This is a genomic window from Vreelandella sp. EE27, from assembly GCF_968206495.1.
Genome location: NZ_OZ309109.1, coordinates 3166668 through 3278712 on the forward strand (window position 1 = coordinate 3166668; position 112045 = coordinate 3278712).

Genomic DNA, 112045 nt, shown 5'->3' on the forward strand with positions numbered 1-112045 from the left:
GTGGCATGAACCTGTTCTTCGTGTTCAAGGATGGCCGCCTGGTCACCCCGCGCCTGACCGATACGATTCTCGAAGGCGTAACGCGCAACTCGGTACTCACGCTTGCCAAAGACATGGGCCTGACCCCGGAAGAGCGCCCGATCAGCATCGACGAATGGCGCGAAGGTGCCGAGTCCGGTGAGATCACCGAGGTCTTCGCCTGCGGCACCGCCGCGGTAATTACCCCGGTGGGCGAGCTGGTCACCGAGCACGAGCGCATTCGCCTGAACGGCGACGGCGGCAATGAAGTGGCCATGCGCATTCGCAAAACCCTGCTGGACATTCAGTACGGGCGCAGCGACGACACGCATGGTTGGCTCACCCAGCTGGTGTAACCCCTCCCGCCGCCGCCTCGTGCGGCGGCGACCTTTCAGGCCTTCAGACGTTTCAATGCGGGAATTCCATGGCGCGAATCGACTTCTACATACTTCAGGACACCACCCTGGAGGCGCGGCTCGCCTTTGCCTGCAAGCTAGCGGATACCATCTACCGCAAGGGCTACCGGCTGCACCTTCACTGCGAGGACCAGGCGCTGGCGCAGCAAGCCGACGACGCGCTCTGGACCTTTCGCGAGGACGCCTACCTGCCCCACGCGATCGAAGGTAGCGACATGGCTGCAAGCGTGCCCATCACGCTGGGCTTTGGCGCGCTGCCTACCCCGGCGGAAGAGACCGCGCTTTTGAACCTGCACCCGGACATTCCCGAAGGGATCGAGCGCTTCACAAGAGTTGCCGAAATCATCAACCAGCACCAGCAGGTGCTCGTTACCAAACGCGCCTGTTGGCAGCGCTATAAGGAGCTTGGCCACGAGGTGGTGCCGCACAAGATTGGCGGCTAAGCCAACGTTAAAGACGACCACGCTTGCGAGAACCACTTCCCGGCCACGACACGCCTGACGCGTCGCGGCTGTTCGCGCTATACTAGCCGCCATTTTTCGCCCCCTTTATGAATTTCATGCTTGCCTCGGGCGTCTCTCGGGAAAGCATCGTTTGCGAGTCACTCCATGGAAAAGACCTACCAACCCGAACAGATCGAAACCCGCTGGTACGCGCGCTGGGAGGCGGACAACCGTTTCGCGCCGTCAGGCACCGGTGCGCCCTTCTCCATCATGATTCCGCCGCCCAACGTGACCGGAAGCCTCCACATGGGTCACGCCTTCCAGGACACCATTATGGATACCCTGACGCGCTGGAAGCGGATGCAGGGTAACAACACGCTCTGGCAGGTCGGCACCGACCACGCGGGGATCGCCACCCAAATGCTGGTGGAGCGCAAGGTGGCCGCGGAAGAAGGCAAAACGCGCCACGAATTGGGGCGCGAGGCGTTCACGGACAAGATCTGGGAGTGGAAGGAAGAGTCCGGCGGCCACATTACCCGCCAGCTTCGCCGCATGGGCGCCAGTGTGGACTGGTCCCGCGAGCGCTTCACCATGGACGACGGCTTCTACAAGGCGGTGCAGGAAGTATTCGTGCGCCTGCATGAGGACAATCTGATCTACCGCGGTAAGCGCCTGGTCAACTGGGACCCGACGCTGCACACCGCGATTTCCGATCTGGAAGTGGAGAACAAAGAGCAGCAAGGCAGCTTCTGGCATTTCCGCTACCCGCTGGCCGACGGCGTTAAAACCGCGGACGGCAAGGATCACGTCGTCGTCGCCACCACCCGCCCGGAAACCCTTTTGGGCGATACCGGCGTGGCGGTGAACCCGGAAGACGAACGTTACGCCTCACTGGTCGGCAAATTCATCGAGCTGCCGCTGGTCGGCCGGCGCATTCCCATCGTCGCTGATGAGCACGCGGACATGGAGAAAGGCTCGGGCTGTGTGAAGATCACCCCGGCCCACGACTTCAACGACTACGAAGTCGGCAAGCGCCAGAATCATCTGTTGATCAACGTCTTCTCGAAAGACGCCACGATTCTCGAGCGCGCCGAAATCTTCGACCTCAAGGGCCAGCCCCAGCCGGAAGAAGACGCCACCCTGCCCGCGAAGTACGCAGGCCTGGGCCGGTTCGAGGCGCGCCAGCAGATCGTCGACGACATGGACGCGCTCGGCCTGCTACTCGAGGTGGAGGCGGTCAACAACACGCTGCCCTATGGCGACCGCTCCGGTGACGTCATCGAGCCGCTTTTGACCGATCAGTGGTTCGTGGCCGTCGACCAGCTCGCCAAGCCCGCGATCGCGGCAGTCGAGAACGGCGATATTCAGTTCGTGCCCAAGAACTACGAGAACATGTACTTCGCCTGGATGCGCGACCTGCAGGACTGGTGCATCTCGCGCCAGCTCTGGTGGGGCCACCGCATTCCCGCCTGGTACGACGAACAAGGCAACGTCTTCGTTGCGCGCACTGAAGCCGAGGCCCGGGAAAAGCACGGCCTGGGTAGCGATGTCACGCTCACCCAGGACGAGGACGTACTCGACACCTGGTTTAGCTCGGGCCTTTGGACCTTCGGCACCCTGGGCTGGCCGGAAAAGACCCCGGAGCTCGAGACCTTCCACCCGACCAGCGTGCTGGTCACCGGCTTCGACATCATCTTCTTCTGGGTTGCCCGGATGATCATGATGACGCTGAAGTTCACCGACCAGGTGCCCTTCAAGACCGTGTACGTGCATGGCCTGGTTCGCGACGGCCAGGGCCAGAAGATGTCCAAGTCCAAGGGCAACGTACTCGACCCGATCGACCTGATCGACGGCATCAGCCTGGACGCGCTTCTCGACAAGCGGACCGGCAACATGATGCAGCCCAAGAAAGCCAAGGCGATTGCCAAGGCGACCAGGGACGAATTCAAGGACGGCATCGAGCCCCACGGCACCGATGCGCTGCGCTTCACGTTCTTGTCGCAAGCGACCACCGGGCGCGACATCAAGTTCGACATGAACCGCCTGGACGGCTACCGCAACTTCTGCAACAAGCTGTGGAACGCCTCGCGCTACGTGCTGATGAATGCCGAAGGCGAAGACTGCGGCACCGATGACGAGGCGGTGACACTCTCGCTGGCGGATCGCTGGATCATCTCGCAGCTGCAAAAAACCGAGGCCCAAGTCACCAAAGCGATGGAGGAGTATCGTTTTGATCACGCCTCCCAGGCGCTTTACGAGTTCGTCTGGAACGAGTACTGCGACTGGTACCTGGAGCTCTCCAAGCCGGTGCTGTGGGACGAAAATGCGTCCGCTGAAGCCAAACGCGGCACCCGTCGCACCCTGGTACGCGTGCTGGAAACCATCCTGCGGCTGGCCCACCCGATGATGCCTTATATCTCTGAAGAGATTTGGCAGCGCGTCGCCCCGCTTGCCGGGCGCTACCCGGGTCAGGACGCCTCGATCATGAACCAGCCCTGGCCCCAGGCGGTTGATGCCCAGATCGACGAGCAGGCGAGCCGCGATATCGAGTGGCTCAAAGGCGTGATCGTCGCCGTGCGTAACATCCGCGCCGAGATGAACATCGCCCCGGGCAAGCCGCTGGACGTACTGCTGACCAAGGGCCAGCCGACAGACGCCGAGCGCCTGGAGAACAACCGCCTGTTCCTCTCCAAACTTGCCAAGCTCGAAAGCGTGACCTGGCTTGCCAACCCGGACGATGCCCCGCTTAGCGCCACCCAGCTGGTCGGTGATATGGAAGTGCTGGTGCCCATGGCGGATCTCATCGATAAGGACGCCGAGCTTGCGCGCTTGAACAAGGAGATCGACAAGCAGGACAAGCTGATCGGCGGCGTCGAGAAGAAGCTTTCCAACGAAAGCTTCACCGCCAAGGCCCCGGCCGCCGTGATCGATAAAGAGCGCGGGAAGCTTGCCGAGTTCCAGTCCGCCAAAAAACTGCTAATAGAGCAGAAGGCGAAGATCGAGGCGCTCTAACGCAGAAGTGCTTCAAGTCTTGAGCATCATCGCTAAACGCCAGCGCCACCTTCTCGGGTGGCGCTGGCGTTTTAGGGTCTCAACACCCTATCAGTGGCGGAACACGTACTCCGAGCCGTCGGTAAAGCGGCTGAAGCGGTAGATCGACGGGTCACAGGTGGTTTTTTCGCCGGCAATCATCTCGGCGAGCATTTCCCCGGAAGCCGGCGCGGTGGTGAGGCCGTTGCCGGAGAAACCAGTGATGACGAAGAGCCCGTCGTTATCCGGTACGTCTGAAATCACCTGGGTGGAGTCGGGCGTGGCGTCGATCATACCCGCCCAGCGCTCGCGCACCTGGGCGTTTTCGTACTGCGGGTAGGCGCGGCGCAGGTTGGCCAAAGCCGTGTTCACCTCGTCTTCATCCACGCTGCCCGAGAGCATGCGCACCTGCTCGAAGGGCGTGATCTCATCGGCAGACCATTTGGAGGCCATGTTGAGCGAGGCGAAGAAGTCGCTCGACAGGCGTACCTTGAGCAGATCGCCGGAGTGCTTCAGCGCCGGCAAGAAGTCCAGCAGCATGCGGAAGCTGTCGGTGGTGATGGGCGCGACGTTGGTCGATACACCCACGGCGGTTTCGCCGGTGTCCATCTGACGCCAGGCGAAGTCAGGGCCGTAACCGGCGCCGGGCAAGGCGTTGTCGATGGGGCTCAAACGCTGCATGGACGAGGCGATGGTGAGCTGCGGTAGATGAACGCCCAGGTTACCAGCAAACAGCGACGACCAGGCGCCGCCGGCCAGCACGACCTGGGAGGCCTTGATGTAACCCTGCTCGGTATGCACGCCGACGACTCTACCGCCCTGGCGGTCGATGGTGCGCGCCGCACAAGGGGAAACGATCTGCACACCCTCATTCATCGCCCCGCGCGCAATGCGCGAGACCGAATAGCGCGGCTCGGCGGTGCCGTCGCTGGCCTGGTGAAGCACCGCCTTGTATTGCCCGGCGCCCTGGGGCAGCAGCCGGCCGAGTTCGCTACCCGTCACCAGCCGCGCATCGGTCTGCGGCTGAATCTCCCGCGCCTGGTCAAGCCAGTCATGGCTTGCACTCACCTCGTCGTCGGTGGCCAGCAGCGAGTAGTTGCCTGTCTGGCGAAAACCAATGTCCTCACCAAAGCGCTCGGCAAAGCCTTGCCAGATTGCCTTCGAGCGGTTGGCAAGCTCCAGCTTGCCCAAATCCCAGCTATTGGAGTAGACCCAACCGAAGGCACGGCTGGACTGCTCCCCCGCCACCACACCCTTTTCGAGCACCACCGTACTGAGCCCTTTCTGGTTGAGAAACAGCGCTGTGGAAAGCCCGGCGATACCGCCACCGATCACCACCACATCGGCCTGGGCGGGCAAGGTGTCCGAGGTCGCCACGCCTTCCGCCCGGGGGATCTGCGATTCCAGACGCCAGCCTGGGCGGGCGCCGTAGGTCGCGCCTAAAAAACCGCCCAACACGCCGCCGGCGATACCGGTACCGGCGGACAAGAGAAAACTGCGTCTGGATAGCGCCATGGCTCTGTACCTTTTGACGTGTATGAATGCGGCGCTCATGAAGCGCTCACGAAAAAAGACAGATTATGACTGACCAGTCGGAAAATAAAAGTGCGCTTTTTTGACGCAATCGATCAACTCGGTGCAACGAAAAATACCGACGACATGGCAAGGCGTTCAGCGCGAGCCAGCGGGGATAAGGTAAACTGCCAGTGTTCACTGATCGACGAAGACCGGGAGGCCCATGGCACGCAAGAAAGAGATTTCCCTCGAGCGCATTCTGGACGCCGCCGATGCCATCATCATGGAAAGCGCCGGGCGCCAGTTCACCCTCGACGCCGTGGCCGAGCGCGCCGGTATCAGCAAAGGGGGCCTGGTCTACAGCTTCGCGACCAAGGACGACCTGGTGGCCGCGGTCCTGCAGCGCGAGATCGAGCGCGTGCATGGCGCCGTCAAAACCCGGGCAGGCAGCGATTGGCAACATAGCCACAAACGCCTGCTCGCCTATCTCGATGAGGCGCTGACCGAAGACGACCGGCTCATTCGCCGCTCCGCCTTTCTGATGACAGCTCTGCTGCATTCGCCAGAGAAATCGCGCCCGGCACGAGAGTATTACCGCACCATTTTAGAGCTGTTCGACGGCGACGATACCGCCAGTAAAGACATCCGCCAGGCGGTGCTTGCAATCGAAGGGCTCTTTCTGCTGCGTGGTCTGGGCTTTGCCGACCCCACGCCCGAGGAGTGGAGCTCGGTACTCGAACACGCCCGCACCACCGTGGCCAATGCCATCGCCGCTGATGAGCCCGAAAAGTGAGGGGTTAACCATGACGCACAGATTACGAAACACTGTTCATTAACAGGCTAAGCAACTAAACTATGCCCTGAACCATAAGCCGCAATATGGGTATTGCCATGCACACTCGCCGCATTCTTTTTTACAACTTCCTGGGGTTTGCCCTGATCGCCAGCTGGTGGCTGCCGTCGGTCCTTTTTTGGACCAAGCTGGACGATGACGTCTTTTTCTTCTTCAACCAGTTCGTAAGCCCGGTCTACCCGCGCTGGGTCGAGACCATGGCGCTGCTCAACACCCGCGCCTTCGACAAGGTGATGTTTGGCATACTGGTGATCATGCTGTTCTTTGCCATGGTGCGCGACAAGAACGGCAGCTGGCCCAAGTGGCTGGCGATCGGCCTGATCATGTCGGCGGTGGGGGCGCTGCTGGGTGAAATGCTGCACATGGATCTACTCGCCGCCCGCCCCAGCCCCACGGTGTGGCACGACGACGTCAACATTCTCAACAACTACACCTACCTGAACGCCAAGGCAACCGCCTCCAACAGCTTCCCGAGCGACCACGGGGTGCTGGCCATGGTGTTCGCCAGCTTCATGCTGCGCTTCGCCGACCGCCTGATCGCCTCGCTTTCCGTGGCGCTGGCTATCTTCGTGACCCTGCCACGTATTCTGGTGGGTGGCCACTGGGTGAGCGATGTCTACTTCGGAGCGCTTGCCATCGTGCTGGTGGTACTGCCCTGGATTCTGTGCAACTCGTATATCTCGAGCTTGATCGACCGGATGGCGCGCTTTTTCGATACCGCCGCTCACAAGCTCTTACCCCGGTTTCACTAAACCACCCTATGCGGCCGCCCTTGGGCGGCCGTTTTGATTGGCCCCTTACCACCGGCCGCAACGGATACGCTATGGACATGAGTCAGTTGGAACACGTGGTCATTGCCCTGGGCGTTCAACTCCTGCTCGCCCTGCTCCCCCGGGTCACCCTTTGGGTGTCCGGCTCGCTGGCCGTGGCGGTGTTCCTGGGCCGCGAAATCGCCCAGCACGAGTATCGCCTGGCCATTCAGCGCGGCTGGGAGTGGGGCCAAACCCAGCCGGTGGGCATGTTCGAAGGCGTGTACACCGGCTGGCACCTGGGTTCCATACTCGATGTACTGATGCCGGCGGTGGCCTGTTTTATTCTGGCGCTGATGGTCACTTTGGTGCGTCGAAACAGGCGTTAACGCCAACTCCTCTTCTCTTGGCAACGTCGTCCCCATCCCACGGCACGAGCTATCTTTTCGACCGCCAAACGATGCCACTGCCGCACCTCAGCGCCCTTCTTCTGTCCCCTTTTTTCAGGGGACAGGCTACAAAATACTCAGGTGTCGCCCGTGGCCACCGGCGTCTTTTTTGGCGCGACACCGTTCGCTATCCCGCCATAGGGGCTAAGATTACTTGAGCGCCTTTTAGCACTGCCGACAAGGCCGCTCACCCTCTGCGCCCCCTATGGAGGCTCTATCATGTTGCTACGCAATGGATCCATTGGCCCCAGTGTCACCGCGCTACAGCGCGAGCTCAATACTGCCGGTTACGCCATCAGCGTTGACGGGCACTATGGCCCTGAAACCGAACGCGCCGTTCGCCGCTATCAGCTCGCAAAAGGCCTGGTGGCGGACGGCATCGCCGGCCCCAAGACCCGCGCCGCCCTGCATGGCCAGCACAATAACCGTATGCTCGGTCAGCGCGACCTGGTCGAGGCGGCTGACCGGCTGGGGGTCGAGCTCGCCGCCATTTTGGCCGTCAACGAAGTGGAAAGCCGAGGGCAAGGCTTTCATAGTGGCGGGCCTCGCGACGGCCAGCCGATCATTTTGTTCGAACGCCACATCATGCACCGCCGACTGCAACACCACGGTATCGACCCGGCGCCTCACCAACGTGCCCAACCCGATATCGTGAATACGAGCGCGGGCGGTTATATCGGCGGCTACCTGGAGCACGACCGCCGTGATCGCGCCGGAAATATCCACAGCGCCGCGTCTATCGAATCCGCGAGTTGGGGGTTATTTCAGATCATGGGCTTTCACTGGGAACTCCTTGGATACGACTCCGCCGAGCACTTCGCCACCAGCATGGGGATCTACGAATCCCACCAGCTGGACGCCTTCGTGCGCTTCATTGAAGCGGACAGCGCAATTCACGCCGCGCTCCGCCGTCACGATTGGGTCGACTTCGCCCGCCGCTACAACGGACCCAACTACGCCGCGAACGACTACGACACCCGCCTCGCCGCCGCCTACCGCCGCCACGCAGAAGGTTTAATGCTAGCCGCGTAAGGCGGTTCACGCTTTGGCCAGCGCCGCAGCGCTGGCCGCGCACTTTCTGAACCAAACACCTAATCGTTCCTTTTATACCCATACTCTGAACTGCCTGCGCGGCAGCGAACAACGACACCTTCGTTACACCTGACGCCACCCTTTTCTAAGCTGCCTGCACGGCAGCGAACCAGACCATCAGCGAGCATATCGCGGTGGTGCTTTTCTAAGCTGCCTGCACGGCAGCGAACTTGCTTGTCCATGATCGACAAGTCCTGGATCATTTCTAAGCTGCCTGCACGGCAGCGAACGCGGTCTGGTCGAACTGCAGGTTTAGCCGGCTTTTCTAAGCTGCCTGCGCGGCAGCGAACCTTGTGGACTCGAATCTCGAATATTTCCGCGCTTTCTAAGCTGCCTGCGCGGCAGCGAACGTGCGCGTGGATCTGCCTTCGCTGAATATCCATTTCTAAGCTGCCTGCGCGGCAGCGAACTCTTACAACGGTAATGATCTGGTGTGGGTTTCTTTCTAAGCTGCCTGCGCGGCAGCGAACACGGGCAGACGTTCGAGGGCGTCGGTTCGTTTTTTCTAAGCTGCCTGCGCGGCAGCGAACATGGAAACCCAGCATACATATGCCGCGCCGAGTTTCTAAGCTGCCTGCGCGGCAGCGAACCCTAAAGCCTACTACAACGAGATCGACCCCAATTTCTAAGCTGCCTGCGCGGCAGCGAACGTACCTCTGCAACTCAATATGGGTCGCGGCGATTTCTAAGCTGCCTGCGCGGCAGCGAACATTTAGGCGAGGGTTAGTTTTGCTGCCGAACATTTCTAAGCTGCCTGCGCGGCAGCGAACGCCGCTGCTTTCGTTTCCTGTTGTTTTTCTTCTTTCTAAGCTGCCTGCGCGGCAGCGAACACTTCGCGAATCAAGCGATCGATCTCAGCGTCTTTCTAAGCTGCCTGCGCGGCAGCGAACCCCGCACACATCAAGCCCCGCCGCATGAGCTGTTTCTAAGCTGCCTGCGCGGCAGCGAACCTGCATCCGGCGGGGTTTCCGCGTGTGTGTCTTTTCTAAGCTGCCTGCGCGGCAGCGAACGTGAAGTCGGGCAGGGGTTCGGGTAGTGCAAATTTCTAAGCTGCCTGCGCGGCAGCGAACAGCTCGCCCTCTAGATAATCATCCGCCGGCGATTTCTAAGCTGCCTGCGCGGCAGCGAACCGGTGAAAATTGCGTGGTGGGCAGGTCACCCATTTCTAAGCTGCCTGCGCGGCAGCGAACTCCACGCTATTCAACATGGCCGAAATGGGCGATTTCTAAGCTGCCTGCGCGGCAGCGAACGATGCCGAGCTTGAGCGCATCTTCAAACAACTTTTCTAAGCTGCCTGCGCGGCAGCGAACCCATCTATCAAATTCTGCCTGAGTCATACTGTTTTCTAAGCTGCCTGCGCGGCAGCGAACGGTTCTTGAAGTTGGCCTTGATTGCTTTCTCTTTTCTAAGCTGCCTGCGCGGCAGCGAACCCGCCAGAACCCGGCACAAGACGCCGCCACACTTTCTAAGCTGCCTGCGCGGCAGCGAACGTTTACGACCGGGGCGCGGCGCTCACGTTCGACTTTCTAAGCTGCCTGCGCGGCAGCGAACATACCGGTGGGTCGAGTAGTGATTCTGGATCGTTTCTAAGCTGCCTGCGCGGCAGCGAACGTCTAATAGCATCTAAAGCCTTAGCGCGAGATTTTCTAAGCTGCCTGCGCGGCTGTGGGTTAGCAGTAGATATGGCACAACGGCCGAATGTGGGACTATAAACGACAAAGAGGGATAACGTGGGATGCAACGCGAAGATTTAGCCGCCTAGATTCATAAACTTACGTGCCAAACCCTAGTATATAGCGCCATGAATTTAGACACCATTTGTGCCAAGTACCCCGCAAATAGAAAAACGCCGTTTCCTTTGGGAAGCGGCGTTTTTTTATGCGCTATTTGGCACTGGTCTAGAGCCATCCTGCTGACCATACCGCACGGCCAACGATCTCCAGCTCATGCAAGCGGTCACGAGGCACGACTACCTCACGGTATGCGCTGTTGGCGCTGATGACGCTTACACCGTCGAAATTTCGCTGTAGCCGCTTGGCGTACAAATGCCCATCCAGCCGCAGAATGTAGATTCCCTCGCCCTCAATCGTTGTCCTGGTGTGATCGATCAATACTGTGTCGCCGCTATGCAGCACCGGCTCCATGCTATCGCCGTCGATACGAATCGCCGAAAGGTGGTCCGGTGTCAGGCCATGCTTGCGCAGTGAGTAGCGCGTGAACGAAATATGCGTCAACACGCGGCAGTTTTCGTTCCAGGCACCATCACCCGCGCTGCACTGAGCGTCGTAAAGAGGTACGAAAGCGTAATCCTCCATACCAAGCACTGCCTCTTGGGCATCCGCAGGCTTGGCCCCAACAACTACCGTCTCCTCGCCAGAGGCAACCCAGTCGAGCGATACACCTGCCGCATTTGCCAGCTTAGCAACCCCTGCAAAAACGGGAGGGGAATCGCCGTTCAGCCATCTGTAAAAAGTCGCAGACGACACTCCGGCCGCTTCCGCTGCCAGCTTTCGACTTCCTATCTTGTCCGCCATCTCAGAAATGCGAGTTCCGATTGCATTACCGAGAATCGGAACTGGTGTCGAGTCTTCTTCCATCAGTTCTGATTCTCTCTAAGCCAATGATTTCATATAAAAATCCTCTCATTTGAGACTCAATGCTCTCAGAATAGAAAAAGAACTGCTGCACTTGGTTTGCATAGCTCTCACTTCTGAGATATGTTTACTCACATGTGAGGGTTAGACAGCCAGAAAAAACGCCACGGAGTGACGCTATGAAACTGGACATACCTACCAACCCAGCCGCCCGCTGGGAATGGATCAAATACCAAATCCGTACTCGCGGTTTAACGCTTGCCGAAATTGCCCGTCGCTTGGGCGTAGAGCTTGGCACACTAGTTGCCGTCAAACGTACGCCCTATCCGCGTATGGAAAGGGCGATTGCCGATGCATTGGAGCTCCAGCCGGCTACTATCTGGCCTGAACGCTGGAACCATGACGGCACACCTTGTCGTAATCGCCCAAATCGCGCAGAGGCACGGGATAACACGTTTCGTGTAAAGGATAACGTTTCTAACGTTATAGCGCATCGTCAAATGACGGCGGAGGCTTAGTCATGCGACGTGTCAAAGACGACTTAACGCTAGACATCTTCGAAGTGCCGACGCCGGTAGTTCCCGCCCCCGGTAGCGGCAACTACGCCAGTCAAGTGAGTGAGCTGGTAGGTGTCGTTCTCAAAAGCTCCCCAGCGGATCGCTATGAAGTGGCCGCGCAGATGAGCCGCCTGAGCGGAGACGACGTTTCCAAGCACATGCTGGATGCCTGGAGCTCGCCCGCCCGCGCCGATCACAACATTCCGTTCTATCGCATTCCGCTTTTGGAAGAGGTGTGCCAAAGCCACGCTTTTACCGATTGGATCGTTCACCTGCGCGGTGGTCGCGTCGCTTACGGGCATGAAGCGCTCGCGGCTGAATACGGAAAGCTTTCACGTATCCAGGATCGCGTAAACGCGGATCTGCGCAAGCTTAAGAAGCTGATGGGTGAACAAGAATGAACTGGTACTGCGCTAAAGAGCTGGCCGGATTGCCGGGCATGCCAGGTAGCGAGCGCGGCGTTAAGAAAGCTGCCGAGCGGCAAGGCTGGGAAGGCCAGCAGCGCTTGGGCAGTAAGGCCACCGAATACGCTTATGCCGTACTCCCCGCTGAAACTCAGAACGCTCTATTACTGAAGAGCGTTGAGCAGACAGAACCTACAGCACAGTCGACTCGTTCTTCGAACACCGGCGTGGTAACGGATGATTCACGCCCCTGCCAGCAGCAGTTGACCGACGCCCAGCGCCAGGTGATGACCGCTCGTGTCGCCTTCGTTCGCGAGATCGAGCGCATGAGCCGCATGGTCAGCCAGCAGCGCGCCATTGAAACGCTGATCGAGCACGCCCGGCTAGGCGATCTATCGCTCTACCTGAACCAACGCGTGGTGCTGGCCAACGACCGCAAGACCGACACTCGCACGCTCAGCGAACGCACCCTCAAGCGCTGGATCGCGGATTTCAAAAAACACGGCGAGCGTGGTCTGGCACCCAAGCGGCGTAAGGCGGACATGAGCGTGCCCGATTGGGCAGGCGACTTTCTCAAGCGCTACCAGAAACCGCAGAAGCCTTCGGTCGAAGCGGCGTACCAGATGCTGGTGGAACAGACCGAGCCGCCACACCCGAGCATCCATCAGGTGCGCCGGTGGCTGGCGAAGCTGAGCCCGGAGGCGCGGGAGCGTGGACGGATGGGACCGCATGCCGGCAAGTCGCTACAAGCCTTCGTGCGCCGTAGTGCCGACGAGCTTTGGCCCAATGATATCTGGGTCGCGGATGGCCACACCTTCGATGCGGAAGTGATCAACCCGGAGACCGGCCAAGCGTTCCGCCCCGAAGTCACCCTGATCATCGACTGGGCCACGCGTCGGATCGTCGGTTTCGCGCTCAACCTGGCAGAGTCGACCCTGGCCACGCTGGACGCGCTGCGCTACTCGGTCAGCCGCGCTGGCATGTTCGGCACCTTCTACGTGGATAACGGCTCGGGCTTTGCCAACGACACCATCCGCGAAGTGGTCGACCGGCTGGGTGGGCAGATGAAGCACTCGTTGCCCTACGGCTCGCAAGCGCGCGGCGTGATCGAGCGTGCTCACAAGACGATTCTGGTACGGCTGGCCAAGACCATGGACAGCTACATCGGCGCGGACATGGACAAGGAAGCCGGCACGAAGGCTCACAAGCTGAGCCGCCGAGCCATCAAGCAGGGTTTGAAACCCGCTCAACTGCCCACCTTTCAGGAGTTTTACGACCAGCTCAACGATGCGCTGGACGCCTACAACTACCGGCCGCACCGCAGCCTATCCAGGGTTCGCGATATCGAGACCGGCCTGATGCGCCACCAGAGCCCGATGGAAGCCTGGAAGAGCGCCGAGGCCAGCGGTTTCGAAGCCATCACCGCGCCGGCTGGCGTCGTGACTTCGTTGATGCGCCCGCAACTGGTACGCAAAACCCATCGGGGCGAAGTGCGCGTCAACTCCGGCATCTACTTCCTGCGTGAACTGGTCGACTTCCACGGCGAAGAAGTGCGCGTGGCCTGGGACTACCGCGATGTGGGCCAGGTCGGTGTGTTCACGCTGGAAGGCGAGCAGATCGGTGAGGCCGTGTTGAACGGCAACGCCACCCCGGCAATGCCGGTGGCAGAGGTCGAGAAGGGACGCGAGAAGCGCGAGAAGGGCCAGCTCAACCGCATGGTTCAGAAAGCCCGGACGGTGACCGGAAAGGACGTCGAAATCCGCGTGCTCGAACCTGCCCCCGCCGCCAACCCCGCGCATCAGGAGCGCAAGATCGCGAACGCCATGAGTCAGCTTAAGCAGTTGGAAGCCGACACCCAACGCTTCCAGATCCCGCACGACTCGGTATCCCGCTGGCGGGAGTGGAACAAGCTGGATGCAAAACTGAAAAACGGCGAGGCGGTGCCGGAAGAGGCGCAGCGCTGGCACGGCATCTACCGCAACAACCCCACTTTGAAATCCGTCGCAGACGCGATGGAAGCGGACGGGCGGCCACCCGTCCGCAATCCCTGGGCCAAGTAAGCACTCGGCCCACAACACACTAGCCGTAAGGAAGAACTATGAGTGTCAACGCGATTGTACCACTGACCAATGTGGGCTTGCTCACCGCCGCCGTGGCGGGGGCCGCCAACCGCCCGCAAGGCCTACCAGGGCTGGTCGTCATGTACGGCCCCAGCGGTTACGGCAAGAGCCTGGCCGCGGCCTACGCTGCCAACCTGCACCGCGCCTACTACGTGCAGTGCCGCGAGAGCTTCACAAAGAAAGCGTTCGTAACCGCGATGCTGCGCGAAATGGGGATCTCCCCCCTGAAGACACTGAACGACATGCTCGACCAGGTCGCCGAGCAGCTCTCCCGCTCCGGCCGGCCCCTGATCATCGACGACGTGCAGTACATCATCGAGAAGAGTGCGGCCAACATCGTGACCGACCTGTTCGAGGCGAGCCAAGGCACGATCATCATGATCGGTGAAGAGCAGGTGCCCAGCGCCATGCGCCGCCGGTTGGAGCGTTTGCATAACCGCGTTTTGGAATGGGTACCCGCTCAGGCCGCCACGCTGGAAGACGTTCGCGCCCTGGCCGACAAGTCCTACCCGGATATCGAGATCGACCTCGACCTGCTCGAGCACATCAATACCACCGTAGCCGGCTGCCTGCGCCGGGTGGCCGTGAACCTCTACCGGGTTCACTCCGAAGCCGTGGCCAACGGCTGGCAAACGGTGAGCATGAACGAGTGGGGAGACCGTGAAATCCATACCGGCCAGCCGCCGGCGCGGAGGGGGTAACGATGCCAACAGCACCCAAACAGCGTGTGTCCACTCTATCCGGTGCCGATATTCCCAGCCGCCAGCGGGTATGGGAGGTGATCCGCACCCTGACGGCGAAAGGCCAATCGATCACGCAGAGCAACATTCAACATCAGGCATCGCGCGATAAGCCACTGACGAAGTCGCATGTCTCCGAGACCGTCCGCGCGCTACTGGCGGGGCGCTTTCTGGAGCGCATTAATGGTGATGCTCGCCCCGGCACGGAAGCCGAGTACCGGCTCGTCAACGATGTGGGCGCTGAGGCCCCGCGCGTGATGCGTAGTGGCAAGGTCTCACCGCCGCCGGGCCGCGAACAGATGTGGCGCACCATGAAGATCATCGGCGAGTTCAGCGCCGCCTCATTAGCCGAGGCCGCCAGCACGCCCCAGGCCAGTGTGGCCACGACAACCGCCAACGAATACTGCGTCATGCTGGCCCATGCCGACTATCTCTCCATCGTTTCTCCGGCGCAGCCTGGTCGAGCAGCACGCTACCGTTTGGCGCCGGGCCGCTGGACCGGCCCCATGGCGCCGCAGATCCGCCGCACCAAGGAGATGTACGACCCGAACACCGGCACCGTCATCTACTCCCGCGTGACCAAAACCGAAGGGGGTGAGCCATGAACGCACGACGCCGCACCACCGTGGACATCACCAACTGGGGTGCCGAGCCACCCCGCTGGATCGTGCTGCTTGCCGATGAAGTGCGTGCGACCAACCGCAAGCTGGCCGGAGAGCGCATTGGGATATCCCGTTCGGCGGTGTCTTTGGCACTGGCGAACCGCTACCCCAGCCCCTCGACGGCCGGGATCGAGCGCCGCGTACTGGAGGCGCTCGACGGATTGGAGTGCCCGGCGCTGGCAATGAAAGTCAGCGTCGAGCAGTGCCGTGAGTACCGCGCCCGGCCCGCACCGACCCACAACCCCATGGCCATGCACCAGTGGCGCCGCTGCCAGCAGTGCCCCTACCACCCCACCTGCACGCAGGGAGACGAATCATGAGCACCAACATCATCGAGCTGTTCCCGGCGCCGCCGGCGGGCGTGCTGCTGGTCGACGATCGTCGCCAACTCTACACCGCTACCGCCGTACTTCGACCGGGCAACTATCCCCACAACAGGCTGAGCCTGGTGCTGAACGGCGAGCCCCTCGAGCGTCCGCTTCATCTGCACCTGAGCGCCGAGATGGCCCGCGAACTCCAGCGCGAACTGCAGGCCGTCATCAACCAAGTGGAGGGCCAAGCATGACACTTAAAGCCACCTGCCCCGAATGCGGCATGACCGGCGACATGGCCGCCTTCGTCACCCAGGGTGAACACAACCAGGCACTGGCCGTGGCACTCGAAATGCCCGCGCTGCTGAGCAGCCGCATCGTGCGCTATCTGGGCCTGTTTCGGCCCAAGTCGCGGGCGCTGGCCAGCGCTAAAAGCGCCCGGTTATTGGCCGAGCTGAAAGACGCGATCACCAGCGAAGTAATCGAGCGCAAGGGCGTTACTCGCAATGCCTCTTTAAAAGTCTGGATGGTTGCCCTTGATCAGCTCTTGGAGCGCCCACCCAGCAACCTGCCGCTCAACGGCCACGGCTATTTGTTCGAGGTGGTGGCCAACGTAGCCGACCGCCACGCCGGTGAAGCGGAAAAACAACGTGAAGAAGCGGCGCGCAGCGGTGCCAAACAACCTGCAAACCGTACGCCTTCCAGCGCGGTGCGCGAGCGCTCCACCGATGACGTACTCGCCGAACACCAGCGCCTGGCGGCACGGCAAGCGCCCGTTACCCAGCCGCGCCCGCAGCACGATAAAGCCGATGAGAAGCAAAACGCTCCCAGGCGACTGGGAGATCTACTCAAGGGCGTCAACAACAAAGGGGATCACTCATGACTACTTACAGCGATAGCGAGCTGGAGTACTTCGCCGACCGATTCGTGCGCCTGCGGCTCAGTCGCCACGGCTTCAACCTGGCGCAGTACCTGGCCAACCCGGTCACGGCCGAGCGGGCAGCGTTGGAGCCCGAGCCCCTGCTGCCTGCCCAACAAAAAGCGGTGCTAAAAATCTGGCAGCGCTGGGATACCGGCCTGGCACCAACAGCGCCGGAAGAGACGCCTACCGAGCCAGTCGAGTATGCCGCTTGGGAAGAGCTGTTGATCGGGCTGGGGAACAACCAGGCGATCCGCCAGCGTAATGGCGCCTATGTCGAACCCCTGCACCACCACCGCCACGAACCTCGAAACCGCCACACGGCCAACTTCGCCCGTAAAGGAGCCCAAGGATGAACACCCCCGCTACCGAAACCCAACAGATTCCCGAAGGCTTCCGCATGGACGCCAAGGGCCGCCTGATCCCGCTCGAGCAGATCAAGGAAGTGGACCAGCTCCGCGACGAGCTGGTGCGCTCGATCGCCGACCGCGCCACCGAGCTACGTGACCAGCTCCGCGATTTCAAAGCGGATGTGTTCAGCGAGATCGAGGCACTTATTCAAACCAGCGCCCAAGAGTACGACGTCCAGATCGGCGGCAAGAAAGGCAACGTGCAGCTCGTCAGCTTCTGCGGCAAGTACAAGGTGCTGCGCGCGATCTCCGAAACCATCACGTTTGATGAGCGCTTGCAGGCCGCCAAAGGGCTGATCGAAGAGTGCCTGCGCGACTGGACCACCGGCGCGCGGCCGGAGGTGGCCACCATCGTTCAAGACGCCTTCCGGGTCGACCAAGCGGGCAACATCCGCACCGGTCAAGTGTTGGGCCTACGTCGCCTGAATATTCAGGACCAGCGCTGGCTCAAAGCGATGGATGCGATCTCTGACGCCGTGCAGGTTACCGGCTCCAAGAGCTACATCCGCATCTATGAGCGCGTTGGCAGTACCGACCAGTACCAGCCCATCAGTCTTGATATGGCGGGGGTGTGAGACATGACCACGATTGCTAAAACGTCCTCCATCCGCGTCAGCCCTGCGATCGGTGGCTTTGTGGCTACCCTGCGCGGCCAACGTGCTACCGGCATCACTCACCGCCAAGCCGCGCTATTCGTAGCCCGCAAGGTCTACGGCCCGAAGGTTAACGTGGTGAACGATTACCTGCGCGCTTCCGACCCGATGTCGGGCATCCAGTACCGCTATCACATTACCCACCAGCGGGGTGCCGCATGAGTGAACAAGCCAAAGCGACCAACACAGCCATCATCACCATCGAGCCGAACGAGCAAGGCGGCTTCACCGTGAAAGCCGGGTACGACGGTCAATCCGATGGCGAGCTGAAAACGCAGCAAGCCGGCAAGCTCGCACTGCTCGGGATGATGGCCATCAGAGAAGCGTTGGAGGACACCAGCAAGACCACCCTTCACTAACGCGAAACGCCCGGCTCTTTGAGTCGGGCGTCTGCCGGGCGTGGTGGCCCGGCACTGATGAGCAGCTGGAGGTGAGCAATGGACAAGTGGAAAGAGATCAAGGCGCGCTTGGCGCACCTGGGTGACTCGGTGGAGCTGCTGGCAGATGGCTACACGCTGAATCTGGTGAAGGCCCATGACGGCAAGAAAATTTTCGTTAGCGTCTACGTGGACGGCGTTATCAAAGGCCAGTGGACTGATACCAAAGATGGCGAGCCCGTGCATCCCGAAGGGCGTTTTTGGCGACCCCTGAAGCGCGCGCCGCATCCCAAAAAGCACTATGCACAGTTCAAGCGGGCATTTGGCAAAAAAGAAGCCGACCGGATGGTAACGCCCCATGTGATTGGGGTCGTTCCTACTTTTGGCACCGAAGGTTCGGCGGTGGCCCATCTCAAGAAGCACTTTCCCGACCTGGAGTTGAAGAGTGACGAGGTGGCGTCATGATCAGCAAAGGCAAACTCGCCCAGATCCATATCGCCAAGTCTCAGTTGGGCCTTGGCGATGACGAATACCGCGCGATTCTGGCCCGCACCGCAGGTGTTAGCAGTGCCAAAGAGCTCACGAATCGCACCGTGGGCGCGGTGATGCACGAGTTCCGGAGGCTGGGCTTCGAGCCCAAGCCGACCAAGAAAGCGGGCCGCAAAGCACCCCGCCCGCCGCGCACACGCCAGAACGTGATGAGTAAGATCGAAGCGATGTTGACCCATGCCGAGCGGCCTTGGGCGTACGCCGATGGCATCGCGAAACGCATGTTCGGTGTCGAGCGGGTGGATTGGCTGGACGATGACCAGCTACACCGCCTGATGACCGGGCTGATCATCGACGCCAAACGGCAAGGACGGTACCCCAATGACCTCGCATGACGACAACTTCGACCTGGGCTTCGATGTGCCCGGCGATGCGTTGGACTACCTCGACCCGGAGATCCTCAAGAAATGGCCCCAAGGCCTGAGCGACATGCTGACGGTGATCGAGGCCGCCTACGTGCGTGGCGGTGACGATATGAAGACAGCCCGCCGCCGAGCGTTTGCCGCCGTGCGGGCCATTAGTGGCTTCGCCGGTGGCCGTAGTTTGTACGTGCCACAAGGGCGCCAGCTCGACCGCGCCCTGCGCGACCGGGAAATTTGGGAGCGCCATAGTGGCGATAACATCGCGCAGCTGGTTGAAGACTACGGGCTAACCGAAGCGCAGATCTACAGCATCATCGCAGAGCAGCGAAAATTGGCACGAGCGCGTATGCAAAGCGACTTGTTTAGTGGCACGGCAAAAGGCTAAGCTAAATTAAAACAAGACAGCAGTAAGGGGGCGGTATGCGTGAACCACAACGCTATGTCACTAAGGTTGGGCAGGAAGAGCTTAACGTCTGGGTGGTGAAGATCGGGGAGCTCCTGTATCAGGCTACTGGCGAATTTAGAGGGCTTGTGATCGAAAAACTGGGTAAGTCTGAGATCGCGGCATTCGGAAAATGGTATAAAGCAGCCGAACTTAAGGCGAAGGGCAGATAAAAGCGATGAAAACGTTAATGGTAATAGCTGGTCTACTTATAACTGCCACCGTAGTGGCAGATAGCAGCGTAACCTTCTCGCAATATAAGGTATCGACCGAAGTTGCTGCCGACTTGGCACGACAATGCCGTGTAGAGATACAAAGTGAATACGGTCAGCGCTGTGAGCGCTTTTACAATCACATGGAAAACCATATGGCGCTATATACTCAATTCAATAACCGAGTAGCGAGTGAGGGTAAAAGTGCATACGGCGGCGCTGATTCAGTCGATCGATCCATGCACCAGCGGACCGTTTCCCAGCTTATGGAGAACATGCAGTACATCAACACAATGACCGAGTTGCAGATGTAATAGCTGCGCTACCAAGCTTTGCATCCAACAAACCCGCTCCGGCGGGTTGTTTGCTTTCTGAGATGTGAAAACTCCTAAACCGCTTGATTCCCGCCGTCCCGCGCGATCCCCCTAACCTGAACCTCACTGCACTCTCGCTTAACCGCAATGAGGTCTCACCGTGCCCCGTAACGATCTTTCTACCCATTTCCGACGTAGCGAATTCGCCTGCAAATGCGGCTGCGGCTTCGACACCGTCGACCTCGAAACCCTCATGCTGCTCGAGGACATCAGAACCCACTTCGACCAGCCCGTCATCATCAACAGCGGCTGCCGGTGTGCCACCTACAACCGCCGCGTAGGCGGTGCTTCTGCTAGCCAGCACGTGTTCGGCCGCGCGGCGGATATTCGCGTACAGGGCATCGATCCGGCAACCGTCGCCAGCTACGTTGAGCAAAAACATCCGAACGCTAGCGTGGGCCGGTACAACACCTTCACCCACGTCGATACACGCACAAGCGGCCCCGCCCGCTGGCCGGGTTAACCATGCAGTGGCGTGATGTAGCTGAAACCGTTGGCGGTATGGCACCCCTGCTGGGTAGCGCATTAGGCGGGCAAGCGGGTGGCGCGGTGGGTACGCTCGCCGCCCGCGCCTTGGGCGTGAAGGCCACCCCCGAGGCCGTCAAGCAAGCGCTTGGCGACCCCGACGCGACTCTCAAACTTCAACGGCTCGAAAACGAGCATGAGCAAACCCTCACCCGCATGATACTGGAAGCCGAAAGCGCCCGCCTGACCGAGGTGAACCAGACCATGCGCGCCGAGGCGGCCAGTTGTGATCCGTTCGTTCGAAGGTGGCGACCCACGTTTGGGTACCTGACCGCCTTGGCGTGGGTGATCCAAGGGGTGGCCATCGCCTGGTCGATCGTTGCCAGCCCGGAGCACGCCGGCATCGTCGCTCAGGCTATTACCGCGTTAACGCCGATGTGGGGTATCGCACTCGCCATGCTGGGAGTGAACGCGACGTGCCGGTCCAAAGATAAACAAGTCGCCGCTGGCCAGCGCCCCACTGGGTTCATGGATGCCGTGGCCACGCGCATTAGCCGCTAATAAAAGAAGGGAACATCCACCATGGAGCTTATCAACTGGGCAGGCGCGAAACTGCTCTTTGACCTGCTGCAAGCACTGTTCACGGGTGTGGTGGCGGTCTATGTCTACTGGCTCAATAAGCACCGCGCCAGCCAAACGGCTATCAAGTCGACGAACGATCGTATCGATGGCGTTGAGAGACAGGTAGTGAAATTAGAGCACACCGTAGAGCGCCTGCCTGATCACGCCGATCTCACCAAGTTGCAAGAGCAGATGTCGCAAACCAACGTGCTCCTCGCCGAGATCAGCGCCAGCCAAAAAGCCACGGCACAGCAAGTGGGTCGCATGAATGACTACCTATTGAACCGCTCAGGGGGAAAGACGTGAGCTTTCAAGACTTCGAAACCGAGGGGCGCCGCCTGGGCATTCTGCGCATTCTCGCCCGCCGCAATCAGTTCACCACCAATGAGTACTCACTCAACGATGAACTAAAAGGCGCCTACGCCCATCACGTTAGCCGCGACCGCCTGCACGGCGACTTGGCCTGGTTGGATGAACAGGGATTGATCATCACCCAGCAGCCCCGCGCTGGCTGGGTCATGACGCTCACCAGTCGTGGGCAGGATATCGCGGAAGGTTTGGCACAGGTGCCCGGTGTTGCCCGCCCCCGGCCGGGAGCTTAACTATGCCGCCGCGTAATAAAGTGTTCGATTTGCCCCAAGGCGTGCGCGAAGAACTCAACGAGCGCCTGGTCAGCAGCGGCTTTCAGGGCTACGAAGCGTTAGCCGGTTGGCTGGGCGAGCGCGGGTATAACGTCTCGAAAAGCTCAGTGCATCGCTATGGGCAGGATCTTCAGGAGGAGTTCGAGGAAGCCATGGGCGATGTGCGCAAGACCACCGAGTTGGCCCGCGCCATGGCAAACGATGGCGAAGACGAAAGCGGCCACCTGATCGATGCTACCGCCCGGATCGTGCAGGACCAGTTGCTGCGTATCTCTATCGCCATGCGTAAAGCCGAGGAAGACCCGGCCAAGGCCGCCAAGCAGTTGGGCAGCGTCACCAAAGCCCTGGCGGATATTGGCCGCGTCTCGCTTAGCCAGAAGAAGTGGGCCAAGGAGTTGCGTGTGGAAGTAGCAAAAGAAGCCGCAGAAAAAGCCGAGAGCAGCATGGCGACCCAAGGCATGAGTCGCGAAGCGATCGACTCGATCAAGCGCGACATTTTGGGGATTGCCTGATGGATGAACTCACCATCGCACAGGCTATCGTTAAAGCCGGTGATAGCCTCAGTTTCGCCATTGTCGTAGCCGCCGTCATCCGCGGGGTCATGAACAAATGACCGCCGCACTCCCCGAATCCGTTCTGCTGCCCTACCAGAAGGCGTGGATCGAAGACACCTCTGACCTCAAGATCGCTGAGAAAAGCCGCCGTACCGGCTTGACCTGGGGCGAAGCTGCCGACGGCGTGCTCACGGCCAGCAGTGCCAAAGCTGCCGGTGGTACCAACCACTTCTATGTGGGCTCCAACAAGGACATGGCCATCGAGTTTATCGATGCCTGCGCCATGTGGGCCAAGGCGTTCAATCGCGCAGCCTCGCACATTCAGGAAGAGCTGTACCAAGACGAGGATAAAGACATCCTCACCTTCAACATTCACTTCGCCAGCGGCTTCAAGATCCAGGCGCTTAGCTCGCGCCCCAGCAACATGCGTGGCCGCCAGGGGAACGTCACCATCGACGAAGCGGCGTTCCATGAGCAGCTCGCCGAAGTGCTCAAGGCTGCGCTGGCCCTCACCATGTGGGGCGCCAAGGTGCGCTTGATCAGCACTCATAACGGCGTCGAGAACATCTTCAATGAGCTGATACAGGACAGCCGCGCGGGCAAGAAGCGCTACAGCGTTCACCGCATCACATTGGACGATGCCTGCGAGCAAGGGCTTTACCAGCGGATCTGCCAGGTGCGTGGCAAAGTCTGGACGCCAGAAGCGGAAAAGGAGTGGAAGGCCAATCTTCTAAAGGACACCGCTACCCGCGAAGACGCGCTCGAGGAGTACTACTGCGTGCCCAAAGCGGGCGGCGGGGCTTACCTCTCCCGCGCCATGATCGAGGCGCGTATGGTCAACGCCCCGGTGATCCGCTTCGAAGGCAGCGCCGAGTTCAACGCGGTACCGGAGCACTACCGGGCACTGGAAATCAGCGCCTGGTGTAACGAGCATCTGCTACCGCTGCTCGAGGCGCTCGACTCGAGGCTGGCCCACTGCTTCGGCGAAGACTTCGGGCGTAGCGGCGACTTGACCGTGATCGCCCCCATGGCCATCACGGCGCAGCTCGTGCGCGCGGTGCCGTTTCTGGTCGAGCTGCGCAACGTGCCGTTCAAGCAGCAAGAACAAGTGCTGTTCTTCATCGTCGACCGCCTGCCACGCTTACAAGGCGGTGCGCTGGACGGTCGCGGCAATGGCCAGTACCTGGCCGAGCAGGCCGCCGAGCGCTACGGCAGCATCATTGATGTCGTGATGCTCTCGCAGAGCTGGTACCTGAATAACATGCCGCCCTTCAAAGCCGCATTCGAGGATGAGCAAATCACCCTGCCGCGTGATAGCCAGGTCGTGGATGACCTGCGCGCCCTGCAAGTGATCAAAGGCGTGCCCAAGCTGCCCGATGCCAAAACCGGCGACAGTAAAGACCGTCACGGCGATGCCGCGATTGCGCTGGCCATGGCGTACTACGCCAGCCTGATGGACGTAGCGCCCATCGACTTCACCCCCGCGCCCCCGCCTGGCACCCGCCAGGACGACAACAGCGACGACATTGACACGCACGGCTTTGGAATAGGAGGCGGCGCATGGTAAGCCCCGCAGCGAAATATCGGCGCAACCTTGTCAGGGGCAACGCGCCAGCCCTGAAAGAGCAACAGACCAACGACGCCCGCATCGGCCAGCTCAAGCGCGAGTTTGCCGAGCACCCGACCAAGGGGCTCACGCCAGCGCGGCTCTACCAGATCCTCGAAGCCGCCGAGCAAGGCGACCTGACATCACAAAGCGCCCTCTTCGACGACATGGAAGAAAAAGACGCCCAGATCGGCGCGGACCTGGGCAAGCGACGCCAGCTTGCCGCTGAGTTGGAATGGCAGATCGTCCCACCGGACGGCGCGGATGCCCGCGAGAAGAAAGCGGCCGAGCACGCGGCCGAGGTGTTCAGCGGGCTGGAAGTCGAAGACCTTATCCTCGATCTGGGTACCGGCATCGGCCACGGCTGGGCCAATCTCGAACTGTCCTGGAACCGCGATGGCGCGCTGCGCTATATCGAGCAGCCCACGCTGCGCCCGCACTCCTGGTTCCGGCTCCACCCGGATGACCAGAACCTGATCACCCTGCGCGACAACAGTGCCACCGGTGCGGAGCTTTGGCCGTTGGGCTGGGTGCCGCACCGTCACCGCGCCAAGAGTGGCTACGTGGCGCGCATGGGCCTGCACCGTATGTTGGCGTGGCCTTACCTGTTCCAGAACTACGCCCTTGGCGACTTGGCACAACTGCTCGAGATCTACGGCATGCCCGCGCGTATCGGTAAATACCCCAAAAACGCGACCGAGAAAGAGAAAGCCACGTTACTGCGTGCCGTCGTCACGCTGGGCCAGAACGCGGCGGGCATCATCCCCGAGGGCATGGGTGTCGAGTTCATGGAGGCCGCTGGCAAGGGCTCGTCATCGGATATCTACCAAGTGATGATGAATTGGTGCGAGCGCGCCAAAGCCAAGGCGATTTTGGGTGGCACGCTCACCAGCGGCACCGGCGAAGGCACGAACACCAACGCCTTGGGCAACGTGCATGAGCGCGGCCAGACCAGCCTGATCCGCTCCGACGTGCGCCAGTACGCGGGCAGCATCGGCAAACAAATACTGTGGCCCATGGCAGCGCTCAACTACGGCATTGATAAGCCCCAACGTGCGCCACGCTTCTACCTGGATACTGGCGAAACCGAGGATCTCGAACGCCTATCGAAGTCATTGCCTACCTTTGTCGATATGGGTGCGAAGATCCCTAGCTGGTGGTTCCACGAGAAATCCGGCATCCCCAAGGCCCAGGAAGGCGAAGACGTGCTTATGCCAAAGGCAGCGCCAAGCCCCTTCGGTGCGCTGCGTTTGGCACGCAACAGCCAACCCGTCGCTGCGCTTCGCCAGGCACCCACACAACCCGGCCAGCCCAGCTACTACCGTGATGCCACGCTCGAGCAGCTCGACGGCCAGGCACAGCCAGTTATCGACGGTTGGGTTAACCAGGTGCAGCAGCTAGCCGATCAGGCCGAAAGCCTGGAGCAGCTGCAAGAGTTGATTGCCACCGCCTTCGATGATCTGGACGAGAACGAGCTGGCCGACGTGATGGCCATCGCCTTTGAGGCTGCCGATCTAGCAGGCCGTGCCACGGCCGATGAGGAAACCGGCAATGCCGATTAGCGCCGAGTTCAACCGCCCGTTTACCGAGCAAACCGAGTTCTTTCGTAACAAGCTGAACCTGCCCACTACCCGCGCCGGGCAGATTACCCGCGACCAGAACGACGCCGCCTTTGTCGTAGCCGGTGCGACCAAAGCGGATCTGCTCGCGGATCTTCGCGGCGCGGTCGATGGCGCGATTAGCAGCGGCCAGAGCCTGGGCGAGTTCAGAAGCCAGTTTAATGAGATCGTCACCAAGCGCGGCTGGACAGGCTGGACCGGCGAAGGCACCCAAGCCGGGCGCGCCTGGCGTACCCGGCTCATCTACAAGACCAACCTCGATACATCCTACGCCGCCGGCCGCTGGGCGCAGATGACCGACCCGGACGTCATGCGCCTGCGACCGTACTGGCGCTACGTTCATAACACCGTCGAGAACCCACGCCAGCAGCACCAACGCTGGAACAACCTGGTGCTACGCGCCGATGACCCCTGGTGGCAAACCCATTACCCGCCCAACGGCTTTGGCTGCAACTGCGGCGTCGAGACGCTGAACCAGCGCGGGCTGGAACGGCTGGGCAAGAGCGAGCCGGATAGCGCACCCCGCGGCGGCACCTATGAGCACATCGATAACGCCACCGGCGAAGTGCTGACAGTGCCAAACGGCGTGCAACCCGGCTTTGATTACGCACCGGGCCAGACCGCCGCCGAGCGCGTGATCGCCGCCCGGCTGAACCGGCTGGATAGCGTCGAAGCGACCATCGCCCGGCAGCACGTCGGCCAGTTGGTCGAAGCGTCGCTGTTCAGTCGGTTCTTCAATGGCGAGATCCAAGGGGAGTATCCGATTGCGGTCGTGCCACCGGTGGAACGTCAGGTGCTGGGCGCGGAGTCTCCGGTGGTGCTGCTCTCGCAGCAGAGCTTGCGCACTCATCGCGAACGCCACCCTGAGATAGGCCTAGAGGACTACCGCCGTGTGCAGCAACTCCTGGACGATGGTCAAGTGTACCAACTACCCGACAAACCGGGTCGCTTGATCTACTTGGTGATCGAGGGCGTCACCTATCGCGCCGCACTAAAGCGCACGCAGGATGGCCAGAAGAGTTATTTCCTGACGCTGTTCAAGAGTCGCACGGATCAGCCGCCGCCGGACGCGGTAAGACTCAGATAAGGAGGGGGAGTAAGGGAAAGCCTGTCACATGGGAGGCACCCATGCTAGCCCTCATCAACGCCAATCGGCGAAGGGGTCGGTAGCCATACCGAGGACAGGCAATATCAGTATAGGAGAGAACCATGGGCACCATCAACGTAGAAAGCGGTGAGGTCGAACGCGCTATTCAAGACCTGATCAACAAGGGACAGGATCTCTCTGCACCGATGAAGTCGATCGGCGAAGAGATGGTCAACCGCACCCAGCAGCGCTTCCGCGACAAAAAAGCCCCGGACGGCAGCGCCTGGGCACCCAACGCGCCGGTAACGGAAAAGCGCAAAGGCCACGGCCGGGTGCTAGAAGGCGAAAGCAAAGAACTGGCTAAGCAGTTCAGCTATAGCGCAGCGTCAGACAGCGTCGAATGGGGCAGCCTGATGGTCTACGCCGCTATGCAGAACTACGGTGGTGCCAAAGCTGACTTCCCCCACCTATGGGGCGACATTCCGGGGCGAGAGTTTATCGGGCTGAATGGAGACGATAATGACGAGGTACTGGCCACCCTGGCCGACCATTTGAGTGGTTGAGTGGTGATTGCGAGAAATGGCGCACACGCCACGCACGCCCCGACCCACTACGTTGGCCCGGATTTAGCTAGCAAGGGGCGTTAGACCTGCGTTAGATTTCCCAGATACACCGATTAGAGAGAGGCTCATGACGTTTTCAGAAATCTTTCAGACTTTAGTTGCCCCATATACAGCCTTTGCTATAGCTATCGCTACATACATATTTAATAAAAGCAGAGACAGAATTGCGCTTATCAGGCAGGAAAAGCTGGAGCACTACAAAGATTTTGTACGCACTCTTAATGACTATGTCGTCACACCTGGCAACCCAGATGCACGGTATGCATTCGTAGGAGCCTGTAACCGAATGCATTTGGTTGCTTCTGACAAAGTACTTATAAAACTCTCTCGACTCCTCGAAGGTTTAAAGATTAGTGAATCTAATGAAACACTACAGCCCAAGCTAGACCAGTTGATTTATTTGATGCGCAAGGACCTGGGTTTCACAAAGAATTTTGAAGGGCCTAATTCGATGCAGCTTTCAGCCTAAAAGTTAAAAACTTCCTAAAGCGCTTTAAATCCACGCCCCGCCCTAAGCCCCCGATCATGGGGGCATGAAAACACAAAGCCTTCACTCAAAGCCCCGCGTTGCCGTTTGCGCCCTCAGCGTGCAAGCCACCAGCGACAAGACGCGCCTGATGCCTGCCGGCACCTTCCACGCACCGCGTGGGGCTGCTGAAGGCAACGGGCCTTGGCACCTCTCCGCCGATGCTGCGCAAGCGATTATCCGCTTGGCCGCTGGGCGCAGCACTGATATTGCCCTCGACTACGAACACCAAACCCTTTACGCCGAAAAGAACGGTAAGCCCGCGCCTGCTTCAGGCTGGCTAGACCCGCGCTCGCTTGAATGGCGTGAAGACGGCCTGTACGGCGCCATCACTTGGACAGCGGCCGCAAGCGCGGCGATTGAGGCCAACGAATACCGTTATCTCTCCCCCGTATTTCCCTACGACGCCAACGGTGTGCCGTTAGACCTGCTGCACCTGGCGTTAACCAACACCCCCGCCATTGATGAGGGCGCGGCGCAGCTTGCCGCTGCTCGGATGGCGATTACCCACGACGTCACTAATGACGCCCAGGAGATCGACACCGTGAAACGTGAACAGCTGATTGCCACGCTCGGACTGGCCACTAATGCCACCGACGAGCAGATCGACACTGCCATTGCCGCGCTAAAGGCCGGCGACGCTGACGCCAAGGCATTGCGTGAAGAACTCGGTGCCAAAGACGACGCGAAACCCGCCGAAGCGGTGGCCGCGCTCAAGGCATCCGGCACCACCGCCCCGGACATGAGCCAGTACGTGCCCCGCGCCGTGTATGACGAAACCACCCAGCAACTCGCCGCGCTGAAAGCCAGCGGCGATACCGCCGAGTTGGATTCCCTCATCAAAGGCGGATTGGAAGATGGACGCATCCCCGGTAAAGCCACGGCCGACTGGCTTCGCGTCCAAGGGTTGGCAGCGTGCAAAGCGTATGTGCAAGGCGCGCCCAGCATCGCCGCCTTGAAGACCACCCAAACCCAAGGCCAGGCGCCAAAAGGCAATGAGGGCAAGGATGATCTGAGCGACGCCGAGCTTGCCGTGTGCAAGGGCATGGGCCTGACGCCGGAGCAGTACCGCAACGCCAACCCGGCCGCTAGCGCGTAAGCCACGCGCGAATCTTTCTCCTTTCCAGAGGACATCAACGTGACTGCTCAAACCCAGAACCGCAACACGCCGTACCGCGAGAACACCAGCCGCAGCCACCCGATGGCGGCCGGGGTTGAGGTGTTTGCAGGCGGCATTGTCGTGGTCTCCATCGCCAGCGGTTTCGCTGCCGCAGGTTCTACCGGCACGGGTCTGATCGCCGCCGGCGTGGCCATGCACTACCAGGACAATCGCACTGGCGATAACGGTGACCAGCATATCGAGGTAAAGCGCGGCTGCTTTGCCTTCGCCAGCGCCACGGGCGACGACGCCATCGGCCCCGCCGACCTCGGCCAGTACTGCTACCTGGTCGACGACCAGACGGTGGCGAAGACCGATGGCGAGGGCACCCGCTCCATCGCAGGAATCATCGACGGCGTCGGCGACTTCGGCGTGTGGGTACGCATCGACCCGACCAACGGCCCGGCCGCCAGCGCCTGACAGGCCCGGCGTTCACCAGACAAAGGATAGAGAACCACCATGAACCTCACTTCCGCCAATTTGCAGGCGCTGTACAAGGCCTTCAACACCAACTTCCAGAAGGGTTTTAGTTCGATGGGCGAACAGGGCGCGCTCTATGAGCAGTTCTGCACCATCGTGCCCAGCACCACCGCCGTCGAGGTGTACCCGTTCCTCAAGAGCCTGCCGCGCATGCGCGAGTGGCTGGGCGACCGGGTGATTCACTCGCTCGAGGGCGCCGGCTTCTCGATCAAGAACCGCAAGTTCGAGCTGACCGAAGGCGTCTCCCGCGACGCGATCGAAGACGACACCTACGGCCTTTACGCCCCGGTCTTCGAAGAGTTCGGCCGCTCCAGCCGTGAGCACCCCAATGAACTCGCCGTCGAGGTGTTGGCAGCCAACCCGGAGTGCTACGACGGCCAGCCGCTGTTCGATGCCGACCACCCGGTGCTCAACGCCGTGGGCGTGGAGACCTCGGTTTCAAACGATATGGGCGGCTTGGGCGATGCCTGGTACGTAATGGATCTCTCCCGTGTCATCAAGCCAATCGTGTTCCAGCGCCGGCGTGATTACAGCTTCCGCGCGTTGACCGATCTGAACGATACCGCCGTCTTCATGACCGACCAGTTCCTGTTCGGTACCGATGCCCGCGTCAATGCCGGCGCTGGCTTGTGGCAACTAGCCGTGCGTTCCCGCCAGCCGTTCAACGCCGAGAACTACGAAGCCGCCCGCAAGGCTTTGCAGGCGATGAAAGGTGATTACGGCCGCCCGCTCGCCCTACGCCATAGCCACACCATGGTGCCGAGCAGCATGGAAGGCCAGGCCCGCGCGGTGCTGAACAACGCCATGAACGCCGCCGGCGCGACCAACCAGTGGGCGAACACGTCCCAATTGGTGTTGAACCCCTGGTTGGCCAGCGCCTAACGGCACGTTAACCCGCCACTTACAGCGCCTGCTCTGGCAGGCGCTGTAAACGGAGAGCCTCATGACCACACGTAAACGAACTACCGCCAAGGCCAAGCAGCAGGTCTCGGAGACCCAAACCGCTGCTGACGCGACCGCGCCCACATCGGCGCCGGTACCGGAGGCAGCCCCGGCCGTTGATGAAAGCCACCCGGCACCGCCGGTCGAGCCAGAAGCCGTTCCGCCCGCTGAGAAACCCGAGGGCATGATCAAGGGCTATGGCGCCGGTATTCCTGAGCATGCCGTCATCGAAGCCAAAGCGGCCGCTGAGAGAACCACGCCCACGTCAGCCCCCCTGCCCGAAGCGGCTGCGCCGGCGGATAAGCCCGGCGACACGATCATCGGCGACGGCACCGGTAAGGCACTGCCACCAATCGACACGAAAGAGCTGCCGGGCCTGTTCGTGCGCACGAAACGCCGCATCAAAAGCCGCCGCCGCGCCGGCTACCGCTTCAACCGCGAAGGCACCGGCATTGCGCTCGAGCTTTTGAACGCCGAGCAGATCCGGCAACTGCGCGACGACCCGGCGCTCGAGGTCGAGGACTGCACCTTCCCGATCGCCGACGCCGTCAGCGAGCCGGAGGCCTGACCATGGCGTATTGCACCCAGGCGGATCTGATCGAGCGCTTCGGCGCCGACGAGATCCTCGCGATCGCCCGCGACGCCAGCGGCACCGCCATTGATACCGGGGTCGTCGAGCGGGCGTGCGAGGACGCCAGCGGCGAGATCGACGGCTACGTCAACGCCGCCGGCTACCCGGTACCGCTGATACCCGTGCCGCGCATCGTGATTGCAAACGCCTGCGACATCGCCCGGTACCGGCTTTACGACGAGCACGCCAGCGAACAGGTCCAGAAGCGCTACGACGATGCGGTGAAGTTCTTGAAAAGCGTATCGCGCGGCGAGGTGCGGCTGGGTGTTTCGACCGGTCCGGCTTCGAGCAGCGTCGGCAGCGTGCAAATGAACCCAGGCCGCCGGGTGTTCAACGGCGGCGGTTTCTAGGAGATGGCAATGAGTGCCAAACAGACCACTAAAGCAGCGGCCCCGGCTGCTGAGAAAAAATCACCGCCGCCCGCGCGCAAGCAAGTGCAGGTCCGGGTCAAGACCACAGCGACCGGCGTTAAGCGCCAAGTGTGTGGCGTCATTCTCACAAACGAGTGGCAGACCTTGACGCTGGATGACCGGGGCAGCGCCTACAAAGCGATCGAGCGCGACCACGCGCTGGTGATGGAAGCCGCGCCCATTGAGAAGGCCGCGAACTAATGATGTCGCTCGCGCCATGGCTTGCGCGGTTGAACACCGAAGACGGCCCCCGCGTGCAGCTGGCGGCAGATGTAGATGCAGCGCAAAACGCCAAGACCAACCCGAGCCGGATGCTGGTGTTGGGGCGTGACAACGTTACACACCATGACATGAGCAGCGGCGCTACTCATCTCGTTAAGCCGGAAGTATTGCTTGTTACCGGTATTCAGCGGCGCAACTTGCCGATGGGCAATACCGACGATGAGCTGACGCTACTGCGCAAGCCGATGCTGCGCCGCTTGATCAACTGGGTACCAGACGACTGCGACAGCGCCATCAAATGGCAGCGCGGTCAGATCCTGAGCCTGAAATCACACGCCCTTTTTTGGGTCGACGTATTCACCACTGAGTACCGGTGGTAGGAGAACAAACGTGAGCATGAAGACCAACCGCCGGGCGCTCATCGTCGCCCTGGAAGACGCCTATAACGATGGCACCACCACGCCGGACGCCGCCAGCCAAGCCGTGCTGGCCCGCGAGATCAGCACCACGCCGCTGGCCGGTAACAACATCGACCGTACCTTCGTGCGCCCTTACTACGGCAACTCGCCCCAGGCACCGGGCGAAAAGCACGTTCAGGTGCAGGTCGAGGTGGAATTGAACACCAGCGGTACCGCCGGAACGCCGCCACCCTGGGGCGCGATGCTGCGCGCCTGTGGCTGGAGCGAAGTGATCGTTGAGGGCGAGAGCGTCACTTACGCGCCGGTCTCTGAGAACGAGGATTCTTGCGTCTTCTTCGCCCACATGGACGGCAACCTGCACAAGGGCCGGGGCGCTCACGGCACCCCGGAGTTCACCCTCAACGGTAACAGCATCCCGACCATCCGCTTCACGCTGTACGGCCTTGTCAGCCCGGTGACGCAAGAAGAGCTGCCCACCGTCACGCTGAGCCACTGGAAAAACGCCCTGGTGGTGAACAGCACCAATACCGAGCTGATGAAGCTGATGGGCGCGGACGTCGCGTTCAGCCAGTTCTCGCTGAACATGAGCAACAGCGTGGAGCACATGAGCGAGGTGGTGGGCGCAAACGAGGTCGAGATCAACGGCCGTGGCCCCTCCGGCGCGCTTCAGATCGAAGATCCCGGCGTTGGCACAAAGAACTACTTCGAGGTTCACCAGGACGCCGAGACCGGCGCGCTCACGCTCACCCATGGCAAGAAGGTGGGCAACATCATCGACTTCAAGATGCCGTCGATTGGCATCGAGTCGCCGACCTATGCCGATGTGAAAGGCAAGCAGATGCTCGGCATCAACTACATGCCCCAGCCCGTGGATGGCAACGACGAAGTCTCAATCGTCGTCCGTTAAACCCTTTTTCACTACCCCGTAACCGCTGCCCAAGCGGCGGTTAAACAGCGTTCAATCAGGAGAAATACCCGTGTTCAAGCTCAACACCGCCCGCTCTTACACCTACCCCGTTGCCCTGACCGTTTACGACGAAGCCGGCAAAGAGCAAACAGGCAAGTTCAAAGCCAAGTTCAAAGTGGTGGCACAGGACAAGCTGCGCGAAATGCCGGCCGATACGCTGCTGCTCGACCAGGTGCTGATTGGTGTCGATGGCATCGAAGTAGCCGGTGAAGACGGTAAAGCACTCGAAGGCGACGATCTACTACATGCTGTGATTAACGATCCGGCCGCCAGCAACGCGTTGCTTACCGCGTACCAGGAGAGCGTTTCAAAAAAGAACCGTCGGTAAACCTGGTCGACGCCGGCAAGCACTGGGCTGAGGCCAGCACGGCTCAGCCCAACCTGGTCAAGGATGACCTTGCCGCACTGGGCATCACCCTAAGCGGCGAGCTGGCCGAAGAAGTCGAGGCAGCAGAAGCCGAGCCGGATCTTTTCGAAGTACTGCCGGAGAACTGGCAAGCCGTCCAGGCGTTCCAGCGCTGTTCACGCCAGTGGCGGTATGCAGGCATGGGCGGCCCCACCGGGCTGGATGTGCAAGCCGTCATCAGCGTGATCGCCCTGTATCAGTTGCCGCCCCCGGAGCAGCTCGAGCGGCTGGACCAGGTGCAATTGATCGAACGCGGCGCGCTCAGCGTCATGAACGAACCCCGCAACTAGCCGTTAGAAGGATACCCCGTGGCGAACGATCTAACGCTCAGCGTTACCCTAACTGGCGACGGCCGCCAGCTCTCCGGCACCCTCAAGGGTGCCCAAGGTGACGTGCGGGAGTTTTCAGCGACGACCGAGCGGGAGAGCCAAAAGGCCGAGACGGCACTCGCGGCGCCAGGCCGTAGCGCCGTCACGGTTTCTGACCATCTACGCAGTACCCAGCGCGAAGCGCGTATCTTTGGCACCGAAGCCACTCAGGGCGGGCGTGAAGCCACGCAGGCACTTAGCCAAACCAGCCAGCAGGTACAAACCACCAGGAGCCACTTCAACCTGCTGCGCACAACGGTAGGATTGGCCTTGGGCGCATTCTCCGTCCGCCAAGTGGCGGGGATGGTTGATGGCTGGTCCGACATGCGCTCCGTGGTCGGCGCGGCGATTGGCGATATGGATGCCGCGGGCGACATGATGGGCCGTATTACCGATATCGCGAACGCCTCCTATGCGCCGCTTGAGCAAACGGCACGCACTTACGCCAGCAACGTTACTGCGCTGAGAGACTTGGGCCGCTCGGCGGCGGAAACGGCTGACTACACCGAGTCTCTCAACCATCACTTGGTGCTAACCGCAACGCGGGGGCAGCAAGCGGAGTCTGTGCAGAACGCTCTGTCCCGCGCGATGGCCGTCGGCAAGTTGCAAGCCGATGGGCTGGAAACCGTGTTGGCCAACGGCGGTGAAGTGGCCCAGTCGCTCGCGAATGAGCTAGGCGTGACGGTGAGCCAGCTACGTGGGCTCGCCTCTGAAGGAAAGATTACCGGCGATGTGATCGCCAGCGCCTTGATCGGATCGCTGGAGGACGTGCGCGACCGCGCCGGCGAAATGCCCGCGACCATCGAAGACGGCTTCGTGCGTATCCAAACGTCGGCCACTCGCTTGGTCGGCGAGCTGGATCAGGCCATGGGCGTGTCCGGGGGTGTTGCCGGTATCCTGATCGGCGCGGCTGACACGATGACAGCCGCCATTGATCCGCTAGTCGATAACATCGACAACATTCAGTTCGCCGCCGGGGCGGTGGCTGTCATGTTGGCAGGACGATACACCGGCGCAATCGTTACCAGCCAAGCGGCGTTGGCTGCCAAAACCGTGGTGGTTTCAGCGGCTACGGGTACGCTGAACCTGCTGACCGGCGCTACTTCCCGTCAAACAGTTGCCAACAATGTAATGGCTGCCTCTGCTCGGGGCGCCGCCGGTGCCATAGCGTTAGTTGGTGGGCCTGCCGGCGCGGCTGTGGTTGCAGTAGGCGCCCTTTATTATTTCCGCGAAGAGCTCGGTTTTGTTGACGCAGCGGCCCAGGACGCCACCGATGCCCTTGATGCGAATAGCGATGCCATCCGTGATGGTACCGCTGCCGCAATGGACGCGTCATACGCCAACCTGATCAGCTCTTTGGAAGCCGTCTCTCTTCAAGCTCAAGAGGCTATGGCTCAGCTCATGGAGCTTGAAGCGCGCCAGACCTTTTACGAAAACTCTCACCAGGGTGTAGCCGATAGCCTCAGTGGCGCTATAGGCGATCAAGCTCAAGTACTGGAAGGGCTGTGGGAACGGCAAGTAGAGCTACGAACCGCCATTAAAGAGAACCGTGCTGCTCGTGAATCGGCGACCGTCTCGGATAGAGCCGCCAATGCCGTAATGAGTGACATGACCGTCACGGCGGATGCACTAACAAAGTCCACTGCTCGCAAAACTGTTGCCACCCGTGAAGCGGCCAAGGAAGCTACAACACTCGCCACCTCATACGAGAACCTGCTCGACCGCCTCAACCCCAACCGCCGCGCCGCCCGCCAGTACGCGCAGGATCTCGGAACGCTGAGCCTCGCCTTCGCCACCGGCCGAATGAGCGCCGTGCAGTACATGCAGGCGATGGGGCTGCTACACGAAAGCTTTCAGGAAGCCCAACGCGACAGCGAAGAGCTGGCCACCACCGTCGGCGCCGAAGCCGATCGGATGGCCACGCTCTATACACGACAGCTCGAGCGGATGGACGATGCGGCCGTCGATATGCACCGCTCGTTCTTGACCGGCGCGGAAGATGCGTTCGGCTCCTTCAAGCGCTTGGCGTTCGATACCCTCGCCGAGGTAATCCACGCCTACACTACTCGTCAAATCACCGCTTCGATTGGTTTTAATGCATCGGGTGGTGGCATGCCCGGTGCCGCTCCTGGCGGCGGCTTTGGCATTAGCCCCGGCGGTATCGGCAATGCCTGGAGCGCGGTGCAGAACGGGTTCGGCAATATCCAGTGGGGCGGCGCCGGCGGCGCGCAGGCTTATGGTGGCGCGGGCTTTGCTAATGCGGCGACGTCTGGCCCGGGTGCGACGGGCTACCTTGGCGGTTCGATGCAGAACTTCCAGGGCATGCAAGGGCTTGCCGGTGCCGGTGCGGGGTTTGCGGGCGGCTATGCGGGTACCCAGCTTGGGCAGTCGGTGTTCGGTAAGGAAGCGGGCAGCTCCTGGGGCGCCATTGGGGGCGGCGTGGCAGGCACATACCTGGGCGGCCCGTTGGGCGCTGCGATTGGCGGCGCGATCGGCGGCGCAATCGATGCCGCGTTCGGCAAGAGCAAAAAGCACTTCCACTTCGACTTTGTCCAGGGCCAGCAGCCAGGGGTATTCGGCGATCGCGATTCTGCTCTCGGCGGCTTCGGCATCTCACGCTTCAGCGATTACAAACTCGGCGAACAGCAAGACCAGCTAAACACGTTGATGGACCAGATCGCCGTCTTTGATAGCACGCTGGCCAGTGCTGCGATTGACCAGCGACTCGACGCAATGCGTCAAAGCGTCGAAGGCTTCACCTACTCCGGACCAGAGGGGCTCTTTGATGCTCGTTTGCGCGAGATTGTTGACGGCTCCGGCGCGTATGTCGAGCAGGCTATTACTGCTATCAGCGATCCCGAGCAGATGGCTAACGCGTTTGTTTCAGTGCTCAATCTTGAGCGCGTCGTTCAGTCACTGAACGCACAGATTCAGAGTGATTTGATCAATCACCTGGAAACGAACACAACAGACATCCAGGGAACGGTCGGGAGTCTCACCCGGGCGATCGACGCGACAGTCTTGCTCGGCAATAGTGCCGAACGACTGAACCTGCAGTTCGATACGACCGCGAGTGGCGCGATTCACTACGCGTGGGCGATCCAGGAGGCGGCCGGCGGCGTCGAAAATCTGAGCGCGATTACTCAGAACTACTATGCCTCGGTGACCACTGAAGCAGAGCGTCTCAGTCGCACACAAGTTGATCTATATGCATCGCTGGCCAGCGTCACCGACCAGGTGCCCACCACCGTTGCAGAGCTGCGTACCCTGGTCGAAGCGCAAGACATGAACACTACCGCCGGCGGCCGTCTGGCCATCCAGCTCATGCAGCTGGCCCCGGCGATGGACGAAACCAACGCCGCCGTTCGCCGCATGCTCGAGCAGCAGTACCAGGACACATTGGGCCGGGCACCCGACGCGGCGGGCATGGAGTACTGGTTCAACCAGGTCGCTACCGGCTCCGCAACACTGGAGCAAGCGCTGGCTGCCATCGCCGGTAGCGCCGAAGCGGCCGAGTTCGCTTCTAAGGGTGCCGCCGATGGCATGGAAAGGGTTTCAGACGTGCTCCGCGCCCGCGAGCAACTGGAGCGTCAGCTGCTGACGCTTCAAGGCAATACAGCTGAACTACGTCGGCGTGACCTCGAAGCGCTGGATGAATCCAACCGCCCGCTACAGCAACGCGTATGGGCACTGCAAGATGAGCAGGAACGCCTGCGCAACCTGGAGCGCCAACAGCAGGAGCGTGTGCGTGCAATCAATCAGGAGAGGGATGCGCTCGCCCGAGCCAAACAGCAGCTTGCAGGTTTCAGCAACAGCATCGACGGCTGGATCGCCAACCGGCGCGGCACCGACGCCGGGCTGGCTTCACCGGGCGACCAGCTCGCTGCCAGCTCTCAAGCATTTTACGAACAGTACGACAAGGCGAAAGGCGGTGACCGCGATGCGATGAACAGCATCACGCAGTACGCCGATCGCTTCATTGAAGCGCAAAAAGGCTGGAGTGCCAGCGGCACACAGACCACGGCCACGATCGATAAGGTCGAGGGCATGATGGCCAAGCTGCCTGGCCAACTGAGCGCCGAGCAGTTTTTAGCCGAAGAGTTTAAAGGGGCGCTGGCCGATCAGACCACTTCGCTGGCCACCGCGCTGGATCTCAACGGCAACGGCACTGTCTCCGCCCTCGAACGCGCGATCACCGCCGACTGGGAAACCAGCGACTTGCTCAAGAGCGTGTTGCACCAGGAGATGCGCCGTCTGGGTACGACCGTACTGACTGAAGCGCAGATCCGCAGCGCGCTTTCTCCCTACGCGACAGATGCCGAGATTGACCGGCTGATTCGCCGGGTCGATGTGAACGGCGATGGGCTCGTCTCACAACACGAGCTGACAAATGCGCGGCTCGGTGGGTTGTCGAGTGGCATAGCAAACGCAATTGCAACTGAATTTGGCAGTATCGACATCTCGGGTGACGGCCTCATCGACTATGACGAGTTCCGCGCAGCGTTCCAGGGCATGGCGACGGATCTGGAGCTGCGGCGCATCTTCAATCAGCTTGATGAAAATGGCGATGGCACGATCTCACGACTCGAAGCGCAGACATCAGAACTAAAAACTGGCGCGAAGACCGGGGATTTAAGCGATCTCGAGCAGTCGATCGTTCGCGCGCTCAACGCGAATCAGAACGAAGCGGTTATCCGGTGGTGGGGGCATAACATCGCGAATGAGTTCAGCCGGAAATTTAATGGCGCGGGACGCGGTCTCGGTATCACTGTCTCTGAAAATCACAATGCTCAGGGCTTACGTGCTATGGCCGGTATTTTCCGCGCTGTAATGGGTCCGAATGGCGTGAATGGCTCTCACCGGACCGGCCTGGAATACGTGCCCTACGACGGCTACGTTGCAGAGCTTCATCGCGGGGAAAAGGTGCTGACCGCTGAAGACGCCAAGTCAATGAGGAACGATGCCCCCACTTTGACAATGCCTGCGTTGCCCACAATCTCCCCGTTGCAGGGCAATAACGATATCGTCGAAACCCTGCGAGAGCTGAAGCGCGAAGTGACGCAGCTTCGCAGCGAGAACACGAAGTTGCAGCGTGAGAGCAACCAGCACCTATCAGCGGCCAATAACCAGCGCGGTGCGGCCGCAAATAGCCAGATCAACGCCATCGAGCGCAGCAACAAGATGCTCAAGCGCATGGAAGACGATAAGCGTCTTGAGGCGGCCAAACGATGACCTGGACACTGACGATCAAGGACGCCCTGGACGGTGAAAACAAGCTGCATACGCTGCGTTTTAGCCAAGGCCGCTATCTGGATGCCACCGATAACTTCTATGACCCGCGCATTTTACAGCCCGGTTTATATGAAGGCGGCCTCTATGCCGGGCAACTGTTACAGCAGCAGCGCAGTGGGTTCGGCGAAACCACATTAATCAACACCGATGGCGGGCTCGATTACCTTGCCGACTATGCAGTCGATGGGCGCGAGATGACGCTCGCCTATAACGGCGTTACGCAAGTTGAGGGCACAGTGGCGCGCCTTGCATTTTCCGATACCGACGTCTCTGTAGTGCTGCGCGATCCGCTTGAGCTTTTGCGCTCGCCATACCCGATGGAAACATACGGTGGCAGTAACGTATTGCCCAATGGCCTTGACGGTACCCAAGAAGACATTGCCGGCGAGCTGAAGCCTATCGTGCTGGGCGAAGCCCGTAACGCCACTCCGGTACAGGTCAATACGGCGAAGCTGATCTACCAGGTATCGTCATTAGCGGATTGCAATGTGGCAGCAGCTTACGATCGCGGCGTCGCACTCAAGAAAGGCAGTGCGTACTCAAGCCTGTCTCAACTGCAAAGCACCGCCCCAGCACCCGGTGAGTTTCGAGCTTACCAGGGCTATGTCCGACTGGGCCAGAACGCCGTCGGCACGCTCACGGTAGACGCCGAGGTGCGCGATGCGCGCGCTGGCACGGTCGCTAAAAAGCTGGCTGCCCAGCAGAACTTTACGCTGCATTCAGATGACGTGGCCACGCTGAATACTTACGGCGCCATTCGGCTCTATTTGAACAGCGAAACTAACGTGCTGGACCTGCTCGATCGCATCGCAGAGAGCATTGGTGGCTGGCTTTCAGTAAGGGGCAAGGTGCTGCGTCTGGGTGTTTGGGAAGCGCCCGAGCCCACCGATACCGCTATCCGCGATTACTCGATTGAAAGCGTTACGCGCAGCGCTACCGGCGCCGGTGATAATGGGCTCCCCATTTGGCGCGTAACGATCGAATGTGACCGCATCGAAACCGAGCAAACCGACCTTTCCGGCGATGTTGATAACGCTCGCCGTGCCCGCGTGGGCAAGCAGTACCGTCGTGTGGTGGCCATTGATCAAGCCGTTCGAGACCGCCACCCGCTCGCCGCTGAAATCACGATCACCAGTTTGCTGGCCAACTACTCGAAGAGCCAACAGGTTGCCCAGCGCGTGCTCGAGCTTTTGAGCCCCCGGCGCGACACCGTGCAGGTCGACGCCCATGAAGCGCCGCTTCCTACCCAAGGCATGAACCTAACGTTGATTACACCGCGGCAGAGCTACGGCGCAGGCCGCGCAATGCGCGTCACCGGCTACCGGCTCGACGCCGAAACCAACGCACTATTACTAAACCTGTGGGGCTGAACTGTGGCACTTGATCCCAATAAAATTGCGCTGTGCTGGCCCAACTATATAGAGCGAGCCACAGTCAGTGGCGGGCGGTGGCTCGCCTCGCTGCCGCTCGAGCATGTACAAGACGGTCGCTTTTCGGTCGTGGCCAAGTCACGCTCGCTCAGCCGGGCGGATACACAGTACTGGATCACTCTGCCAAAGCGCCAACGTATTCATGCCGTCGCCATGCCCGCTCATAACATGAGTGCGTCGGCGACCGTGCGGGCTCGTGTCTATCGAGATTCAGCGGGAACGGATTTGATCCATGACACCAGCTGGCACGACGTCTGGCCGGCGCTTTACGACCTGGAGAGCGTGGTCTGGGGCGATGACAATTTCTGGAATCGGCGGCTCTCGGAAGACGACCGGAAGAACTACACGCCCTTGGCCATCGTCCTGTTCAGCGAGCGCCTGCTGGGAAGCAGCGTGCATGTCGAGCTAAGCGATCCCGCTAACCAAGAAGGCGCTATTATCCTGGGGCGCGTTCTGCTGACTGACGTTTGGCAGCCCCGCTATAACCTCGATCGCGGCGTACGTCACGGTTACGACTCCGGCACCGAAATCACGCGCGCCGGCGATGCCGCCCGCACCGGCTATGCCCGCCGAGTTACGCCCAAACGCACCGTCATGTTCGACCTCAACCATTTGACGGAAGATGAAGCCTTCATGCGCATTCACCGGCTTCAACGTACCGAAGACGTGGTTGGCGAGATCCTCTACCTCTGGTCACCGGTTCCCAGCCCCACCAACTTTGCGCGCGCAATGGTGGCCCACCAAACAGAGCTGAACGACATCAGCTACCCCTATCACAACAACTATCAGCACGCCATGTCACTTTTGGAGATCCTGTAATGGCTAATCGCGTCACATTCCCGGCCGCCTTGGGAGGCGACGGCAAAACGTATTCAGACGATGCCGACCCCAATACCGGACTCGATGGGCTCGGCTACATCACTCGCTTGGTCCCCCTGATGAAGAACGCCGTCGCGATGGCGGGTTATACGCAGAAGTACGCGGCTAAAATCGATGCCGCCGCTCGCAATGCCGAGCGTGCTGAAAACGCACAAAAGTATGTGGAAGCGTATGCTGGGTCGCTTCGCAATAATTTGACAGCCTTTTACAAGCGTAAAGCCACGCTGATTTTCGATTTTGCCGGTAATGAGTACGTTCGCGATAATGGAGATAGAGTCGTAAATTCAGCGAATGAGCTGATTAAAACAACCAGGTCATCCCCCAAGTACGTGCTAGGCCCCGACCGGAAAATGCGTGAGATCTCGAGTAATATGATCGCTCGGCACTGGGGTGGGGGACAGGACGCATGTGCCTCTGCCCTCATTGAGTGGTCTTCCACGAATATACTGCCGTTATCACAAATGGCGGATGGTCAATGGCCTATCACTCGTACTCAAAACGCGTGGGCTAACACACCAGTTCAAAAAGGCGATGTCGTACTGGACAGGTTTACAGGCGGCAGCGTGAGGTTAACGGATGTGTCATCGACTACCGAGGTGGCGACATGGTCCGTGTATTTCCATGACAAGGGAGAAGATGAAAACACCACGGTTATTCGCGGTGAGCTGCGTGGGCAGGATACTGCGGCTGTAGGTGAGCTCTATTTTGACTACTCAAGTAAGACGTTTTCATCGAATAATAATGACGGTGTCACTTTTGATTATGAAGACTTGGGGGGCGGTTTCTACAGAGTGTGGCTCACGGTGAGCGCGCTTGGTCTGGATGTTGAGCGTTTACGTACGGCGATATACGGGACAAACAAATGGCTGGGTGGGTTCCAGATTGAAGAATGGGAGTATGTCACTAGCTATATACCCACACGAGGAACCCCTGCCACTCGCAGTCGCGATTTTATAGCGTACGACTTGAATGGAGAGGCAGGAATAAACCTGACCGTCGTTATAAAAGCACGGTTCGTGAACAGAAATACACGCTCGGGTTCACGAGATGGGGTTATTCAATTAAGTGGGAATGACAGTAACAACAGCCGCTTGGTAATCACACGAGACCAGCGGCAGTCAAACAGGTTATCTGTTATCTGCATAGATAACGGCACTCAATTGTTTAGTAGCGGGCTCAACATGAGCCCTCAAAACCCAGGCAATAGTTGGTTTACCGCAGCGATCTCATGCAGTAGTACCGGCGTGGTGCTTGCAGTCGACGGTAATACATATGCCAGCAATTTGATATCCGAGCTGAATTTTATAGAGAAGATCGTTTTGGCTCGGGATGGCGGGTTTGTGACCCCCTCGCTGCAAGTTGAGGAATGCTTTTTATTGCCAGAAGCGTTAAACGAATCAGAGCTAAAGGAGCTAACCGCATGATCGACGCCATCATTCACACGCCCGATTTCCCCGCGTTGGTTACAACGCTCGATGCGAGTTATCCCAATCTGCTCGAGCGCAACGACGACGGCTCAATCTCTCAACCACCCACGGTGACCGGCTTTGCACGCACGCCCGCTGTTTCAAATGGCGATGAAGTCATGATCTACGCTCGGCTGGATGCGACTGAGGCAGACCAGTGGCGAGGTATTGAGGGTGTACAGATTTTGGCTGAGCGCGAATTTAGCGGCAAAGGCACAGCCGACGCCTTGTTCGATGCAGTACGCGCCGATGCCAATACTAAAGCCATTTACGACCGCGTCTATCCCCGACCCGTGCAGCAATTCGATGATGGCGAAGGAGGCACATTCGAGTACCAACGCCCTGCCAACTTCGGCATGATTGCGGGTGCTTAATAAATCACTAATTGACCGATATTGAAGCAACACGCCTTAAAACTCGATTGTCAAAGGCCCAGTATCCAGAGAGATACATAATTCCTTTGATAATGGAGACTTATATGCAAAACGTCGAGAGCAATACCCAAGCAGTAGAAAACACCCCAAACCCCGAATGGGAAGACAACGACTTCTGGGAGAAAACTGGAGAAGCCCCGGCACCTGAGTGGGAAGACGATAACTTCTGGGAGGATGCCAAGCCCTGAGCTTACCGCCAAGGACGGCGGATCATTCCTAACGGCGCATCCTGGTCCGGCGCAACCCGCCAGACCCCGGAGCTCATCAAATCCCGACGATGAAGCACAAAAGTAGCGGTACCCGGCGTATTCAGCTCGAACGAATCCCGGCTGGTTTCGGGCCACCGCCCACTATAAAGGGTGTCATCGTGGATGATATGGAACTCAATGATGCGCCGAGGCAAGCGTAAATCGGTAAAACGGCGCCAGCCCTTACCACTGCGCTCGAGCTTTTTGCGCCATTGGATGAGGCGGTAATTGCGGTCTTGATCTGAGGATTCCATCAGCAAGCCCGTGAAGAGAGAGTGAAGAGGAGTGACCACCCCAGGTGCAGCAACACCGAGGGTGGCCACCAACAAGCAGATCAAGCCTGCAAGTCGGCCAAGACTCCCCTGCCTCGCGAGGCACGGAAAGTCTAAGCCAAACGTTAGAACGTTAGAAGGCTTGATACGGTGTTAACAGAAATTCGTTGTAAGCAGTGCAACCGTAAGCTGGCCATGGCCAGTGATTACCAGTTTATCGAGATCCAGTGCCCGCGTTGTCGGCACCTCAACCAACAGAGAGCCACGAGCTCCAAACCTCCAAAGGAGACGCCTCGTGGCTACCCCAATCATTCCCTGGATGGGCGGCAAGCGCCGTCTAGCTGATCGTATCTTTCCACTGATGCCGCCGCACCAGTGCTACGTCGAGCCCTTCGCAGGAGGGGCCGCCTTATTCTTCATGCGCGCAGTACCCGCCGAGGTCGAAGTGCTGAACGATGTGAACGGCGATCTGGTCAACCTGTACCGCGTGGTGCAGAACCATCTTGAGGAGTTCGTCAGACAGTTCAAGTGGGCACTTTCCAGCCGCCAGGTATTCGAGTGGCTCAAGATGACTCGTCCCGAAACGCTCACAGACATACAGCGCGCCGCCCGCTTCTATTACCTGCAACAGAACGCCTTCGGCGGCCGCGTTGAGGGTCAGAACTTCGGCACAGCAACTACCGCCCCGCCAGGCCTTAACCTATTGCGCTTAGAAGAGTCGCTGTCAACTGCCCACTTGCGGCTGGCCAGCACCTTCATCGAGCACCTGAGCTGGCAGGACTGCATCGAGCGCTACGATCGTCCGCATACCTTCTTCTATATGGACCCGCCCTACTGGCAGACAGAAGGATATGGGGTACCCTTTGGGATAGAGCAATACGAACAAATGGCGAGCATGCTGGCCAAGCTTAAAGGAAAGGCCATCATAAGCCTCAACGACCACCCCGACATCCGCCGGATCTTCGCGGCCTACCACATCGAGACCACCGACATCCGCTATACCGTAGGGGGTGGCAAAGGGGCAGATGCCAAAGAGGTGCTGATTTTCAGTTGGGATGTGGAGGCGGAGCCGGCGGGACTATTTTAAAGAGGCGATAATGTGACTCTTCTAGTAGCAATTCATATGGGAAAGGTAGGCCTGATTGCTGCCGATAAAGCAGAGGTATGCATCGACTCTGCTGGGGATATGCACCCAGTCCATCAGCAAGCAGATAAAATAGTTCATACGCCTTTCGGCGTCGTAACGGGATGCGGATTGGTTGAGCTACTTACCCCAGTCAAGGAGCACCTACAAACGGCGAAGATCTGCTACATGGATCAAGTCCTTTCAGCTATACAAGATGCTAGAAATAGCTTTTCGCGATCCCACCCAGAGTCAAGTGTATTTGCCAGAGCGTTACAGACAACAGGCTGGCTTGCCAGTTACTCATCTCCAGCCCCTGAAGGTCTTGGGACTGTTTTGAAAATGGCTGCTTACCACCCATCCTTGAACCAAGAAAACCTGGTTGGTCTTGAATCATATCGAGCAAAATGCTTCCCCCCTAGCGACTTCACCTTTGATGAAGCAGTTGAATTAGACGCATTGTTGAACAAAAAAATGCAATTGCCTGGGGACGATGTAGATATAAGAGAAGCGCTAGCTCAAAACATGAGGTTGATAGTTGAGGTTATGCAACAGGTAGCCAGAACCAGCTTATCAGTTTCTAGCGTCTGCGATATTGCGGTTGTCTGGCCAGGTGGGCAAAAGATCTTGAATGAGGTTGACGAGAATAACTTGATATCGAAGTGGTCAGAAATTTCTATTTAAAAGCTGTGCCAAATTGGTTGCAAAATCACGGGTTCTGCTCAGTGCCTAGCGGTGCCAACGGTGCCGCTAAGTAGTGCCAAAGCTGTCGCTCGCTTACAGCGGCAGCGAACACCGGCCATCGCACGTAAGCCCTGAGCATTGTTTTCTAAGCTGCCTGCGCGGCAGCGAACATGCAAGCTACAGAGCGACGGATCGCCGCGAGCTTTCTAAGCTGCCTGCGCGGCAGCGAACTCCGTCGAGATTCCTGTCGAGCATCCTGAAGTTTTCTAAGCTGCCTGCGCGGCAGCGAACGTGCAGCGATGGGTTCCGGCGCTGCGAGCGCTTTTCTAAGCTGCCTGCGCGGCAGCGAACGAGTCGCAGACTGTAGCCGCCTTCAACCAGTCTTTCTAAGCTGCCTGCGCGGCAGCGAACTAGAGTCTATCAAGAGTAATTATCTGATTGCTAAAGGACTTTGGTCTACAAGCGCGGAATTACCCTTTTCTTGAGCCGGTCACTAAGTGACTGATTTTCGGTAAGTCGTTTTTGAATTTAAAAAAAGGGTCGAAATCAACTGGTGGCGCTAAGAGAGTTGAGTTGTAAGAGGAGTGCCAAATACAGTGCAAGAGCAGTGGCGATATAGCGAACACTGTCTGTAGAAGGCAAACGTGTCCATCGGTGGGCGTTTTTTAGACATACAAAAAAGCCGCCTAAAAAGGCGGCTTGATCGTGTTCGTTAACGTTTTAGCTTTTAACCATTTTAAATGGTGCCGACACCAGGAGTCGAACCCGGGACCTACTGATTACAAGTCAGTTGCTCTACCAACTGAGCTATGTCGGCGCTTCACGTTTTCTTGAACATTTGACTACCTTGCTTTACAGCGAGCCAGTCAACAAGAAATCTTGTTGGCAATGGCTGGGGTACCAGGATTCGAACCTGGGAATGCCGCTACCAAAAAGCGGTGCCTTACCACTTGGCGATACCCCAACGCTTGGTGGCCAGAGACGGAATCGAACCGCCGACACGGGGATTTTCAATCCCCTGCTCTACCAACTGAGCTATCTGGCCGCTGCCAACGGTGCGTATTAAACTAAAAAGTCCGCTTTTCGTCAACACCTTTGTGAAACTTTCTTTCCGATCACGTGGTTATGGCAAAGCGCCACGTTTATGGGCGCTGGCCCCGCCGGGCCAAAACGCCCGTCATTCGTGGGCTAGGGCTGGCTGGGGGGCACGTAGCCTTCGGCCTGGTCGGTGGTTTCGTTATTTAAAAAGCGCTCCATCTGATCCATCAGGTATTGGCGCGATTCCGGCTCGAGCATGTTGAGGTGCTTTTCATTGATCAGGCGGGTCTGGAGCGCCTGCCACTCCCCCCAGGCTTTTTGGGACACCGTGGCCTGAATCTCCTGGCCCTGCTTGCCGGGCAGCGGCGGAAACGCAAGCGCGGGTAGCTCTTGCTGGTACTTACGACAGAAAACCGTGTTGCTCATGGGGTGCTCCTTTTGAAATGGGGAATCGATACCGAGTATGGGCTAGGGCCCCGGGGTCGGATCAAGCGAAAACGGCACCAGTTGACTTAGCAGCGCCTTGACCGGCGCAGCCAGGCCCAGGGCAGGCGGGTCGTTGGGGTCGTACCATACGCCCTGCTCGTGCACGCCGTTCATTTCCTTGCAGCTCACCGGCTGCGGGGTGATCGAAAGCCGGAAGTGGCTAAAGGTGTGGGTAAAATCCGGCAAGGGGTGCGCTTTATGGGGCGCTTTGACCCGGGTCTGTAGCCAGTCGTCGAGGGCCTGGTAGTCGTCGAACTGCGGCAGCCCCCATAACCCGCCCCAAAGCCCCGAAGGCGGGCGCTGCTCCAGCCATACGCGCCCCTGGTCGTCGCGCAGCATCAGCATGATGGTTTCGCGGGTGGGCAGCGTCTTTTTGGGTTTGGATTCCGGGTAGCGCTGCGGGGCGCCCTCCTGGTAGGCGGCGCATACATCGTTGAACGGGCAGATGATGCAATCGGGTCGCGCTCGGGTGCAGAGCGTGGCGCCGAAATCCATGACCGCCTGGGTGTAGTCGGCGAGGCGCTCGTCGGGGGTGAAGTAGTCCGCCAGCGCCCAAAGCTTGCGCTCCACGGCGGGCCTGCCGGGCCAGCCGGGTACGGCGTGCAGCCGGGTGAGCGAGCGTTTGACGTTGCCGTCCAGAATGGGCGCGCGGGCGCCAGTGCTTTGGGCAATGATGGCGCCAGCGGTGGAGCGGCCAATACCGGGCAGCGCCGTGAGTGCCTCTACGCTCTCAGAAGGCAGTTCGCCGCCGTGCTCCTCGCAGGCGATACGCGCGGCTTTATGCAGGTTGCGGGCGCGGGCGTAGTAGCCAAGCCCGGTCCATAGGTGGAGCACTTCGTCCTGGGGGGCATCGGCCAGCGCCTTAAGCGTCGGGAAGTGCTCCATGAAGCGCTCGAAGTAGGGAATCACGGTATTTACCTGGGTTTGCTGCAGCATGATTTCCGAGACCCACACGCGGTAGGCGCTGCGCGGCGACTGCCAGGGCAGATCGTGACGGCCATACTGGTCGAACCAGGTCAGCAGCCGGTGTTGAAATTCAGGGGCCGTCAGGCACGGCGTGGGCGTATCGGCCATTTAATGTTCCAGCTCCCTTTAGAGCAGTTAATGAGGTAATGCGGGCGATAACAAAAGCGCCGGCCCTTGGGCCGGCGAATCGAAGGGGCCAGTATCAGTCGAACAGGTTGCGGATACCGTTGCGCAGTTCCCGCGCGGCACCTTCTCCCAGGCGTTGGTCGATATTGTCGAGCGTTTCGCCCAGTCGCTCTTCGAGTTCACTACCGGCTTCGTCTCTAACCAGCGCCACCACCGAGCTCTGAAAGGCCTCGCGATCCAGACGGCACCACTGGGACTTTTCGTCGTCGATATGGCCTTCGCACAGCAGGGGCAGCGCAAGGGCCTGTAGGCGCGGGTTGACCGAGCAGGCCGCGTCGGCGGTATCGACCAGCCGGGCGTTGGCGCGGGTCAGGAAGTTCATGCTGTTGAGGTTGAGCTCGCCGTCACCCTGCATATCGATACCCGGCAGGGTGATCAGCAGGTCGTCGCTGGTGACCACGCCGTTGCGTACGTTAAAGGTAGCGCCAAACTGCTCGAAACGGGTATCGGGCTGCCAGTCTCTGAGCGTCCCTTCGCCTTCGATGCGGGCCACCAGTTCGCACACCTGTTGAGAGACGTTGGTGTGCAAAATCGCGCCGTCGTTCAGGCGCGCGTCGAGCTCGCCGTTGAGGTTGCTGGTCAGCACGTCGCGGGTGTTGCCCTGGGTCGAGAGATCGCCCGCTATGTTCAAGCGCCCGCGAATTGGGGACTCTTCGTCGCTGAAGGTTTCGATCAGCGGGGCGACCTGCACGCCCTCTACCTGAGGTGCCAGCTGCCAGGTCAAAATGGGCTCGCGGGCGTCCAGGGTGCCGGTGGCGTTGAGCGCCCCGTCGTAAAAGCGCGACTCGAACCCGGTCAGCTGGTGCAGGCCCTGCTCGCCCCGCAGCGCAAGCTCCGGGTCGTTGAACACGAGCCCGGCAAGCTCGAGCTGATCGAGCGCCAGATCACCCTGTAGATCCAGCGTGGCAAGCCACGTCTGGGGCAGCAGCGGGTTTTCTTCTTGGGCCACGGCGCGGCGAATGATGCTCCGGCTGGCCTGCTGGGCGGTGACCGGCCCCGGCAAGTAGTGGTCCAGGTTGAGCTGGTCGCCGGTCAAATCGAAGTTGAGCGCGCTGCCATCCAGCGCCGCGGCCAGCTCGCCGGTGAAGGTGCTGCTGTCGATTACCAGCGAAAGCTGCGGCAGCGAAATCTGCTCGAGGCTCCCCTGCACCGGACTGGTCATGGCGACGTCGCTCAGTGCGGCTTCGCTGGCGGTATTGAGCTCGACCCCCATGCGCGAAAGCCAAGGGCGCAGGGTAAAGGGCGCGGCGTTGAGCTGGCCCTGGTACTGCGGGTCGTCCTGGAGCTGTTCGATATTGAGATGACCGCTTACGCGCAGCCCATCAGGGCCGGTGAGCTGGGCATCGCGTAACTGGGCGGTTTGCGCGGCCCAGTCGGCATCGAGAGCAAAGGCCAGCGTCATCGCCAGGCTGCCCTGCCAGTTTTCGGCGTGGCGAAAGCCGGTTTCCATTACGCCTTCGCTCACGCTCAGGCGCTGTTCGGCCAGCCGAGCGGTCATTTCGGCGGCTCTTAGGCTTAGCTGCTGCGGTTCGCTCTCTTGCGAGTCGGTCGAGCGCGTGCCGAGTTGGAAGTTTTCGAAAACGACCTGCTCTTCGTCCAGCCCCAGCCGCATACGGGTTTCAAGGCTGACCTCGCTGGTGAATACCGGTGGGCGCTCCAGCGCTTCGGCGTCCAATCGGTTGTGCCGAGTAAGGGTGAACATCGCCTTTAACGGGAAGGAGCGCGCCGGGTTGACGTTGCTGCCGGAAATATCCAACGACTGTAGCCGCCAAAGCGACTGGCTGGGCGCGTCGCGAAAACGGATATCGGCGTTGCGCACTTCGACACTGGCGATATTGAGCACCACCGAGAGATTGCCCGCATCGACATGGGGGCCGGCGCTGGCCGGCGCCAGCACGGTTTCGGCGGTTTCGCTATTCTGCTCGGCCAGCCGGTCCACGAGCAGTTGCCAGTTGCCCTCGCCTTCGGCGTTGCGCTCGAGGTTCAGGCGCACGCCGTCCAGGGTCAGCCCATCGACGGCGATTTCGCCGCGCAGCAATGGCGCGAAGGCCACGCTTACCTCGGCGCTGTCGACGGCGGCGAAGGAGGTTTCGTCCCGCGATTGTTCGGGCAGCCAGGCGCGGGCCTGTTCGACGCTAACGCCAATACGCGGGTAGAACGACCAGGTGATCGGCCCTTCCAGCGCCAGGCTCAGCCCGGTTTGCTCCTCGACCACCTCGACCAGGCGCGGTTTGAAATCCTCGGGATCCAAAAAGGTGGTGACATACACCACGGCGGCCACGGCCACCATGGCCAAAATACCGACCGCGGCCAGCAAAATACGCAATAACTGTTTCATCACCCTTTCCCTTGTGGGTCTAGCTCGACATACTCGTTGGGGTCGCTTTCGTGAAAAGCGCCGTTACCGGCATTGGAAGTGGCCACGGAACTCGGCCGATAGCCTATTTTGGAAAGCAGCACGCGATCGGCCAGCGGCAATGTCGCCGTGGCAATGCGCAGCGTGCGGCCCTGGTGCTTTGCCTGTTCGGCCAACAGTGCCATAAGGCGTGACCCTACGCCACGCCGCCGGGCGCTCTTGCGAACGCAAAGCTCGGACAACCACCAGGCGCGGTCCTCGGCCTCGAAAATAGCCACCGCCCCCAGCAGGTGTTCATTGAAATGGGCGCAGGCAAAGAATTGCCGGTTCTCGAGGTGCTCCTCGATGAAGGGCGCCACCTCAAGGGTCTTGATGCGCGCCTGGGGGGCGTCCTCATAGATACGCTTCAAATCGAGGCGTATGTGTTCGTCGGCCTCCCACCGGGCCTGGTCAACGTAGAAAAGCGTCACCGGCATGCTGAAATCCTCCTGGCTACGGCTAAGCCGCTCGATGGGCGCCGGTAAAGTGGCAACCTTATCGCGCATTGTAGCGGATGGGGTCATCGATTCTCTATAATGGTTGTTTTGGCTCGCTATTATGTCCAGGCCCCGGGGGTTACCGAAGCCCATGCCCGCCGCCCCACTATGCGCGTAAGCGCAGGAGATGCAACATGTCAGCGCGAATTGCCACGGTCAGCCGTGACACCAACGAAACGCAGATCACCGTCACGATCAATCTGGACGGCCAGGGCCATCTAAAAGGTGAGTCCGGCGTGGCGTTTCTTGATCACATGCTGGACCAGGTCGCGCGACACGGGATGATCGATATCGAGCTCGACGTGACCGGCGACCTGCACATCGACGACCACCATACGGTCGAGGATTTAGGCATCACCCTGGGCCAGGCGTTCAATGAAGCCGTGGGCGACAAGCGCGGCATCTACCGCTACGGCCACGCTTACGTGCCGTTGGATGAAGCGCTTTCCCGCGTGGTGGTGGATTTCTCCGGCCGGCCGGGCCTTTTCATGAATGCCGTCTTCACCCGCGCTACCATCGGGCGAATGGACACCCAGCTTTTCAGCGAGTTTTTCCAGGGGTTCGTCAGCCACGCCCGCGTGACGCTGCATATCGACAACCTCAAGGGAGACAACGCCCACCACCAGGCAGAAACCATTTTCAAGGCCTTTGGCCGGGCGCTACGCATGGCGCTGGCCGAAGACGCGCGAATGGCCGGACAGATGCCCTCGACCAAGGGAACGCTTTAATGTCGAAGGCTGCCTGCCGGTCAACTTCGCTAACCACTAAAAGGAGCGCGTAATGACCATTGCCGTTATCGATTATGGAATGGGCAACCTGCATTCCGTGGCCAAGGCGCTTGAACACGTCACACACGAAAACGTCATCATCACCCGGGATGCCCGCCGTATTCTGGGCGCCACCCGCGTGGTGCTGCCAGGCCAGGGCGCAATTCGCGATTGCATTGGCGAACTCGAACGTACCGAGCTTCGCGGTTTGGTCGACGATATTCTGACCCGCCAGGCCAAGCCGCTTTTGGGCATTTGCGTAGGCCAGCAAATGCTGATGGAGAAAAGCGAAGAAAACGGCGGCGTGGACTGCCTGGGCTTTTTTCAGGGCAGCGTCGACCGTTTTCCCCCGGACATGCGCGACGAGCACGACCAGCGCCTGAAGGTGCCGCACATGGGCTGGAACCGGCTTACCCAGCACCACGACCACCCGTTGTGGGCGGGTATCGAAAACGACGAGCGCTTCTATTTCGTGCACGGCTACTACGTCAACGCCAGCCAGGACGCCCACGTGTTGGGCACGACCCAGTACGGCAAGGTGAAAGCCCACGTGGCCATTGGCCGCGACGCTACGTTCGCCGTACAGTTTCACCCGGAAAAAAGCGCACGCGCGGGTCTTCGCCTGCTTGAAAACTTCGTTACCTGGACGCCCTGAGAGGATTTACCATGCTAGTTATTCCCGCGATTGATCTCAAAGACGGCCAGTGCGTGCGCTTGAAGCAGGGCCGTATGGAGGATGCCACCTCCTACGGCGATGACCCGGTCGCCATGGCCGCCCGCTGGGTAGACGCCGGTGCGCGCCGCCTGCACCTGGTCGATTTGAACGGCGCTTTCGAAGGCAAGCCGGTCAACGGCGAGGCGGTCACCGCCATCGCCCGCGCCTACCCGGATCTACCCATTCAGATCGGCGGCGGCATTCGCAGCGCGGAAACCATCGAGCACTACCTGAGCGCCGGCGTTTCCTACGTGATCATCGGTACCAAGGCGGTGAAAGAGCCAGCATTCGTCGGTGAAATGTGCCGCGCCTTTCCCGGCAAGATCATCGTTGGCCTGGATGCAAAAGATGGCTTCGTGGCCACCGACGGCTGGGCGGAGGTCTCCACCATCAAGGCGACCGAACTTGCCAAGCGCTTCGCCAATGACGGCGTTTCGAGCATCGTCTACACCGACATCGCCCGGGACGGGATGATGCAGGGCGTCAATATCGAGGCCACCGCGGAGCTTGCTCGTGAAGGGGGCCTTCCGGTCATCGCCTCCGGCGGGGTAACCAACCTCGACGACATCCAGGCGCTTTGTGGCGTAGCGGATAGCGGTATTCTGGGCGCCATTACCGGCCGCGCCATTTATGAAGGAAGCCTGGACGTGCGTGAGGCCCAGCGCCTGAGCGACGAGCTGACCGGGGGCAAGGTATGAGCCTGGCCAAGCGGATCATCCCTTGCCTGGATGTCGACGCGGGCCGCGTGGTCAAGGGCGTCAATTTCGTGGGCATTCGCGATGCCGGCGACCCGGTGGAGATCGCCAAGCGCTATAACCAGCAGGGCGCCGACGAGATCACCTTTTTGGATATCACCGCAAGCTCCGACGAGCGCGCGACCACGGTGGACATGGTGTCGCGTATCGCCGGCGAAGTGTTCATTCCGCTCACGGTGGGCGGTGGTATCCGCACCTGCGACGACATTCGCACCATGCTCAACGCCGGCGCCGACAAGGTGTCGATCAACACCGCTGCGGTGACCAATCCGGATTTCGTTTTCGAAGCCGCCGAACGCTTCGGCAGCCAGTGCATCGTGGTGGCGATCGACGCCAAAATGGTCTCCAAGGAGGGCGAAACGCCGCGCTGGGAAATCTTCACCCACGGTGGGCGCAAACCAACCGGGTTGGACGCCGTCGAGTGGGCGAAGAAGATGGTCGAACTGGGTGCCGGCGAATTGCTGCTGACCAGCATGGACCGCGACGGCACCAAAAGCGGCTTCGACCTGGGCGTGACCCACGCCATTTCCGAGGCGGTGAGCGTGCCGGTGATCGCCTCGGGCGGCGTGGGCACCCTGGAGCACCTGGTCGACGGCGTATTGAAAGGCGGTGCCGACGCGGTGCTGGCGGCCAGCATCTTTCACTTCAGCGAGTACACGATTCCTGAAGCCAAGCGCTTCATGGCCGAGCGCGGCATCGAGATGCGCCTGTAACTCAAGCCCGTGGATTCACCCGGCACGGCCCAGGCCGGCCGGGTCATCCAGGCGCTCAAAAGCGTGTTTTAAGCGTCGTCGTCCTCATCAAGGCTTAGCCCCAGGTTGCTGATGCCGCCGTTGCGGCCAAGCACGCGTATTTCTTTTAACGCGGCCTTATCGAGGGGCGCACTCACCGCTTCCAGCACCGCGTCCTGAAAGTCGTTTTCGTCTTCCATTAGCGGGTGATCACGAATGATCAGCGCAAGCTTCTGGGCATCCTCCTCCCCTTCGGTGAGTTCGATAAAGGCGCGCACGCCGGCCCGAGAGGTGCGGCTCACATCCAGCACCGCCTCGCCGGCTTCCCCCTGCAGCGTATCCAGCAGCGAGGTGACGGACACCACCGCATCCAGCGCCCGGCGGGCACCGAAGCTGTCGTCCTCGGCGGGCGGCTCGCAATCGGCCAGCTTCTCCGCCTGGCGGGCAAAATCGATGCTGGCGTTGGGCACCGTGAGCCGCTCCCATACCAGGCTCAACACGGTTTTAAGTGTATGGCTATCGCCGTGACCGGTGGTCTGCTCGTAAAGCGCGTAGTTGGGGATCAGCCGCTCACAAAGGGCCGCCATAAAGGCTTGCTGGGCCGTCAGCGAAAGCGTTTGCAGCTTTTGATAAAATCCAAGAGGTTTGGCCACCATGTTGATTTCCTGAGCCTTTATATGGGTAAAAACGGTATTGGTGAAAACGGTATTGGTGAAAACAAGGCGATACGCTATCGTCGCACACCCAAGCGATATTTTCGCAGTGAACGACGGCCGGCGAGGAGAGTACCATGCATATTCATTTGCTACAGCACGGCCCTGACCACGGCCCCGCGCGTCTTACCGACTGGCTCGAGAGCATGGGCCACAGCTACACCGTGTTCCGCCTGTTCGAAGGCGAGCTCACTCCGCGCCACGGCGAATGCGACGCGCTCATCGTACTCGATGGCCCGGAGACGCTAGCCAAGGATCCCCCCGCCTGGTTCAAGGCAGAAAAAAAGCTTCTCAACCGCTATCTGGACGGCCAGCGCCCGGTACTGGGTATCGGCCTGGGGGCGCTTTGGATCGCCGAGGCCCTGGACGCGGTAATCGCGCCGGGCACCTACCCGGAAACCGGCTGGCACACGGTGACGCTTGCGCCAGATAGCCCGTTCGATTTGCCGGAACGCTTCGAGGCGTTCATGTGGCACCGCTTCGTGTTTAGCCTGCCCGAGGACGCTTTGCCGTTAGGCGGAAGCGAAGCCGCCCCGCTTCAGGGCTTTGCCTGGGACGGCGGGCGGGTGGTCGGCCTTATGTGCCACCTCGAGGCGACGGCGCAGAGCGTGGCCGGGTTGTTCGAACACCCGCCAGCCACGCCCGGCACTCAGGCGCTCGACCGTTACCTGCAAAGCGAGCAGGCCATCATGGAGAACCCCGGGCGCTTTCACGGCCTGGCCCCGCTTTTGGACCGGGTGATGCTGCAGTGGTTAGCGCGCGCCTAGGCGCTCCACGCCCGGGCGGCTTCCAGGCAGCTATCCCAATCGCCTACGTGGAGCGGTGCCGGGGCGTTCTGGCGCCGCTCCAGGTGGTAGCGGTATAGCGGATCGTAATATTCGGTCAAAAGTGGCCCAAGCCAGGCTTCGTGGGCCTGCACGTTGCCCTGGGCGTGAGCGCTAAACGCCAAGGCCTGCAGCCGTTGAAGGCGCTGCAGCCGGGCGTTGCCCAGCCGCTTGGCTAAGCGTTTGAGGCTGTTGGAGAGCTGCTCTTTCATGCGCTCCCAGCCCTGCTCGGGGCCAAAGCGCGCCGCGTACGCCGCCTCCAGCGCTTCGATATAGTCATAACGAAGCTGCTCCAGGCGCCAGTCCAGCGGCATCTCGACGCGAATACGCGGCGCCTTCTCGAGCGCCTGCCAAAAGGTGAGCGGAATATTGGCACTGCCGATCTGGCGTGACTCGTCTTCCATGACCAGCTTGGCGTTTTGACCCAACAGCTGCCGGGCCAGGGCGTGCTCGAAATCGATCTGAGTGGCCGGTTCATCGGGTTGGCGACCAAACGCCGAGCCCTTGTGATTGGCGCAGGCTTCCAAATCGATGCCGTTTTGCAGCTGGTTGATCAGCACCGTTTTGGCCGAGCCAGTCAGCCCCGACACGACCAGCATCGGCTGCTCGGCGGCCTGGTCGATACGCTCACAGAGCGCGCGGCGCATGGCTTTCCAACCGCCTTGAATACGCGGTACATCGATGCCCGCCTCCGCAAGCCACTGCTGGGCGATCTGCGAGCGCAGGCCGCCACGAAAGCAGTAAAGCACCGCCTCGGGGTGGCGCTCGAGATACCCGCGCCAGGCCTCGATGCGCGCCTTTTTAACGTCGCCGCTGACCAGACGCTCGCCCAGCGCGATCGCGGCTTGCTGGCCGTGCTCTTTATAAGCGATGCCTACCTGGTGGCGCTCTTCGTCCACCATTAGCGGTAGGTTGACCGCGCCGGGCAGGCCGCCCTGGGCGAACTCCACCGGCGCGCGCACATCGACCAGCGGCGCGCCCTTGCCAATCAGCGCGGTCGTAGCGGGTAGGTCGGTGGTCATTTACCCAACCACTTCGATCAACGCGTCGCCTGCGCGCGCCTTCAGTGTACCGAAGGGCTGCAGGTTCAGGCCGTGCTCGCGACCAACGCGCTCGACATCATCCTGCCAGGCGGGGTCGACGCTGAGCAAAAGGCCGCCGGAGGTCTGCGGGTCGCAAAGCCACTGCCAGTGGGCTTCGTCCATGGCGGGCAGCTGGGTGCCCAAGGCGTCGCGGTTGCGCAGCGTGCCACCGGGCACCGCGCCGTGACGCCGGTAGGCTTCGGCCTCGGAAAGCCGCGGCAGGCGGCGAAAATCGACCTGGGCCATCACGTTGCTGGCGCTACAAATCTCGCTCAGGTGGCCGGCCAGGCCGAAGCCGGTCACATCGGTCATGGCGTTGAGGCCTTTGACCTTGGCAAGCTCGATACCGATGCGGTTGGATTTCAGCATGGTTTCACGGGCAAGGCCGTGGTGGCCGTCTTCCAACAGGCCGCGCTTCTCCGCCGTGGTCAAAATTCCCACGCCCAAAGGCTTGGTCAAATAGAGCAGGTCGCCGGGTTTGGCGCTGCTGTTGAGCTTGAGCTGGTCGAGCTGGACCAGGCCGTTGACCGCCAGGCCAAATATCGGCTCCGGCGCATCGATGGAGTGCCCGCCGGCCAGCGCTACACCAAGCTCGCGGCACACGCCCTGGGCGCCGGCGATGACGTCGCCGGCGATCTCCGGGGCAAGCTTGTCCACCGGCCAGCCCAGAATGCTCAGCGCCATGACCGGCGTGGCGCCCATGGCGTAAATGTCGCTAATGGCGTTGGTCGCGGCAATACGGCCGAAATCGAAGGGGTCATCGACGATCGGCATGAAAAAGTCGGTCGTCGAGACCATCCCGCGGCCGTCGCCCAGGTCATACACGGCGGCGTCTTCCCGGCCCTGGTTGCCGACGATCAACTGCTTGTGCCCCGCGGCCGGCCCCGCCTTGGCTAGAATGCTGTCCAGCACGTCCGGGGCGATTTTGCAGCCGCAACCGGCGCCGTGGCTATATTGGGTTAGTCGAATCGAACTCATCGTATCGCTCCTTGAAAAAAATCCATTGGTGCGTCGTTATTGGTATTGGCCCGTCGTTTCGCGTCTATGACGACAGGCCGCTGTTAAAAGCGTCGTATCTAAAAGCGTAGTACAGCTTAAAGTGCTTCCAGCGCATCGCTTAGTTTATCGACGGGGATGACTTCCATCCCCTTGGGTGGCTGCTTCGGGGCGTTGGCCCGCGGCACGATAGCGCGCAAAAAGCCGTGCTTGGCCGCCTCGACAATGCGCTCCTGGCCGCTGGGCACCGGGCGGATCTCGCCGGAAAGCCCCACCTCGCCAAACACCACCAGCTCCTTGGCCAGCGCCCGGTTTTGCAGGCTCGACACCACTGCCAGCAGCACCGCTAAATCGGCGCTGGTCTCCAGCACTTTGACACCGCCCACTACGTTCAAGAAGACGTCCTGGTCACCGGTGAAAAGCCCACCGTGGCGGTTGAGCACGGCCAGCAGCATTGCCAGGCGGTTTTGATCCACGCCTACCGCGACGCGCCGTGGGTTGCCCAGCGCCGATTCATCCACCAACGCCTGCACCTCGACCAGAATCGGCCGCGTACCTTCCCACACCACCATGACCAGGCTACCCGGCGACTGCTCTTCCGGGCGGGAGAGGAAAATGGCACTGGGGTTTTTGACCTCTTTCATGCCCTGTTCCAGCATGGCAAAGACACCCAGCTCGTTCACCGCGCCAAAGCGATTTTTCTGACCGCGCAAGGTTCTAAAGCGCGAGTCGGCGCCGCCTTCCAAAAGCAATGAGGCGTCGATCATGTGCTCGAGCACCTTGGGCCCGGCCAGGGTGCCATCCTTGGTGACGTGGCCGACCAGCAATAACACCGTATTGCTCTGCTTGGCGAAACGGGTCAGCGCCGCCGACGATTCGCGCACCTGGGCGACCCCGCCAGGCGCGGAGCTGATGTCTTCCAGGTGCATGGTCTGGATCGAGTCGATCACCAGTATTTCGGGCTTTTCGCGCTCGGCGACCGCTAAAATCGTCTCGACGCTGGTTTCGGCCAGCATCTTGAGCCCGCTGGTCGGTAACTGTAGGCGGTGGGCGCGCATGGCGACCTGGGAAAGCGACTCTTCACCGGTCACGTACATGATACGCCGCTGCTGGGCGAGCTTGCAGGCGGTTTGCAGTAAAAGGGTCGACTTACCCGCGCCGGGGTTGCCGCCCAGCAGCACCGCGGAGCCCGGAACCAGCCCGCCGCCCAGCACGCGGTCGAACTCGCCGAAGGTCGAGCTGAGCCTGGGCACTTCGCTTAAATCGACATTGCTCAAGTCGACCACGTCGCGGGAAAGATCCCCCGCGTAGCCGCCGCGTCCTTGAGCGGGGGCGCCGCTACCGGGCCGGGCGCTCGCCAGGCGGACCTCGCTTAGCGTATTCCATTCGTTGCAGCTCGAGCACTGCCCTTGCCACTTACGGTACTCGGCACCGCATTCGGTACACACAAAGGCGCTCTTTGCTTTTGCCACGCCGTTTCGCTCCTGTCTCACTGTCTACCATGGTCTAACCAACGCCTGGCAAAAACACAAAAGGCGGCTCGCGGCCGCCTTTGTCTATCGAACAATGTGCAGTTTCTGCGCGCTTACTGGCGCTGAAGCTGCAGCATCTCGCCGTTTTCAAAGCGGCGGCGTTCCGGGTCGATCAGTTCGAGGGTTTGCTCGCTAATCTTCTGGAAGTAGTAGATCTGGCCATCGCCATTGGGCGTGAGTTCGTACACGGTCGCGTTCGAATCAGAAGGCGTACCGGTCAGCACTTCCCAGTTACCGGTGTAGTTTTCGTCCGGCGGCGTTTGGGGATGATTACGATAGCTTGCCTGCAGCGCGAACGTACGCTCCTGCGGGTCACTGCTCTCTTCACCTTCCAACGTGACATCCAGATCGATGCCGTCACAGTTGCGGCAAGGCAGCGTGCCCTGATAGTTCGCCTGGGACGCGCTCATCGCCGGTGCCTGTTCACTCTGATCGGTCTGGCCAGATGCGCAGCCTGCCAACAGTGCCAACATAGCCGAACCGGCTAGCAAACTCCTGAATTGCATTGGGTGTCTCCTTATCGTGTTGGACATACATTTCTTTCGTGCGCTTGTGACAGCATAACCGCTACAAGGTGCAACGCCCAGCCCCGACACCTTAGGAATCGCACAAGGGCACCGCAACGCAGCCAAGGCGCAGAACGTCGCAGCCGGTAGAACTTGCGCTGGGTCGAGCGCCGGGCCACCATGATGCTCCTTGCAAGGATAATCAGGTTACCTCTAATGAGCCAATACTGGAGCCCCGCCGTTCGGTCACTCACCCCGTATGTGCCCGGCGAGCAGCCCGTTGAGCGCCTTATCAAGCTCAACACCAATGAAAACCCTTACCCCCCGGCGCCGGGCGTGGGTCAGGCACTGGGGAGCTACGCAACGGATCATCTGCGGTTATACCCGGACCCTACCTCCCGCGCGCTTCGCCAAACGCTTGCCGACACCATGGCCGTCGATATCACCAACACCTTTGTCGGCAACGGCTCCGATGAAGTGCTGGCCTTCGCCTTCAAGGCGTTTTTCTGCCACGGCGCCCCGCTCGATGCGCCGGCGATCACCTATAGCTTCTACCCGGTTTACGCCAATTTGTACGGTATCGAACTTCGCCAACACGCGCTCGATGCCAAGTGGGAGGTCGACCTTGACGCCCTGAGCGCAAACACTGAGCGCAGCGGCGTGATTCTGGCCAACCCCAACGCGCCGACCGGCCACGCTCACTCCCTCGACGCCATCGAGGCGCTTTTGCAGCGCGTGCCGGACCGGGTAGTGCTGATCGACGAAGCCTACGTCGATTTCGGCGCCGAGAGCGCGGTCGCGCTGACCAAGCGCTATCCGAATTTGCTGGTGACTGGCACGTTCTCCAAATCGCGCAGCCTGGCCGGGCTACGGTTGGGCTACGCCATCGGCTCAGCCGAGCTGATCGACGGCCTGCAGCGCGTCAAGGACTCGTTCAACTCCTTCCCGGTGGACAGCCTGGCAAGCCTGGTCGGTATCGAGGCATTAAAAGACCAGGCGCATTTCGACGCCTGCCGCAACCATGTGATCGCGACCCGCGAGCGCACGTGCGGCCGTTTAGAGGCACTCGGCTTTGAAGTGTTGCCCTCGAAGGCGAATTTCGTGCTCACCCAGCACCCGGCGTTCGAAGGCGCCCAGCTTTTCGCCGCCCTGCGCGAACGCGGCATTCTGGTACGCCACTTCAACACCGACACGCTCGCCAACTTCCTGCGCATCACCATCGGCACCGACGACGAAATGGATAGCCTGATGGAAGCACTGGAAAGCATCTGCCGTTAAGGGCCACTTTGTGCCCTTGTAGGAGCAGGCTTCAGCCCGCGATGCGGCGCAACGCGCCGCCGGGGTGGACGGCCGGCACGGTGGCGAATCCAACCCCGGGCGGCTGACGCCGCCATCGCCGAGGTGTCGGACCACCAATGAATCGGGCTCCTACAGGGTACGGAGGCAAGATACCCTTGTTGTGCCCCCCTGCTTTTGTAGGAGCAGGCTTCAGCCAGCGATGCGGCGCACCGCGCCGCTTGGGTGGGCGGCGGGCACGGTGGCGGATTCCACCCCGGGCGGCTGACGCCGCCATCGCCCAATGAAATTGGGCTCCTGGTATGGATTGATCCGTCAAGGGCTCGATTGTTTCTTTCGTTCATGCTGCTGCTCTCGGTGTCCATGGGTCAGGGAGCGAAGGGCTATCAGCGACGGTGGATCTCTCTGGTATTCGTGGGTTGGGTACCGACCTGTCATCACTTCGTCGCGGAGCTACCCTGCTCTACAAGCGAGGGTCACCCAACCCCGGAGGGTGGGGGCCTCATGGGAGCCTCAGGGGTTCTCCCACCGGCCCAACACTCCCTGACCCATGGGCACCGAGAGATCAGGCTCATGCCGTCGCTCGACTGCCGTGCGGTTTGCCCATCACCTCACAGGCAACCGCCCATAAAAAGCCCGCCATCTCACGTGCCACGGCCGTGACGACCTGTTGCTTGATCTTGCCGGTAGCGGCCAGCCGGCGGTATCGCCCGCAGAGGCGCTTCTGCGCTTCCCAGGCGATGGCCTGGACTGTGGGCGTGGTCTGTTCGGCTCGCTGCTCGATAATGCGCGTCTTGCGTGCCGGGAAGCGGTAACTCCAGGCGGCCTCGACCAGCACGCGGCGCACATGTCCGTTGCCCGTTTTCGTGATGCCGCCCTGGCGGCGGCTGCCGCCACTGGAGTGCTCGCTGGGCACCAGCCCCAGGTAGGCCATCAGCTGCCGCGGTGAATCGAAGCGGCTAATATCACCGAGTTCCGCCAGCACCGTCATCGCGGTAATCAGGTTAACGCCGCGCATCGCCATTAACGCCTTGACCACCGGCGCCAGTGACCAGCCCGGCAGGGCCGCCTGCATCTGCTTCTCCAGACCTGCCACTCGCCGCTGGGCCTCTCGTACCGCCTCGATGTATTCCTGCAGCACGATGTGCTGAACGGGGTGATCAAAACGGACCGTTTCCAGCCAGCGGAAGTGGCCGGGTACCCACTTGCTCTTGCCCGAATAGACCTTGCCGTGGCGTAGCAGAAAAGCGCTCAGACGCTGACGAGCCTTGAGCTCAATGGCTTTCATGTCTTCACGCGCGCGCGTTAGATCACGAATCGCTTCCTGCTCGGGAGTGGGCACCCACACGGGCGTCAGCTCGCCCGAGCGCGACAGTCGAGCCAGCATCTGCGCGTCGCGACGGTCTGTCTTGACACGATCACCCGCCCGACGAGGAATCAGCGACGGCGCGACCACCTCACCATCATGGCCGCTGGCCTGCACCTGGTGATAGACCCCGTAGCCACACGGCCCGGCTTCGTAACTGAACAACAGCGGCTGGCCTTCAAACCGCTGGCTGAGCTGACGAATCATCCGGTCAATGGCCCTGGGCTCGTTGGGAATTTCGCCACGAAACTCGGGCTCGCGGCGCCCCGCTTCGGCGATGGAAACCGCGATGGTGGCCTTGTGCACGTCCAGCCCTATATACGCGGCGTGGAGATCGCTGGCACCGCCAGCGTGCTTTTCAAAAGTGGTTTTATTTACGCTAGACTGTGTCATGACCTGCCTCCATTAATAGTGGCTCTGCGTTGTGGTCTTGCCCTCAACATAACCCATGACGTTGATGAGGGGCAGGTCAATCCATAATGTCTACAAGGGCTAAGTGGCACTGATACTTTTTGCGCCCCTGCCAAGTGCCCGTGTCTTCTCCCGGGCCTTTTCCTGCGCACATAAAAAAGCCCCGAACACAGAGTGCTCGGGGCTTTTTCGAAGAGGTGCCTGACGATAACCTACTCTCGCATGGGGAGACCCCACACTACCATCGGCGCGTTGCGGTTTCACTTCCGAGTTCGGCAAGGGATCGGGTGGTTCACGCAAGCCATGGTCGTCAGGCGTAACTTTCAATGTATATCGGCTGACTGTCTTGTGATCGTCTCAATGTATCCGGTGCTCTGTCGAGCGTCGTTGTCACTGCAGGACCAGACCCCTTGGGTGTTATAGGGTCAAGCCTCACGGGCCATTAGTACACGTTAGCTCAACGCCTTGCAGCGCGTCCACACCGTGCCTATCAACCAGCTGGTCTCGCTGGGCCCTTCAGGAGGCTCGAGGCCTCGGGGATGTCTCATCTTGAAGGGGGCTTCCCGCTTAGATGCTTTCAGCGGTTATCCCGTCCGCACATAGCTACCCGGCAATGCCACTGGCGTGACAACCGGAACACCAGAGGTGCGTCCACTCCGGTCCTCTCGTACTAGGAGCAGCCCTTCTCAAACATCCAACGCCCACGGCAGATAGGGACCGAACTGTCTCACGACGTTCTAAACCCAGCTCGCGTACCACTTTAAATGGCGAACAGCCATACCCTTGGGACCGACTTCAGCCCCAGGATGTGATGAGCCGACATCGAGGTGCCAAACACCGCCGTCGATGTGAACTCTTGGGCGGTATCAGCCTGTTATCCCCGGAGTACCTTTTATCCGTTGAGCGATGGCCCTTCCATACAGAACCACCGGATCACTAGAACCTGCTTTCGCACCTGCTCGACGTGTCTGTCTCGCAGTCAAGCACCCTTATGCTCTTGCACTCATTGCACGATGTCCGACCGTGCTGAGGGTACCTTCGTGCTCCTCCGTTACTCTTTGGGAGGAGACCGCCCCAGTCAAACTACCCACCACACACTGTCCTCGATCCGGATAACGGACCCGAGTGAGAACACCAATGATGCCAGGCTGGTATTTCAAGGTTGGCTCCCTCCGAACTGGCGTCCGGAGTTCAAAGCCTCCCAGCTATCCTACACAGGCAACATCAGTATCCAGTGTGAAGCTATAGTAAAGGTTCACGGGGTCTTTCCGTCTAGCCGCGGGTACACCGCATCTTCACGGCGATTTCAATTTCACTGAGTCTCGGGTGGAGACAGCGTGGCCATCATTACGCCATTCGTGCAGGTCGGAACTTACCCGACAAGGAATTTCGCTACCTTAGGACCGTTATAGTTACGGCCGCCGTTTACCGGGGCTTCGATCAAGAGCTTCGCCCAGAGGGCTAACACCATCACTTAACCTTCCGGCACCGGGCAGGCGTCACACCCTATACGTCCGCTTGCGCGTTAGCAGAGTGCTGTGTTTTTACTAAACAGTTGCAGCCACCTGGTATCTTCGACCGGTTCGGGCTAAAGGAGCAAGTCCTCTCACCCTAATCCGGCGTGCCTTCTCCCGAAGTTACGGCACCATTTTGCCTAGTTCCTTCACCCGAGTTCTCTCAAGCGCCTTGGGATTCTCACCCTGACCACCTGTGTCGGTTTGGGGTACGGTCGCATGTCATCTGAAGCTTAGAGGCTTTTCCTGGAAGCGTGGCATCAGTGACTTCCGGACCATAGTCCGTTCGTCTCGCGTCTCGGCTTTAAAGGGTCCCGGATTTACCTGAGACCCAGGCCTACTCGCTTTCACCAGGACAACCAACGCCTGGCTCACCTAGCCTTCTCCGTCCCCCCATCGCAATGACATCCGGTACGGGAATATTAGCCCGTTTCCCATCGACTACGCCTTTCGGCCTCGCCTTAGGGGCCGACTCACTCTGCTCTGATTAGCATCGAACAGAAAACCTTGGTCTTCCGGCGGGGGAGTTTTTCACTCCCCTTATCGTTACTCATGTCAGCATTCGCACTCGTGATACCTCCAGCAGACCTCTCGATCCACCTTCATCGGCTTACACGACGCTCCTCTACCGCTCATCCAGAGGATGAACCCGTAGCTTCGGTACCTGGTTTGAGCCCCGTTACATCTTCCGCGCAGGCCGACTCGACTAGTGAGCTATTACGCTTTCTTTAAAGGATGGCTGCTTCTAAGCCAACCTCCTAGCTGTCTGAGCCTTCCCACATCGTTTCCCACTTAACCAGGATTTGGGGACCTTAGCTGACGGTCCGGGTTGTTGCCCTTTTCACGACGGACGTTAGCACCCGCCGTGTGTCTCCCACGCTGCACTCACCGGTATTCGGAGTTTGCCTCGGGTTGGTAAGCCGGGATGGCCCCCTAGCCGAAACAGTGCTCTACCCCCGGTGGTGATACGTGAGGCGCTACCTAAATAGCTTTCGAGGAGAACCAGCTATCTCCGGGCTTGATTAGCCTTTCACTCCGATCCACAAGTCATCCAAATCTTTTTCAACAGATCCTGGTTCGGGCCTCCAGTTGATGTTACTCAACCTTCACCCTGCTCATGGATAGATCGCCCGGTTTCGGGTCTATATCCAGCGACTGGTCGCCCAGTTAAGACTCGCTTTCGCTACGCCTCCCCTATCGGTTAAGCTCGCCACTGAATATAAGTCGCTGACCCATTATACAAAAGGTACGCAGTCACCCAACAAGTGGGCTCCTACTGCTTGTACGCACACGGTTTCAGGATCTATTTCACTCCCCTCGCCGGGGTTCTTTTCGCCTTTCCCTCACGGTACTGGTTCACTATCGGTCAGTCAGGAGTATTTAGCCTTGGAGGATGGTCCCCCCGTCTTCAATCAGGGTTTCTCGTGCCCCGACCTACTCGATTTCACATGATCAGACTTTCGACTACGGGGCTATCACCCGCTACGGCCGGACTTCCCAATCCGTTCGTCTAGCCATTCACATGCTTAAGGGCTGGTCCCCGTTCGCTCGCCGCTACTGGGGGAATCTCGGTTGATTTCTTTTCCTCGGGGTACTTAGATGTTTCAGTTCCCCCGGTTCGCCTCGTATCCCTATGTATTCAGGATACGATACTGACCTTGTGGTCAGTGGGTTTCCCCATTCAGAGATGTCCGGGTCACAGGTTGTTTGCCACCTCACCGAACCTTATCGCAGGCTACAACGTCTTTCATCGCCTCTGACTGCCTAGGCATCCACCGTGTGCGCTTCATTGCTTGACCCTATAACCCGAAGGAGTCTGGATCCCGCAATGACAACGATTGCCGGATACGCTTGAAACGTATCACAAAACAATTGCGTATCGAGATCACGCCACGAACACGCAAGCCCGGGGGCTTTTGTCTTCGTATCGTCATTCGATACTGTCAGCATGATATACATTGTTAAAGAGCGACTGCCATAAGCAGTGATAAGGCATCGCCGAAGGCGATTGACTTATCACTGCTCATTTAGCAGCTACTTGATCAGGTAATTCATTGTGAGCGCTTGCCGGGAGAGTGACGCATCGTTTAAGGAGGTGATCCAGCCGCAGGTTCCCCTACGGCTACCTTGTTACGACTTCACCCCAGTCATGAACCACACCGTGGTGATCGCCCTCCAAAGTTAGGCTAACCACTTCTGGTGCAGTCCACTCCCATGGTGTGACGGGCGGTGTGTACAAGGCCCGGGAACGTATTCACCGTGGCATTCTGATCCACGATTACTAGCGATTCCGACTTCACGGAGTCGAGTTGCAGACTCCGATCCGGACTGAGACCGGCTTTCTGGGATTCGCTTACTCTCGCGAGTTCGCAGCCCTTTGTACCGGCCATTGTAGCACGTGTGTAGCCCTACCCGTAAGGGCCATGATGACTTGACGTCGTCCCCACCTTCCTCCGGTTTGTCACCGGCAGTCTCCCTAGAGTTCCCACCATTACGTGCTGGCAAATAGGGACAAGGGTTGCGCTCGTTACGGGACTTAACCCAACATTTCACAACACGAGCTGACGACAGCCATGCAGCACCTGTCTCTGCGTTCCCGAAGGCACCCCGGAATCTCTTCCGGGTTCGCAGGATGTCAAGGGTAGGTAAGGTTCTTCGCGTTGCATCGAATTAAACCACATGCTCCACCGCTTGTGCGGGCCCCCGTCAATTCATTTGAGTTTTAACCTTGCGGCCGTACTCCCCAGGCGGTCGACTTATCGCGTTAACTTCGCCACAAAGTGCACAAGGCACCCAACGGCTGGTCGACATCGTTTACGGCGTGGACTACCAGGGTATCTAATCCTGTTTGCTACCCACGCTTTCGCACCTCAGTGTCAGTGTCAGTCCAGAAGGCCGCCTTCGCCACTGGTATTCCTCCCGATCTCTACGCATTTCACCGCTACACCGGGAATTCCACCTTCCTCTCCTGCACTCTAGCGTGACAGTTCCGGATGCCGTTCCCAGGTTGAGCCCGGGGCTTTCACAACCGGCTTGTCATGCCACCTACGCGCGCTTTACGCCCAGTAATTCCGATTAACGCTTGCACCCTCCGTATTACCGCGGCTGCTGGCACGGAGTTAGCCGGTGCTTCTTCTGCGAGTGATGTCTTTCCTGGCGGGTATTAACCGCCAGGCGTTCTTCCTCGCTGAAAGTGCTTTACAACCCGAAAGCCTTCTTCACACACGCGGCATGGCTGGATCAGGCTTGCGCCCATTGTCCAATATTCCCCACTGCTGCCTCCCGTAGGAGTTCGGGCCGTGTCTCAGTCCCGATGTGGCTGATCATCCTCTCAGACCAGCTACGGATCGTTGCCTTGGTGAGCCGTTACCTCACCAACCAGCTAATCCGACATAGGCTCATCCGATAGCGGGAGCCAAGGCCCCCTTTCTCCCGTAGGACGTATGCGGTATTAGCCTGGGTTTCCCCAGGTTATCCCCCACTACCGGGTAGATTCCTATGCATTACTCACCCGTCCGCCGCTCGTCAGCGTCCAGCAAGCTGGACCTGTTACCGCTCGACTTGCATGTGTTAAGCCTGCCGCCAGCGTTCAATCTGAGCCATGATCAAACTCTTCAGTTTAAAATCATTGTGATTCTTGCCTGTCGCTCGAAAGCAACAGAGGCGAATCAATCCTGGCTCAAGGTTCAAACGAATTTGAAGAATTCGAAAATTCTTCTTGTGCGCTTGCCTTGATATTTGGTGACTTGTCACCCTCATCGGCAAACGCCCACATGAATTACCTGATCAAATTGTTAAAGAGCGGTTTCGCTTCGGCTAATACTTGACTCGATGACCTGAGCCGGTTGCCGTAGCGAGGAAGGCGTATTCTACGCATTTCCTGAAGCTTGTCAACCGCCGATTTTGGCGACTGAAGCGAGCGAACAAAAAACCGCTAACTTCCTGACAAACCGAGAGTTTTCACTCTCATTTACCGCTGGCAACGCCTTGCGTCCCCGGCAGCGGATGCGTACTTTACGGATTCACCGGCTCGAGTGCAAGGGCTTTTTGAAAAAGCTTTATTAAAAGAACACATAAGCGTCACGCCAGCGTAATCTTTAGCGGGTACCGCCCTGTTTGCCCTTGCTTTTAGCCTTGCGCACAACCGCGTAAACCGGGCCCGAGAGCACATACGCGCCAAACAGTAGTAGTAGCATGACCGATGGCTCGACCGAGATCATGACAAAACCGAGCACGACGGCCAGTAGTACGACAAAAGGTACCGGCTTTTTGAAGTCGAGCTCCTTGAAACTGTAGTAGCGAATGTTACTCACCATCAACACGCCTGCCGCACCCACCACGACCAGCATTAAAAGCTTGAAGCCAAAGGCATCGGCATCAAAGCTGTGGAAGGTCCAAACGCTGGCGGCAACCAGTGCGGCGGCGGAAGGACTTGGCAAGCCGATGAACCACTTCTTGTCGGTACTGCCGATCTGCACATTGAAGCGCGCCAATCTGAGCGCGGCACAGGCGACGTACAAGAAGGCGACGACCCAACCGGTCTTGCCGATATCCTGAAGAATCCAGCTAAACGCCACCAGTGCCGGCGCCATGCCAAAGGAGATCATGTCGGCCAGACTGTCATACTCGGCGCCGAAGGCGCTTTGCGTATTGGTCATACGCGCCACGCGGCCATCGAGGCCGTCGAGCACCATGGCGATGAAGATAGCCACCGCCGCCGCGCTAAAATCACCGTTGATACCGGCGACCACCGCAAAAAAGCCGGAGAACAACGCCGAGGTCGTAAACAGATTGGGCAGCAGGTAAATGCCTTTGCGACGGATCTTCTGACCGTCTTCGACGGCTTCTTCGACGACCTCGGTTTCGCGCAAAAATGCCGTGGCGAGATCTTCGTTACTGACCGACTCGCTGTCCTTCTCTGGATTATAAGGCGGCGGAGTATGTCCTGGCTCTTGGTCGCGGGCATCCTGAGTCATAAGCGTCATCCCTAATGTGAAGTCATGTATAGGCAGGTTTTCATTCTACACGCTACCCGGCCAACGGCTACCGCTATTGGCACCCGGCACCAAACGCAAAAAGGGCGCGATAAACGCGCCCTTCTTTAATAGCAACCCACTCAACGATACAGGTATCGAATCAGTTTTTGCTCTTGTCGACCAGTTGGTTGGCCGCGATCCACGGCATCATGCCGCGCAGTTTGGCACCGACCTGCTCGATTTCGTGCTCGGCGTTCAGACGACGGCGCGCGGTCATCGACGGGTAGTTGGAAGTACCTTCGCTGATGAACATCTTGGCGTACTCGCCAGTCTGAATGCGCTTGAGCGCGTTGCGCATCGCCTCGCGAGACTGTTCGTTGATCACTTCGGTGCCGGTCACGTACTCGCCGTACTCCGCATTGTTGGAGATCGAGTAGTTCATGTTGGCGATGCCGCCTTCATACATCAAGTCGACGATCAGCTTGAGCTCGTGCAGGCACTCGAAGTAGGCCATTTCCGGCGCGTAGCCCGCTTCGGTCAACGTTTCGAAGCCCGCTTTTACAAGCTCGACCGCGCCACCGCAAAGGACTGCCTGCTCGCCGAACAAATCGGTTTCGGTTTCATCTTTAAAGGTAGTTTCGATGATACCGCTGCGACCACCGCCCACGCCCGCGGCGTAAGAGAGCGCGAGTTCCTTGGCGTTGCCGGATGCATCCTGGTGAATGGCAATTAGATCCGGGATGCCGCCGCCTTTGACGAACTCGGAACGCACGGTATGGCCCGGCGCTTTCGGCGCGATCATGATCACGTCCAGGTCCTGGCGCGGCTCGATCTGGTTGTAGTGGATGTTGAAGCCGTGGGCGAACGCCAACGTCGCGCCCTCTTTCAGGTTCGGCTCGACTTCCTGCTCGTAGATCGCTTTCTGGTTCTCGTCCGGGGCGAGCAGCATCACCACGTCGGCGGTTTTGCACGCATCGGCAACGCTTGCCACGTTAAGACCCGCCGCTTCGGCCTTGGAAGCAGAGGAAGACCCCTGGCGCAGCGCCACGGTGACATCGACACCGGACTCTTTCAGGTTGTTGGCGTGGGCGTGCCCCTGGGAGCCGTAACCCACGATGGTGACCTTCTTGGCCTGGATCAGAGAAAGGTCGCAATCTTTATCGTAAAAAACGCGCATGGTGGTCTCCTAAAAGTCGTTATCGAATCGTGTCTTTTTAAACCGTTTATGCGAAACGGTTTCAGCGTTGCTGGCCAACCGAGCCGTGGTGCGGCGTCGGTATGTGGCGATAAGTTAACTCTACGCCGCGCCAATCGTTGCGTAAAACGCTATATTTGCAAGATACTATTTCAAATAGTGAAACACAGAGACTGCGATGGACTTCCGCCTGTTTAAACACGCCCTGGCGCTTTCGGATACGCTGCACTTCGGCCGCGCCAGCGAGCTTTGCCACATAAGCCCCTCGACGCTTAGCCGTTCGATCCAACAATTGGAAAGCGAATTGAGCGCGCGGCTTTTCGAGCGCGACAACCGCCATGTGACGCTCACCCCCCAGGGAGAAGCATTTCAGCGCTACGCCCGGGAAGCACTCGAGCAGTGGGAGCTTCAAAAGCGCACCCTGGCCGCCGGGGCAACGGAGCTTTTCGGTGAAATCAGCATTTACTGCTCGGTAACCGCCAGCTACAGCTTTCTGTACGAACTTTTGAGCGACGTACGCCAGCGCCACCCCGGTATCGAACTCAAGCTACACACCGGCGACCCGGCCGAGGCGATGTCCCGCGTGCTGGAAGGCCAGGACGACATGGCGATCACCCCGCGCCCGCGCATCCCGCCAAGCGCCCTCACCTTCAAGTCCCTCACCCGCTCGCCGCTGCTGTTTATCGCACCGATGTACGCTTACGCGTGGCTGCCCAAAGCACCGGCAAGCTCCACCGCCGAGCAATGGCGAGAGGTGCCGATGATTCTCTCGGAAGCCGGATTATCGCGGGAGTACGCCAATACCTGGTTCAAGGCGATGGGCGTAGCGCCACGCATCTACGCCCAAGTGGCCGGGCATGAAGCGATCGTCAGCATGGTGGCGCTGGGCTTTGGGGTCGGAGTAGTGCCCAAAATCGTGCTGGATAACAGCCCGCTGGCCGGACGCGTGCAGGTTCTGCCGGTCAAACCCGAGCTCCCCCACTACGATGTAGGCCTTTGCGTGCTCAACCGGCGTTTGAAAACACCGATGATCGATGCTTTTTGGGCTACGGTGAACGAGCACTGAAGAGTTTTTGGCGAATCGCACGGCTTTCGGTATTTGAAATTAATCAAAATTAGCAAAATAGCCTTGGATGCGCAAAAAAGCAGCACTGTAAACAGCTGGCGAAATCGCAAGCGCCTGAATCGAGTGCTGCGTTTGGAAAATCACTTTTGTCAAAACCGGCACGATCAGAAACCGTGGGACCAGCAGGAAGGTGCTGGCCACAATAAATTCCGTTAGTGCCTGGCCTTGTTGTGACGATCTTTTCATCTAAAGACTCAAACTCAAAAGGACTCGTCGAGATAACCTTTTTCTTTTAATGCATCTATGAGAGCTCTATATGTTTCTCCTCCTTTTCTATCATGGAAATTTTTTATAGCGCTTATAGCAGAACTTTTATTGGTATTTTCAATTTCAGGATCAGCTCCGGCGTCCAGCAGTGCCAATGCAGTCTGATATTCATCACCTATTACAGCCTGATATAGCGGTGTATAATCAAATTGGCCTGGATAACTAACATCAGCACCATAAGCTATCAACAACTTTATTTGGTCGATATATTCGTCCGTCATACTTTCAAAAAATAGGGTGCTTTGCTCATGAATTTCTGTGTCTGGATCTGCTCCCGCCTCTAAGGCGGCTTCGATAAAAGCGGGATCCGGATTTCTATAGGCTTGGTATATGAGATAAATAGTACTTGTTCCAGGCTTATCTTCATCGACCACTACCAAGTTGGGATCGCCACCATGACTCAGCATGTAGCGAAACGCCTCGATATTGGCCTCCATCGTGACTGACCAGAAAAGCGGTGTCATGCCGTCTTCACCAAGCGCGTTGGGATCGGCGCCCGCATCCAGTGCCTGCTGCATGGCCTCGAGATCGCCTCGCCCGGCTGCCTCGGCAAGCGCCAGTTGCACCGGATCGGAAAAGTAGCTACCCGGTTTCTGTGAATAGGTAGAGAAATTGGCGCAGGCAGGCAGCGCCATGGCCATCAGTAAGATCAAGGCCCAAACTTTTAGTATTTGCATAAAATCTCCATTCGTTTTCAATGTGCCGACTTGGCATTAGCTGGCGTTATAAGCTGCGCGCTCATGGAAAGCAGCATAGCGATGCTTTTAGAAGCGCTGCGCCCCTTCCACACCCAAGCAATCGACAACACTATTGACGAATCACCATGATCAAGACACTCTACATTAACTTAACCTGAAACAATCAAGAGAGAAAGTCGATGCTTAAAAATAACTTGCTTGCCATAATGGCAGCTTTAATGATGGGCAGCACCGCTGCTTATGCCGACTATTTTAATAGCTACGGCGCTGCACGCGACCAAGTGCTTAAACAAAATACAAGCGGATTATTTACCCAAGAAGATTCATGTGACATGGTCTCGCAAATGGCGGGATCGATCATGGATAATCATTTGGCAGGCGCGCCCAAGCATCCCGTTATCGAGGATGATGAACTCGAGGAGGAAGTACAGCAAGCCGAGGAAGATTACAGCATCATGTCAACCGGGTTGGCTATAGTTAAAGTGTACACCTACGACCTGGACGAGTTTTCTTCTGCCGAGAGTTTTCGTGAGCAGTTTTATCAGGACTGCTTGGAGGATTGAGTAGGCTTCACTCTCGTGTCATCAGCTACACCTATCGCTTGGGTTACACCGTACACGTACTGGCTAGCCATCGGTTGTTATTGATACACCTTAACCAAAAAGCCGGTCAGCTTCTGCTGATTGGCTTTTTGCCGCGCGATAGCCATATTAGCTAACGCGTTAAAGCGACACACATTATCCCCGGGCAACCCCGCCCACCGGCGAGCCCCACTTTGAGTATGCCGTCCGGGGCCACTGCCTGAAGGAAGGCGCTCGGCTTGGCGGCGTCGCCGGTGATTTGTACGGTGTAGTGACCCGCCGTGAAGCCGACGATATACGCGCGAAAGATAACGACCATCCGCTTTACTTCGTCACGGGCCACGCTACCGACCTTCCCCTTTCACTACTCAGAAAGAGATCAAGGTCAGCTAGTCCAGTTGAACAACGAAGAACCAGTCGACCAAGGCCGTCTGGCTTTAGCTCGTTTATGGGGTTGTTAAAAACAAGCCAGCATTCAACTTCTAATCCTGCTTTTGGGAAATCACTTTTGCCAAAACCGGCACGATCAAAAACAGTGGGACCAGCAGGAAGGTGCTGACCACAATAAATTCCGTTAGTGCCTAGCCGTGTTGTGACGATCTTTTCATCTAAAGACTCAAACTCAAAAGGACTCGTCGAGATAACCTTTTTCTTTTAAAGAATCTATGAAAGCTCTATAGTTCTCGCCACCCGCCCTATCATGGAATATTTTTATAGTATCAATAGTAGATTTTCCGTTAACATTTTTCATTTCAGGATCAGCTCCGGCATTAAGTAGCGCAAGTGCAGTTTTATATTCAGTGCCTATCACAGCCTCATTTAATGGCGTATTTTCAAATTTTCCTAGGTAGTTAACATTAGCGCCATAGGATATTAACAACCTTATTTGATCAATATACTCGTCAGTCATACTTTCAAATAATAACGTTTTCTGCTCATGAACTTCTGTATCAGGGTCCGCTCCCGCCTCTAAAACCGCTTCGATGAAAGCGGGATTCGGATTTCTATAGGCTTGGTATATGAGATAAATAGTACTCGTTCCAGGCTTACCTTCATCGACCACTACTAAATTGGGATCACCGCCTTGGCCCAGCATATAGCGAAAAGCCTCGATATTGGCCTCCATCGTGACTGACCAGAAAAGCGGTGTCATACCGTCTTCACCGGGCGCGTTGGGGTCGGCGCCCGCCTCCAGTGCCTGCTGCATGGCCTCGATATCGCCTCGTCCGGCTGCTTCGGCAAGCGCAAGTTGCACTGGATCGGAAAAGTAGCTATCCGGCTGCTTTGAATAGGTAGAGAAATTGGCGCAGGCAGGCAGCGCCATGGCCATCAACAGGATGGCGACCCACATTTTAAATAACGGCATAAAATCTCCATTCATTATTCAGGCCATCGTTCGGATATCATTCGAGGCCGCAGGCACTATGGTTACTAACAGCAGCAGCATTCCCCCACTGCTTTTCGAGCCCTGTACAACCTGAGCACTCATTAATCGGCAAAACTATTGACTAACCATTTCGATCAGGAGACCCTACTTTAACTTAATTTGATAAAACCAGGATAGAAAACCGATGCGTAAAAAACCGCTCTTCATAACTGCATTCGCTCTATTAATTGCCAGCAGCACCGCCCAAGCTGATTATTACAATAGTTTTGGAGCGCGAACAGTCGAATCACCGAACGGATTTTATGAACAAACAGATTCATGCCGAGCGGCATCACAGACAGCAGCACCAGTGGCAGCGGCCTATTTGGCAGGAGCCCCTGATCGTGAAACGCTTGAAGGAGACGAACTTGAAGCCTCGGTAAAGCAGGCAGAGGCTAACCATCAGATGGAGAGTATAGAATTGGCTCTTATCAAAGCTTACTCGTATGACTTGGACGAATTCTCTTCACACGAAAGCTTTAGCGAACAATTCTATCAAGACTGTCTAGAGGAAAAGTAGCTCCAGACCTCTAATACTTAATTCAAGCTATCAATGCAGCATTTGCGATACTCAGGGCTTCTTAATCATCAGCCAAGCGCGCTTGTGCCGATGCTTTCCAATCGAGGAGCTTCCTGGTCGGTCATTCAACTCATTGACCACTCGTCGCCCCTCGGTATGTTTTATGCGTTGCCAAGCCCCACACCTTTGACTAACCAAGAGCCAACCAGAATGCACCATAAGCAACTACTTACCACAGCAGCCGTTTTCCTGCTCAGCTGTAGCGTCGTACAAGCTGATACCTTCGATAGTTTTGGAGCACGTACCAGCGACACTATCGAATCTTATAATGGCACCACAATAACTTCACATGCCTATTCTCGCCCCCAATCGTGCGAAATGGCAGCTGCAGTGGCTGGGATGTTGATGCGAGAGCACTTGTCCGGCAGCACTGTATCCAGAGATTTTGAAGAAGAAGAATTAGAGAAAGCCAAACAAAAGGAGACGAGTGATTCTTATTCTCATGACCTCGCCCTAGCCAAGGCGTCTACTTATGACCTGAATATGTTTTCTTCCGTGGATGATTTTACCGACCAGTATCATCAGGACTGTGTGGCTTTTGAAGGAGACGAGTAGCTTTTATATGGCTACCGCAACCACAGTATGTTCTACCGTCGGCGGCGCGCTGAGGCCTTCCATGGGGTAGTCGGTGAGATTGGCTAACCCCATTCATTAAAAAAACCGGTCAACTGGCGTTGACCGGTTTTTTCGCTAATGACAGCGGGTACTTTCGCTCAGATTAAAGCGACAGCACCTTATCCCCCCGGGCAATACCCGAGACCCCGGTGCGCCCTACTTCGAGAATGCCGACCGGCGCCATCGCCTGAAGGAAGGCGTCCAGCTTGGCGGCGTCGCCGGTGATTTGCACGGTGTAGAGACTCGGGGTGACGTCGACGATCTGCGCGCGGAAGATATCCACCGTGCGCTTCACTTCGTCCCGGGCCGCGCCCAGCGCTTTGACCTTCACCAGCATCAGCTCGCGCTCGATGTGGTTGCCCTCGGTCAAATCGACCAGCTTGACCACGTCGATCAGCTTGTTGAGGTGCTTGGTGATCTGCTCGATCACCCGGTCGTCGCCCACCGTCGTAACCGTCAAACGCGACAGAGACGGGTCCTCGGTGGGCGCCACGTTGAGGGTTTCGATGTTGTAATTACGCTGAGAAAACAAGCCCACCACACGTGATAGCGCACCCGGTTCGTTTTCCAGAAGAATCGAGATGATATGACGCATCAGGTACGCTCCGTTTTAGACAGCAGCATGTCGCGCATCGCGCCCAGGGGCACCTGCATCGGATAGACGTGCTCGAAGGGGTCGACCTTGATATCCAAAAACACCAGCTCGTGCTTGTCGGCAAAGGCTCGCTCCAGCGCCGGCTCGAGCTCCTCCATGGTGGTCACGGTGATCGCGGTGAAGCCATAGGCCTCGATCAACAGATGAAAATCCGGTAGCGACTCCATGTAGGAGTGGGCGTGGCGTGACTTGTAGTTCAAGTCCTGCCATTGGCGCACCATCCCCAGCGACTGGTTGTTCAGATTGACGATTTTGACCCCCACCCCGTACTGCTTACAGGTCGAGAGTTCCTGCATCATCATCTGGAAGCTGCCTTCGCCGGTGATGCACACCACGTCGTCATCCGGGTAGCTCTTCTTGATGCCCATGGCCGCCGGAAAACCAAAGCCCATGGTGCCAAGCCCGCCAGAGGTGACCAGCCGGTTGGGCTTGTCGAACTTGTAGTACTGGGCGGCAAACATCTGGTGCTGACCCACGTCGGTGGTGACGAACGCCTCACCCCGCGTGACGCGACACACCGCCTCGACCACTTCCTGGGGCTTGAGCGCCTCACCGGCTTTGGAAGGCTCATAAAGCTTGCCTTCACGCTCAAAGCGCCAGCCGTCGATTTTCTCCCACCACTCGCTAAGCGCCTGGGCATGCTCCACCGTACGGCCCTGGGTCAGGCTGATCATCTCGTTGATGACGCCCGCCGCGGGGCCGACGATCGGCACGTCCGCGCGCACGGTCTTGGAGATCGAGCTCGGGTCCACGTCGACGTGAATGATCTTGGCCGTGGGGCAGAACTTGGAGGTGTTGTTGGTCACCCGGTCATCAAAGCGCGCACCAATGGCGATGATCAGATCCGCGTGGTGCATGGCCATGTTCGACTCATAAGAGCCGTGCATCCCAAGCCATCCCAAGCACTGCTTGTCGCTTTGCGGGTAGGCGCCAATGCCCATCAGGGTGGTGGTGATCGGAAAGCCGAGCTTTTTGACCAGGTCTGTCAGGCCTTCACTGGCATTGCCCGTCACCACGCCGCCGCCGGTATAAAAAACCGGGCGCTTGGCCTTGAGCATCAGCTCCACGGCCTTTTTGATCTGGCCGGTATGGCCACGGTTGACCGGGTTATACGAGCGCAGCTTGACCTTTTTCGGGTAGGTGTACTCGTAGCGCTCGGTCGGAGCGGTCATATCCTTGGGGATATCGACCACCACCGGGCCCGGGCGGCCGGTCGAGGCAAGATAAAACGCCTTTTTCAGCACGTCCGGAATCTCGGAGGGGTGACGGATCGAGAAGCTGTGCTTCACGATCGGGCGCGTCACGCCCACGATATCGGTTTCCTGGAAAGCGTCTTCGCCAATCAAGTGGCTCGCCACCTGGCCGCACAAAACGACCATGGGAATGGAGTCCATGTAGGCAGTGGCGATGCCAGTCACGGCGTTGGTCGCCCCGGGCCCGGAGGTCACCAGCACCACGCCGGGCTTGCCGGAGGCGCGTGCGTAGCCATCGGCGGCGTGGGTCGCTGCCTGTTCGTGGCGAACGAGGATATGTTTGACATCGTCCTGACGGAAAAGCGCATCGTAGATATGCAGCGCCGCCCCGCCGGGGTACCCATAAATATATTCGACGCCCTCGTCTTTCAAGAAGCGGGCGATCATGTCTGCGCCGGAAAGCAGTTCCACAGTAATTCTCCCCTAAAGGTCTCGAGTGCGATCCGCAGATAGCTGCGGTGTCGAGTGCGGCGGTATGCCGCTGCCGGCGGTGCCGACACCTGATGCCAAACCCTGGCATACGGCCCGGTTAGGGCCTGCACTCTCATCGGAAGCGGGCCTTCGAGGCTACTTCCTCTCGCGGCGGTTCGCCGCGTCGGGGCGTTGGCCAGACCACGCGGTTAGCGGGGCCTGGAAGTCCTTCGGCGGGTAAAGGCGTAAGCCTACCCTTCACGCGGGGATAGGGGATTACCCGAGGGGTCCGCGTCCGCAAATCAGGAACCCACAAGATTCCAATAGCGCGCCTGGCGTGTCAACCTTTCATCGCCCCAAAGAAGGGCAGGCGCACCAAAACCGGCGAAAAAAACCAGTTACTTACGAAAAAGCCCCGCCGCGGCAAGCCGGGCGGGGCCAGGAGGGCTCATAAAGGCCAGTTCATCAAACGCGGATCAGGCAAACACCAGCCGCCCTTCCTCGGCGCTAATGTGAATGGTCGCGCCCGGGGCGTACTTGCCGGCCAGCAGGTCCTGAGCCAGCGGGTTTTCGATACGGCTTTGAATCGCCCGCTTGAGCGGCCGTGCGCCATAGACCGGGTCAAAGCCCACGACGGCCAACTGCGCCATGGCGTCATCGCTAATCGCCAGACGCAAGCCATGCTCGGCGAGGCGCGCCTTGAGGCGCTCGAGCTGAATGGACGCAATCGCCTGAATCTGGGTTTGGCCCAGGGCGTGGAACACCACCACTTCGTCGATGCGGTTGATGAGTTCCGGCCGGAAGTGGTTACCCACCACCTCCATCACCGCGCTCTTCATCGTCTCATAGCCGGTCGCTTCATCGCCGGTATCGCCGCCCATACGCTGGATGATGTCCGAGCCCATGTTCGAGGTCATGACGATCACGGTGTTACGAAAGTCCACCGTGCGGCCCTGGCCATCGGTCAGGCGGCCGTCTTCGAGCACCTGCAGCAAAATGTTGAACACGTCCGGGTGGGCTTTCTCCACCTCATCGAGCAGCAGCACCGAGTAGGGCTTGCGGCGCACCGCCTCGGTAAGATAACCGCCCTCTTCATACCCCACGTAGCCGGGGGGCGCGCCGATCAACCGCGCCACGGAGTGCTTCTCCATGAACTCGGACATGTCGATGCGCACCATTGCCTCTTCGGTGTCGAAGAGGAAGTTAGCCAGCGACTTGCAAAGCTCGGTCTTGCCCACCCCGGTCGGGCCTAAAAACAGAAACGAGCCGTTGGGCCGGTTGGGATCCGAAAGCCCGGCCCGGGAGCGGCGCACCGCGTTGGCCACCGCTTCCACTGCCTCGTCCTGGCCGATGACGCGTTCGTGCAGCGCCTCTTCCATGCGTAAAAGTTTGTCGCGTTCGCCTTCGAGCATCTTGGACACCGGAATACCGGTCCAGCGTGAAACGACCTCGGCGATCTCCTCTTCGGTCACGTTGGAGCGCAGAAGCTGGTGGCTGGCGGTATCGGCTTCTCCCTCGCCACTCTCGGCAATCTTCTTCTCGAGCTCGGGAATCCTGCCGTACTGAATTTCCGACATCCGGCCCAGATCGCCCTGGCGGCGCGCCTGCTCCAGATCGGTACGGGCCTGCTCCAGCTCGGCCTTGAACTGCGCCGCCCCCTGAATACTGGCCTTTTCCGCCTTCCAGATCTCGTCGAGGTCGGCGTACTCGCGCTCGAGATCCAGGATATGGCCGCTTAGCGTCTCTAAACGCTTTTTGGTCGCTTCGTCGGTCTCTTTTTTGAGCGCCTCGCGCTCCATCTTGAGTTGGATCAAGCGGCGGTCGAGGCGATCCATCGCTTCGGGTTTGGAGTCGAGCTCCATGCGGATGCGCGAAGCCGCCTCGTCGATCAGGTCGATCGCTTTGTCCGGAAGCTGCCGGTCGGTGATGTAGCGCGTAGAAAGCTTGGCCGCGGCGATGATCGCCGAGTCGGTGATGGCCACGCCGTGGTGCACTTCGTAGCGCTCTTTAAGGCCGCGCAGAATCGCCACGGTGTCCTCTTCCGAGGGCTCGTCGACCAGCACTTTCTGGAAACGGCGCTCCAGGGCTGCGTCCTTTTCGATGTACTTGCGGTACTCGTCCAGGGTGGTCGCGCCCACGCAGTGAAGCTCGCCCCGGGCAAGCGCCGGTTTGAGCATGTTGCCGGCGTCCATCGCGCCTTCGGCTTTGCCCGCCCCGACCATGGTGTGCAGCTCGTCGATGAAGAGGATCACGCGACCCTCCTCCTGGGCGAGCTCCTTGAGCACCGCTTTCAAGCGCTCCTCGAACTCGCCGCGAAACTTGGCACCGGCAAGCAAAGAGCCCATGTCGAGCGAGAGCACGCGCTTGTCTTTCAACCCTTCCGGCACCTCGCCATCCACGATACGGCTGGCAAGCCCCTCGACGATGGCGGTTTTACCCACGCCGGGCTCGCCGATCAATACCGGGTTGTTCTTGGTGCGCCGCTGGAGGACCTGGATGGTACGGCGAATCTCGTCGTCGCGGCCGATCACCGGGTCGAGCTTGCCGTCCAGCGCCCGCTGGGTGAGATCCATGGTGTACTTGTTGAGCGCCTCGCGCTGGTCTTCGGCGTTGGCGTCATCGACGTTGGCGCCGCCGCGAAGGCCCGTGATCGCGGCTTCCAGCGCCTGGCGGTTAAGCCCGGCCTCTTTCAGCGTTTTGGCGAGCGCACCGTTATCCAGCGCCGCCAACAGCACCAGTTCGCTTGCAATGAACTGGTCGCCACGCTTTTGCGCTTCTCGGTCGGTGAGGTTGAAGAGCTTGATCAGATCCCGGGAGGGCTGCACGTCGCCATCGAACTGGCCAACCTTTGGCAGGTTATCGAGCTGACGCTTGAGGCCCTCGCGCAGGCGTGAACTCGAACCCTGGGCTTTTTCGACCAGCGCCTTGATGCCGGTGTCTTTAGCATCCAGCAGTGCGGTCAATAGGTGAACCGGTTCCAACTGATTATGGCCCTGGCCGACGGCCAGCGACTGTGCATCGGCAATGGCGGCTTGTAGTTTGGCGGTGAATTTATCGAATCGCATGACATTCTCCTGGGGAAAGCCGCGCGTTTGGACGCGGGCGTGGCCCTAACGAAGGTTTAATCTGCCAGGTGCGCTTTTTATGAGAACCCTCTAAAAAGTTATGGGAACTCTCTAAAAAGGCGTTGGCTTGACAAATTAAATGGTGCCGATTCAGCGCCCTTTCAAGAGGTGGCCCTGTCGAAGGGCTTCACCTTTGGGGCTTTTTAATCGCTTAGGCCGAGAAATCGCTTAGGCCGAGACATCCTGCAACCAAACCACGCTTGCCATGCGCCCGGTAGCGCCGGCATCGCGCCGGTAAGAGTAAAAGCGCGGCTCGCAGGCGGTGCAGAAATGGCCGCCGCTGATGTGGTGGATGCCAAGCGCAGCCAGGCGAAAGCGCGCCAACCGGTAGAGATCCGCCATGTAGTGGTTCAGCCGGTAGGGGCTATGCTCGAAGGCCTCGATGGTTTCCGGGTGGGCGCCCACGAAGGCGCCGTACACCTCCGGGCCCACCTCGAACTGGGCGTTGGAAATCGCCGGGCCCAGCCACACCAGAATATCGTCGGCGGGGCAGTTCATCGCGGCCACGGTCGCTTCCAGCACGCCGCCGGCAAGGCCTTTCCAGCCCGCATGGGCGACCGCCACCTGGCTGCCCTGGCGGTTACAGAAAAAAACCGGCAGGCAATCGGCGGTCAGCACCACGCAGGCGTAGTGCGTTGACGTGGCAATCGAGGCATCGGCTTTGGGCGGCGTGGCTTGATAGGTTTGCTGAACCCGTGCTCCATGGATCTGGTCGAGCCACAAGAGCGGGCGGTCGTCGCCGATTTCCTTGTGCAAAAGCCGCCGGCAAAGGGCTACGTGGTCCGGATGGTCGCCCACGTGGTTGGCCGGGTTGAAGGCGGCGAAATCTCCCTGGCTCGGGCCGGTTTCGCGGGTGGTGACAAACCCGCGCACGTTGGCCGGGGCCGGCCAGTCCGGCTCGACGAGACTCGGATGAAGATCGATGGCATCGCTCATCGCCGCGTCTCGCTGTCTTCGCGCAGGTAGTCCAGTAGCATCAAAAGCTCATCGGGAAGCGCCGCCCTGAACGTCATCGGCTCCTCGGTGATCGGATGGATGAAGCTGAGTTTACGGGCGTGAAGGGCCTGGCGAGGGAACTCGCGCAGAATCTCCTTGAGCGGCTCGCTCGCCCCGGGCGGAAGCTTGGCACGCCCGCTATAGAGTGGATCACCAATCAGCGGGTAGCGCGCGTGGGCCATGTGTACACGAATCTGGTGGGTGCGCCCGGTTTCCAGCTGGCAGCGCACGTGGGTGTGGGCACGAAAGCGCTCGACCACCCGGTAGTGGGTCACGGCGGGCTTGCCCGAAGCGGTGACTGCCTGGCGCTTGCGATCCTTCGGATGGCGCCCAATGGGTGCATCGACCGTTGCCCCGGAGACGGGCTTGCCCAGCACCACCGCATCGTACTGGCGCGAAACGCTGCGCGCCTGCAGCTGCTCGACCAGCCGGGTCTGAGCGGTCAGCGTTTTGGCGACCATCATCAACCCGGTGGTGTCTTTATCCAGCCGGTGAACGATCCCCGCCCGGGGTATCTCGGCAAGCGCGCCGTGATGAAACAGCAGCGCGTTCAAAAGCGTGCCATCCGGGTTGCCCGCCGCCGGGTGAACGACCATATTGGCGGGCTTGTTCAGCACGATGATCGCCTCGTCTTCATACACGATATCCAGGGCGATCTCCTGGGGGGCAAAGCGCGTGTCGTCCTCCAGGGTGGTATGAAGATGCAGCATTTCCAAACCATGAAGCTTGGCTTTGGGCTTGGCCGCCGCGCCGTCCACGGTCAGCTCGCCGGCATTGATCCACGTTTTCAAGCGCTCGCGGGAGTATTCGCTGAACAACTCGGCCGCGGCCTGGTCCAACCGAGCGCCAGCCAGGGCGGCGGGCACCTGGCGTGTGGCTTCAATGATGTGCGACATGCAAAACCTCTTTAAGACACAGAACCCCGAACGAAACGCCAGGATGCCTGCGTTTTGCGCCAAGGTGTTTTATAGTGGGCCAATTGCGACCTATTCTACCATTTCTACTTATGGCCATCTTCGCTTTTCGGTGATTGAGGCTTGTTTGCAACGAGGATGATGATGCGCGTTTTCTCCACTGCCCACCGCTTTGGCGCCGTAGCCTTGAGCCTGGCCCTGTTGGCCGGCTGCGCCAGCAACAATAACGACGACGCCGAGCAGGACGAAGGCGAGTTCGGCGGGGTGCAGGAGCGCGAGCTCTACGAGCTTGCCCGCACCGCGCTTGAAGACAACCGCTACCCCATCGCCATCGAGCGGCTGGAAGCGCTGGACACCCGCTACCCCTTCGGCGCTCACGCCGAGCAGGCGCAGCTCGAGCTGATCTACGCCTACTACGAAAACGGCAACTGGGAAGAGGCGCGCGCCGCGGCCAGCCGCTTCATTCGCTTGCAGCCCGACCACCCCCAGGTGGATTACGCCTACTACCTGCGCGGCCTGTCGGCCTGGCAGGCCGGGCGTTTCAGCCTCGAGCGCCTGCGCCTGATCGATATATCCAAGCGTGACCTTGGCGCCTCGCGGGATGCCTATAACGATTTCCGCGAGCTGATTCAGCGCTTCCCGCAGAGCGAGTACGCCCCGGACGCACAGCAGCGCATCGTCTACCTGCGCGAGCTTTTGGCCCAGCACGAGCTGCACGTGGCGGATTACTACCTGCGTCGCGGCGCCTATCTTGCCGCCGTCGAGCGCGGCCGCTGGGTGATCGAGAACTTCCCGGAAGCCAACGCCACCCGCGACGCCCTGGCCACCATGGTCGAAGGCTACCAGGGCCTTGGCATGAACGACCGCGCCGAAGAAGTGCTCACCGTACTGCGCGAAAACGCCCCCAACCACGACCAGCTTCGCGGCGACCGCTTCGTTCCCAAACACGTCTCCGCTAACCGCTAACGCCGGACACCCGACGCCTTAACGGCAGGCGTCGGGCCGCTGCCCGCAGAAGAGACACCGTTTAGCCGGTCGCCGTTTGAGCCATAAATTGTACAAACGCCTTTTGGACGCGCGTGGTCCAAAAGGCGTTTTTTTATGCGTATTCTGGCGTTTGGTATTACCAGGCCCGCCGCCCACTCGCTATAACAATCGGTAATATTTAACTACAATTATTATTTGTACAAATATCGTACAAATAACTAACCTCTCTCCTGCTGCCGTATAACTAAAAACACTTTGGGACTGCCCCACTCGAGCAGCCCACGAAAAAAGAACACTCCACAGCGAGGGAACGCGCTTGAACACGTTACGCTCTTGGAAAATCACCACACGCCTGACCGTCGGTTTCTCCATTGTCCTGGTCCTGCTGGCCATGCTCACCGCGATCGGGATCTATCAGGTCAATCAAATCAGCAACGACCTGACCGAAATCAACGACATCAACGGCAATAAACAGCGCCAAGCGATCGACTTGCGGGGCAGCGTACACGACCGCGCCATCGCTTTGCGCGATATCGTCATCACCACCACCGCTGAGCAGTACCGCGCGTTAAATGGTGAAATGCAGCGTCTGCAAGACGACTACCGTAGCGCCTCCCAGGCAATGGCCAGCATCGTTCAAAGCGCACCAGGGCCCGTTCAGGAGGCAAGCATCATCGAGCGCATCGAAGCCCAACAGGCGCTGACTCTAGGCTTGACCGAGGCCGTCATCGAAGCCCGGCTCGCGGGGGATTTCGCCGCCGCCCAAACGCTTTTGATCGAACAGGCAGGCCCCGCTTACGCGCAGTGGCTTTCGCAAATCAACGAATTCATCGATCTTCAGGGCCAGCTCAACGACGTGACCACCGACCACGCCCGGGAGACCGCGGCTGGTTTCGAGATGCTGATGATCGGTTTGACGCTCGCGGCGCTGCTGCTGGGCGGGCTCATCGCGTTCTACCTATCGCGGCAACTGCTGGGCGAACTGGGCGCCGAACCCGACCAGGTGCAGGCGTTCTCGAGCGCTATCGGCAACGGTAACCTGGCGGTGGCCGACGAGCGCCGTCAGACACGACCAAATACCCGGGAACGCGGCATCATGGCCTCGCAAATGGCCATGGCCGAGCAGCTCCAGCGTATCGTTTTGGACGTGCGCACCTCTGCCGAGGCAGTAGCCAGCAACAGCGAGCAGATCGCCGAGGGGAATAACAACCTCGCCTCGCGCACCGAGCAGCAGTCAAGCGCGCTGGCCCAAACCGCTGCCGCCATGGAAGAGCTCAGCAGCACCGTGACCCAGAATGCCGCCAACGCCGAGCAAGCAAGCCGGGAAGCAAGCCAGGCCGCCGCGACTGCAAAGGAAGGCGGCAAGGCGGTCAACGAGCTTGCCACCACGATGAACGAGCTGGATCAAAGCTCTCAGGAAATTGCCGGTATTATCTCGACCATCGACGCGATCGCTTTCCAGACCAACATTCTGGCGCTCAACGCCTCGGTCGAGGCGGCGCGGGCCGGTGAGCACGGCCGCGGGTTTGCCGTGGTTGCCAGCGAAGTGCGCAGCCTCGCCCAGCGTAGCGCCAACGCCGCCCAGGAGATCAACGCGCTGATTTCCAGCAACCTGGAACGCATGAAACACGGCAACGAGCGTGCCAGCCACGCCAACCAGTCCACCAATGAGATCGTCAGCGCCATCGAGCGGGTCAATGTGATCATCGGCGAGATCAGTAGCGCCAGCGTCGAACAAAGTGCCGGTGTTCGGGAAGTCAATCAGGCCGTCTCCGAGATGGACCAGATGACCCAGGATAACGCCACCCTGGTCAATGAAAGCGCGACCGCCGCCAAAACGCTGCGCCAAAACGCCCAGGCCCTGATGCAGACCATGCAGATATTCAAACTGCCCCCGTCTACCAGCCAGCCATTACGCGACACGTCCCGCCGCGAAGCGCCCAAGCCAGGCGCGCCTGCCGAAACCAGCAAGGCGCTAGCACCGGCCTCCTCCGAGCCCGCTTGGGAGAGTTTCTGAGAAAAGCTTTTGAGAAGGACTTTTGAAAAGAGCACTCAAACGACGCTCAAACCCGACTCGCAGGCCACCCCTTAACCCAAAAAAGCCAAACAGCGTTTGGCTTTTTTGATGGGGCGGGCTTTAAGGTTCAACGCTTGGGTCAATCGCCGGGCTGCCAGCCGTTGACGATGGGGTAGCGGCGGTCGCGGCCGAACCCGCGGGCGGTCACGCGAACGCCGACCGGTGCCTGGCGGCGCTTGTATTCGCAGCGGTCTACCAGTTTCACGACCTGGTAGACATCGTCCTGGGAAAAGCCCTCGGCGATGATCGCCTCGGCGCTCATGTCGCCCTCGATATAGCGCGAGAGGATCGCATCGAGCACGGCGTAGTCGGGCAGTGAGTCGCTGTCGTTCTGGTCCGGAGCGAGCTCGGCACTCGGCGGGCGCTCGATGACCCGCTCGGGCACCGCCGGTGACTGGGTGTTACGCCAGCGCGCCAGCCGGTACACCCAGGTTTTATATACATCCTTCAAGGCGTTGTAGCCACCCACCATATCGCCGTAGAGCGTGGCGTAGCCCACCGCCATTTCGCTCTTGTTGCCGGTGGTCAGCACCATCAAGCCTTTCTTGTTGGAGATCGCCATCAACAGCACCCCGCGACAGCGCGACTGCAGGTTCTCCTCGGTCGTGTCTTGCTCGGCGCCGGCAAAGCTCTCGGATAGCGTCTGGGTAAAGGCCTCGACCATCGGCTCGATCGGCATGACATCGAAATCGACGCCCAGCATTTCGGCCTGGGCGGCGGCGTCGTGCTTCGAGATATCCGCGGTGTAGCGGTAAGGCATCATCACCGCGTGCACGCGCTGCTCACCCAGGGCGTCCACCGCGATCGCCAGGGAAAGCGCCGAGTCGATTCCGCCGGAAAGTCCCAGTACTACGCCACTGAAGCCGCTTTTATTGACGTAGTCGCGAACGCCGGTCACCAACGCGCAGTAAAGGCTCTCCTCCGCGGAGACGTCGGGTTCGATTTCGCCGGCCTCGGGGACCCAGGCGTTTTCCGGGGTCTGAGTGAGGCGCACCGGCATAAGCCCTGCCTGCCAGTACGGCGCGAGTATCTTGAGCTCGCCTTGGGCATCGACCACGCTCGAGCCGCCGTCGAACACCAGCTCGTCCTGGCCGCCAATGGTGTTGACGTAGACGATGGGGCGATTCACGGCCTGAGCGCGTTGGGTGAGCAGGCGCCGACGCTCGCCGGGCTTTTCCTGATGATAGGGCGAGGCATTGAGCACCACGAGCGCATCGGCGCCCTGCCCGCAGGCGGCTTCGATAGGCGCGCTCTCCCAAAGGTCTTCGCAGATCAGAAGGCCGAGTTTGGCGCCCTTGTGCTCGAATACAAGCGGCGCATTGCCGGGCGTGAAGTAGCGCTGCTCGTCGAACACCTGGTAATTGGGCAGCGCTTGCTTGGCGTACTCCGCCTGCCACTCGCCGTTATACAGCACCCCGGCCAGGTTGAAACGCTTCCCATCGCGAACGCCGGGGTAGCCAATGATCACCAGCACGTCCTTGACGACCTTTTGCGCCATGGTGTCGCGGGCCTCTTGCAGGCGCGACTCCATCGAAGCCCTCAGTAAAAGATCCTCCGGCGGGTAGCCGGTCAAGAAAAGCTCGGGGAATACCACCACGTCCGCCCGGTGCTCGATACGCGCCTCGCGCACGGCTTCGATCGCGCGGGCGGCATTACCGGGAATATCCCCGACCAAAGGGTCGAGTTGGGCCATGACCAGCGTTAAGTCTTGCATGGGGGGTAAAATCTCTTGAGAATCCTTGAAACATACCGTTTGGACGCCACGCGATGGCACTCAAAGCCCAGCCTCCAAACCGTACCGGCAAGCGGGTATTGTCCCGCAAGCGCCGGTTACTGGCAAAGGCTCTGGCGTTAAACGCACGCATTCGAACACGCAGTATTTTACACACCCACTTTCCCGCCCGGGAGCGATAAAAGGATGAACCTGTTGATCATTCGGCTACTTATTTTTGCGGTGGTGTTCTACGTTGGCCTGAAACTTTACGGCATGTACCGCCAACACAAGCTCTCGCAAAAAACGGCGGCGCCCGAGCGCGTCGAAGGCGGCGCCATGGTGCGCTGTCGCTGGTGCGAGGTGCACGTACCGGAAAGCGAGGCGCTGCGCTTTGAAGAAAAGTGGTTCTGCTCCGCCGCCCACCGAGAGCGCTATATTCAGGAGCAGAAGAAGGACGGCCCCGCCTAGAGAACGAGCCGCTCTTGAGTGGGTACAAACGGCGTCGGGTCGATCAGCGGCGGGCGCTTTAACAGCGTATCGACCAGCAAATGGGTAGATGCCGGCGCGAGCACCAGACCATTACGATGGTGGCCCGCGTTGATATAGAGCGACCCGTAGCCGGGCAGCGCGCCGATGAACGGAAGCCCGCCGGGCGAGCCCGGGCGCAGCCCGGACCAGTGGTGCGCTACCGGGTAACCGGCAAGCGCGGGAATGATCGCCTCGGCGCTTCGCTTGAGTGAAACCAGCGCCGCCTCGTCGGTGGTTTTATCGAAGCCGGCTTCTTCCAGGGTCGAGCCCACCAGCAAGAGCCCATCGCTGCGGGGAATGATATAGCGCCCATCCTTGAGCACCACCCGCTGTACAAGCCCGGGCGGGGCGCGGTAGGCAATCATTTGCCCTTTGACCGGACGTACCGGCAAGCGGATACCGAGCGGTGCCAACAGCGCAGCACTCCAGGCGCCGGCGCAGAGCACGGTGCGGCCGGCCAAAAGCGGGCCCTGAGGCGTATTCACCCCCGCAATGTCGCCATGTCGTTCGATGAGCCCTTCGACCGGCTGGCCCTCGCAAAGCGTCACGCCCGGCATGGCGGAGAGCCTGGCGCGCAGCGCCTGGCCCAGCCGCGGGTTGCGCACGCTGCCAAGCGTTGGCATCCAGAGCGCGCCGCTACCCGCCTCGGCCTGGGGCTCCTTTTCGTGCACGAAGGCGGCGCCCACGCGCTCGAGCGGTTTGCCCATTTGATGCGCCCAGGCGAGCGCCGCCTCGTCATCCTCGACGCTCAAATACAAGAGCCCTTTCTGGCGATACTCCGGGTCGATGCCGGTCTCTTCCAACAGGCGCAAGGCAAGCGCCGGGTAGGCGCCCTCCGACCAGCGCGAAAGCCAGGAAATGGCCGCCGAGTGGCGCCAGGGATAGAGCGGCGACACGATACCGCCCCCCGCCCAGGAGGCCTCTTGCCCGCAGGTGCCGCGCTCGACGATACACACCGTCTGGCCGGCATCGGCAAGCTGTAGGGCGGTCATCATGCCGATGATACCGCCGCCCACTATCAAGAAATCACTCACAAGGCCTGTCCCTTTTTACCTACAACCAACTACGCCTGAACCTACACCAGGCTCCGCTCACGCCTACGCCCCACCCGAGGAAAGCGCTCTAACCTGAAGACAGGTCCGCCAGGGTGAGCCCATGCATAAAGCACTCCTACCCCACCATCGATGCTCACTTTGCGCCAGCGCCCAGGCAGCGCACGGCGAGCATCGCGCCAGCGGGATGACGTTTTTAGAGCTGGTCGTCGCCCTGTTCATTATTGGCTTATTGACCACCGGCGCCCTTCCCCACCTTCAGGCGCTAAACCAACGCACGGCGCTCAAAGGCGAGATCAATCGCTTTCAGCGGGCGTTCTCGCTGGCTCGCAATACGGCCATTACTCGGCGCGAGACCGTCACCCTTTGCCCGGTTACCGCCGCCTTTCGCTGCAGCGACGACTGGAGCCTGCCGCTGGCGGTGATCGACGGCGCGCCTCGTCAAAGCGCCGAGCGCCGAGCGCCAGCGCATCCTGCGGATTTTCCCCGCGCACCCGAAAAGCCGGATTACCTACAACCGCCACTGGCGCCAGGTGCGCTACACGCCGCTGGGCCACGCCAGCGGCTATAACGGTAGCTTCAAACTCTGCAGCGGCGCCAGCGCGGGTAAAGAGCTGGTGCTAAGCCAGCTGGGCCGGCTACGGGTAGACAGCGCGCCCGTGCCCTGCGCCGACCCTTGAAGCGCTATTTGAATCAGCCGATACCGTCGAGGTAGCGCTCGGCGTCGAGTGCTGCCATGCAGCCGCTGCCCGCAGAGGTAATCGCCTGGCGGTAGATATGGTCCATCACGTCGCCGCAGGCAAATACGCCGGGCACGCTGGTGGCGGTGGCGTTGCCTTCGAGACCGGAATTGACGGTAATGTAGCCGCCCTTCATGGCGAGCTGGCCTTCGAAAATACCGGTATTGGGGCTATGGCCAATGGCAACGAAAAGCCCAGGCGCGTGGAGCTCCTTGACGGTGCCATCGAGGGTCGACTTCAGCCGCACCCCTGTTACGCCGCTGTTATCGCCCAGCACTTCGTCGACCTGCTGGAACCACTCCAGCGCGATCGTACCGGCCTCGACCTTCTCCTGAAGTTTGTCCTGCAGGATTTTCTCCGCGCGCAGCGTGTCGCGGCGGTGTACCAGGGTCACCTTGGAGGCGATATTGGAAAGATAGAGCGCCTCTTCCACGGCGGTGTTACCGCCCCCCACCACCACGACTTCCTGATTACGATAGAAAAAACCGTCGCAGGTCGCGCAGGCCGACACGCCCTGGCCCATGAACTGCTGCTCGGTGGGCAGGCCCAGGTAGCGGGCGCTGGCGCCGGTGGCAATGATCAGCGCATCGCAGGTATAGGTGCCGCTATCGCCTTTCAATGTATAGGGTTTTTCGCCTAAGCTGACTTCATGGATATGGTCGAACAGCACCTCGGTATTGAAGCGCTCGGCGTGGGCTTGCATCTTTTCCATCAGCGCCGGGCCCTGGATGCCCTCGGCCTCGCCCGGCCAGTTATCCACATCGGTGGTCGTGGTCAACTGGCCGCCCGCCTGCAGCCCGGTAATCAGCAACGGCTGCAGGTTGGCGCGGGCGGCGTACACCGCCGCGGTGTACCCGGCAGGCCCGGAGCCAAGAATAATCAAACGTTCATGACGCGTTTCCATGACACCACCTATATCGAATAAAACGGATGTCCCGGCCAGCAGGATGCGAGTAGTACTGGCCGAAAACCAAACAAGAGAGTCTGCCTGAAATGGCGTCGAGTACAAGCAATTACAAGGGGGAGACTTGGCCATTAGGCCAGGATCCCTTGAAAGCCGGGTTTAAAGTACCCATGTGCTATTAATAAGCTAGGCTCTAGAAAACGAACCACCGTGGCACTGCAATCATCCAATACATAGCAAGCAAGAGCCCGCATTCAAGAGAGAGGAGCATGGAATGAGCAAGATCCCCGATACGCTCAGCACCCTGGAGGTGGGGAGTCACTCCTACACCTATTACAGCCTGCCCAAGGCGGCCGATGCGCTTGGCAACATCGACCGGCTACCCAAGACCCTGAAAATCCTGCTGGAAAACCAGCTACGCTTTGGCGACGACGAAAGCGTCGAAAACGACGACCTGCAAGCGCTGGTAGACTGGCAAAAAGAGGGTAAATCCAGCCGCGAGATCGGCTATCGCCCGGCGCGGGTTCTCATGCAGGACTTCACCGGCGTACCCGGCGTGGTGGATCTGGCCTCCATGCGCGACGCGGTCGAAAAGCTCGGTGAAGACCCGGCCCGTATCAACCCGCTCTCGCCGGTCGACCTGGTCATCGACCACTCGGTGATGGTCGACGAGTTCGGCCACGCCACGGCGTTCGAGGAGAACGTCGAGATCGAAATGCAGCGTAACCGCGAGCGTTACGAGTTTCTGCGCTGGGGCCAGCAGGCCTTCGATAATTTTAAAGTGGTACCGCCGGGCACGGGTATCTGCCACCAGGTTAACCTCGAGTACCTGGGCAAATCGGTCTGGACCAAGGAAGAAGACGGCAAAACCTACGCCTTCCCGGATACGCTGGTCGGCACCGACTCTCACACCACCATGATCAACGGCCTGGGCGTGCTTGGCTGGGGCGTAGGCGGTATCGAAGCCGAGGCCGCGATGCTCGGTCAGCCGGTTTCCATGCTGATTCCCGAAGTCATCGGCTTCAAGCTCGACGGCAAGCTTCAGGAAGGCATCACCGCGACCGACCTGGTGCTCACCGTTACCGAAATGCTGCGCAAGAAAGGCGTGGTGGGTAAGTTCGTCGAGTTCTACGGCGACGGCCTCAAAGACCTGCCGCTGGCCGACCGCGCCACCATCGCCAACATGGCGCCGGAGTACGGTGCGACCTGCGGTTTCTTCCCGGTGGATGAAGAAACCCTGAACTACATGCGCCTGACCGGCCGCGAAGACGATCAGATCGCGCTCGTGAAAGCCTACAGCCAGGAACAGGGCCTGTGGCGCGAGCCCGGCGACGAGCCGATCTTCAGCGACTCCCTAGGGCTCGATATGAGCACCGTCGAAGCAAGCCTGGCCGGCCCCAAGCGCCCGCAGGACCGGGTATCGCTCAAGGACCTGCCCAGCGCCTTCGCCAAGGTAATGGAAAACGACGGCAAGACCCAGCCGGACACCGAAACCGGCAAGTTCTCCTCGGAGGGCGGCCAGACCGCCGTGGGTGTCGAGCGCAGCTTCGAGCACAACGACAGCCAGGATGTGTCCTACAACGGCCAGAGCTTCCGTTTGAACCCGGGGGCCGTGGTCATTGCCGCGATCACGTCGTGTACCAACACCTCCAACCCCAGCGTGATGATGGCCGCCGGCCTTCTGGCCCGCAAGGCACGCGAAAAAGGTCTGGAAACCAAGCCTTGGGTCAAGACCTCGCTGGCGCCGGGCTCCAAGGTGGTCACCGACTACCTGGCCGCCGCGGATCTGAACAACGACCTGGACGCGCTGGGCTTCAACCTGGTGGGCTACGGCTGCACGACCTGTATCGGTAACTCCGGCCCGCTGCCCGAGGAGATCGAAAAAGCGATCAACACCGGTGACCTGGCGGTCGCCTCGGTGCTTTCGGGCAACCGTAACTTCGAAGGCCGGGTTCACCCGCTGGTCAAAACCAACTGGCTCTCCTCGCCGCCCCTGGTCGTGGCCTACGCGCTGGCCGGTAACGTACAGAGCAACCTGACCACTGACCCACTGGGCGATGACTCTGATGGCAACCCAGTCTACCTGAAAGACATCTGGCCCTCCCAGGCCGAGATCGCCGAGGCGGTCGAGAAAGTGAACACCGACATGTTCCGCAAGGAGTATGGCGAAGTATTCGAGGGCGACGAGACCTGGAAGTCGATCAAGGTACCGGAGAGCCAGGTGTACGAGTGGCCCGATTCCACCTACATTCAGCACCCGCCCTTTTTCGAAGGCATGGGCCGGGAGCCGGAACCCACCGAGGACGTTAAAAGCGCGCGGGTCCTGGCGATGCTGGGCGACTCGGTCACCACCGACCACATCTCGCCGGCCGGCTCCATCAAGCCGGACAGCCCCGCCGGGCGCTATCTGCAGGAAAACGGCGTGAAGCCGGTAGATTTCAACTCCTACGGTTCGCGCCGGGGTAACCACCAGGTCATGATGCGCGGTACCTTCGCCAACGTGCGCATTCAAAACGAAATGCTCGATGGCGTGGTCGGCGGCGAAACCCGCCACGTGCCCAGCGGCGAGCAGATGTCCATCTACGACGCGGCGATGAAGTACCAGGAAGAAGGCACGCCCCTAGTGGTCATTGCCGGTAAAGAGTACGGCACCGGGTCGAGCCGCGACTGGGCGGCGAAGGGCACGCGGCTTTTAGGCGTGCGCGCGGTACTGGCGGAGTCTTACGAGCGTATCCACCGCTCCAACCTGATCGGTATGGGCGTGGTGCCGCTGCAGTTCCCGGAAGGCGAAAGCCGTGAAAGCCTGGGACTGACCGGCGATGAAGAAGTATCCATCGAAGGATTGGGCGATCTAAGCCCGGGCTCCAACGTCAAGGTCACCATCAAAAAGGGCAGTGACGAGCGTACGATCGAGGCGAAATGCCGGATCGATACGATCAACGAGCTGGCGTACTACCGCCACGGTGGTATCCTGCACTACGTGCTGCGCAAGATGATTGGCGCAGCGTAAGCCCTACCGGCAACGCACGACCCAATGCTTGCACGCCCCCACTCCGGTGGGGGCTTTTTTTGGCCCTAAAAAAAGCGCCGCTACCGAAGTAGCGGCGCCGAGAGCCTTGAACGTTAAAACGCTTAAACGGCGCGACGGCGGTAGTCGCGGTAGTCCGGGTCCCAGCTCGCGTTTTCGATATCCTTACGCAGCTGTGTGCCGCTGGTGGTCAGCGCGACGCCGTTATGCTGCGCCATGGCCGCCACTTCAAAGGCGATCGACTGGCTGATTTCGCGAATCTTGGAAAGCGGCGGCAAAAGCGCGCCCTTGCCCTCTTTGACCAGCGGCGCTTCCCGGGCCAGCGCTCTTGATGCACTCATCAGCATCTCGTCGGTCACCCGGTGCGCCTTGGCTGCTACCACGCCCAGGCCAATGCCGGGGAAGATATAGGCGTTGTTGCACTGGGCAATCGCGTAGGTGCGCCCGTTGTAGACCACCGGCGCGAAGGGGCTGCCAGTGGCGACCAGCGCCTGGCCGTCGGTCCAGCGGATTACGTCTTCCGGCACCGCCTCGGCCTGGGAGGTCGGGTTGGAGAGCGGCATGATGACCGGGTTCTCGCAGCCGGCGTGCATGGTGCGGATCACCTGCTCGGTGAAGATACCGCGCTGGCCGCACACACCGATCAGCACCGTGGGCTTGATCTGCGCGATGGTCTCTTCCAGGCCCTGGCCGTTCCAGTCGGCGACCAGCGCCGGGTCGTGGGCCAGGCGACGCTGGAAATCGCGCTGCCAGGGTTGGTCCGTCGTCATCAGCCCGTCGCGGTCGATCACGTAGACACGCTCGCGGGCCTCGCGCTCGGAAAGCCCCTCGGACTGCATGGCAACCACGACCTGCTCGGCGATACCACAGCCGGCGGAGCCGCCACCGACGAACACCACACGCTGCTTGGCGATGCTCTCTTCCCGGGCGTGACAGGCGGCCATCAGCGTACCCACCACCACCGAGGCGGTGCCCTGAACGTCGTCGTTGAAGCAGCAAAGCTCGTTGCGGTAGCGCTCCAGTAGCGGCACGGCGTTGGCCTGGGCGAAATCCTCGAACTGTAGCAGGGCGTTGGGCCAGCGGCGCTTGAGCGCGGCGATGAACTGCGCCATGAAGGCGTCGTACTCTTCCTGGCCGACCCGTTCGTGGCGCCAGCCCATGTACATGGGGTCGTCCAAAAGCGCCTGATTGTTGGTGCCCACGTCGATCATGATGGGCAGGGTATGGGCCGGGCTGATCCCGCCACAGGCGGTGTAGAGTGCGAGTTTACCAATGGGAATCCCCATACCGCCGATGCCCTGGTCGCCCAGGCCCAGAATACGCTCGCCGTCGGTGACCACGATCACCTTGACGTTGTCCTTGGTGGCACTGCGCAGGATATCGTCCATGTGCTCGCGGTCCGGGTAGCCGATGAAAAGCCCCCGGTGATTGCGATAGATATTGGAGAATTCCTGACACGCCTTGCCCACGGTCGGCGTATAGATGATCGGCAGCATCTCTTCCAGGTGCTCGGACACCAGGCGGAAATAGAGCGTTTCGTTATCGTCCTGGATGGCGCGCAGGTAGATATGGCGGTCCAGGTCGCTGTGACACTGCTGGTACTGGCGATAGCTGCGCTCGAGCTGGTCTTCGATGGTCTCGACCTTTTGCGGCAACAGACCGATCAAATTGAACGCGAGCCGCTCCTCTTGAGTAAACGCGCTGCCTTTGTTCAATAGCGGCATTTCAAGCAAGGAAGGACCGGCGTAAGGAATGTATAAGGGGCGTTTGCTCTGAGTCATGGGGCTCTCTTTTCGTCCATTACTGCTGCAGCGCAGCAATATCAAGCGTTTACGGTTATAACGGCATAATGTATCACGCCACTACGACAAAGGTGGCACGCAGCCGGGCTTTGAGCAAAAAAATGCCCCGCTTTTTTAGCGGGGCGTTGAACATCAACCGGTTAGCGTCAGGCCGTTTTGGCCTTGGGTTTGCGCCCTTCTACACCGGCGAAAAACAGCGGCCGCAATTTGACTCCCAGCATATTGCCGGCAAAGGCAGCGGCCATCCAGAGCCAGCCGTGCAGGCTGCCCGAGGCAATACCGCTGAAGTAAGCGCCAATATTGCAGCCAAAGGCCAGCCGCGCGCCGTAACCCAGCATCAGCCCACCGAGAATCGCCGCGATCACCGAGCGGATCGGGATGTTGAAATTCGGTGCAAAGCGCCCGGCCAGGTGGGCGGCGGCCATCGCGCCCAGCATGATGCCGATATTCATCACGGTAGTAATGTCCGAGAAAATACTGGCATCCAGCGCCGCCATGTTGGATTCCGACTGCCAATACCCCCACTGGGTGACATCGCCGCCCACGAAGTTAAAGACCTTCGCGCCCCAGAGCGCAAAGGCGGAGGTAATACCCCAGGGGCGCCCGGCCAGCGCTAGGGTAGCGAAGTTCAACAGCGCCAGCGCCACGGCGCCGGCCAATAGCGGCCAGGGGCCTTCCAGCCAGCGCTGGCTACCCGGTTTGGTCACCGGGGCCGGTTTTTCTAGCTGGCCGTGGCGTCGGCGCTCCATTACCACCGTCAACGCGGCGATGGCGGCGAACAGCACCAGGCTGATCGCGATGCCGCCACCCGGGCCCGCTACTTCGACCAGCGAGACCGGCGCAAACGCGGGCAGGCTCTGCCACCAGGTAAAGTGCGCGGTGCCGATCACCGAGCCCACGATGAAGAACAGCAGCGTAATCAGCATGCGCGCATTGCCGCCCCCGGCGGTAAACAGCGTACCCGAGGCGCACCCACCGCCAAGCTGCATGCCCAAACCGAAGATGAACGCGCCGACCACCACGGAGATCCCGATGGGGCGGACAAAGCCAGAGACCGGCATATCGAATAACGTGCCCGCGCCCAGGGCGGGGAAAAACAGCACCACGGCAACGGCGAGCATCACCATCTGCGCGCGCAGCCCGCGGCCCCGGCGTTCGGTGATGAACGCCCGCCAGGCCGCGGTAAAGCCAAACGCCGCGTGGTAGAGCGCCACACCAAACAGGCCGCCAATGATCATCAGCATGCCGGTGTTGGCACTAAAGAACACGCCGATCAATAGCGCCCCGAAAACGATCGCCGCCATGGCGATCAGCGGAACACGGTACTTGCTGGAGAAATTTTCAGCCTCCGCGGAGGCGGGAGTGGTCGACATAGCGCACCTTCGATCTTTTCAAAAACTCAACATCTATACGGCGAAAACGGACGTATTCACCACCCTTTGAACCTCAATTTAAAACGCTTTTGCGATACCTCACCAAAGCTCGCTGCGCTTTGGCTACTCGCTTTTCTCACTCTTGTCTTGTTCACCGCTTGCCGGCTCGTCGTCTTCGTCACGCTGCACGTAGAGCGCATTGATCAGCACAAAGCCGATAACGGTGAGCGGCGCCGCCAACAGCACCCCGGCCACGCCAAACAGCGTACTGGCTGCAAAGAGTGAAAACAGCAGCATGGCGGGGGGCAAATTCACCGCGCGCTGCTGAACCAGCGGCTGCATCACGTTGCCTTCGATCTGCTGGATAATGGTATAGGCGATCAGCACAAAAAGCGCCGTTTGCGGGCTGACCGTGTAGGCCAGTAACAGCGCGGGAATCGCCGCGATCAGCGGGCCGACCAGCGGCACGAAATCCAGCACGCCGGCAATCAAGCCAAGGCCCAGCGGCGCAGGCACGCCCAAAAGCCACATGCTCACGCCGACCAGCAGGCCCGTCACGACCATCGCGACCAGTTGGCCACCGAGCCAAAACCGCAGCGCCTTGCCGCTTTTATCCAGCGCCTCGGCCAGCTTGTCCCGGCTTTTGACCGGCGCCAGCAACAACAACCCGCGGCGGTAGACATCCGGCTGAGCGGCAAAATACACCATCCCCACGATCAGCGCGAAGAAATTGACCAGGCTGCCCCCCATGGAGACGACCACCATACCGACCTGCGCCAGGCCGTTTTCGAAAACCGAGCCCGCCCGCTCGCCGGCGTTCTCCATTAGCGGCTCAAGTGGAGTGCCTTGAAGGCGCTCCTGCAACTGCTCCCAGGCTTCGGGCAGCAAAGTCGAAAGCGACTCGAGTTCCGACGCCACCTGAGAGCCAAAGGCTACGCTGATCCCCGCCAGCACCAGCGTCAATGTCACCACCACGATAAGAAGCGACAGCCAGCGCGGCACCCCCCATTTGAGCAGCGGCACCATACAGGTTTGCAAAATACACGCGCCCACCACCGCGCCGAAGATCAGCAGCAACAGCCCCACCAGCTTCCAAAGCACCAGCGCCAGTACCGCCAGCGCCAGTACGATCATCGCTTTTTCCGTAAACGTTTGATGACGGTACGTCGATTGCATTCAATAGTCCCTTTGTAAATACCGTTCGATAAAAGCCGGAATACCCGTTGCAGCGCTCCCTTACATGCTGCACCCCACCGCGCTTTTCAAGCGCCGCCCAGTGTATTTCGCTTATCCGCCCAGCACCTAACGAATACGCGTTTTCTCATGGCCAAGCCCGAGCCCGGTCACGACATAGAAAAGCGAAAACACGATCGCGCCATAACAGAGAATGGCGTAGATGAAAAAATCCGCCGTGGAAACGCCCAGTGTCGCCGCCGTGAAAGCGCCCGTGACGCCCCAGGGGATAAGCGGGGAGAGCGTGGTACCGGTGTCTTCCAAAATCCTGGACAGGTTCTTGGGCGGCGTGCCGCTATTGGCGACCAGCGGGCGCAGTAGCGGCCCCAAAAGCGCGAAGGTCACGTAGTAGCTGCCGGTCAGCAAGAACGCCAGGCTGTGCAGCCCCATGGCACTACCCAGCACCTGCCGCCGCCCGGTCTGGCGTTCGTTCAACAGCGCAATCGCCGCATCGAGGGTGCCCGCGCTTTTGAACGGGGCGCCCAGTACGGCCGCGGCGATCAGCACCGCCACCGTGGACATCATGCTCTGCAGCCCGCCGCGAGAGAGCATGCTATCGACCATTTCCTCCCCGGTGCTGGCGCTATAGCCGCCGTTCATGGCATTGCCGATCTCGCTCGCCCCCGCCCCTTGAAGCAGCGCGGCGATCAGCGCGCCGCTGACGATACCCACGGCGAAGGACGGCAGCACCGGCTTTTTCAGAAGAATGCAGACGAACACCATCACCGGCGGAAGGAGCGTCACCACATTGATACTGAACACCGCATTGAGCGTCTCGATCAGCGCGGCGGTTTCCGGCGCGCTGGCCTGCCCCGTGCTGATGCTACTACCCAGCCACGCGTAGACCGCCAGCGCAATGAGATACGCCGGCAGCGTCGAGTAGAGCATGTGACGAATGTGAGTCACGATGTTCACCTCGCACACGGCGGACGCCATGACGGTCGTATCGGAAAGCGGCGACAGCTTGTCGCCGAAAAACGTCCCCGTGACGATCGCCCCCGCCGCCCAGGCGAGCGGCACGTCGAGCCCCACGGCCACCGCCATGAGCGCCACGCCGATCGTGCTGAGCGTGCCCCAGGACGTGCCCGCCATGACCGACATCAACGAGCACGACAAACATGCCACCACCAAAAAAAGCCCCGGTGACAGCAGCTCGAGCCCCAGCGTAACCATGGCTGGTATCGTGCCCGAGAGCATCCATACCCCCACCATCATCCCCACGCTGATGAGGATCAAAATGGGAATCAGCATGGCCTGAATGCCTTTTAAAAGGTCCTCCTCCAGCCGCGCCCAGGAAATCCCCCATAAAAGACACAGCGAGATCGCAAGGCTCCCCGCCACGATGAGCGCCACCGCGGTCGGGATGGCCAGCCACATGATGGCGCCCAGCAAACTGCCCACGGCGACCACCAATAAAGCAAGATGATGAAGGCCGCCCAGTGCGACACCAGGCTCTGACGCTGAAGTATGACGAGACATGCAGGCTCCTCGCTAACGCGTGGTCGTAGTGGTTGTCGTTGGATACTTTTTTCAAGACCCGGACTGCACTGTACACAAAAGCCCTTCCCCAGCTAAGTGGAAGGGCCTTGTTTGACGCAATAAAACGCAGCGCCACCGTTAGAAAGCCGCCTTGTTATCGAAAAGGCTTGACGTTTGGTCGCTTAAACGAAGCGGCCCAGGCCCATGGCCGAACGTAGCTTCTCGATGCTGCGCGTGGCCTCTTCCCGGGCGCGCTCGGCGCCTTTTTGCAGCACCGCTTCGATATGGCCCGGGTCTTCCAGCAGCGCCGTGTAGCGCTCGCGGGGCGCGCTCAGGTGTGCGTTCAGGTAATCGAACACCTGGTTTTTCGCATCCCCCCAGCCGATACCCGCGGCGTACTGCTCGCGAAGCGCCGCGGTTTCGGCACTGGAGGCAAACGCTGCGTAGATCTGAAACAGCGTGCAGGTGTCCGGGTCTTTCGGCTCGCCAGGCTCCAGCGAGTTGGTCTTGATCTTGCGAACGAGCTTTTGAAGCTTTTTCTCCGGGGCGAACAAGGGGATGGTGTTGTCGTAGCTTTTCGACATCTTGCGCCCGTCCAGGCCTTTCAACACCTCGGACTTTTCATCCACCACCGCCTCGGGCTGGGCGAAATAGTTGCCCTTGTACAGGTGGTTGAAGCGCCCGGCGATATCGCGAGCCATCTCGATGTGCTGGATCTGGTCGCGCCCCACCGGCACCTTGTTGGCGTTGAACATCAGGATATCCGCCGCCATCAGCACCGGATAGCCAAAGAGCCCCATGGTCACGCCTTTATCCGCGTCCTGGTTGCCCGCCTCTTCGTTGTCCGCCACCGCCGCCTTGTAGGCATGGGCCCGGTTCATCAGGCCCTTGGCGCACACGCAGGAGAGCATCCACGTAAGCTCCGGGATTTCCGGAATATCCGACTGGCGGTAAAAAATCGCGTTGTCGGTATCGAGCCCCAGCGCCAGCCACGTGGCCGCGATCTCCAGGCGCGACTGCTGCACGCGCTTCGGGTCCTGGCACTTGATCAGCGCGTGGTAGTCAGCCATGAAATAGAACGACTGCACGTTCGGGTCCTGGCTTGCCTCGATGGCCGGCTTGATGGCCCCCACATAGTTACCCAAATGGGGGGTGCCGGAGGTGGTAATCCCGGTCAGCACACGGGTTTTGGCATTGCTCATGGTGTGATGGATCCAGCGTCAGATAAATCGAAAAAAGATAGGGGATTGTACACTCAATGGAGGGAAATCGTCGCCCAGACAACGCGGCCCTTTGCGGTTCTACCCCCGCCCCATCTACGCGTCGTGATCAAGGGCCCGTTACTCGTTAACGGGAGCCGTTACGGCAAACGGCGACTGCGCCTGCGCCTGCTTTGCAATCGTTTGACGCATAACGCGGCGGCTCCCCCCATCCCGCCCAGCAGTGCGCCAAAAAAGAGCATAAAGATCACCCATTCATGATTGCCGGTCGTCGCGTTCGTTATAAAGTAGCTATCCAGTGCAACACTCGCTGCGGTAGCGGCTGCCGAATGGAGGAGGACCTTTTTGGCGGTCAGCATGCCCATTGCCAAACCACATAAAAAAATCAGAACGTAGCCAAAATGTACCGTTACTACCGCCATCACGAATTCATTCGACATCACATGATTCGATAAAAAGGTAGCGCCCGCTTGATATGCGTCTTTAACCAATCGGTAAGAGCTCATACACAGTAAATAGTTAAAAGCCAGCGGACTGAGCTTTAAAGCAGTGCCGTTCACCTCGCCCCCATTATAACTCTCCCGCTTACTCGGCTGTTGTATTGCCGGCCCTTAAAACCAGCGGCTACTTAGTGATGTCTTTTGAAAAAAAGGCGTAGCCAAGAGCCAGCGAAACCAGAATGCGCTGAATTGAATCCAGCATGTTGATCAACGGTGTGGCGACGTAGTAACCGCCCACTATGCCTTCGACAACCCACAATATCATGCTAAAAAGAAGCACGTTCCTGAAGACCAGTGGCTTAAAAAGAAGCCCTGCAAGCCCAGCGAGCTCGGTCACTATAATAATGACTTCTAAATCCCTTAATCCTGCCTCATTGAAAATCGAAGAGTATCCTTGCCACCCTAACAACTCAACATGTTGCTCCGGCATATAAAACGCCATCTGCCATCCAAAATAGTACAGCGCTATATTGCTCAAAAACGATGCCAGAACAAGTGATCTAAAAAGCGTACTCTCAACCATATCAACTCTCGCCTTAATAAGTGGCACACATATCAGAATACTGCTTCCGGGCGCTCTCATTCGAGTGATCAAGAGCGCTCAAAAAACTCTCTAAATCAGCACCCACCTCCCCCTCCAACTGATCCTGATATAAAGCGAGCGTTGAAAGGTTTTTGGCGTACATAAAGTCACTCATATACCGTCCCAAAATAGCCAAAGTCGCTATAAGCACAATTAAAAAAACCATAAGCGCTATCGTAAATCTTAGAAACTTCATATTAATGGGCCCTAATCCTTTTTCTTTCTTCAATTTCTTTCAACTCTTCAAGTGCCAGGCTTCTGGACGCAGCAGAATTCTCAGGAAAGACATCGGCTATTTTTTCGCATATAGCTTCCCTTCTTTTTGTAGCTTCCTCTTCAATAGATCGACCGTACTTTTCCAGCACAGCACTTCTTTCGAAGTACTCGCTCGCAAAAGACAGCGCACCGCCTAACAACAGCGCGATCAATGCAGGCATTAAAACAAGCTTATACACTATCTACTCCTTTATACTTTCAAAACGCCTTGAACGTGATTTCCGCTCTAAATAGGCCAGGGTTTCGTCAGCCTCTCGGTCAAGGTAAGGGTTCAGCGTCTTGCGCGGCGGAGGTCACGATTTCTCGATACAGAATGGCCATGGCCGTTACAGAAATGAGCGAGGTCGCAAAGAAAAGTAGTGGCCGAAGGAGCGACAAAGCACCTGCACTCGGCAGGCTTTCGAGCGCTATCCCTATCACGGTTGGAAAGAGCGCCAATACAACGAAAGCGCTCCACTGGTAGGGGCGAGAGAGTTGCCAGGCCAATCGAAAGGTAAGCGGCTGACCGACCGCAATACCGGGCAACACCAGCGCCAAACGGCTGTAGAGATAACCACTCAGCAGTAGCGAGACCCAAACACCGGCGACGGGAACGAAAGCGAATAGCGACACTGGAATGAATAACGCATAAAGACCTAGCTGGTATAAGAAAAGTCGCGTTTCACGTTGTCCCCAGAAAAGCCCCCTACCAAAGCCGTTGGTTTGCTGACGCAAGATGGCATTGCATACTACGACCACCAAAAGCGTGTAGGCCGCTATATCGATGGCCTCTGCCAGTAACTCAAGTGACAGGTAAAGCGCCACTGACCTGGGTTGAAGGATGACGACTCCTTGGGTAAGTAGCGCTGCTATTAGCGTCAGCCCCAACGGACCGATAAGCGCTATTAGTGTTATACGTTTGTAGCTCAACAGTGTGGAGTAAGTTTCGACCAGGATTTTAAAAAGCATGCACTCAATCACTATATGGAGAAAATTAAAGATGGGATGCGTCTAGCAGTGCTAATTTTTTGCAAAATAACCCAGTGCATGACCGCAATTTTCTGCGAGAGAAACGGCCGTAGGCCTATAAGGCCTTAGTTCACGATAACACCACCATCGCTCTGGCCCACTCAAAGAACTTCTTGAGAGCAGGTAAATAAAAAACATTCTCAACTGCCTAAAAATATGTTTAAACCGTGGCCCTTCTCGGCAAAAAACAAGAAAACTCAGGCTAGTTGCATGGCCGTTCCTGGCTGCTTTTTCAAAAAAACTTCTTGCCATAACTTTATCTATTTCTCTCTTACCCTGAAAATAGTATCGATTAAAGCGCATCAATCCTTTTTGATAGTTAGCCTTACGAAAACATATCTTTTCTGCTTTATCGAAAAAATACAGCGCCTTCTCTTCATCCTCTTCACCATAATAACCACGCAAATAACCGACTCCTACTGCACACAACGCGCCTGCATTCCTATTTAAAGCATCATTATTTAGAATATCGAGCGCGGACAAAACATCTTTATCACACCCCTTTCCTAAAGCAAGGTACCAACTTTTTAGCGCAAGAAAATCTGACTCGCTAGCTTCTACTCTGGCTATTATCTTTTTATAAACATCTTCATCATTAACACACTCCTCCCATGTATTTGTTTTAAAATAAAAAATTGGATCGTGATAAAGGTCCTGCATAAAATCACCGCTAACTGGATTTATATGGCGTTATGGATCAACAATGGGGTCACGCTATATTTCTAGCTTGCTACGCTCGACTCTACCAGAAATGGGTATGTCATGGACTCTTTAGCAGCCCGACTCTACCGGAGGGACGTTGCCGGTGAGGGTGTGTGCAGCTAGCAGCACTCGCGTGGTACTGATGCTCGCCGATGAATTGCTAAGCATTGTTTCAGCTGAACGCTACTCGCTCATGAGTTGGCCAATAGCTTCCCAGCTGTAATATTTGGTGCTGACTGGAAAGAGAAGAAGTACCTTATTGTTCCCTTAACTATTACTTCGCGGAACCAAAAACCTAGCGAAAGCTCAGCTTCTACGGCCAAGCCCATTTGGCTTTACTAATCAAATAAGAAAACCAATTATTAAAAACCCCATTATCCCAGCTGATGTATACAATATATTAACATAGGTTAATATCATATAAATCCTAACCCACAACAGTGTTTCTTTATTAAATCCATCATTCCACCTATCTCTAGATAATATATATTTATTGAAATCAACTGTCTTTTTCATAGATTCCGAATTAACGGCACCGAAGTAGCACTCATATATCTCTGGACACCCCCTTAACGAGTAACGCAGCTTTAAATATGCCACACCATTAACTAACAATATCATATAATAAATATGAACCAAGCTCATTTAAAAAACCTCTACTTATTGCAATCTAAAATATAATTCTCTAACCCCCAGCTGCTACCGCTGAAGCGCCAATACCTGGCCCTCCATTGCAGGGCGTCCGGCTCCAAATCGATTTCCAGGTTCAGCCCCGGGGCGCTCAACCCGTGCAGGTGGCCGCTGCCCTAGGTGTGCCAGTTGAGCGCGGGTAGCTCGCCGAACTGGCTCGCTTGCGGGGCGCCGTCGGCGGTGAGGGTGTGTGCTGCTGCCAGCCGCTGCCGTTCTCGACGGAGGCTTGGCGCTGCTGCTCGCCGACCAGCCGCTGGGCGTGGTCGTAAGCGAAGTGACTTCGCCGTGATCATTGGTCACGCTTCTGAGCTGGCCGTAAACGCCCCATTGGTACTGCTCGGCGCTTGCCGGGGCATGCTCGTTGACGGGCAGGTGGCGTGCGGCAGGGCGCCCGCCGGCGTCGTAATCGTAACGGGTCGCCAGTGGCTGGCCATCGGGACCTTGCCGGTTGACTTCGGTGCGCTCAATCAGCTGGCCGGCCGCGTCGTAGCGGTAGCGTTGCTCGCGGCGGTCGGGCCGGTCTCTGGCTAGGCGGTCCATCTCGTCATAGGCAAAGCGGTACACCGCGCCGTTGCCCAGGATCGGCTCGATCAGGCGGCCCAGCTCGTCCAAAGCCTATTCTTCTAAGAAGAAATCTAGCAACATAAGTTTTTCAACTTTAATTCGCACTCGACGATTTAAACCGTCTAAAGCGTATGCTCTTTGCTCAGGATCACGACTATCAAACCATTCTAAATTAGAAGCAAGCTGGTTTTCGTTATCTAGAACCCATTTATCCCCATCCTCCTCAAAAGCTATAGTTACTGGAAAAACAGGTTTAGAAGTATCCATCACCATCCTCCTTGATAAGGTCTGTGTTTCCTCATCTGACTTTTAGTCGCTCCTCTATGATAATGGAGGCGCGCCTTTTCAATTCCATTATGCTTAAACTTATGATACTCCACTGCGAACATCCGCCTATCACTTTTAAATAAATTAAGCCCGCCACCGCCTGTATTAGTATACCTATAGAATTTCATAGACCAACCTGCTCTAGCCAAACCTGCCCCAGAGGCAAGCAATAATTCTGGCGCAACAGGGTTAATCCCAAAAATATCCATTTCACAAGCTAAATCATCTGTTAAGTCAGACATTTCAGCACGTAAAGAATTTATATCATGCGAGACACCTCTGTAATAGGCTCCGCTTTCAAGTTGGTCAACTCTACCCTGTAGAGACTCCATTCTTTAAAAGTAGTCTTCAAAAACTTCATCTGGAACAAACGGGTGAAAGCTATCGTTTTCGTGTGTACACATTCCCTCTAACCCCAACGGATCCACCATCTCCATCGGATTCGCCACATACCCATACAAGTTGGTCCCACCCCGCAACCCAATCGGATCTTGACTAATATACCGTCCCTGCGGCGGGTCATAGTAACGATGCCGGTTGTAGTAGAGCCCACTCTCCTCGTCCTGCCATTGCCCCTGGAACCGAATCGGCTGACGGGCACTGCCGCGCACGTTTTCACCGCCGCCCAGTCATCGGGCTGGCCCTGCCACTGCGTTTCGCCGTTGGCGGCCACGAGCTGCATCGGGGTGCCAATCGCATCCGTGACAAAGGCGCTGACTAATTGGCCTTCCTGGGTGCCGTCGATGCGCAGCATGGGCACGAAGCTACCCGGCTCGTAGACGATGGTCGAGTGCTGATTCTCGCTTTCTTCGCGCACGAGGCGGTCGCCGTCCCAGCCGTAGTGGGTGGTGGCGGTGGTGCCGTTTTCGTGGCGCACGGCTTTGCTGATGCGGCGGCCCAGGCCGTCGTAGCGGTAGGTGGCATCGACCGTACGGCCCCGCTCGCTTGCGCGGGTGAGCTGGACCAGGCGGTTGGCACCGTCGTAACCGAGTGTCAGGCGGTCGCCGTTGGCGGCCTGCTTTTCGATCATGTTGCCCGCGCCGTCGAAGCGGTGGCGGGCGCCGTCCAGGTGGTCGAGGCGATTGTCGGTCAGCGCCTGTTGGCCGTCCGGTTACCGGCGGCATCGAGGGAGTAGCGGTTGGCCTGGTCGCCGTGCTGGCTGCCGGTCAGGCGGCCGGCGGCGTCGTAGCTGTAGGCAATAACGCTGGAGGCCTGGTCACTCTGCACGCTTCTGAAACTCATGCGGCCCAGGGCGTCGTACTGGTACTGCTGCCCGCCACCGTTCTGCGCGCCACGCAGGGTCAGGTGATCGAGCTGGCCGAGGTTCGTATAGCCGCGCTCCAGAATCAGGGGCGGCGCCTGGTCGCCCGCTGCCAGGGTCAGGCGGCGCCGGGTCTCCCGGTGCAGGGCGTCCGGCTCAAGGTCGATCTCCAGGTTCAGCCCCGGGGCGCTCAGCCCGTGCAGGTGGCCGCTGCCGTAGGTGTGCCAGTTGAGCGCGGGTAGCTCGCCGAACTGGCTCGCTTGCGGGGCGCCGTTGGCGGTGAGGGTGTGATGCTGCTGCCACTGCCAGCCGCTACCGCCTTCGATACCCGCGTGGCGCTGTTGCTCGCCGACCAGCCGCTGGGCGTCGTCATATTGAAACGCAACTTCGCCGTGCTCGTTGGTAACGCTCATGAGCTGGCCGTTGGCGCCCCAGCGGTACTGCTCCTGGCTTGCCGGGGCGTGCTCGGTGGCGGGTAAATGGCGCGTCGCAAGGCGTCCGGCGGCGTCGTACTCATAGCGCGTGGCAAGCGGCTGGCCGTCCGGTCCGGAGCGGCTGGCTTCGATGCGCTCGACCAGTTGGCCCGCCTCATCGTAGCGGTACTGCTGTTCGCGGCCGTCCGGGCCGGTCTCGCTGGCCAGCCGGTCCATGTCGTCATAGGCGAAGCGATAGACCGCGCCGTTGCCCAGGGTCAGCTCACTCAGACGGCCCACATCGTCGAAGGCGGTGAACTGCTGGCTGCCGTCGGCCTCGGTGCGCTGGGCCGGGCGGCCGTGTTCGTCGAAGAAGAACTGCTGGCGGAAACCCTGGGTGCCTTCCACTTCGACCAGCCGCCCTTGCGGGTCGAAATACTGGTGCCAGTAAAGGCCGTTGGGCAGTTGAGTGGCTAAAATGAGAAGATTACCAAGGCAACATCCATGTCGCGATTATTAGTTTAATCCGGAAACAAGATAGTCACATATAGTAATCGATCACCATTGAAATCAGTGCTGAAAAGTAAAGATTGATAAAAATCATCACTTTCCAAAACCCATCATCCTTTGGCACTCCCATAACCTGTGGATACAAAAACAAGATTAACACCCATACAGCAAAGTATTCTCTATATAACAGCAAGCTGACCCATAAAAAAGCACAAAAAAAACAAAAAGATATCAATGCTTTTGCAGTTATTTTAGTTGCCATGAAACATTGCCTCAAGAGCTCGATAGACAACTTCTTCGCTTTCCACATGAGGATTTTCTTTGATTACATCCTCTACTGCTACGGACACATCACCATATAAAGCGGTAGAACCCAAGCCGGTAAGTGTTCCCATGAAAGCTCTTCCAGCCATGAATCCTTCACCGCAGTAATCCTTTACTCTGGAATTTGCCTCTTCGCGCACAAAGTCATTCGAAACATACATCCTAGCTGCCTCATCAATTGTATTGCCCTCTATCGTTACTCGCCTCATCTCCTCTCTACCTAACAGTCCCATATTCCTAGATAGAGTTCTGAGGAAATTGACATTTCCTCCTATGACAGACATAACTCCCTGCCCAAAGCCAATCAAATGATTACTACTGACGCTACAGCTTTTAGTTGCCGACTCAGTCTGTTCCACAGATCTGGAAATGTGATTGGACTGTGAAGAAGGGCCGCCGTCTAGACCATAAGGCCCTCCACTTAATCCCAACGGGTCCACCGCCCCCATCGGATTGGCCACATACCCATACAAATTCGTCCCGCCTTTGAGACCAATCGGATCCTGACTCACATACCGCCCTTGCTGCGGGTCGTAATACCGGTGGCGGTTGTAGTAAAGCCCACTCTCCTCGTCCTGCCACTGGCCCTGAAACCGAATCGGCTGCGCTGTATTGCCACGAATGTTCTTCACCGCCGCCCAATCATCGGGCTGGCCCTGCCACTGTGTTTCGCCGTGGGCGGCCACGAGCTGCATCGGGGTGCCAATCGCATCCGTGACGAAGGCGCTGAGCTGTGGGCCTTCCTGGGTGTCGTCGATGCGCAACATGGGCACAAAGCTGCCCGGCTCGTAGACGATAGTCGAGTGCTGATTGTCGCTTTCTTCGCGCACGAGGCGGTCGCCGTCCCAGCCGTAGTGGGTGGTGGCGGTGGTGCCGTTTTCGTGGCGCACGGTTTTGCTGATGCGGCGGCCCAGGCCGTCGTAGCGGTAGGTGGCCTCGACCGTACGGCCTCGCTCGCTTGCGCGGGTGAGCTGGACCAGCCGGTTGGCACCATCGTAACCGAGTGTCAGGCGGTCGCCGTTGGCGGCCTGCTTTTCGGTCATGTTGCCCGCGCCGTCGAAGCGGTGGCGGGCACCGTCCAGGTGGTCGAGGCGGTTGTCGGTCAGCGCCTGTTGGCCGTCCAGGCGGTTACCGGCGGCATCGAGGGCGTAGCGGTGGGCCTGGTCGCCGTGCTGGCTACCGGTCAGGCGACGTTATATGCAACCACTTGGGATTGATGGCGCGAAAGCTCATCTATTCCAAGGTGTGGTACTGAAATTATTGGGTCGGCAGTAAACGCGGCTGTCGCCGGGAAGGGGCAAAACGACCTTGCCGGCGACCATGTAGTGTTTTTAGAATTAACCTTGGCAGATGGTGCAGGGGGTTAATGATTATAAATAATGAGGGCGCATTGGTGAATATGCATGCAATAGGCCTAAGGGATCTCCCGCCGATAGAGCGAGTAACCCACCACACGCCACCGTTCGCCTGTGCGAGTATTGTAATAGCCACCCTGGGCATTGGGGCCTTCATCTTCCATCCGCCAACTGCCGCCGCCATCGTAACTAACCGCTGTCACATCGCTGCCCAACAAGCTGCCTTGATTCACGCCGTCAAATAGCAGGCCTTCATCGGGGGTGATGTAAAGGGCATAACCCACCAGGTCGCTATCAAATTCGTGCAGCTCGGTTAACTCGTCGCCATTCCAGTGCCAGACGGAAGACGGGTGGTCGGGAAGCTTGTCTTTGGGCATAAAGCCATGAGGGCGGCCCCATCTGGCCAGAATATACGTTTCGCTTTGGTCGGTCGCCGCGATATCCATGACGCGGTAATGGCCCAGGGCCAGCTCAAAGCCGGGCTCGTCTTCTCCCCAGGGCAGGGTGTACATCACGCTTTCGTCGCGGACTTGATCATGAAAGGCCATGCGCAGGACGTTATCTTCCCCGAGCGCGACTAAATCAAAGCGTTGGCGTTCGTTGCCAGGGTCGCGGGATGTTTCTGGCACCGGAATTTCCTGCCAGGTGTCGCCGCCATCGTTAGTGCGCCAGATATGGGGCCCCCAGCCAATCAGGTAGCCGCGCTCGGCGTCGATAAAACGCAGGGCGGAAATATTCTGCTCCTCCGGCCAGCGCATTTTCTCCTAGGACTCGCCCTGATCAGTGGATTTGAATAACTGCGTGATTTGAGGCGTATAGCGCCCGCCTGGAGGTGGGTTTAAGTGATAATCCATCCAGCCTGTGGCCAGGTAAAGCGTATTCCAATCCCTGGATAGCCACCAGTCAGCTTGTTGGGCAGGCTCTTCAAATAGCCGATCAGCCCCGTTACTAATTGATCCACTTAATAGCCTTACCGTACGGCGATTAGCTCTTTCGTTGACATCCCCCATCCAAGGTTCCGAAGGTTCCGGTTTTTGCAGGGTGCTACGCTCCTCGCGAGGTTTAAAAGTTATTTCGGGTTTTGTAAGCTTGAGAGATAGTGTGTTATCCCCTCGAATCCTAAAGTCGCCAGGCCCGTAAGGTTCATCTTCTTTTATAAAATCGCTACTAACCCGCTCCCACACACTCCAACTCCCTATGACCCAACTCGTGACCAAAATGGCAGCCACGCCAAAAAACCAACGAGTTTTTCGCATAACGATATCTCCTACTGGGGATGGTCTATTAAACGTGAAAGCGCCATAGTGGATCAGCGGTGACGACCCGTGGCCGCCGGAGGTGGATGGGCGCGTTTCAGCCAGGTGTATGGTCTCGAAGTGTAATGGTCTATTCGACAAGCCACGACCACGCACGCCATCCGAAAGGACATACAGCGATCGACGGCTTCGGTCACAGAATTGAGTCGACGCTACAACCTCAATCCCAAAACCGTCCTCAAATGGCGGCAGCGCACGTCGGTTGAAAAAGAGAGAATGGGGTCAAAGACACGTCGCTCGTCTTCTCTGACACCGATGGAAGAAGCCACTGCCGTCACCTGCCACTGGATGACTGCCTGTTTACGCTGCAGCGCTTTATACCGCACCTGACGCGCTCCAGCCTGCATCGCCTCTATCAGCGTCACGGTATCAGCCGGTTGCCACTTGAAGCCGGAGCCCAAACAAAAGGACAGCCGTTCAGGGCGTATGCGATCGGCTACGTGCATCTCGTTATCTGTGACATCCGCACCAGCCAGGATGCCCCGGACAGGTTCCATCATGAACCGAACCACTACTTGGTGGGACAGAACACCTAACCACTACACTTCGGGAACAAACATCTAAAATCAACGGCCTTTTTGACGAATGATTCTAAAGCAAAAAAGGTTTGTAGCTAATACCAAAGCCACTCCTAAAGCTATGAAGCATACTTCTTTCCCA

At 59.2% G+C, this 112045-nt stretch carries 115 protein-coding genes, 3 tRNA genes, 3 rRNA genes, 1 other RNA gene, 1 pseudogene and 2 CRISPR repeat arrays (2 of these 125 only partly in view); of the genes and pseudogenes, 69 read left to right on the top strand and 54 right to left on the bottom strand.

Going from position 1 to position 112045, the window contains the following annotated elements; translation table 11 throughout:
- The 3 genes from ACWHVV_RS14760 to ACWHVV_RS14770 all read left to right on the top strand — a co-directional run.
- On the top strand, nt 1–374 hold the 3' end of the coding sequence (locus ACWHVV_RS14760) for a branched-chain amino acid aminotransferase (RefSeq protein ID WP_447926907.1). Its footprint begins 739 nt before the window's first position; 374 of the gene's 1113 nt are visible here — the last part of the coding sequence; its start codon lies off the left edge, out of view; it ends in the stop codon at nt 372–374.
- Between the two features lie 68 nt (nt 375–442).
- A complete protein-coding gene (locus ACWHVV_RS14765) occupies nt 443–877 on the top strand; it encodes a DNA polymerase III subunit chi (protein ID WP_447926908.1) in 435 nt (144 codons plus the stop codon).
- Between the two features lie 165 nt (nt 878–1042).
- Nucleotides 1043–3889, top strand: a complete 2847-nt coding sequence (locus ACWHVV_RS14770) for a valine--tRNA ligase (protein WP_447926909.1) — start codon at nt 1043–1045, stop codon at nt 3887–3889.
- Nucleotides 3890–3979: 90 nt separating this feature from the next.
- Here ACWHVV_RS14770 and ACWHVV_RS14775 read toward each other — a convergent pair whose 3' ends face one another.
- Complete coding sequence (locus ACWHVV_RS14775; protein ID WP_447926910.1) at nt 3980–5422, bottom strand: NAD(P)/FAD-dependent oxidoreductase; 1443 nt, start codon at nt 5420–5422, stop codon at nt 3980–3982.
- Nucleotides 5423–5645: 223 nt separating this feature from the next.
- On the opposite strand from ACWHVV_RS14775, the gene ACWHVV_RS14780 reads away from it, so the two are divergent.
- The 4 genes from ACWHVV_RS14780 (at nt 5646) to ACWHVV_RS14795 (ending at nt 8505) form a co-directional block, all read left to right on the top strand.
- A complete protein-coding gene (locus ACWHVV_RS14780; protein ID WP_447926911.1) occupies nt 5646–6215 on the top strand; it encodes a TetR/AcrR family transcriptional regulator in 570 nt (189 codons plus the stop codon).
- A gap of 98 nt (nt 6216–6313) precedes the next feature.
- Nucleotides 6314–7027, top strand: a complete 714-nt coding sequence (locus tag ACWHVV_RS14785) for a phosphatase PAP2 family protein (protein WP_447926912.1) — start codon at nt 6314–6316, stop codon at nt 7025–7027.
- A 77-nt stretch (nt 7028–7104) separates the two neighbouring features.
- The gene (locus ACWHVV_RS14790; RefSeq protein ID WP_447926913.1) at nt 7105–7413 is read left to right on the top strand and encodes a hypothetical protein; all 309 of its coding nucleotides are present in this window, start codon (nt 7105–7107) and stop codon (nt 7411–7413) included.
- A 279-nt stretch (nt 7414–7692) separates the two neighbouring features.
- Complete coding sequence (locus ACWHVV_RS14795) at nt 7693–8505, top strand: N-acetylmuramidase domain-containing protein (protein ID WP_447926914.1); 813 nt, start codon at nt 7693–7695, stop codon at nt 8503–8505.
- An 82-nt stretch (nt 8506–8587) separates the two neighbouring features.
- Nucleotides 8588–10236: direct repeats of the CRISPR family, unit length 28 nt; unit sequence TTTCTAAGCTGCCTGCGCGGCAGCGAAC.
- Between the two features lie 227 nt (nt 10237–10463).
- Here ACWHVV_RS14795 and ACWHVV_RS14800 read toward each other — a convergent pair.
- Nucleotides 10464–11162 (bottom strand): XRE family transcriptional regulator, encoded by a 699-nt coding sequence (locus tag ACWHVV_RS14800; protein ID WP_447926915.1) that lies wholly within the window; start codon nt 11160–11162, stop codon nt 10464–10466.
- Nucleotides 11163–11338: 176 nt separating this feature from the next.
- Here ACWHVV_RS14800 and ACWHVV_RS14805 point away from each other — a divergent pair, with 176 nt between their 5' ends.
- The 43 genes from ACWHVV_RS14805 (at nt 11339) to ACWHVV_RS15015 (ending at nt 43686) form a co-directional block, all read left to right on the top strand.
- The gene (locus ACWHVV_RS14805) at nt 11339–11677 is read left to right on the top strand and encodes a helix-turn-helix domain-containing protein (protein WP_447926916.1); all 339 of its coding nucleotides are present in this window, start codon (nt 11339–11341) and stop codon (nt 11675–11677) included.
- A gap of 2 nt (nt 11678–11679) precedes the next feature.
- Complete coding sequence (locus ACWHVV_RS14810; protein WP_447926917.1) at nt 11680–12117, top strand: hypothetical protein; 438 nt, start codon at nt 11680–11682, stop codon at nt 12115–12117.
- Nucleotides 12114–14180, top strand: a complete 2067-nt coding sequence (locus ACWHVV_RS14815; RefSeq protein WP_447926918.1) for a DNA-binding protein — start codon at nt 12114–12116, stop codon at nt 14178–14180. Before ACWHVV_RS14810 ends, ACWHVV_RS14815 begins: the two co-directional genes overlap by 4 nt.
- 38 nt (nt 14181–14218) lie before the next feature.
- Nucleotides 14219–14941 carry an AAA family ATPase gene (locus ACWHVV_RS14820; protein WP_447926919.1) on the top strand — a complete coding sequence of 241 codons (723 nt, stop codon included), beginning with the start codon at nt 14219–14221 and terminating at the stop codon, nt 14939–14941.
- A 2-nt stretch (nt 14942–14943) separates the two neighbouring features.
- On the top strand, nt 14944–15585 hold the full coding sequence (locus ACWHVV_RS14825; RefSeq protein ID WP_447926920.1) for a hypothetical protein: 642 nt from the start codon (nt 14944–14946) through the stop codon (nt 15583–15585).
- Nucleotides 15582–15962 carry a hypothetical protein gene (locus ACWHVV_RS14830; protein ID WP_447926921.1) on the top strand — a complete coding sequence of 127 codons (381 nt, stop codon included), beginning with the start codon at nt 15582–15584 and terminating at the stop codon, nt 15960–15962. The genes ACWHVV_RS14825 and ACWHVV_RS14830 overlap by 4 nt, the downstream gene beginning before the upstream one ends.
- The gene (locus ACWHVV_RS14835; RefSeq protein ID WP_447926922.1) at nt 15959–16207 is read left to right on the top strand and encodes a hypothetical protein; all 249 of its coding nucleotides are present in this window, start codon (nt 15959–15961) and stop codon (nt 16205–16207) included. The genes ACWHVV_RS14830 and ACWHVV_RS14835 overlap by 4 nt, the downstream gene beginning before the upstream one ends.
- The gene (locus tag ACWHVV_RS14840) at nt 16204–16836 is read left to right on the top strand and encodes a hypothetical protein (protein WP_447926923.1); all 633 of its coding nucleotides are present in this window, start codon (nt 16204–16206) and stop codon (nt 16834–16836) included. Before ACWHVV_RS14835 ends, ACWHVV_RS14840 begins: the two co-directional genes overlap by 4 nt.
- Nucleotides 16833–17228 (top strand): hypothetical protein, encoded by a 396-nt coding sequence (locus ACWHVV_RS14845; RefSeq protein WP_447926924.1) that lies wholly within the window; start codon nt 16833–16835, stop codon nt 17226–17228. The genes ACWHVV_RS14840 and ACWHVV_RS14845 overlap by 4 nt, the downstream gene beginning before the upstream one ends.
- Nucleotides 17225–17857: a DUF3164 family protein gene (locus ACWHVV_RS14850; protein ID WP_447926925.1), complete on the top strand. Its 633-nt coding sequence runs from the start codon at nt 17225–17227 to the stop codon at nt 17855–17857. The genes ACWHVV_RS14845 and ACWHVV_RS14850 overlap by 4 nt, the downstream gene beginning before the upstream one ends.
- A 3-nt stretch (nt 17858–17860) precedes the next feature.
- Nucleotides 17861–18097, top strand: coding sequence for a hypothetical protein (locus tag ACWHVV_RS14855; RefSeq protein ID WP_447926926.1), 237 nt, complete (start codon nt 17861–17863; stop codon nt 18095–18097).
- Nucleotides 18094–18294: a hypothetical protein gene (locus ACWHVV_RS14860; RefSeq protein WP_447926927.1), complete on the top strand. Its 201-nt coding sequence runs from the start codon at nt 18094–18096 to the stop codon at nt 18292–18294. Before ACWHVV_RS14855 ends, ACWHVV_RS14860 begins: the two co-directional genes overlap by 4 nt.
- Nucleotides 18294–18365: hammerhead ribozyme type II (locus ACWHVV_RS14865), an RNA gene on the top strand. Before ACWHVV_RS14860 ends, ACWHVV_RS14865 begins: the two co-directional genes overlap by 1 nt.
- Before the next feature lie 7 nt (nt 18366–18372).
- Complete coding sequence (locus ACWHVV_RS14870) at nt 18373–18777, top strand: hypothetical protein (RefSeq protein ID WP_447926928.1); 405 nt, start codon at nt 18373–18375, stop codon at nt 18775–18777.
- Complete coding sequence (locus tag ACWHVV_RS14875; protein WP_447926929.1) at nt 18774–19196, top strand: gp16 family protein; 423 nt, start codon at nt 18774–18776, stop codon at nt 19194–19196. Before ACWHVV_RS14870 ends, ACWHVV_RS14875 begins: the two co-directional genes overlap by 4 nt.
- Entirely contained in the window at nt 19183–19608 is a 426-nt protein-coding gene (locus tag ACWHVV_RS14880) for a Mor transcription activator family protein (RefSeq protein WP_447926930.1), read from the top strand. Before ACWHVV_RS14875 ends, ACWHVV_RS14880 begins: the two co-directional genes overlap by 14 nt.
- Before the next feature lie 35 nt (nt 19609–19643).
- Nucleotides 19644–19838: a hypothetical protein gene (locus ACWHVV_RS14885; RefSeq protein WP_447926931.1), complete on the top strand. Its 195-nt coding sequence runs from the start codon at nt 19644–19646 to the stop codon at nt 19836–19838.
- 513 nt (nt 19839–20351) lie between these two features.
- Nucleotides 20352–20714, top strand: coding sequence for a D-Ala-D-Ala carboxypeptidase family metallohydrolase (locus ACWHVV_RS14890; RefSeq protein WP_447926932.1), 363 nt, complete (start codon nt 20352–20354; stop codon nt 20712–20714).
- A gap of 2 nt (nt 20715–20716) precedes the next feature.
- Nucleotides 20717–21277: a 3TM-type holin gene (locus ACWHVV_RS14895; protein ID WP_447926933.1), complete on the top strand. Its 561-nt coding sequence runs from the start codon at nt 20717–20719 to the stop codon at nt 21275–21277.
- A 21-nt stretch (nt 21278–21298) separates the two neighbouring features.
- Entirely contained in the window at nt 21299–21643 is a 345-nt protein-coding gene (locus ACWHVV_RS14900) for a DUF2730 family protein (protein ID WP_447926934.1), read from the top strand.
- A complete protein-coding gene (locus ACWHVV_RS14905) occupies nt 21640–21939 on the top strand; it encodes a VpaChn25_0724 family phage protein (RefSeq protein WP_447926935.1) in 300 nt (99 codons plus the stop codon). Before ACWHVV_RS14900 ends, ACWHVV_RS14905 begins: the two co-directional genes overlap by 4 nt.
- 2 nt (nt 21940–21941) lie before the next feature.
- Nucleotides 21942–22490 carry a DUF3486 family protein gene (locus ACWHVV_RS14910; protein WP_447926936.1) on the top strand — a complete coding sequence of 183 codons (549 nt, stop codon included), beginning with the start codon at nt 21942–21944 and terminating at the stop codon, nt 22488–22490.
- Nucleotides 22491–22587: 97 nt separating this feature from the next.
- The gene (locus tag ACWHVV_RS14915; protein WP_447926937.1) at nt 22588–24099 is read left to right on the top strand and encodes a hypothetical protein; all 1512 of its coding nucleotides are present in this window, start codon (nt 22588–22590) and stop codon (nt 24097–24099) included.
- Nucleotides 24093–25700, top strand: a complete 1608-nt coding sequence (locus ACWHVV_RS14920; protein ID WP_447926938.1) for a DUF935 domain-containing protein — start codon at nt 24093–24095, stop codon at nt 25698–25700. Before ACWHVV_RS14915 ends, ACWHVV_RS14920 begins: the two co-directional genes overlap by 7 nt.
- A complete protein-coding gene (locus ACWHVV_RS14925) occupies nt 25690–26844 on the top strand; it encodes a phage head morphogenesis protein (protein WP_447926939.1) in 1155 nt (384 codons plus the stop codon). The genes ACWHVV_RS14920 and ACWHVV_RS14925 overlap by 11 nt, the downstream gene beginning before the upstream one ends.
- A 122-nt stretch (nt 26845–26966) precedes the next feature.
- Nucleotides 26967–27407 carry a phage virion morphogenesis protein gene (locus ACWHVV_RS14930; RefSeq protein WP_447926940.1) on the top strand — a complete coding sequence of 147 codons (441 nt, stop codon included), beginning with the start codon at nt 26967–26969 and terminating at the stop codon, nt 27405–27407.
- Between the two features lie 127 nt (nt 27408–27534).
- The gene (locus tag ACWHVV_RS14935) at nt 27535–27936 is read left to right on the top strand and encodes a hypothetical protein (protein ID WP_447926941.1); all 402 of its coding nucleotides are present in this window, start codon (nt 27535–27537) and stop codon (nt 27934–27936) included.
- A gap of 118 nt (nt 27937–28054) precedes the next feature.
- Nucleotides 28055–29092, top strand: a complete 1038-nt coding sequence (locus tag ACWHVV_RS14940) for a phage protease (RefSeq protein ID WP_447926942.1) — start codon at nt 28055–28057, stop codon at nt 29090–29092.
- 39 nt (nt 29093–29131) lie between these two features.
- Nucleotides 29132–29572: a hypothetical protein gene (locus ACWHVV_RS14945; protein ID WP_447926943.1), complete on the top strand. Its 441-nt coding sequence runs from the start codon at nt 29132–29134 to the stop codon at nt 29570–29572.
- Between the two features lie 39 nt (nt 29573–29611).
- A complete protein-coding gene (locus tag ACWHVV_RS14950) occupies nt 29612–30514 on the top strand; it encodes a Mu-like prophage major head subunit gpT family protein (RefSeq protein ID WP_447926944.1) in 903 nt (300 codons plus the stop codon).
- A 61-nt stretch (nt 30515–30575) separates the two neighbouring features.
- Nucleotides 30576–31142: a hypothetical protein gene (locus ACWHVV_RS14955; RefSeq protein ID WP_447926945.1), complete on the top strand. Its 567-nt coding sequence runs from the start codon at nt 30576–30578 to the stop codon at nt 31140–31142.
- A 2-nt stretch (nt 31143–31144) separates the two neighbouring features.
- On the top strand, nt 31145–31555 hold the full coding sequence (locus ACWHVV_RS14960) for a gp436 family protein (RefSeq protein WP_447926946.1): 411 nt from the start codon (nt 31145–31147) through the stop codon (nt 31553–31555).
- Nucleotides 31556–31564: 9 nt separating this feature from the next.
- Complete coding sequence (locus tag ACWHVV_RS14965; RefSeq protein WP_447926947.1) at nt 31565–31816, top strand: hypothetical protein; 252 nt, start codon at nt 31565–31567, stop codon at nt 31814–31816.
- A complete protein-coding gene (locus ACWHVV_RS14970) occupies nt 31816–32217 on the top strand; it encodes a phage tail terminator protein (protein WP_447926948.1) in 402 nt (133 codons plus the stop codon). The genes ACWHVV_RS14965 and ACWHVV_RS14970 overlap by 1 nt, the downstream gene beginning before the upstream one ends.
- Nucleotides 32218–32233: 16 nt before the next feature.
- Nucleotides 32234–33163: a phage tail tube protein gene (locus tag ACWHVV_RS14975; RefSeq protein WP_447929166.1), complete on the top strand. Its 930-nt coding sequence runs from the start codon at nt 32234–32236 to the stop codon at nt 33161–33163.
- A 70-nt stretch (nt 33164–33233) separates the two neighbouring features.
- Nucleotides 33234–33551, top strand: a complete 318-nt coding sequence (locus ACWHVV_RS14980) for a hypothetical protein (RefSeq protein ID WP_447926949.1) — start codon at nt 33234–33236, stop codon at nt 33549–33551.
- Between the two features lie 101 nt (nt 33552–33652).
- On the top strand, nt 33653–33919 hold the full coding sequence (locus tag ACWHVV_RS14985) for a DUF1799 domain-containing protein (protein ID WP_447929167.1): 267 nt from the start codon (nt 33653–33655) through the stop codon (nt 33917–33919).
- Nucleotides 33920–33937: 18 nt separating this feature from the next.
- Complete coding sequence (locus ACWHVV_RS14990; RefSeq protein ID WP_447926950.1) at nt 33938–39229, top strand: tape measure protein; 5292 nt, start codon at nt 33938–33940, stop codon at nt 39227–39229.
- Nucleotides 39226–40659, top strand: coding sequence for a hypothetical protein (locus tag ACWHVV_RS14995; RefSeq protein WP_447926951.1), 1434 nt, complete (start codon nt 39226–39228; stop codon nt 40657–40659). The genes ACWHVV_RS14990 and ACWHVV_RS14995 overlap by 4 nt, the downstream gene beginning before the upstream one ends.
- A gap of 3 nt (nt 40660–40662) precedes the next feature.
- Entirely contained in the window at nt 40663–41538 is an 876-nt protein-coding gene (locus ACWHVV_RS15000) for a hypothetical protein (protein WP_447926952.1), read from the top strand.
- On the top strand, nt 41538–43022 hold the full coding sequence (locus ACWHVV_RS15005; protein ID WP_447926953.1) for a phage head spike fiber domain-containing protein: 1485 nt from the start codon (nt 41538–41540) through the stop codon (nt 43020–43022). Before ACWHVV_RS15000 ends, ACWHVV_RS15005 begins: the two co-directional genes overlap by 1 nt.
- Nucleotides 43019–43438, top strand: a complete 420-nt coding sequence (locus tag ACWHVV_RS15010; RefSeq protein WP_447926954.1) for a hypothetical protein — start codon at nt 43019–43021, stop codon at nt 43436–43438. Before ACWHVV_RS15005 ends, ACWHVV_RS15010 begins: the two co-directional genes overlap by 4 nt.
- A 104-nt stretch (nt 43439–43542) precedes the next feature.
- The gene (locus ACWHVV_RS15015; protein ID WP_447926955.1) at nt 43543–43686 is read left to right on the top strand and encodes a hypothetical protein; all 144 of its coding nucleotides are present in this window, start codon (nt 43543–43545) and stop codon (nt 43684–43686) included.
- Between the two features lie 2 nt (nt 43687–43688).
- Here ACWHVV_RS15015 and ACWHVV_RS15020 read toward each other — a convergent pair whose 3' ends face one another.
- The gene (locus ACWHVV_RS15020) at nt 43689–44000 is read right to left on the bottom strand and encodes a hypothetical protein (protein ID WP_447926956.1); all 312 of its coding nucleotides are present in this window, start codon (nt 43998–44000) and stop codon (nt 43689–43691) included.
- A 168-nt stretch (nt 44001–44168) separates the two neighbouring features.
- Here ACWHVV_RS15020 and ACWHVV_RS15025 point away from each other — a divergent pair, with 168 nt between their 5' ends.
- From ACWHVV_RS15025 to ACWHVV_RS15035, 3 genes are read left to right on the top strand one after another with little or no spacing between them, the layout of a single operon-like run.
- On the top strand, nt 44169–44363 hold the full coding sequence (locus ACWHVV_RS15025) for a Com family DNA-binding transcriptional regulator (RefSeq protein ID WP_447926957.1): 195 nt from the start codon (nt 44169–44171) through the stop codon (nt 44361–44363).
- Nucleotides 44314–45105: a DNA adenine methylase gene (locus ACWHVV_RS15030; protein ID WP_447926958.1), complete on the top strand. Its 792-nt coding sequence runs from the start codon at nt 44314–44316 to the stop codon at nt 45103–45105. Before ACWHVV_RS15025 ends, ACWHVV_RS15030 begins: the two co-directional genes overlap by 50 nt.
- 12 nt (nt 45106–45117) lie before the next feature.
- A complete protein-coding gene (locus ACWHVV_RS15035; RefSeq protein ID WP_447926959.1) occupies nt 45118–45825 on the top strand; it encodes a hypothetical protein in 708 nt (235 codons plus the stop codon).
- Nucleotides 45826–45967: 142 nt separating this feature from the next.
- Nucleotides 45968–46236: direct repeats of the CRISPR family, unit length 28 nt; unit sequence TTTCTAAGCTGCCTGCGCGGCAGCGAAC.
- 330 nt (nt 46237–46566) lie between these two features.
- Here the strand turns inward: ACWHVV_RS15035 and ACWHVV_RS15040 are convergent.
- The 7 genes from ACWHVV_RS15040 to ACWHVV_RS15070 form a co-directional block, all read right to left on the bottom strand.
- Nucleotides 46567–46642 (bottom strand) — tRNA-Thr (locus tag ACWHVV_RS15040).
- A gap of 72 nt (nt 46643–46714) precedes the next feature.
- Nucleotides 46715–46789, bottom strand: a tRNA-Gln gene (locus tag ACWHVV_RS15045).
- Between the two features lie 5 nt (nt 46790–46794).
- A tRNA-Phe gene (locus ACWHVV_RS15050) sits at nt 46795–46870 on the bottom strand.
- Between the two features lie 143 nt (nt 46871–47013).
- Nucleotides 47014–47289: an oxidative damage protection protein gene (locus tag ACWHVV_RS15055; RefSeq protein ID WP_447529847.1), complete on the bottom strand. Its 276-nt coding sequence runs from the start codon at nt 47287–47289 to the stop codon at nt 47014–47016.
- Nucleotides 47290–47331: 42 nt separating this feature from the next.
- Nucleotides 47332–48423, bottom strand: a complete 1092-nt coding sequence (gene mutY / locus ACWHVV_RS15060) for an A/G-specific adenine glycosylase (RefSeq protein WP_447926960.1) — start codon at nt 48421–48423, stop codon at nt 47332–47334.
- Nucleotides 48424–48517: 94 nt separating this feature from the next.
- Nucleotides 48518–50839 (bottom strand): AsmA family protein, encoded by a 2322-nt coding sequence (locus ACWHVV_RS15065; RefSeq protein WP_447926961.1) that lies wholly within the window; start codon nt 50837–50839, stop codon nt 48518–48520.
- Nucleotides 50839–51333, bottom strand: coding sequence for an acetyl-CoA sensor PanZ family protein (locus tag ACWHVV_RS15070; RefSeq protein WP_447929168.1), 495 nt, complete (start codon nt 51331–51333; stop codon nt 50839–50841). The genes ACWHVV_RS15065 and ACWHVV_RS15070 overlap by 1 nt, the downstream gene beginning before the upstream one ends.
- Nucleotides 51334–51527: 194 nt before the next feature.
- On the opposite strand from ACWHVV_RS15070, the gene hisB reads away from it, so the two are divergent.
- Genes hisB through hisF form a run of 4 tightly spaced genes read left to right on the top strand, consistent with a single transcriptional unit; the run spans nt 51528 to nt 54343 of the window.
- On the top strand, nt 51528–52121 hold the full coding sequence (gene hisB, locus ACWHVV_RS15075) for an imidazoleglycerol-phosphate dehydratase HisB (protein ID WP_447926962.1): 594 nt from the start codon (nt 51528–51530) through the stop codon (nt 52119–52121).
- Nucleotides 52122–52173: 52 nt separating this feature from the next.
- Nucleotides 52174–52815, top strand: a complete 642-nt coding sequence (gene hisH / locus ACWHVV_RS15080) for an imidazole glycerol phosphate synthase subunit HisH (RefSeq protein WP_447529851.1) — start codon at nt 52174–52176, stop codon at nt 52813–52815.
- An 11-nt stretch (nt 52816–52826) separates the two neighbouring features.
- Nucleotides 52827–53573, top strand: a complete 747-nt coding sequence (gene hisA / locus ACWHVV_RS15085; protein ID WP_447926963.1) for a 1-(5-phosphoribosyl)-5-[(5-phosphoribosylamino)methylideneamino]imidazole-4-carboxamide isomerase — start codon at nt 52827–52829, stop codon at nt 53571–53573.
- Nucleotides 53570–54343, top strand: coding sequence for an imidazole glycerol phosphate synthase subunit HisF (gene hisF, locus ACWHVV_RS15090; protein WP_447926964.1), 774 nt, complete (start codon nt 53570–53572; stop codon nt 54341–54343). The genes hisA and hisF overlap by 4 nt, the downstream gene beginning before the upstream one ends.
- A 68-nt stretch (nt 54344–54411) precedes the next feature.
- Here the strand turns inward: hisF and ACWHVV_RS15095 are convergent, their stop codons facing one another.
- The gene (locus tag ACWHVV_RS15095) at nt 54412–55017 is read right to left on the bottom strand and encodes a YjaG family protein (protein ID WP_447926965.1); all 606 of its coding nucleotides are present in this window, start codon (nt 55015–55017) and stop codon (nt 54412–54414) included.
- 134 nt (nt 55018–55151) lie between these two features.
- On the opposite strand from ACWHVV_RS15095, the gene ACWHVV_RS15100 reads away from it, so the two are divergent.
- Nucleotides 55152–55841 (top strand): type 1 glutamine amidotransferase, encoded by a 690-nt coding sequence (locus ACWHVV_RS15100; protein ID WP_447926966.1) that lies wholly within the window; start codon nt 55152–55154, stop codon nt 55839–55841.
- Here ACWHVV_RS15100 and mnmH read toward each other — a convergent pair.
- The 4 genes from mnmH to ACWHVV_RS15120 form a co-directional block, all read right to left on the bottom strand.
- Nucleotides 55838–56920: a tRNA 2-selenouridine(34) synthase MnmH gene (gene mnmH / locus ACWHVV_RS15105; RefSeq protein ID WP_447926967.1), complete on the bottom strand. Its 1083-nt coding sequence runs from the start codon at nt 56918–56920 to the stop codon at nt 55838–55840. The genes ACWHVV_RS15100 and mnmH overlap by 4 nt on opposite strands.
- Entirely contained in the window at nt 56921–57958 is a 1038-nt protein-coding gene (gene selD / locus ACWHVV_RS15110) for a selenide, water dikinase SelD (protein WP_447926968.1), read from the bottom strand. It abuts the gene before it with no gap.
- A gap of 116 nt (nt 57959–58074) precedes the next feature.
- Entirely contained in the window at nt 58075–59448 is a 1374-nt protein-coding gene (gene radA / locus ACWHVV_RS15115; protein ID WP_447894276.1) for a DNA repair protein RadA, read from the bottom strand.
- A 113-nt stretch (nt 59449–59561) separates the two neighbouring features.
- Nucleotides 59562–60014: a copper resistance protein NlpE N-terminal domain-containing protein gene (locus tag ACWHVV_RS15120; protein ID WP_447926969.1), complete on the bottom strand. Its 453-nt coding sequence runs from the start codon at nt 60012–60014 to the stop codon at nt 59562–59564.
- A 216-nt stretch (nt 60015–60230) separates the two neighbouring features.
- Here ACWHVV_RS15120 and hisC point away from each other — a divergent pair, with 216 nt between their 5' ends.
- Nucleotides 60231–61292, top strand: coding sequence for a histidinol-phosphate transaminase (gene hisC, locus ACWHVV_RS15125; RefSeq protein ID WP_447926970.1), 1062 nt, complete (start codon nt 60231–60233; stop codon nt 61290–61292).
- 589 nt (nt 61293–61881) lie between these two features.
- Here hisC and ACWHVV_RS15130 read toward each other — a convergent pair.
- From ACWHVV_RS15130 to ilvC, 6 genes are all read right to left on the bottom strand, one after another.
- Nucleotides 61882–63069 carry an IS110 family transposase gene (locus ACWHVV_RS15130; protein WP_447926971.1) on the bottom strand — a complete coding sequence of 396 codons (1188 nt, stop codon included), beginning with the start codon at nt 63067–63069 and terminating at the stop codon, nt 61882–61884.
- Nucleotides 63070–63286: 217 nt separating this feature from the next.
- A 5S ribosomal RNA gene (gene rrf / locus ACWHVV_RS15135) occupies nt 63287–63402 on the bottom strand.
- A 106-nt stretch (nt 63403–63508) separates the two neighbouring features.
- A 23S ribosomal RNA gene (locus ACWHVV_RS15140) occupies nt 63509–66400 on the bottom strand.
- A gap of 289 nt (nt 66401–66689) precedes the next feature.
- A 16S ribosomal RNA gene (locus ACWHVV_RS15145) occupies nt 66690–68222 on the bottom strand.
- Together the 16S, 23S and 5S rRNA genes form the textbook arrangement of a ribosomal RNA operon.
- A gap of 476 nt (nt 68223–68698) precedes the next feature.
- Nucleotides 68699–69577: a CDP-diacylglycerol--serine O-phosphatidyltransferase gene (gene pssA / locus ACWHVV_RS15150; RefSeq protein WP_447926972.1), complete on the bottom strand. Its 879-nt coding sequence runs from the start codon at nt 69575–69577 to the stop codon at nt 68699–68701.
- A 160-nt stretch (nt 69578–69737) separates the two neighbouring features.
- Complete coding sequence (gene ilvC, locus ACWHVV_RS15155; protein ID WP_447529862.1) at nt 69738–70754, bottom strand: ketol-acid reductoisomerase; 1017 nt, start codon at nt 70752–70754, stop codon at nt 69738–69740.
- 196 nt (nt 70755–70950) lie between these two features.
- Between ilvC and ilvY the strand changes: the two genes are divergently transcribed.
- The gene (gene ilvY / locus ACWHVV_RS15160) at nt 70951–71838 is read left to right on the top strand and encodes an HTH-type transcriptional activator IlvY (protein WP_447926973.1); all 888 of its coding nucleotides are present in this window, start codon (nt 70951–70953) and stop codon (nt 71836–71838) included.
- A gap of 39 nt (nt 71839–71877) precedes the next feature.
- Here ilvY and ACWHVV_RS15165 read toward each other — a convergent pair whose 3' ends face one another.
- Both ACWHVV_RS15165 and ACWHVV_RS15170 read right to left on the bottom strand, forming a co-directional pair.
- Nucleotides 71878–72039, bottom strand: coding sequence for a hypothetical protein (locus ACWHVV_RS15165; protein WP_447926974.1), 162 nt, complete (start codon nt 72037–72039; stop codon nt 71878–71880).
- A 59-nt stretch (nt 72040–72098) separates the two neighbouring features.
- Nucleotides 72099–72842 (bottom strand): ankyrin repeat domain-containing protein, encoded by a 744-nt coding sequence (locus ACWHVV_RS15170; RefSeq protein WP_447926975.1) that lies wholly within the window; start codon nt 72840–72842, stop codon nt 72099–72101.
- 200 nt (nt 72843–73042) lie between these two features.
- On the opposite strand from ACWHVV_RS15170, the gene ACWHVV_RS15175 reads away from it, so the two are divergent.
- The gene (locus tag ACWHVV_RS15175) at nt 73043–73426 is read left to right on the top strand and encodes a hypothetical protein (RefSeq protein ID WP_447529866.1); all 384 of its coding nucleotides are present in this window, start codon (nt 73043–73045) and stop codon (nt 73424–73426) included.
- Between the two features lie 151 nt (nt 73427–73577).
- On the opposite strand, the gene ACWHVV_RS15180 is transcribed toward ACWHVV_RS15175, so the two are convergent.
- The gene (locus tag ACWHVV_RS15180; protein WP_447926976.1) at nt 73578–73787 is read right to left on the bottom strand and encodes a hypothetical protein; all 210 of its coding nucleotides are present in this window, start codon (nt 73785–73787) and stop codon (nt 73578–73580) included.
- Nucleotides 73788–74066: 279 nt separating this feature from the next.
- Entirely contained in the window at nt 74067–74810 is a 744-nt protein-coding gene (locus tag ACWHVV_RS15185) for an ankyrin repeat domain-containing protein (protein ID WP_447926977.1), read from the bottom strand.
- A gap of 205 nt (nt 74811–75015) precedes the next feature.
- Here ACWHVV_RS15185 and ACWHVV_RS15190 point away from each other — a divergent pair, with 205 nt between their 5' ends.
- Both ACWHVV_RS15190 and ACWHVV_RS15195 read left to right on the top strand, forming a co-directional pair.
- Nucleotides 75016–75390 (top strand): hypothetical protein, encoded by a 375-nt coding sequence (locus ACWHVV_RS15190; RefSeq protein ID WP_447926978.1) that lies wholly within the window; start codon nt 75016–75018, stop codon nt 75388–75390.
- A 210-nt stretch (nt 75391–75600) separates the two neighbouring features.
- Nucleotides 75601–76005, top strand: coding sequence for a hypothetical protein (locus tag ACWHVV_RS15195; RefSeq protein WP_447894282.1), 405 nt, complete (start codon nt 75601–75603; stop codon nt 76003–76005).
- Nucleotides 76006–76168: 163 nt separating this feature from the next.
- On the opposite strand, the gene ilvN is transcribed toward ACWHVV_RS15195, so the two are convergent.
- The 5 genes from ilvN to rluD all read right to left on the bottom strand — a co-directional run bounded on the left by ilvN (nt 76169) and on the right by rluD (nt 83401).
- Entirely contained in the window at nt 76169–76660 is a 492-nt protein-coding gene (gene ilvN, locus ACWHVV_RS15200; RefSeq protein ID WP_447529874.1) for an acetolactate synthase small subunit, read from the bottom strand.
- The gene (locus ACWHVV_RS15205; protein WP_447926979.1) at nt 76660–78384 is read right to left on the bottom strand and encodes an acetolactate synthase 3 large subunit; all 1725 of its coding nucleotides are present in this window, start codon (nt 78382–78384) and stop codon (nt 76660–76662) included. The genes ilvN and ACWHVV_RS15205 overlap by 1 nt, the downstream gene beginning before the upstream one ends.
- Before the next feature lie 476 nt (nt 78385–78860).
- Entirely contained in the window at nt 78861–81449 is a 2589-nt protein-coding gene (gene clpB / locus ACWHVV_RS15210) for an ATP-dependent chaperone ClpB (RefSeq protein ID WP_447926980.1), read from the bottom strand.
- A gap of 228 nt (nt 81450–81677) precedes the next feature.
- On the bottom strand, nt 81678–82445 hold the full coding sequence (pgeF, locus tag ACWHVV_RS15215; protein ID WP_447894285.1) for a peptidoglycan editing factor PgeF: 768 nt from the start codon (nt 82443–82445) through the stop codon (nt 81678–81680).
- Nucleotides 82442–83401: a 23S rRNA pseudouridine(1911/1915/1917) synthase RluD gene (gene rluD, locus ACWHVV_RS15220; protein ID WP_447926981.1), complete on the bottom strand. Its 960-nt coding sequence runs from the start codon at nt 83399–83401 to the stop codon at nt 82442–82444. The genes pgeF and rluD overlap by 4 nt, the downstream gene beginning before the upstream one ends.
- Nucleotides 83402–83563: 162 nt before the next feature.
- Between rluD and ACWHVV_RS15225 the strand changes: the two genes are divergently transcribed.
- Together ACWHVV_RS15225 and ACWHVV_RS15230 are read left to right on the top strand one after the other, a co-directional pair.
- A complete protein-coding gene (locus ACWHVV_RS15225; RefSeq protein ID WP_447894286.1) occupies nt 83564–84385 on the top strand; it encodes an outer membrane protein assembly factor BamD in 822 nt (273 codons plus the stop codon).
- 337 nt (nt 84386–84722) lie between these two features.
- Complete coding sequence (locus tag ACWHVV_RS15230; RefSeq protein ID WP_447926982.1) at nt 84723–86423, top strand: methyl-accepting chemotaxis protein; 1701 nt, start codon at nt 84723–84725, stop codon at nt 86421–86423.
- A 139-nt stretch (nt 86424–86562) separates the two neighbouring features.
- On the opposite strand, the gene ACWHVV_RS15235 is transcribed toward ACWHVV_RS15230, so the two are convergent.
- The gene (locus tag ACWHVV_RS15235) at nt 86563–88197 is read right to left on the bottom strand and encodes an NAD+ synthase (RefSeq protein ID WP_447926983.1); all 1635 of its coding nucleotides are present in this window, start codon (nt 88195–88197) and stop codon (nt 86563–86565) included.
- 204 nt (nt 88198–88401) lie between these two features.
- Here ACWHVV_RS15235 and ACWHVV_RS15240 point away from each other — a divergent pair, with 204 nt between their 5' ends.
- A complete protein-coding gene (locus ACWHVV_RS15240) occupies nt 88402–88665 on the top strand; it encodes a PP0621 family protein (RefSeq protein WP_447926984.1) in 264 nt (87 codons plus the stop codon).
- Here ACWHVV_RS15240 and thiO read toward each other — a convergent pair.
- Nucleotides 88662–89759, bottom strand: coding sequence for a glycine oxidase ThiO (thiO, locus tag ACWHVV_RS15245; RefSeq protein WP_447926985.1), 1098 nt, complete (start codon nt 89757–89759; stop codon nt 88662–88664). The two genes, ACWHVV_RS15240 and thiO, sit on opposite strands and share 4 nt — an antisense overlap.
- 121 nt (nt 89760–89880) lie before the next feature.
- Here thiO and ACWHVV_RS15250 point away from each other — a divergent pair, with 121 nt between their 5' ends.
- Nucleotides 89881–90348 (top strand): pilus assembly FimT family protein, encoded by a 468-nt coding sequence (locus ACWHVV_RS15250; RefSeq protein WP_447926986.1) that lies wholly within the window; start codon nt 89881–89883, stop codon nt 90346–90348.
- Nucleotides 90349–90470: 122 nt separating this feature from the next.
- Here the strand turns inward: ACWHVV_RS15250 and trxB are convergent, their stop codons facing one another.
- Nucleotides 90471–91421 (bottom strand): thioredoxin-disulfide reductase, encoded by a 951-nt coding sequence (gene trxB, locus ACWHVV_RS15255; protein WP_447529884.1) that lies wholly within the window; start codon nt 91419–91421, stop codon nt 90471–90473.
- A 274-nt stretch (nt 91422–91695) separates the two neighbouring features.
- Here trxB and acnA point away from each other — a divergent pair, with 274 nt between their 5' ends.
- Nucleotides 91696–94431: an aconitate hydratase AcnA gene (gene acnA / locus ACWHVV_RS15260; protein WP_447926987.1), complete on the top strand. Its 2736-nt coding sequence runs from the start codon at nt 91696–91698 to the stop codon at nt 94429–94431.
- Nucleotides 94432–94553: 122 nt separating this feature from the next.
- Here acnA and ACWHVV_RS15265 read toward each other — a convergent pair whose 3' ends face one another.
- From ACWHVV_RS15265 to ACWHVV_RS15345, 17 genes and pseudogenes are all read right to left on the bottom strand, one after another.
- The gene (locus ACWHVV_RS15265) at nt 94554–96230 is read right to left on the bottom strand and encodes an NAD-dependent malic enzyme (RefSeq protein WP_447894293.1); all 1677 of its coding nucleotides are present in this window, start codon (nt 96228–96230) and stop codon (nt 94554–94556) included.
- Nucleotides 96231–96397: 167 nt separating this feature from the next.
- On the bottom strand, nt 96398–97624 hold the full coding sequence (locus tag ACWHVV_RS15270; protein ID WP_447926988.1) for a YeeE/YedE family protein: 1227 nt from the start codon (nt 97622–97624) through the stop codon (nt 96398–96400).
- A 123-nt stretch (nt 97625–97747) separates the two neighbouring features.
- Nucleotides 97748–98800: an AI-2E family transporter gene (locus ACWHVV_RS15275; protein WP_447926989.1), complete on the bottom strand. Its 1053-nt coding sequence runs from the start codon at nt 98798–98800 to the stop codon at nt 97748–97750.
- 126 nt (nt 98801–98926) lie between these two features.
- Nucleotides 98927–100336 carry a Na+/H+ antiporter NhaC family protein gene (locus ACWHVV_RS15280; protein WP_447926990.1) on the bottom strand — a complete coding sequence of 470 codons (1410 nt, stop codon included), beginning with the start codon at nt 100334–100336 and terminating at the stop codon, nt 98927–98929.
- A gap of 182 nt (nt 100337–100518) precedes the next feature.
- Nucleotides 100519–101538 carry a tryptophan--tRNA ligase gene (locus ACWHVV_RS15285; protein ID WP_447894297.1) on the bottom strand — a complete coding sequence of 340 codons (1020 nt, stop codon included), beginning with the start codon at nt 101536–101538 and terminating at the stop codon, nt 100519–100521.
- 158 nt (nt 101539–101696) lie between these two features.
- Nucleotides 101697–102116, bottom strand: a complete 420-nt coding sequence (locus ACWHVV_RS15290) for a hypothetical protein (protein ID WP_447926991.1) — start codon at nt 102114–102116, stop codon at nt 101697–101699.
- 64 nt (nt 102117–102180) lie between these two features.
- A complete protein-coding gene (locus tag ACWHVV_RS15295) occupies nt 102181–102579 on the bottom strand; it encodes a hypothetical protein (protein ID WP_447926992.1) in 399 nt (132 codons plus the stop codon).
- Between the two features lie 257 nt (nt 102580–102836).
- Complete coding sequence (locus ACWHVV_RS15300; RefSeq protein WP_447926993.1) at nt 102837–103094, bottom strand: hypothetical protein; 258 nt, start codon at nt 103092–103094, stop codon at nt 102837–102839.
- A gap of 79 nt (nt 103095–103173) precedes the next feature.
- On the bottom strand, nt 103174–103863 hold the full coding sequence (locus ACWHVV_RS15305) for a hypothetical protein (protein ID WP_447926994.1): 690 nt from the start codon (nt 103861–103863) through the stop codon (nt 103174–103176).
- Between the two features lie 51 nt (nt 103864–103914).
- Complete coding sequence (locus tag ACWHVV_RS15310) at nt 103915–104583, bottom strand: hypothetical protein (protein WP_447926995.1); 669 nt, start codon at nt 104581–104583, stop codon at nt 103915–103917.
- Between the two features lie 741 nt (nt 104584–105324).
- On the bottom strand, nt 105325–105879 hold the full coding sequence (locus ACWHVV_RS15315) for a hypothetical protein (RefSeq protein WP_447926996.1): 555 nt from the start codon (nt 105877–105879) through the stop codon (nt 105325–105327).
- Nucleotides 105880–105930: 51 nt separating this feature from the next.
- Nucleotides 105931–106146, bottom strand: coding sequence for a hypothetical protein (locus ACWHVV_RS15320; protein WP_447926997.1), 216 nt, complete (start codon nt 106144–106146; stop codon nt 105931–105933).
- Nucleotides 106146–106448 carry a hypothetical protein gene (locus ACWHVV_RS15325; protein WP_447926998.1) on the bottom strand — a complete coding sequence of 101 codons (303 nt, stop codon included), beginning with the start codon at nt 106446–106448 and terminating at the stop codon, nt 106146–106148. The genes ACWHVV_RS15320 and ACWHVV_RS15325 overlap by 1 nt, the downstream gene beginning before the upstream one ends.
- A gap of 93 nt (nt 106449–106541) precedes the next feature.
- A complete protein-coding gene (locus ACWHVV_RS15330; protein ID WP_447926999.1) occupies nt 106542–106817 on the bottom strand; it encodes an RHS repeat-associated core domain-containing protein in 276 nt (91 codons plus the stop codon).
- A gap of 17 nt (nt 106818–106834) precedes the next feature.
- Nucleotides 106835–107236, bottom strand: a pseudogene (locus ACWHVV_RS15335) (hypothetical protein); the annotation flags it as partial.
- A gap of 59 nt (nt 107237–107295) precedes the next feature.
- Nucleotides 107296–108288, bottom strand: a complete 993-nt coding sequence (locus ACWHVV_RS15340) for a hypothetical protein (protein WP_447927000.1) — start codon at nt 108286–108288, stop codon at nt 107296–107298.
- 353 nt (nt 108289–108641) lie between these two features.
- A complete protein-coding gene (locus ACWHVV_RS15345) occupies nt 108642–109604 on the bottom strand; it encodes an RHS repeat-associated core domain-containing protein (RefSeq protein ID WP_447927001.1) in 963 nt (320 codons plus the stop codon).
- Here ACWHVV_RS15345 and ACWHVV_RS15350 point away from each other — a divergent pair.
- Entirely contained in the window at nt 109596–109931 is a 336-nt protein-coding gene (locus tag ACWHVV_RS15350; RefSeq protein WP_447927002.1) for a hypothetical protein, read from the top strand. The genes ACWHVV_RS15345 and ACWHVV_RS15350 overlap by 9 nt on opposite strands.
- Before the next feature lie 197 nt (nt 109932–110128).
- Here the strand turns inward: ACWHVV_RS15350 and ACWHVV_RS15355 are convergent, their stop codons facing one another.
- The 4 genes from ACWHVV_RS15355 to ACWHVV_RS15370 all read right to left on the bottom strand — a co-directional run.
- Nucleotides 110129–110827, bottom strand: a complete 699-nt coding sequence (locus ACWHVV_RS15355; protein ID WP_447927003.1) for a hypothetical protein — start codon at nt 110825–110827, stop codon at nt 110129–110131.
- Between the two features lie 6 nt (nt 110828–110833).
- On the bottom strand, nt 110834–111325 hold the full coding sequence (locus tag ACWHVV_RS15360) for a hypothetical protein (RefSeq protein ID WP_447927004.1): 492 nt from the start codon (nt 111323–111325) through the stop codon (nt 110834–110836).
- 212 nt (nt 111326–111537) lie between these two features.
- Entirely contained in the window at nt 111538–111885 is a 348-nt protein-coding gene (locus tag ACWHVV_RS15365) for a hypothetical protein (RefSeq protein WP_447927005.1), read from the bottom strand.
- A gap of 66 nt (nt 111886–111951) precedes the next feature.
- A protein-coding gene (locus ACWHVV_RS15370; protein ID WP_447927006.1) for a hypothetical protein crosses the window boundary here: on the bottom strand, nt 111952–112045 show its final stretch. Its footprint extends 287 nt past the window's final position; 94 of the gene's 381 nt are visible here — the last part of the coding sequence; its start codon lies beyond the right edge, outside the window — the gene reads right to left on this strand; the stop codon is at nt 111952–111954.

Bases quoted from the DNA above. Each gene is read 5' to 3' on its own strand.
- ACWHVV_RS14960 (WP_447926946.1), top strand. From the start codon at position 31,145: ATGGCGTATTGCACCCAGGCGGATCTGATCGAGCGCTTCGGCGCCGAC.
- ACWHVV_RS15130 (WP_447926971.1), bottom strand. From the start codon at position 63,069: ATGACACAGTCTAGCGTAAATAAAACCACTTTTGAAAAGCACGCTGGC.
- ACWHVV_RS14820 (WP_447926919.1), top strand. From the start codon at position 14,219: ATGAGTGTCAACGCGATTGTACCACTGACCAATGTGGGCTTGCTCACC.
- pgeF (WP_447894285.1), bottom strand. From the start codon at position 82,445: ATGAGCGATGCCATCGATCTTCATCCGAGTCTCGTCGAGCCGGACTGG.
- ACWHVV_RS14825 (WP_447926920.1), top strand. From the start codon at position 14,944: ATGCCAACAGCACCCAAACAGCGTGTGTCCACTCTATCCGGTGCCGAT.
- ACWHVV_RS15120 (WP_447926969.1), bottom strand. From the start codon at position 60,014: ATGCAATTCAGGAGTTTGCTAGCCGGTTCGGCTATGTTGGCACTGTTG.
- ACWHVV_RS15235 (WP_447926983.1), bottom strand. From the start codon at position 88,197: ATGCAAGACTTAACGCTGGTCATGGCCCAACTCGACCCTTTGGTCGGG.
- ACWHVV_RS14815 (WP_447926918.1), top strand. From the start codon at position 12,114: ATGAACTGGTACTGCGCTAAAGAGCTGGCCGGATTGCCGGGCATGCCA.
- ACWHVV_RS15360 (WP_447927004.1), bottom strand. From the start codon at position 111,325: ATGCGAAAAACTCGTTGGTTTTTTGGCGTGGCTGCCATTTTGGTCACG.
- ACWHVV_RS14845 (WP_447926924.1), top strand. From the start codon at position 16,833: ATGACTACTTACAGCGATAGCGAGCTGGAGTACTTCGCCGACCGATTC.
- ACWHVV_RS15265 (WP_447894293.1), bottom strand. From the start codon at position 96,230: ATGACTCAGAGCAAACGCCCCTTATACATTCCTTACGCCGGTCCTTCC.
- ACWHVV_RS14800 (WP_447926915.1), bottom strand. From the start codon at position 11,162: ATGGAAGAAGACTCGACACCAGTTCCGATTCTCGGTAATGCAATCGGA.
- ACWHVV_RS15275 (WP_447926989.1), bottom strand. From the start codon at position 98,800: ATGCAATCGACGTACCGTCATCAAACGTTTACGGAAAAAGCGATGATC.
- ACWHVV_RS15305 (WP_447926994.1), bottom strand. From the start codon at position 103,863: ATGCTTTTTAAAATCCTGGTCGAAACTTACTCCACACTGTTGAGCTAC.
- ACWHVV_RS15015 (WP_447926955.1), top strand. From the start codon at position 43,543: ATGCAAAACGTCGAGAGCAATACCCAAGCAGTAGAAAACACCCCAAAC.
- ACWHVV_RS15285 (WP_447894297.1), bottom strand. From the start codon at position 101,538: ATGAGCAATGCCAAAACCCGTGTGCTGACCGGGATTACCACCTCCGGC.
- ACWHVV_RS15225 (WP_447894286.1), top strand. From the start codon at position 83,564: ATGCGCGTTTTCTCCACTGCCCACCGCTTTGGCGCCGTAGCCTTGAGC.
- ACWHVV_RS15095 (WP_447926965.1), bottom strand. From the start codon at position 55,017: ATGGTGGCCAAACCTCTTGGATTTTATCAAAAGCTGCAAACGCTTTCG.
- ACWHVV_RS14930 (WP_447926940.1), top strand. From the start codon at position 26,967: ATGGGCACCATCAACGTAGAAAGCGGTGAGGTCGAACGCGCTATTCAA.
- ilvN (WP_447529874.1), bottom strand. From the start codon at position 76,660: ATGCGTCATATCATCTCGATTCTTCTGGAAAACGAACCGGGTGCGCTA.
- ACWHVV_RS14910 (WP_447926936.1), top strand. From the start codon at position 21,942: ATGCCGCCGCGTAATAAAGTGTTCGATTTGCCCCAAGGCGTGCGCGAA.
- ACWHVV_RS15250 (WP_447926986.1), top strand. From the start codon at position 89,881: ATGCATAAAGCACTCCTACCCCACCATCGATGCTCACTTTGCGCCAGC.
- ACWHVV_RS15240 (WP_447926984.1), top strand. From the start codon at position 88,402: ATGAACCTGTTGATCATTCGGCTACTTATTTTTGCGGTGGTGTTCTAC.
- ilvC (WP_447529862.1), bottom strand. From the start codon at position 70,754: ATGCGCGTTTTTTACGATAAAGATTGCGACCTTTCTCTGATCCAGGCC.
- ACWHVV_RS14970 (WP_447926948.1), top strand. From the start codon at position 31,816: ATGATGTCGCTCGCGCCATGGCTTGCGCGGTTGAACACCGAAGACGGC.
- ACWHVV_RS14795 (WP_447926914.1), top strand. From the start codon at position 7,693: ATGTTGCTACGCAATGGATCCATTGGCCCCAGTGTCACCGCGCTACAG.
- ACWHVV_RS15055 (WP_447529847.1), bottom strand. From the start codon at position 47,289: ATGAGCAACACGGTTTTCTGTCGTAAGTACCAGCAAGAGCTACCCGCG.
- ACWHVV_RS14835 (WP_447926922.1), top strand. From the start codon at position 15,959: ATGAGCACCAACATCATCGAGCTGTTCCCGGCGCCGCCGGCGGGCGTG.
- ACWHVV_RS14875 (WP_447926929.1), top strand. From the start codon at position 18,774: ATGATCAGCAAAGGCAAACTCGCCCAGATCCATATCGCCAAGTCTCAG.
- ACWHVV_RS14785 (WP_447926912.1), top strand. From the start codon at position 6,314: ATGCACACTCGCCGCATTCTTTTTTACAACTTCCTGGGGTTTGCCCTG.
- ACWHVV_RS15325 (WP_447926998.1), bottom strand. From the start codon at position 106,448: ATGTCTGACTTAACAGATGATTTAGCTTGTGAAATGGATATTTTTGGG.
- ACWHVV_RS15185 (WP_447926977.1), bottom strand. From the start codon at position 74,810: ATGCCGTTATTTAAAATGTGGGTCGCCATCCTGTTGATGGCCATGGCG.
- ACWHVV_RS14790 (WP_447926913.1), top strand. From the start codon at position 7,105: ATGAGTCAGTTGGAACACGTGGTCATTGCCCTGGGCGTTCAACTCCTG.
- hisA (WP_447926963.1), top strand. From the start codon at position 52,827: ATGCTAGTTATTCCCGCGATTGATCTCAAAGACGGCCAGTGCGTGCGC.
- mnmH (WP_447926967.1), bottom strand. From the start codon at position 56,920: ATGACCACCGACCTACCCGCTACGACCGCGCTGATTGGCAAGGGCGCG.
- trxB (WP_447529884.1), bottom strand. From the start codon at position 91,421: ATGGAAACGCGTCATGAACGTTTGATTATTCTTGGCTCCGGGCCTGCC.
- ACWHVV_RS15280 (WP_447926990.1), bottom strand. From the start codon at position 100,336: ATGTCTCGTCATACTTCAGCGTCAGAGCCTGGTGTCGCACTGGGCGGC.
- pssA (WP_447926972.1), bottom strand. From the start codon at position 69,577: ATGACTCAGGATGCCCGCGACCAAGAGCCAGGACATACTCCGCCGCCT.
- ACWHVV_RS14955 (WP_447926945.1), top strand. From the start codon at position 30,576: ATGACCACACGTAAACGAACTACCGCCAAGGCCAAGCAGCAGGTCTCG.
- ACWHVV_RS15170 (WP_447926975.1), bottom strand. From the start codon at position 72,842: ATGCAAATACTAAAAGTTTGGGCCTTGATCTTACTGATGGCCATGGCG.
- ACWHVV_RS15320 (WP_447926997.1), bottom strand. From the start codon at position 106,146: ATGGATACTTCTAAACCTGTTTTTCCAGTAACTATAGCTTTTGAGGAG.
- ilvY (WP_447926973.1), top strand. From the start codon at position 70,951: ATGGACTTCCGCCTGTTTAAACACGCCCTGGCGCTTTCGGATACGCTG.
- ACWHVV_RS15010 (WP_447926954.1), top strand. From the start codon at position 43,019: ATGATCGACGCCATCATTCACACGCCCGATTTCCCCGCGTTGGTTACA.
- ACWHVV_RS14880 (WP_447926930.1), top strand. From the start codon at position 19,183: ATGACCTCGCATGACGACAACTTCGACCTGGGCTTCGATGTGCCCGGC.
- ACWHVV_RS14920 (WP_447926938.1), top strand. From the start codon at position 24,093: ATGGTAAGCCCCGCAGCGAAATATCGGCGCAACCTTGTCAGGGGCAAC.
- ACWHVV_RS14830 (WP_447926921.1), top strand. From the start codon at position 15,582: ATGAACGCACGACGCCGCACCACCGTGGACATCACCAACTGGGGTGCC.
- ACWHVV_RS14950 (WP_447926944.1), top strand. From the start codon at position 29,612: ATGAACCTCACTTCCGCCAATTTGCAGGCGCTGTACAAGGCCTTCAAC.
- ACWHVV_RS14975 (WP_447929166.1), top strand. From the start codon at position 32,234: ATGAAGACCAACCGCCGGGCGCTCATCGTCGCCCTGGAAGACGCCTAT.
- ACWHVV_RS14995 (WP_447926951.1), top strand. From the start codon at position 39,226: ATGACCTGGACACTGACGATCAAGGACGCCCTGGACGGTGAAAACAAG.
- ACWHVV_RS15270 (WP_447926988.1), bottom strand. From the start codon at position 97,624: ATGTCGACCACTCCCGCCTCCGCGGAGGCTGAAAATTTCTCCAGCAAG.
- ACWHVV_RS15005 (WP_447926953.1), top strand. From the start codon at position 41,538: ATGGCTAATCGCGTCACATTCCCGGCCGCCTTGGGAGGCGACGGCAAA.
- selD (WP_447926968.1), bottom strand. From the start codon at position 57,958: ATGAGTTCGATTCGACTAACCCAATATAGCCACGGCGCCGGTTGCGGC.
- mutY (WP_447926960.1), bottom strand. From the start codon at position 48,423: ATGGCCGATACGCCCACGCCGTGCCTGACGGCCCCTGAATTTCAACAC.
- ACWHVV_RS15100 (WP_447926966.1), top strand. From the start codon at position 55,152: ATGCATATTCATTTGCTACAGCACGGCCCTGACCACGGCCCCGCGCGT.
- ACWHVV_RS14965 (WP_447926947.1), top strand. From the start codon at position 31,565: ATGAGTGCCAAACAGACCACTAAAGCAGCGGCCCCGGCTGCTGAGAAA.
- ACWHVV_RS15175 (WP_447529866.1), top strand. From the start codon at position 73,043: ATGCTTAAAAATAACTTGCTTGCCATAATGGCAGCTTTAATGATGGGC.
- ACWHVV_RS14775 (WP_447926910.1), bottom strand. From the start codon at position 5,422: ATGGCGCTATCCAGACGCAGTTTTCTCTTGTCCGCCGGTACCGGTATC.
- ACWHVV_RS14925 (WP_447926939.1), top strand. From the start codon at position 25,690: ATGCCGATTAGCGCCGAGTTCAACCGCCCGTTTACCGAGCAAACCGAG.
- ACWHVV_RS14770 (WP_447926909.1), top strand. From the start codon at position 1,043: ATGGAAAAGACCTACCAACCCGAACAGATCGAAACCCGCTGGTACGCG.
- hisH (WP_447529851.1), top strand. From the start codon at position 52,174: ATGACCATTGCCGTTATCGATTATGGAATGGGCAACCTGCATTCCGTG.
- clpB (WP_447926980.1), bottom strand. From the start codon at position 81,449: ATGCGATTCGATAAATTCACCGCCAAACTACAAGCCGCCATTGCCGAT.
- ACWHVV_RS14935 (WP_447926941.1), top strand. From the start codon at position 27,535: ATGACGTTTTCAGAAATCTTTCAGACTTTAGTTGCCCCATATACAGCC.
- ACWHVV_RS14855 (WP_447926926.1), top strand. From the start codon at position 17,861: ATGACCACGATTGCTAAAACGTCCTCCATCCGCGTCAGCCCTGCGATC.
- ACWHVV_RS15190 (WP_447926978.1), top strand. From the start codon at position 75,016: ATGCGTAAAAAACCGCTCTTCATAACTGCATTCGCTCTATTAATTGCC.
- ACWHVV_RS15195 (WP_447894282.1), top strand. From the start codon at position 75,601: ATGCACCATAAGCAACTACTTACCACAGCAGCCGTTTTCCTGCTCAGC.
- ACWHVV_RS15065 (WP_447926961.1), bottom strand. From the start codon at position 50,839: ATGAAACAGTTATTGCGTATTTTGCTGGCCGCGGTCGGTATTTTGGCC.
- ACWHVV_RS15295 (WP_447926992.1), bottom strand. From the start codon at position 102,579: ATGGTTGAGAGTACGCTTTTTAGATCACTTGTTCTGGCATCGTTTTTG.
- ACWHVV_RS14805 (WP_447926916.1), top strand. From the start codon at position 11,339: ATGAAACTGGACATACCTACCAACCCAGCCGCCCGCTGGGAATGGATC.
- rluD (WP_447926981.1), bottom strand. From the start codon at position 83,401: ATGTCGCACATCATTGAAGCCACACGCCAGGTGCCCGCCGCCCTGGCT.
- hisF (WP_447926964.1), top strand. From the start codon at position 53,570: ATGAGCCTGGCCAAGCGGATCATCCCTTGCCTGGATGTCGACGCGGGC.
- hisC (WP_447926970.1), top strand. From the start codon at position 60,231: ATGAGCCAATACTGGAGCCCCGCCGTTCGGTCACTCACCCCGTATGTG.
- ACWHVV_RS14765 (WP_447926908.1), top strand. From the start codon at position 443: ATGGCGCGAATCGACTTCTACATACTTCAGGACACCACCCTGGAGGCG.
- ACWHVV_RS15355 (WP_447927003.1), bottom strand. From the start codon at position 110,827: ATGCGCTGGCCGGAGGAGCAGAATATTTCCGCCCTGCGTTTTATCGAC.
- ACWHVV_RS14860 (WP_447926927.1), top strand. From the start codon at position 18,094: ATGAGTGAACAAGCCAAAGCGACCAACACAGCCATCATCACCATCGAG.
- ACWHVV_RS14870 (WP_447926928.1), top strand. From the start codon at position 18,373: ATGGACAAGTGGAAAGAGATCAAGGCGCGCTTGGCGCACCTGGGTGAC.
- ACWHVV_RS14885 (WP_447926931.1), top strand. From the start codon at position 19,644: ATGCGTGAACCACAACGCTATGTCACTAAGGTTGGGCAGGAAGAGCTT.
- ACWHVV_RS14900 (WP_447926934.1), top strand. From the start codon at position 21,299: ATGGAGCTTATCAACTGGGCAGGCGCGAAACTGCTCTTTGACCTGCTG.
- ACWHVV_RS14780 (WP_447926911.1), top strand. From the start codon at position 5,646: ATGGCACGCAAGAAAGAGATTTCCCTCGAGCGCATTCTGGACGCCGCC.
- ACWHVV_RS15365 (WP_447927005.1), bottom strand. From the start codon at position 111,885: ATGATGGAACCTGTCCGGGGCATCCTGGCTGGTGCGGATGTCACAGAT.
- ACWHVV_RS15020 (WP_447926956.1), bottom strand. From the start codon at position 44,000: ATGGAATCCTCAGATCAAGACCGCAATTACCGCCTCATCCAATGGCGC.
- ACWHVV_RS14850 (WP_447926925.1), top strand. From the start codon at position 17,225: ATGAACACCCCCGCTACCGAAACCCAACAGATTCCCGAAGGCTTCCGC.
- hisB (WP_447926962.1), top strand. From the start codon at position 51,528: ATGTCAGCGCGAATTGCCACGGTCAGCCGTGACACCAACGAAACGCAG.
- ACWHVV_RS15310 (WP_447926995.1), bottom strand. From the start codon at position 104,583: ATGCAGGACCTTTATCACGATCCAATTTTTTATTTTAAAACAAATACA.
- acnA (WP_447926987.1), top strand. From the start codon at position 91,696: ATGAGCAAGATCCCCGATACGCTCAGCACCCTGGAGGTGGGGAGTCAC.
- ACWHVV_RS14895 (WP_447926933.1), top strand. From the start codon at position 20,717: ATGCAGTGGCGTGATGTAGCTGAAACCGTTGGCGGTATGGCACCCCTG.
- ACWHVV_RS14915 (WP_447926937.1), top strand. From the start codon at position 22,588: ATGACCGCCGCACTCCCCGAATCCGTTCTGCTGCCCTACCAGAAGGCG.
- ACWHVV_RS15070 (WP_447929168.1), bottom strand. From the start codon at position 51,333: ATGCCGGTGACGCTTTTCTACGTTGACCAGGCCCGGTGGGAGGCCGAC.
- ACWHVV_RS14810 (WP_447926917.1), top strand. From the start codon at position 11,680: ATGCGACGTGTCAAAGACGACTTAACGCTAGACATCTTCGAAGTGCCG.
- ACWHVV_RS14840 (WP_447926923.1), top strand. From the start codon at position 16,204: ATGACACTTAAAGCCACCTGCCCCGAATGCGGCATGACCGGCGACATG.